Consider the following 113106-nt stretch of genomic DNA (forward strand, 5'->3'; position numbering starts at 1 on the left):
CGCGAGGCGCGAGGCGCGAGGCGCGAGGCGCGAGGCGCGAGGCGCGAGGCGCGAGGCGCGAGGCGCGAGGCGCGAGGCGCGAGGCGCGAGGCGCGAGGCGCGGGGAGGCGTTGGAGCGGGGCCGCACGGGTAAGTACCTACGGGTCCACGGGTTGCCGATCCTCCTCGGGACGGAGGGCAAGGTGGCCGCACTTTTCTACCGTGGATTGCAGACGCGGCGTACCGCCGCAGAGTGGGAGTACGACGATGAGTCGCAAACTGGTCCGGCCCCGCCAGGGGCGCATGCTCGCCGGTGTCTGTGCTGGCCTCGGTCAGCGGTTCGGCATGTCCGCCGGGATGGTTCGGCTGCTGTTCCTGCTGTCGCTGCTGCTGCCCGGCACCCAGGTGATCGTCTACCTGATCCTCTGGATCCTCATGCCGAACGAGGACCGCTACCTCGCGTCGACCCGGCACTGACCCACCCCCGCAGCACGCAGCACTGCCCCACCCGGACCACACCACCGGGCTGAGACCGCACCGACGGGCTGGGAGGCCACAACATCGGGGATGTTGTCGCTTCCCGAGCGTCGCAGGCAGCAACATCCCCGATGTTGCGCGGATCTTGCGCCCGAGCCCGAGCCCGCGGCGCCAGGCACGGGCGATGTGGATCTTGCGCTGAGGCGCTGGAGAGTGCCGGTGGGTTCGCACGGAATCGCCCGTCCCGACGAACGTCGGGGCGGGCGATTCGGCGTACGGGGTGGGGGTCAGGGGGCGGTGTAGGTGACCGTGATCCGCTGGTAGCCGAGGGAGCGCAGCAGCCCCTCCAGCATCTTGCGGGTGTTCTCCTCGGCCCGGGCCGAGAGCCCGCTGTCCCGGGCGGCGGCGGTGATCCGTTCCTCGGCGAGCTGGTAGACCTGCTGCTGCCGGTTGGGGTCGTTGCCGACCAGGTCACCGAGCCGGTTGAGCAGGCCGCGCTGCTCGGCGAAGACGTAGCTCTTCTCCAGGTCGAGGTTGGTCTGGCCGAGCTGCGGCGCGGGCAGCTTGATCTCGACCGAGGTGCCGTCGGCGGACTCGACGATCGCACCATCACCGATCTTGGCGAAGTCGACGTACGCCTCGACGCTGCCCGCCCCGACGAACAGGGTGCGCTCGTTGAGCAGGAAGTCCGGAACGTTGCGCCGGTCGTTCTGGGTGTCGACCACGACCTGGAAGTTGCCCTCCGCGGCCACGTAGCGGCTGAGGTCCTGGATGGACTTCAGCAGCGGCGGCTGGCTGCGGTCGGTCTGCTCCTTGGCGAACGGGTTGCGGAACTCCGGTAGGAGGCCGGTCGCCTGAACGCCGAGCAGCACCACCACGGCCAGCGCGGCAGCCCCGAGCAGCAGAAGCAGGCCACGCGCCGGCCCACCGTTGCCACCGGTCGTCGGGTCGCCGGAGCCGCCCGGTGTGTCCGTGGTCGACTCGGGTGTCACGGCCGACCGCTCCTTGAGGTCGTCGCCGGTCGGGTAACCGGGGAACTCCCTCGTGGGCTCGTTGATGCCAGCGTCGCGGGCCATCACGCTCACCGTCCTCGTCAGACACGTCGTCTGTCAATGACGGTACGGCCCCGGTACGACAGCCGCGCGTCGAGCGCCCGGAATGCGCAGACGGGCAGGTCAGGCGAAGGCGGAGAGCCCGGTGAGCCGCTGCCCGACGACCAGTTGGTGGATCTCCGAGGTGCCCTCGTACGTCAGCACGCTCTCCAGGTTGTTCGCGTGCCGCATCACCGGGTACTCACCGGAGACGCCGTTGGCACCGAGGATGGTGCGGCACTGCCGGGCGATGGCCAGGGCCTCCCGCACGTTGTTCAGTTTGCCCACGCTGACCTGCTCGGGCCGCAGTCGACCGGCGTCGCCGAGCCGGCCCAGGTGCAGAGCGAGCAGCTGCCCCTTCACCAACTCGACGGCCATGTCGGCGAGCTTGGCCTGGGTGAGCTGGAAGCCGGCCAGCGGGCGACCGAACTGGGTGCGGGTGGTGGCGTACGCCAGGGTGGTTTCCAGGCAGTCCCGGGCTGCGCCGACCGCGCCCCAGACGATGCCGTACCGGGCCTCGGTGAGGCAGCTCAGCGGGGCCTTGAGCCCGACCGCCTCGGGCAGTTGGGCGTCCGCCGGGAGCCGGACGTCGTCGAGCACGATCTCGCCGGTCACCGACGCGCGCAGGGACATCTTGCGGCGGATCTCCCGGGCCGTGACACCGGGGGTGTCCATTGGTACGGCGAAACCCCGCACGCCGGCGTCGGTGCGCGCCCAGATCACCGCGACGTCGGCGATCGGCGCGTTGGTGATCCACATCTTGCCGCCGCTGAGCACCCAGTCGTCGCCGTCGCGGCGGGCCCGGGTGGCCATCGAGGCCGGGTCGGAGCCGTGGTCCGGCTCGGTCAGGCCGAAGCAGCCGATCGCCTCGCCGGTCGCCATCGGCGGCAGCCAGCGCTGCTTCTGCTCCTCGCTGCCGTAGCGCCAGATGGCGTACATGGCCAGCGACCCCTGCACCGAGACCAGCGAGCGGATGCCCGAGTCGCCGGCCTCCAGTTCCTGGCAGGCCAGCCCGTACGCGACCGCGGAGGCGCCAGCGCAGCCGTAGCCGGTGAGGTGCATGCCGAGCAGCCCGAGCTTGCCGAACTCCCGGGCCAGCTCGCGGGCCGGCACCCGACCCTCCTCGTACCAGTCGGCGACGTGCGGCCGCACCCGGTCGTCGATGAGCTGGCGTACGACGTCGCGGATCTGCCGCTCCTCCTCGGTGAGCGACGGGTCCAGGTCGAGCAGGTCCAGCGGAGCGGTCATGGACGCCACCTTAACGAAGACTCAGGCCAGCGGGTGGGGGCGCGTCACTCGATCGGTTCGGAGAGCACCAGCACGCGAGCGTGGATCTGGTTGCGCTGTTGCAGGGCGGCGCGCAATGCCCGGTGCAGCCCGTCCTCCAGGTAGAGCCCGCCGTTCCACTGCACCACGTGCGGAAACAGGTCGCCGTAGAAGGTGGAGTCCTCGGCGAGGAGCTTGTCGAGCGCCAACTCACGCTTGGTGGTGATCATCTGGTCCAGGCGCAGCGGTCGCGGTGGAATCTCCGCCCACTGCTTGAGCGTCAGGTTGTGCTCCGGATAGGGACGCCCGTCCCGGACCGCTCTGAAGATCACGACGGCACGCTCCCCTCCCCGTGGCCGGGCCGACCGACGGCGCCGAGCCGGGCCGCGGCGAGCACCGCGCGGCGCGGCACCGATGACCGTGCCAGCCTAGCCGCCCAGCGCACACCGCGTTCTGCTCCCTGATGTCAGTTTCGCTACCGCTCGTCCGATCCTTACTGGGACGAACGGGACGCCGCGCTCAACTCCACCGGCCGCGCCGCACCACCTCGTCCACCGGACGACGCCCACGGCGCAGCGATGGTGACCGATGGTCGGGTGCTCGGTAACCGACTGTGACGGCACCGATAGGTTGGTACTCCGTCGGCACCCCGAACGCGTCGCGGTAGGCGGCCAGCCGTTGCGGCGGGATGCCGAAGAAACACGCCCCCAGACCCTCGTCCACGGCGGTGAGCAGCATCAGCAGCGCGGCGAAGCCGCTGTCCACGTACCAGTAGGGCACCGGCCAGCGGTCGGTAGACCGGTCCGTCCAGCCCTTGTCCGGCTCCGCGTACCGCTGCAGGTAGGCCGACTCGTTGGCGTGCGGCACCACGATCAGCGGCGCCCGGCGCATCCCGGCCAACCAGCGCTCCCGCCCGCCGGTGTCGGGCGTGGTGGCGGCCCAGAACCGCTCCCGGTCGGCCGCCTCCTCCAACACCAGGAAGCCCCAGCCCTGGGCGAACCCGGCCGACGGGGCGCGGACCGCGTGGTCGAGCAGCCGGTCGACCACGTCGGGCGGGACCGGGCGGTCCGGGTCGTAGTTGCGCACCATCCGCCGGCGCCGGACGACCTCGACGAACTCCATTCCGCTCCCCCCGCCGGCTCGGTCAGGCCCCGGGCCGGATGCCCCAGGCACCCCGCCAGGTCGCGCCGGGCTTGAGCGTAAGCAGGTCCTTGCCAGAGCGGAACGCATCCGGCGGGCAGGTCATCGGCTCGATCGCCACCGAACGGCGGCGCCGAACGCCCGTGAGCGCGTCCCCGGTGAACACCTGCCACCAGCCGAACTCCTGGTCCGCCCAGATGCTCACCCCGGCCGAGCCGTCCGGCGCCGCCAGGCTCACCGACGAACCGCCGTCGGCGTCGGGGATCACCTGGCCGAAGCAGAGATCCAGCCGGGCAGCGCCGATCCGGCGCGGGCTGGTCCAGTCGTACTCGGTGCCGGCCACCGGGGTCGCCCCGACCGGCAGCAGCCGCCCGTCCACCAGCAGCCGGGTACGGGTCGGCAGCCGCATGACCAGGTCGTCCACCGCGACGCCCGGCAGTTGCAGGTACGGGTGCACGGAGAAGCCGAACGGCGCCAGCTCACCACCGGTGTTGGTCACCTCGTGCTCGGCGCGCAGCCCGTCCGCGCCGATGCTCCACCGGCTGCGCAGCCGCAGCGGCCACGGGTAGCCGGGCTGCGGCGGCAGGTCGTAGCCGACCGTCACCGCGTCCGCCGACTGCTCCAGCAGCCGCCACGGCACCCAGTTGACCAGCCCGTGGATGGCCACGTGCCGCTCCGGCTCGGTCAGCGGGAGCTGGTGGGTCCGATCCCCGAACGGGTAGCGACCATCCCGGATCCGGTTCGGCCAGGGGGCCAGCACCTGCCCGGCGCAGCCGGGGCAGACCTCGTCGACCTGGTACCCGTCGACCAGGTCGACACCGTCATGCCGGTACGTCCGCAACCCGCCGCCGACCTCCACGATGACGGCCTCGTGGCCGGCCGCGGAGATGGTCCACTGAGCGCCGGAGAACGGACGCTGATCGGGGCTTTCCATGCCGGCGACCCTAACCGGTCACGTCCGGTCGCCGCTCGACGCCGTAGCGGCCCGGTAGCGCAGCAGCGCCGGGAAGGCAGCCGCGAGCACCACCACGAGCACCGCCGAGGCGAGCCCGCCGGCCACCCAGGCCACGCCGCCACCGAACCCGGCGGCCATGGTGCCGGCCCGCAGGTCACCCAGGCGCGGACCACCGGCCACCACCACCGTGTTGACGCCCTGGAGTCGGCCGCGCATCCGGTCCGGCGCGTACACGAGCAGCATGGACTGGCGCAGCACCGCGCTGACCAGGTCGGCGGCACCGGCCACGGCGAGCAGCAGGACCATCAGCCAGAGCTGGTGGGCCAGCCCGGCCGCGGCGATCGCGAGCCCCCAGGCGACCACCGCGACCACCAGGCCGAGCCCCTGCCGGCGGAGTCGACCGATCCAGCCGGAGGTGAGCCCACCGATCATCGATCCGATGGCGATGGCGGCGTAGAGCAGGCCGACCGCGCCACCACCGCCGAACCGCTCGTGGGCGATCTCCGGGAAGAGCGCCCGCGGCATGGCCAGGATCATGGCGATCAGGTCCACCCCGAAGGAGAGCAGCAGCACCGGCGTGGTGGCCAGGTAGCGGAACCCGTCGATCACGCTGGCCAGCCCGGCGCGGCGGGGCTCGCCGTCGGCGGTCGGCTCGGGGGGCAGTGAGGGCAGGCGCAGGGCGGCCCAGAGCATCGCGGTGAACAGCAGCGCGTCGACCCCGTACGCGATCGGCAGGACCACCGCGGTGTCCGGCGAGGCGGCGAGGATCAGGCCGGCGGCGAGCGGGCCGGCCACCGAGGCGGCGGTGAAGGTGGTGTAGTTCAGGGTGCTGGCGGCCGGCACCAGGTCCGCCGGGACCAGTCGGGGCAACATGGCGCTGCGTGCCGGTGAGCTGATCGCGAACGCCACCGACTGCACCGCCATCAACGCCAGCAGCAGCACCGGGCTGCCCACGTCCAGCAGCGCCTGGACCAGCAGACCGATAGTGGACGCCCAGAGCAGCACCGACCCGCCGAGCAGCACCACCCGGCGGTCGCGGGCGTCGGCGACCGCGCCACCCCAGAGCCCGAAGACCAGCAGCGGTACGAAGGCTGCCACGCCGAGCAGGCCGACCCAGAACGAGTCCCTGGTCAGCGCGTACATCTCCACCGGCACCGCGACGGCCGTGAACTGGAAGCCGAACATGGCCACGGTGTTGCCGAGCCAGAGCCGCCGGTACGCCGGCACGCGAAGCGGACGTACGTCGATCGCCCAGCGGCGCGCTCCGCGCGGCCGGGCCTCCTGCACCCCCGTCACGGCGCCAACCGCTCGACGGTCCAGCTCTCGCCCTCGGTGCCCGGGCCGTCGGGCGGACCGTCGCCGGGTGGGCCGTCGTCAGTGCGGCGGAAGCGGAGCCGGTCGTGCAACCGGCCGGCCCGGCCCTGCCAGAACTCCACCGACTCGGGCCGGACCCGCAACCCACCCCAGTGCGGCGGGGTCGGGATGACGGCCTCGTCGGCGAACCGCTCGGCCGCCGCGCGGTAGCGCTCCTCCAGCGCGGCCCGGTCCGGCACCACCTGCGACTGCGGGCTGGCCCAGGCGCCCAGCTGGGAGCCGCGCGGGCGGCTGGCGAAGTACGACTCGACCGCCGCCCGGTCGACCGGCGTGATCCGCCCGGTGACCAGCACCTGACGCTGCATCGGGAACCACGGGAAGACCAGGCTGGCGTACGGGTTGGCCGACGCCTCGACGCCCTTGCGGGAGAGGTGGTTGGTGAAGAAGACGAAGCCGTCCGGGTCGTACCCCTTGAGCAGTACGGTCCGCCCGCTCGGCCGGCCGGCGGCGTCGGCGGTGCCGACCACCATCGCGTTCGGTTCGGGTAGCCCGAAGGCCACCGCGTCGGCGAACCAGCGGTCGAACTGGGTGTGCCAGTCGGCGGCCAGGTCAGCTTCGGTCAGGCCCAGGTCCGCGGCGTACTCGTTACGCATCGCGGCCGGGGCGGGTGTGTCGCCCGTCACGTCCCCACTCCTTCTCGGCGGCCTGGTCGGCGCCCTCCCGCGCTGGCCAGCCCGCACCGCCCAGTCTCACTGAGCCGCGCGGAGAATGCGCGTCCGGGGATGTCATGTGCAGCACAGTCGCAGCGGGTCGCGTATCCGGTTACTCACCAGGCAAGATGTTCCGAACACATCCCTGAGGGTCGCCTAAGGCGCTCGGCCGACCGGCCGGATGAGCTGATCGGGCGCACCGACCAGATCCAGGAGAGCGACATGGCCGATTTCAAACCCGGGCTGGAGGGCGTAGTCGCCTTCGAGACCGAGATCGCCGAACCGGACCGTGAGGGTGGCGCGCTGCGCTATCGCGGGGTCGACATCGAGGATCTGATCGGCCAGGTCTCGTTCGGCAACGTCTGGGCGCTGCTGGTCGACGGCCGGTTCGGGCCGGGCCTGCCGCCGGCGGAGCCGTTCCCGGTGCCGGTGCACTCCGGCGACATCCGCGTCGACGTGCAGTCCGCGGTCGCCATGCTGGCCCCGTACTGGGGGCTCAACCAGCTGCTGGACATCTCCGACGAGCAGGCCCGCGAGGACCTCGCCCGGGTCTCGGTGACCGCGCTCTCCTTCGTCGCCCAGTCCGCCCGGGGCCTCGGCCTGCCGGCGGTGCCGCAGAAGGAGATCGACAAGGCACAGACCATCGTCGAGCGGTTCATGAAGCGCTGGCGGGGCGAGCCCGACCCGCGGCACGTCAAGGCCGTCGACGCGTACTTCATCTCGGCCGCCGAGCACGGCCTGAACGCCTCCACCTTCACCGCCCGCATCGTCGCCTCCACCGGGGCGGACGCGGCGGCCTGCATCTCCTCCGGCATCGGCGCCCTCTCCGGCCCGCTGCACGGCGGGGCCCCGTCCCGGGTGCTCAGCATGCTGGAGGCCGTGGAGCGCAGCGGTGACGCGGAGGGCTACGTCAAGGGCGTGCTGGACCGCGGCGAGCGGCTGATGGGCTTCGGCCACCGGGTCTACCGGGCCGAGGACCCGCGCGCCCGAGTGCTCCGGCGCACCGCCAAGGAGCTGGGCGCGCCGCGCTTCGAGATCGCCGAGGCGCTGGAGAAGGCGGCCCTGGCCGAGTTGCAGGCCCGCCGCCCGGACCGGGTGCTGGCCACCAACGTCGAGTTCTGGTCGGCCGTGGTGCTGGACTTCGCCGAGGTGCCGGCGCACATGTTCACCTCGATGTTCACCTGCGCCCGGATGGGCGGCTGGAGCGCGCACATCCTGGAGCAGAAGCGCCTGCAGCGGCTGGTCCGTCCGTCCGCCCGGTACATCGGCCCGAACACCCGCAAGCCCAGCGAGGTCGAAGGCTGGAGCGCCATCCCGCACGGCGTCTGAGCGGCAAGGAAGGGCCCCTCCTGAACGTCCGTCGTGCAGGAGGGGCCCTTTCCAACCGCCGTCCGAGCGGTCGGCGCCGGGTGTGGCGAAGGACTCAGGCCGTCCCTCGGGACCCCGCCTGCCCGGCGCGGGTCAGGGTGCGAGGATGAGGGTCGGCAGTGTCGCCGGATCGCCGGTCGGATCCCGGCTGCCGTGCGCCCGCGTACGCGCCCGCCGCCGATCCGCACCGAGCCCGCCCTCGCCCTTGCGGAAGGACCTTCAAGACCGTGGCTGACGCACCGCTCATCCGGATTCCCGACGAGATCAAGCCCGCCGACGGACGCTTCGGCTGCGGCCCGTCCAAGGTCCGGCCGGCGGCCGTGTCCGCCCTCGCCGAGGTGGCGACCAGCTACCTGGGCACCTCGCACCGGCAGAAGACGGTCCGCGACCAGGTGGCCCGGCTGCGCGCCGGCATCGCCGAGTTCTTCTCGCTGCCCGAGGGCTACGAGGTGGTGATCGGCAACGGTGGCACCACCGCGTTCTGGGAGGTCGCGACCTTCGGCCTGATCCGGGACCGGGCGCAGTTCGCCAGCTTCGGCGAGTTCGGCGCCAAGTTCGCCAAGTCGGTCAAGGACGCCCCGTTCCTGGGCGAGCCGACCGTCCGCAAGGCCGACGCGGGCACTGCGCCGACCCTGGTCGCCGAGGCCGGCGTGGACGTCTACGCGACGCCGCAGAACGAGACCTCGACCGGTGTGGCGGTGCCGATCAGCCGGGTGGCCGGGGCGGACGAGGGCTCGCTCCTGCTGGTCGACGCCACCTCCGGCGCCGGCGGCCTGGAGGTCAACGTCGGCGAGACCGACGTCTACTACTTCGCGCCGCAGAAGTGCTTCGGTTCCGACGGTGGTCTCTGGCTGGCCCTGATGTCGCCGGCCGCGCTGGACCGGGCCGCCGAGATCAAGGCGTCCGGGCGGTACATCCCCGCCTTCCTCGACCTGGTCACCGCGATCGACAACTCGCGGCTGGAGCAGACGTACAACACCCCGGCGCTGGCCACCATCTTCCTGGCCGCCGAGCAGACCGACTGGATGAACGCGCAGGGCGGGCTGGCCTGGGCCGCCAAGCGCACCGCCGAGAGCGCCGCCACGGTGTACGGCTGGGCGGAGCGGTCCACGGTGGCCACCCCGTTCGTCACCGACCCGGCGCTGCGGTCCAACGTGGTCGCCACCATCGACTTCGCCGACGGGGTGGACGCCACCGCGATCGCCAAGGCGCTGCGCGCCAACGGCATCGTGGACACCGAGCCGTACCGCAAGCTCGGTCGCAACCAGCTGCGGGTGGCGTTGTTCCCGGCCATCGAGCCGGCCGACGTCGAGGCGCTGACGGCGTCCATCGACTACGTGGTCGAACGACTCTGAGGATCGTCACGGACGGTGTTCGTCTGGGCCCCGGCGGACACCGACCGTGATCATCGTTGCAGCTCAGTCGCGACATGCGGGGTGTCGCTTCCCCCACCCCGAGACAGATGCGCGTACGGTGGTCCGAGACGCCTGGGTGGCCGACTCGTGGCGTGCGGCCAGCGAAGCGGGACGGAGGCAACGCTATGCGCCCAGTACGCTTCGTCGCCCTCTCCGAGGACGGCCATGCCCTGGTTCTCGCCGACGAGGTCGGGCGGCTGCTCGCCCTGCCGATCGACGAGCGGATCGCCGGCGCGATGCACGCCGAGCCGGGTGCCCCGCCGCTCGCGGCGGCACCGACGGCTGCCGATCCGATCCCCTCACTGTCCCCTCGGGACATCCAGGCCCGCATCCGCTCCGGTGAGTCCGCCGAGGACGTCGCCCGGATCGCCGGTGTGCCGGTCGACCGGGTGCTGCGCTACGCCGGCCCGGTGCTCCAGGAGCGGGCGATGCTCGCCCAGCACGCCCGCCGCACCCGGCTCAAGGGCGCGGAGAAGCCCACCCCGCTCGCCGAGGTGGTCAACGGCCGGCTGAGCCAGCACGGCATCGACACCGAGAAGATCTCCTGGGACGCGTACCGGCGCGACGACGGCACCTGGCGGATCATCGCCACCTGGCCGTCCGGCAAGGCCACCGCACAGGCAATCTGGGATCTCGACAAGACCCGGCAGGCGGTCACCCCGCACGACGACATGGCGCAGTACCTGTGCGCCGAGCGACCCACGCCGATCCTCGGCCAGGAGCCGGCGCCGGAGCGGGGCGGCCACTCCCTGCCGGGTCCGTCGCGCGGCGAGCCCAGTCGCGGCGGGCACGGGCTGCCGGCGGCGTCCGAGCACCCGCGCACCGGCCGGGACCCGATCCGGGCCGGACGGGACGCGCTGCTCGCCTCGCTGGACCGCCCGCTCGGCGCCTCGTCGGGCCGCGGCCTGGAGCCGCGTACCCCGGCCGCCCTTGCCGGGTCGGACGCACCCCGGCAGCGGCCGGTCGGCGGTGGTGCCGCGGCACTGCTCGGCGGCGGCCAGGGGTCGGCCTTCGACGACGACTCGGACGCGCCCAAGGAGGTGCCGGCCGTGCCGTCGCTGGCGGTGCTGCGGCCCCGCCGGACTGGCGCGGCGGCGGCCGGTGGCGAGTCCACCGACGCCAACGGCAAGCCGCGCAAGCGGCTGCCGAGCTGGGACGACGTGCTCTTCGGCAGCGGTCCGGCCGCCCGCGAGTCCTCCTGACGCTTCGCGTTGACGGGTGGCGGTTCGCCACCCGTCGGCGCGAGGCACTCGAAGTGCCCCCGTGGCAGTGTGGGCTTCATGGAGTACACGAATCTGGGCCGCACCGGTCTCTCGGTCAGTCGGCTCTGCCTGGGAACGATGAACTTCGGGCCGCAGACGAGCGAGCCGGACAGCTTCGCGATCATGGATCGCGCGCTGGAGCACGGGATCAACTTCTTCGACACCGCCAACGTCTACGGCTGGCAGACCGGGGAGGGGATCACCGAGCAGATCATCGGCCGCTGGTTCGCCCAGGGTGGCGGCCGGCGGGAGAAAATCGTCCTGGCCACCAAGGTCTACGGCAAGATGGGCACCTGGCCCAACGAGCAGGGCCTCTCCGCCCGGCACATCATCCGGGCCTGTGAGGACTCGCTGCGCCGGTTGCAGACCGACACCATCGACCTCTACCAGATGCACCACATCTCCCGGAGCACGCCATGGGAGGAGATCTGGCAGGCAATGGAGACGCTCGTGGCGCAGGGCAAGGTGCTCTACGTCGGGTCGTCCAACTTCGCCGGTTGGCACATCTCAGTGGCGCAGGAAGCCGCCGGCCGGCGCAACTTCCTCGGCCTCGTCTCCGAACAGTGCATCTACAACCTGCTCACCCGGCACGTCGAGTTGGAGGTGGTACCGGCCGCGCAGCACCACGGCCTGGGCATCATCCCCTGGTCGCCGCTGCACGGTGGGCTGCTCGCCGGCGTGCTGCGCAAGATGGCCGAGGGCGTTGCCGCGCGCGGCACCAGCGGCCGCGCGGCCGACTCGCTGGTTGAGCACCGGCCGACCATCGAGGCGTACGAGAAGCTCTGCGCCGATCTCGGCCACGACCCGGCCGACGTGGCGCTCGGCTGGCTGCTGAGCCGGCCGGGGGTGACCGCACCGATCATCGGCCCGCGCACCACCGAGCAGTTGGACCGGTCGCTCGGCGCGCTGGAGGTCACGTTCGACGAGGCGACGCTGGGTCGGCTGGACGAGCTGTTCCCGCCGGTCGGCAAGGGCGGCCCCGGCCCGGAGGCGTGGGCCTGGTGACCATCCGCCGCCGTGGGCTGAGTCAGAGCGGCCAGGCGGCGAGGCGGTCGTAGCGTGGCTGGGGGCCGAAGTGGCTGCGTACCAGCAGCAGTTCGGTCGCCGGCCACGGCGGCCCCTGGTAGCCGTCCAGGGTGGCCTGGTCGGCCTCGATGTCGGCCGGGTCCACCCGGTCGCCGGGCCGGGCGACGGTCAGGTGCGGGCGGTACGGCTTGTCGTCGTACGGCAGCCGGGCGTGCCGTAGCCGGGACCGGATGAGCCGGGCCAGTGCGTGCAGCGACTCGACGTCGCCCTGGAGGTCCACCCAGAGCACGGTGGACCGACCCTGGCCGAACCGGCCGCCACCGCCGAGGCTCAGTCGGGGCGAGGCGTCCCGGCCGTCGCGGAACCACTCGGCGGCCAGTCCGAGCGCGCTCTCCACCTCGACCAGCCGGGCCGTCTCGACCTCACCAAGGAAGGCCAGGGTGAGGTGCAGGTCGGCCGGGTCGGCGAGCCGGACGTTGGTGCCGGCGGCGGCCGCCGCGCCGATCCGCAGTCGGGCGACCTCTGCGCCGAGGTGGGTTAGGGCCTCAAGAGGCGGGCAGACCGCCACGAAGAGCCGCAACCGTCGGGCCTCTCAGCGGTGCCGTTGCCGGTGCCCGGCCCGGGCCGCCGGCAGGGCCAGCCCGGCGGCGTGCAGCACGCCCTCCACCCGGACCCGCTCGATCTCCTGGTCGACGCCGGTCAACTCGGCGAGATGTTCGGTGATGCCGAGGGCGCGGCAGGCCAGCCGGAGCCGGTCGTCGTACGCCTGGACCACCGCGCCGTGCCACACCATCGACCGGCCGGTCCCGCCGAGCCGCTGGCCGCCGAGGCGGCGCAGATCGGCGGCGAGTTGTTCGAGAGGGCGTCGGTCGATCCGGTCGAACTCGCTGAGGTCGATGTCCCGGGTCAGTGCGTCGGCTTCGATGGCACGGTCGAGACGGGCGATGGTTCGTCGCTCCCGCCGGCGCTCACGCCACTCGGACCAGCCGCAGACCACCCGGTCCAGGATCTCGTCGGCGCAGAAGAGCAGGGCGAAGGCCGCCGGCAGACTGGCCACGGCGAGGAACGCCAGGGCCAGCATCAGCGCGCGTCCGACTCCCACGTATCGACGCTAAGCCCCGTCGTGCCGCCCCGCCACCGAATTGGCCGCATCCGCGCCATCCGCTCAACGGGACCTGCCCGGGCTCGACAGTACGGAAAGGGCCCCCTGCTATGCGGAATCCGATAACAGACGGCCCTTCCCCACACCTCATCAGTCGGTGGAGGTGACGTAGAAGCGGGGCATCGGCAGCACCCGGAAGCGCAGCCGGGCACCCGAGCGGCGCAGCTGCCAGGTGAGCGCGATCAGCGCGGTGGCCAGCGAGAGCAGACCACCCATCCAGATGCTGGCGCCGGCACCGTAGTGCTCCGCGACCCAGCCGATCAGCGGCGCGCCGACCGGGTTGGTACCCAGGAACACCAGCACCCACAGGGCCATCACCCGACCCCGGAAGGCCGCGTCCACACCCAACTGGACCCGCTGGTTGGCGGCCTGAGCGAAGAAGACCATGAAGAAGCCGGTCGGCACCAGCAGCGTCACGACCAGCCAGTACGCCGACGCGAAGCCGACCATGGTGCCGAAGCTGGCGCAGGCGATCGCAGCACCGAGCACCAGCCAGACCGACGGTCGGCTGCGCCGGCTGGTGCCGCTGAGCGCGCCACCCAGCGCGCCGACCGCCAGCGCGGTGCTGAACAGGCCGAAGGAGGCGGCACCGGTATGGAACACCGTCTTGGCCAGCGCGGCCAGGGTGAGCTGGAAGTTGAACAGCGACATGCCGATCACCGACATCACCGCCATCGGCAGCAGCAGGTCCGGGCGGCGCCACACGTACCGCAGCCCGTCGATCACCCGAGCCGACGCCCGCTCGTCCCGGGGCAACAGGGCGTCGCGGTGCAGCTCGGCCGTGCGCATCCGGACCACGTTGACCAGCGGCGCGATCGAGCTGAGCGCGGTGAAGAGGAAGACCGGCCCCACGTCGAAGGCGGCGATGGCCAGACCGGCGACGGCCGGGCCGACGATCCGGGCGGAGTTGAACACGGCCGCGTTGAGCGACAGCGCGTTGGGCAGCAGTGGCGTACCGACCAACTCGGAGACGAACGCCTGGCGGACCGGGGTCTCCACGGCATTGGCGGTGCCGAGCAGCGCGGCGAAGGCGAAGACGTGCCAGAGCTGCACCAGGTCGGTGAGGACCAGCACGGCCATGCCGAGCGCCAACACGGTCCAGAAGGCGTTCGCGGCGAAGAGCAGCACCCGCTTGTCGTACCGGTCGGCGAGCCGGCCGGAGAGCAGGGTGAGCAGCAGCACCGGGGTGAACTGGAGTGCGGTGACCACGCCGAGCGCGGTGGCCGAGTTGTCGGAGAGCTCGAGGACGAGCCAGTCCTGGGCGATGAACATCATCCAGACGCCGATCAGCTTGATCAGCTGCCCGGATGCGAAAAGGCGGTAGTTGCGGACCTGTAGGGACTGGAACATCGTGCTCAGCTTGGACTGCACTCTTGGTGCGCCTCCTCCGGGACGTACGCGTCATCGACACGTGACGGCACGGCCCGGTGGCGCGGGCGCGGGCTCAGGCGCGAGCGAGCTGCTGAAGAATCTCGGCGGCCCTGTGCAGGGTCTCCCGTTCGTCCTCGTCGAGCGCGGCCAGCCGGTGGGCCAACCACTCATCGCGGGCCCGCTCGAACTGGTCGAGCACGGCCTGCCCTCCTTCGGTCGCCGCGAGGATGACCTGCCGGCCGTCGGTCGGATGGGGGGTCCGCTGCACGAGGCCGCGGTCCTCCAACTTCGCAACGATCTTGGTCATCGTCGGTGGCTGCACCCGCTCCACGTCGGCCAGTTCCCGGGGCGTCAGCGCGCCAGCCAGCCGCAGGCTGGTGAGCGCAGAGACCTGGGTGACCGTGAGGTCGCCGACCGGTCGGGCCTGGCGGACCCGTCGGTTGAGTCGGGTGATCGCATCACGCAACTGGGGAGCCAGTTGCGCCGGTGGCACGCGTTTCGCCGTCACCGTCCGCTCCGTCACAATAGTTAGCTTAACTAATGAGCCTGGCTAACGACATCCGATATGACCAGGCTCACGAGGAAGTTTGTGCTGGCCCGGGCGGGGAATCCGATTGGACTCCCCGCCCGGACGTGCATCAGCGCACCAGAGACTCGATCGGCCCGCGCAGGAAGTACAGCACGAACAGCGCGGCCACCCCGTACAGCAGCGGGTGGATCTCCCGGGCCTTACCCCTGGCGAGCTTGACCACCACGAAGGTGATCAGGCCGGCACCGATGCCGTTGGAGATCGAGTAGGTGAACGGCATCAGCACGATGGTGAGGAACGCCGGGATGGCGATCTCGTAGTCGGACCAGTCGATCGTCCGCACCGCGGTCATCATCAGGAAGCCGACCACCACCAGGGCCGTCGAGGCCGCCTCGAACGGCACGACCACCACCAGCGGCGCCAGGAACATCGCCAGCAGGAAGAGCACGCCGGTGACCAGGTTGGCCACCCCGGTCCGGGCGCCCTCCGCGACACCGGCGGCGCTTTCGATGTACGACGTGTTGCTGGACGTGCTGGCCGCGCCGCCGGCCGCCGCGGCGATCGAGTCGACCAGCAGGATCTCCTTGGCCTTCGGCGGGGTGCCCTTCTCGTCGAGCAGGCCACCCTCCTGGCCCACCGCGACCATCGTGCCCATGGTGTCGAAGAAGTCCGTGATCAGCAGCGTGAAGACGAACATCAGCACGACCAGCCAGCCGGCCCGGCCCCACGAGTCGAGCACGTTGAACTTGCCGAGCAGCGACAGGTCCGGCAGGTCCACCACCGTCTTCGGCAGCTCCGGCACGTTCAGCGACCAGCCCTTCGGGTTGGGCTGACCGTTGACGAACGACGGGCCGATGTTGCCGATGGCCTCCACGATCACCGCCAGCACCGTCGAGGCGAGGATGCCGATCAGGATCGCGCCCTTCACCCGGCGGACCACCAGCACCAGGGTGATCAGCAGACCCACCACGAAGACCAGCATCGGCCAGCTCACCAGCTTGCCGCCGATGCCCAGGCCGACCGGGACGGTGGTGTTGGCGGCGTCCGGGATCCGCCGGACGAAGCCGGCGTCCACCAGGCCGATGATGGTCAGGAAGAGGCCGATGCCGACCCCGATCGCGGTCTTCATCTGGGTCGGCACCGAGCGGAACACCGCGGTCCGCAGACCGGTGAGCACCAGCACCGCGATGATCACACCTTCGATCACCACCAGGCCCATGGCGTCGGCCCAGGTCATCTCGGGGGCGATCTCGTACGCCACCAGCGCGTTGACACCGAGACCGGCGGCGAGCGCCAGCGGGAACCGGCCCACCACACCCATCAGGATGGTCATCAGGCCGGCGACCAGCGCGGTCGCCGCGGCCAGCGCGGGGATCGGGAGGGTCTTGCCATCACCGTCGACGGCACCGCCCAGGATCAGTGGGTTGAGCACCACGATGTACGCCATCGTGAAGAAGGTCGCCAGACCACCGCGTACCTCACGGCTCAGCGTCGAGCCGCGGGCGGAGATCTCGAAGAACCGGTCGAAGCCGTTACGCGGGTGAGCGGGGTCGGGTGGTGTGCCGTTCTCGGGCGGCTCTACTGCCATCAGGTCCTCGCAGGTGATCTTCCGGTTGTCGCGCGCATCGTCCCAGATCGCGGGTCGGCAGGGGAAGTCGATCGCGTACGCTTGCGCGATGCCGAACGAGCAGCCACCGCGGCCCGCGCCGCTGGACCCGCCGATGGTGCCGTTCGCCGTCGCCGGGCTGATCGCGTGGGCAGTGGCCGGGCTGGTCCTGTTGATCTTCTTCCGGGGCTGGCTCACCGAGCACGATCACGAGAACTGGCTGTGGACCTGCCTGGCCGGTTTCCTGTGGGGCTTCCCCGGTCTCGCCGTGATGCTGCGGCACGACGCCAACCGACGCCGCCGCCGCGCGAGCTGACCCGGGCGGGTGCGCCGGGACACCCGGCGCGGACGGTCAGGAGTGCCCGTACGGCTCCGCCGGCTCGGCGGCCTCCACCGAGCCCGGGGCACGGCTGACCGACATGGCCTCCACCGCGCTGTCGTCGTACACCGTGGGCAACTCCTCGACGGCGGTCTCGGCCGCCTCGATCAGCGTCTCGGAGTGGGCGCCGCAACCGTGGTCGGCACTCACCACCCGGCCGTCATCGGGGGCGTAGAAGTTGCCACACGCGCCAAAGGCCTGCCGCATGGCACCGGCCAGCGGCAGGTAGAACCCGCAGGTGCCGCAGCGGGCGGCGGACGGCGCCGAAGCGGAGATGGCCGCGGCGGGGCCGTGGTCACCCTCGTACCAGCGCTGCGCCGCATCGGCGCGGCCCTCCCGGGAGAGCACCCGGGCTCGCCCGAGGCCCAACTCCCAGGCAGTCTCCTCGACCGCCGGGTCGTCGGAGAGCAGGTAGCCGGGGACCAGCCGGTCATCGTCCGGCGAGGTCGGCAGCAGGTCACCCGGGCCCAGGTCGCCCGGCTTGAGCCGCTCCTGCCAGGGCAGCCACCCCGGCGCGAGCAGCGCGTCCGGGCCGGGCAGCAGCACCGTCTCGCAGATGGTCACCGTGCGGCTGCGCGGCACCCGGGTGACGGTGACCGCCCACCGCCAGCCGCGGTAGCCGGCGAGGCGGCATTCGAAGTAATGGGTGACCAGGCGATCACCCTCGGCCACGACCTGCAGGTGGTCGCCGACATCGTCGGCGTCCACCTCGGTGATGCCAGCGCGGGCCACCTCGACGGCAGCGGCGCAGACCTGGTCGAGACGGGCGGCACGGGTGGAGACGGGCCTGGTCACTTCACCATTGTTCCCCATGCGCCCCGCAGGGGTGACAGGGACTCCCGGGGAACCTTTCGCCGCAGTGGTGCGGCGTACCTGGATCAGATGGGCGAGGATGGTGCACATGCCGTCGTACTCCCGCTCCGGGCGATCCGTCCTCGGGCGGACCGTCGGCACCGGCATCCGCGCCGTCCGTCTGCTGCTGCGTGGTTCGGTGGGCAGCGGGCGCTGGATGACCCGCCGAGCTGGCCGGGCCCGGGCCCGGGGCGCCGGCGGCGAGGTCGGCATGGTCCGGCTGTTCGACCTGCACGCCGTCTCCTGCGCTGGCGACACTCTGATCGCCATCGGCCTGGCCGGGACGATCTTCTTCAACGTGCCGCTGGGTGAGGCCCGCAGCAAGGTCGCGCTCTATCTGCTGGTGACCATGGTGCCGTTCGCGATGCTCGCCCCCGTGGTGGGTCCGCTGCTGGACCACTTCCGGCATGGCCGGCGGTACGCCCTGGCCACCACCATGCTCGGCCGGGCGTTCCTGGCGTGGTTGATCTCCGACTACATCCACGGCTTCGGGCTCTATCCGGCCGCGTTCGGCGTGCTCGCGCTCTCCCGGGCGTACGGCGTGGCCCGGTCGGCGGCCGTGCCCCGGCTGTTGCCGGAAGGGCTCGGCCTCTCCCAGGTGGGCGCCCGGGCCAGCGTCTACGGCACGGTGGCGGGCGCACTGGTGGCGCCGATCGGGCTGGCCGCGTTCTGGTTCGGGCCGCAGTGGCCGCTTCGGGTCGCTTCGGTGATCTTCCTGGTCGGCATGGTGATCTCCCTGCGCCTGCCACCGAAGGCCGACTCCGAGCCACCGGAAAGAGTCCCTCGGGCGCTGCGCGCGCTGGGCCGACGCCGGGGCGACCGGCCACTGGGCCGAGGCCGCCCGGCCGGCCGGCTGGTGATCGCCACCCTGATCGGTGCCGCGACCCTGCGCGCGGTCTACGGCTTCCTGCTGCTCTTCCTCGCCTTCGCGATCAAGAAGGGCGACCTGACCACCGTCGTGTTCGGCCGGGACCTGGGTGCCGAGTGGGCGCTCGGGTTGGTCGGCGGCGCGCTGGCGGTCGGCACCTTCCTGGCCACCGCCATCGGCACCCGGCTGCGCATCCATCGGCCGACCGCCATCCAGTCCAGCAGCATGGTCATCGTGGCCGGGGTGGCCGTGCTCGCCGTCATCCAGTTCTCGCTGCCGATGGTCGCCCTGCTCTGCCTGGTCACCGCTCTGGCCAGCGGTGTCTCCAAGCTGGCCGTGGACGCCTCGATCCAGGAGCGCATCCCGGAGCGGCTGCGGGCCAGCTCCTTCGCCCACTCCGAGACGGTGCTGATGCTCGCCTTCGTCGCCGGTGGCGGGCTCGGGCTGGTCCCGTTCGACGGTCGGATGGGCATCGCGGTCGCCGGCGGGGTGGGCGTACTGGCCGCCGTCCGGGGTGTGCTGGTCGCCGCCCGGCTACGCGGCGAGAAGCTGGCAGGTCGGCCGCTGGGCGACGACGAGCTGGCCGACGACGAGCCGACGGACCCCACGCCCACCTCGCCGGCACCCAACCAGGCTGGCTCGCCGCATTTCGACGACCCAGGGCTGGCCCCACCGGGCTACCACATCTACCGCCCCTCGTCGGCGGTCGGCGGACCGGGTGGCGGCGCGGACGACGACACCCGCCGGGAGTCCCCCGGGTCCGTGTCGTGACCGGACTGCTGGTGGTGACCGCAGTGCCCGCCGAGGCGGACGCGATCCGGGCCGGGCTGACCGACGCCAGTGTGACCGTGGCTCCGGTCGGGGTGGGCCCGGCCGTGGCCGGCGCCGCCACCGCTCGACTGCTGGCGCTGGCCGAGGCTGCCGGCCGCCCGTACCGCGCGGTGGTCAGCGCTGGCGTGGCTGGCGGCTTCGCCGGTCAGGCCGCGGTCGGGGACACGGTGCTCGGCACCGCCAGCATCGCCGCCGACCTGGGCGCCGAGTCGCCGGACGGCTTCATCCCCGTTGACGAGCTGGGCATGCCGCCCGCGCTGCTCGGTAGCGGCAGCGTGGTGCCGGCCGATCCGCGGCTGCTGGCGACTCTGCGGGCCGCCCTGCCGGCCGCCACGGCCGGCCCGGTGCTCACGGTCAGCACGGTCACCGGCACCGCCGCCAGCACCGAGGAGCTGCGCCGGCGGCATCCGGAAGCGGTCGCCGAGGCCATGGAGGGGTACGGGGTGGCGGTCGCCGCAGCACAGGCCGGGGTGCCCTTCGCCGAGCTGCGCACCATCTCCAACCCGATCGGCCCCCGCAATCGGGACGCCTGGCGGCTGCGTGCGGCCCTCACCGCCCTCACCGCGGCAGCCCCGGCCCTGCGTTGACCCAGCGGACGCCGAGATCAGAGCCGTAGGGCCAGCGCCGACGGCCGGGCCGCCTCCAGCTCGAACCCGCAGGCCAGCAGGAAGTCGACGATGCTGTACTCGGCAATGGCGTGGACGGTCCGGATGCTGGTCCCGGTCATCTCCGCCACCAGCAACTCGACCAGGCGGCGCCCGATACCCAGCCATCGCAGCTCGGGCACCACGACCACGCTCTCCAGCACCAGCTCGCGCCGATCACCGAGGTCGTCACCGAGGAGCAGATCAACACTCCGCTCGTGCGCCCGCAGCTCACCGACGATCTCCCCGTCAGACAGCTCGGCGAGGAATCGCCGCGACGTCTCCGGTGCCCCGCCCACGTCGCGCCGGTAGGACACCCGCCCCAACATCCGTTGCCGCCTCCGCTTCTCGTCGCGGCGAGCGCGGTCGAGATCGTAGGTCCACTCCGGCACCGGTAGCGGCCACAGCTCCGGCGGCAGGGGGTACGAGTACGCCCACCACGCGCCCGGCCAGTCCTTGAGTGTCCGGACCGGTCGCACGTCGAGATGCGCTGGGTAGCGGCGCCCCGCCTCGTCCCGTGGCTGGTCCCGTGGCTCGTCCCGTGGCTCGTCCGGCGGCTCGGCATCGCTACGGCGGGCGTTTGGGTGGGCAGCGCTGGGGTGGGCGTTGGGATGGGCATCGCTGGGCACGGCGAAGGCCACCTCACCCCCGGCCGCACGGATCAGCCGCTCCACCGTACGGAACCCCGGGTCGCCGCCCCGCCCGGCCTCGATTCGCGCCAGCGTGCTCTTCGGCACACCAGCTCGTTCGGCCAGCTCTCGTTGGCTCAGATCCGCACGTCGACGCAGCGAACGCAACGCCGCACCCACATTGATGAGCCCGTCCCCGTCAACCACCCGTCCATGCTTTTCAATCGGCCGAGCGCCGTCAACAGCCCCGATCCGTCCTGTGGATAACTCGGTGAACGGGTCTCCCACCGCGGCTGACAGAGGTGCGGGCACTGTGCTCCGAGCCTGTCGAGCTGCCCCAGATGTGGGGCAGAGCCGGGTGCCAGGAAAGTGGCCGCAGCGAACCGGCTGGGTGCGCGACCAACCGACCGACCCCACCCGAACTCGCCCGACCACCCGACCTCACCCGAACTCAACCCACCCCACCCAAACTCGCCCGACCAACCCCACCAACCGACCCACCCGAACTCGCCCCCACTCGCCCCACCAACCGACTCCGCCCAACTCGCCCCGGCTCCACCCGAACCGCCCGATCAACCGACTCCACCCAAACTCGCGCCCGACCGGCCGGCTCCGCCCGAACTCGCCCGACCAGCTGGCGCATCCCGGCCCACTCTCCGGCAGGCCACTGCCCCATATCTGGGGCAGCTCGACAGGCAGCGAGGTGACACGTCTGCCCCTGGTGGCCGCAACGGAGCACGTCGGGCTGGAATGACCGATAGCGCGGGACGAGCAACCGGGCCAGCAACCAGGCGAGCGACCAGGCCGGCGACCAGGCGAGCAACCAGGCGAGCGACCAGGCCGGCGACCAGGCGAGCGACCAGGCGGGTGGCTGCGCGGGCAACCGGGCCGGGTCACAGTCGGCGGGGTGGGCGCGGGTGGCTGCGCGGGGGCGGGGCTAACGTGGGGGCGTGGCGCTCTCCCTGGCGATCTCGCCCTGCCCCAACGACACGTTCGTCTTCCACGCCCTGGTGCACGGTCGGGTGCCCGGCGCGCCACCGGTCGAGGTGACGTACGCCGACGTGGACGTCACCAACACGGCGGCCGAGCAGGGCGCGTTCGACCTCGTGAAGGTGAGCTTCGCGGCGCTGCCCTGGCTGCTCGACGACTACCACCTGCTGCCCTGCGGTGGCGCGCTCGGTCGCGGATGCGGGCCACTGGTGCTCACCCGGGGCGACCGCGCCGGTGGGCCGGACCGCACCGACCTGACCGGTGCCACGGTGGCGGTGCCAGGCGACCGGACCACCGCCTACCTGCTGTTCCGGCTCTGGTCGGCCGGGCGGCCGCCGGCCCGGATCGAAGTGGTCCCGTTCCACGAGATCATGCCGGGCGTCGCGGCCGGCCGCTACGACGCTGGGCTGGTGATCCACGAGGCCCGGTTCACCTACCACCGGCACGGCCTGACCGCGCTGGTCGACCTCGGCGAGTGGTGGGAGGCCGACACCGGCCTGCCCATTCCCCTCGGCGCGATCCTGGCCCGACGCGGCGCGGTGGACCCGCAGGCCGCCGCCGGCTGGGTCCGCGAGTCGGTCCGGCAGGCCTGGGCCGACCCGGCGGCCAGTCGGGAGTACGTGCTCGCGCACGCCCAGGAGATGGAGCTCGACGTCGTGGACCGACACATCGGCCTCTACGTCAATGAGTTCACCGCCGACCTCGGCGAGGCCGGTTTCGCAGCGGTCGCGGCGCTGCTCGACCGGGCCGCCGACGCCGGGCTGGTGCCTCAGACCTCCAGCTCGCGCGCGACCGCGTGGACCAGCTGAGCGATTTTCTGCGCGGCCTTCCTGTCCGGGTACCGGCCTCGGCGCAGGTCCGGCTGGACCTTCGCCTCCAGCACCTTGATCATGTCCTCGACGAGGCCGTGCAGCTCCTCGGCCGGCCGGCGGCGCAGCTCCGCCATCGACGGCGGCGCGTCCAGCAGCTTGACGCCCATGGCCTGCGCACCCCGCCGGCTGTCCACCACGCTGAAGTCGACCCGCTGACCGCCCTTGAGGTCGGTGACACCCGCAGGCAGCGCGCCCTTGGGCAGGAAAACGTCGCCGCCCTCGTCACTGGTGACGAAGCCGTATCCCTTGGCCGTGTCGTACCACTTCACTCGACCCGTAGGCACCTGAGATCCCCTGCTTCACTTGAGCCGTCTACTGCTCCAAGGCTAGCTGGATCATGCCGTCGAGCGCCGCTGGGAATCTGGTGAGATCATCCAGCACCACTTCCGCCCCGGCCGCGAGCAGCTCGTCCGGAGAGCACGGCCCGGTCGCGACACCGATTCCGGGCACCCCGGCCACCCCCGCCGCCACCATGTCCGCCACATGGTCCCCGACGTAGTGGGTCGCGTCGTGCTCCCGCAGGGCGGTGGCCTTCTCCTCGGCGAACAGGTCGCCGGCCAGCTCGTCGACGACCAGGCCGAGGTGGTCCAGGTGCAGCCGAGCCAGCCGGCCGAGCTTGGAAGTGACGACCAGCACCCGGCCGCCCTGGGCGCGGATCGCGTCGATCGCCGCCCGCGCTCCGGGCAGCGGCACCGTCGGGGTGATCGCGTACGCCGGGTACAGCTCCCGGTACATGTGCACGGCCGACTCGACCTGCTCCGGCGGAAACCAGTGCCCGATCTCGGTGCGCAGCGGTGGGCCGAGCCGGGACACCGCCAGGTCAGCATCCACCGGCACGCCGGTCCTGGCGGTCAGCGCCCGGAAGGCCGCGGCGATGCCGGGGCGGGAGTCAACCAGGGTCATGTCGAGATCGAATCCGACGGTCAGTGCGGGCATGTCGAGAAACGTACCCGGCGACTCCCGGCCGGGCGGACGTCCGACGGGCGCGACGGGTCGTTGCCGGGCTAGCGTGGGAAGACGATGACCACCTCACTCGCCGACCACCTGCGGTCGCTGCCCGACGAGTCGCTGGCCGCGCTCCTCCAGCTGCGGCCCGACCTCGTCGTGCCCGTACCGGCCGACATCTCCGCCCTGGCCATCCGCGCTCAGTCCCGGGTCTCGGTGGCCCGTGCGCTGGACGGGCTGGACCAGTTCACCCTCCAGATCCTCGACGCCGCCCGACTCACCCGGGACCCGGACGAGGGCACCACCGCCACCGACGCGGTGCTCGCCATGGCGACCAGTGGACCGCACCCACCGGCGCCGACGGCCGTCCGGGCCGCCGTCGGCCGGCTGCGCGCGCTCTTCCTGCTGTACGGCCCGGAGCACGCGCTTGAGGTGGTCCCCGCCGTCGACGAGGTCGCCCCGTACCCCGCCGGGCTCGGCCGCCCCGCCGCGGAGCTGGACCCGCGCACGGCCGCGCTCTGCGCGGACCCAGCGAAGCTACGTCGAACACTGCTCGCCGCGCCCCCCTCGGCCCGGGCGATCCTGGACCGGCTGGCGGCCGGACCACCGGTGGGCAGCGTGCCCCCGGGCGCGTTGCAGGCGCCGCCGCTCGGGGCGGAGGACACCGTGCTCTCGGACCCGACCAACGGCGGCGCCCCGACCGGCTCCCCAGTGCGCTGGCTGGTCGACAACCGGCTGCTCGTTCCCATCTCGAACGGCTCGTCGACGACCAGCGGCACGGTGGAGCTACCCCGCGAGGTCGGCCTGCTGCTGCGCCGCGACAGCGGCCCGCTCGGGCCGCTGCGCACCAGCCCGCCGCCGGTGGCCGCCGCGCCACGCGAGGCGAAGGCGGTCGACTCGGCCGGAGCCGGGCAGACCATGGAGGTGGTCCGGCACACCGAAGGGCTGCTGGAGCAGCTCGCCGCCGAGCCCGCGCCGGTGCTGCGCTCAGGCGGCATCGGCGTCCGGGACCTGCGCCGGCTGGCCCGTACCGCCGGGTTGGACGAGCCGACCACCGCGCTGCTGCTGGAGGTGGCGTACGCAGCAGGGCTCGCCGGCGAGATGGAGCTACCCGGCGTGACCACCACCCGGTACGGGGCGGATCAGCAGGTACTGCCGACCGGCGGGTACGAGGTGTGGCGGGCCGCCTCGCTGGCCCAGCGCTGGGAGCAACTGGCCCGCGCGTGGCTGACCATGACCCGACAGGTGGGGCTGGTCGGCCGGCGCGACGACCGGGACCGGCCGATCACCGCGCTCTCCGCCGAGGTCGAGCGGGCCGGCGCGCCGCCCACCCGGCGGGGGGTGCTCGGCGTACTCGCCGACCTGGAGCCCGCGACCGCACCCACCCCGGAAGAGGTGCAGGACCTGCTGGACTGGCGGGCGCCACGGCGCAGCCGGGGCCGGGAGGCCGCCCACCGGGAGGTGCTGACCGAGGCGGCGCAGCTCGGCGTCACCGGCCTGGGGGCGCTCACCTCGTACGGCCGACTGCTGCTGGTCGACCTGACCTCCGCCGACGAGCGGGGCGGCGACCCGCTGGGGCTGCACGCCGACGTCGAGAGCGGCGACCCGTCGGGCGCCGCCCGAGCGCTGGACGCGCTGCTGCCCGCCCCGGTCGACCACTTCCTGGTGCAGGCCGACCTGACCGTGGTGGTGCCCGGACCGCCCGAGCCGGCGCTCGCCGCCGAGTTGGAGGCGATGACCGAGCTCGAGTCGGCCGGCGGGGCGAGCGTGCACCGGGTCACCACGGCGAGCGTGCGGCGGGCGCTGGACGCCGGCTACTCGGCCGACGACCTGCACGAGGTGTTCCGGCGGCGGTCCCGTACCCCGGTGCCGCAAGGGCTGAGCTACCTGGTGGACGACGTGGCCCGCAAGCACGGCGGGCTGCGGGTCGGCTCGGCCGGGGCGTACCTGCGCAGCGACGACGAGGCGCTGCTCACCGAGGTACTGGCCGACCGGCGGTTGGAGTCGCTGAATCTGCGCCGGCTCGCCCCGACGGTGCTGAGCACCCCGTACCAGGTCGGTCGGCTGCTGGGCGCGCTGCGCGACGCCGGGTACGCCCCGGTGCCGGAGGACGCCAGCGGCAGCACCGTGCTGTCCCGGCCAAGGATCCGACGGGCCCCCGCCCGAGTGCTGTCGACCAGCTGGACGCTGGATCCGGTGGCCACCCAGAAGCTGCCCATGCCGCGGCTGCTCGGCGTGGTGGAGCAGATCCGGCGGGGTGAGGCGGCGGCGCGGGCGGCCCGACGGGCACCGGCGGTGGTGCGCGGCGGGGCCGCGGGGCTCGGCGGCGGCCCGGTGCCGGTGCACACGCACAGCGAGGCGCTGGCCGTGCTCCAGCAGGCGGTCCGGGACCGGGCGCTGGTCTGGGTGGGGTACGTGGACGCGCACGGGGCGACCGCGTCCCGGCTGGTCAAGCCGGTCTCGATCGGCGCCGGCTATCTGCGCGCCGAGGACGAGCGGACGGAGATGCTGCACACCTTCGCGCTGCACCGGGTCACCGCGGCGGTGCTGGCGGACTGACCAGCTTCACCGCCGCCGGCCGCCGGGGCGCGCCGGTCAGCGTCGGCTGCGGCGTACGGTGCCGACGACCGAGACAACCAGCAGCAGCGCGAAGCCGGCGCCGGCGGACTCCCCGACCGAGTCGACGAAGCCCTGCCGCAGCACCAGCCAGCCGAAGAGGAACCACCCGACGAGGAGCGCCGCCGCGACGGCGTACGCGACCACGGTCGCGCGGGACACCTCGTCGGGTGGTGCCTGCTCGTGCGCTTCGATCACGTCACGGTCGACCGTCATGCCCAGCCTCCCCGCCGGTCCGGCCCTGTACTCCCAGGGTGTCACTCAAGGGACCGGTGGGACAGGGGGTTATCCCCCGCGATTCGCCACGTGGCTCAGGTGCCGGGACGGCGGCCGATCAGCACCACGCGGGTGCCCACCTTCCCCAACTCCCACATCCGGACGGCGTCGACGTGCAACAGGTTGACGCAGCCGTGCGAGCCGATCGACTTCTCGTGCAGGTACGTGGTGGTCTCGTGGAAGCCCATCCCCTGGGTGAAGTGCTGCCAGTACGGCAGCCACACCTCGTACGGGTCGGACCACTCCTTCGGGTTGCGGTAGTTGACGGTGAACGTGCCGGCCGGGGTGCGGTAGCCGGACATTCCGGTCCGGGTCACCGTCGGCGCCATGATCACCTTGCCGCCCCGGAGAGCCCAGACGGTCTGCCGGGTGAGATCCACGCAGAACGTGGTGCCGGTGCCGGCCTTGCAGCGCGCCGTCTCGGTGGTGGCGAGCCGCTGGGCCACGTCGTGTGTGGTCGGCCCGGCGCGACCCTCGACGGGGCGGATGCCGTACCGCCGCTGGAACTTCTTGATCGCGGCGCAGTCGGCGGCGGACTGCCGGCCGTCGACGGTCACCGACCCGAACCCACCCAACCGGGCCAGGTACGTCTCCACCGCGCGCTGGTGCTCGCCCTGCGGACAGCCGGCGGCCGGCGCGGCGGTGCTGGTGGCCGGTGCCGGCGTGCTGCGGGTCGGCTTGGGCGTGGGCTTCGGCGTGGCGCTCCGGGTCGGCGTCGGCGTCGGCGCGGCCGGCGTGGGCCGGCCGCGCTGGTCCGGCCCGGACGTGCCGCTCGCCCCCGTTGCCTGTTCCGCCGCGCCCGCCGGTGCGGCTCCCCCGCCGCCACCCCCGCCCGCCTGCGGATCGAACGCGCACGCACCGGCGCCGACCAACGTGACCACCATCAGGGCGACCAGCCGGGAAATGATCCGGACACGCTTCATGGGACCTCCCCTGGACAGTCGTCCCTTTCCTAGACGTTCGTCACTGCCGTGACGGTTGCGTCTGGTGAGCATCTTTCTTGCGACACCCCGCACCGTGCAACACTGGATGGTCGGTCAGCGGCGGGTATTCAGCCCCGTCCCGGCCGGACGGCCAACCGAGGAGAGGACGCTGGCGTGAGCGGTGGACCACTGATCGTGCAGTCGGACAAGACCCTGCTGCTGGAGATCGACCACCCGGACGCGCAGGCCTGTCGGATGGCGATCGCGCCCTTCGCCGAGCTGGAGCGCTCTCCCGAACACGTGCACACCTACCGGCTGACCCCGCTGGGGCTGTGGAACGCCCGAGCCGCGGGTCACGACGCCGAGGGCGTGGTCGATTCCCTGATCAAGTACTCGCGCTACCCGGTTCCGCACGCGCTGCTGGTGGACGTGGCCGAGACGATGGACCGCTACGGGCGGCTCCAGCTCGCTAACGACCCGGCGTACGGGCTGGTGCTGCGGGCGCTGGACCGGCTGGTGCTGATCGAGGTCGCCAAGAGCAAGAAGCTCGCCGGCATGCTCGGCGACAAGATCGACGATGACACCATCCGAGTGCACCCGTCCGAGCGGGGCCGGCTCAAGCAGGCACTGCTCAAGCTGGGTTGGCCGGCGGAGGACCTGGCCGGTTACGTCGACGGCGAGGCGCACCCGATCGAGCTGGCCGAGGCCGGCAAGGACGGCCGCAAGCCGTGGACGCTGCGGTCGTACCAGCGGGAAGCTGTCGAGGCGTTCTGGGCCGGCGGGTCGGGCGTCGTGGTGCTGCCCTGCGGCGCCGGCAAGACCCTGGTCGGCGCGGCGGCGATGGCCGAGGCGAAGGCGACCACGCTGATCCTGGTCACCAACACCGTCGCCGGCCGGCAGTGGAAGCGGGAGCTGATCGCGCGCACCTCGCTGACCGAGGAGGAGATCGGGGAGTACTCCGGCGAGCGCAAGGAGATCCGCCCGGTCACCATCGCCACGTACCAGGTGCTCACCGCGCGGCGCGGTGGCACGTTCACCCACCTGGACCTGTTCGGGGCCCGCGACTGGGGCCTGGTCGTCTACGACGAGGTGCACCTGCTGCCCGCGCCGATCTTCCGGTTCACCGCGGACCTCCAGGCCCGCCGCCGGCTGGGCCTGACGGCGACTCTGGTACGCGAGGACGGCCGCGAGGGCGACGTGTTCAGCCTGATCGGCCCGAAGCGGTACGACGCGCCGTGGAAGGACATCGAGTCGCAGGGCTGGATCGCCCCGGCGGAGTGCACCGAGGTTCGGGTGACGCTGACCGACGCGGAGCGCATGACGTACGCGACGGCGGAGGCCGAGGAGCGCTACCGGATGGCGGCGACCGCCCGCACCAAGCTGCCCGTGGTGAAGGCGCTGGTCGACCGGCACCCCGACGACCAGGTGCTGGTGATCGGCGCGTACATCGACCAACTACACCAGCTCGGGGAGTACCTGGAAGCGCCCATCATCCAGGGCTCGACCACGAACAAGGAGCGGGAACGGCTGTTCGACGCGTTCCGGTCCGGGGAGATCCGCACCCTGGTGATCTCCAAGGTCGGCAACTTCTCCATCGACCTGCCCGAGGCGGCGGTGGCGATCCAGGTCTCCGGGACGTTCGGGTCGCGGCAGGAGGAAGCACAGCGGTTGGGGCGGGTGCTGCGGCCGAAGGCCGACGGTCGGCAGGCGCACTTCTACACGGTGGTCTCCCGGGACACCATCGACACGGAGTACGCGGCGCACCGGCAGCGGTTCCTGGCCGAGCAGGGGTACGCGTACACCATCGTGGACGCCGACGACGTCCTCGGCCCGTCACTGCCGTCCTTCGACTGACCCCGACGGCCCTTGATCGACTCCGTATCCCCGACATGGGGGTGTCCGAGGCACCCCGACACCCCCATGTCGCCGCTACGGAGTTGGTCATCGTGCGGGCCGTCAGCCCGGCCCTGACGCCGAGCGGCCACAGCGTTCTGCCTAGCGTCGGCGGGACTCCGCGACGAAGACGCCGCGACCCGGGCGGCCGACCAGCACACCCTCGCCTCGCAGCCTCGCCACCGCGCGATGGATGGTCGACACCGACACGTCGTAGTGATCGGACAGCTCCTGGGTGGACGGTATCTGCGACCCAGGCTCGAATTCGCCGACCTTGATCCGCCTCAGCAGATCATCGATCAACTCGTCCATGGTTGGCGGAATCGGCACGTGGTGGCCCCTTGCAGTCGGTTGGCCCGCCCAGTATCGAGCACCAGGTGAGAGAGCGGCAACAACTGGAAGCGAAGCGGCAGCCAGTGCATCAGCGAGATTTGGCAGGTACGGGAGCGTTGACAGAGGTGAGAGGTATCGGTAGCGTCGCGCTCGGTGATGCGGTGCTGCTGCGGTCGGTTGGCGCCTCTCGTACTGGTCTCGCATCGCCGCCGAGACCTCACCCTCCGCGCTCCCCCGGCGCGGCCCTGCTGCCGTACCTCCGGAACGGCTGCGGGGCGGGGCGGTCTTCGCCGACCGCAACCGGCGGAGACCGCCCCTTCACGTCGACTCCATCCGACGAAGGGCAGTCACCGTGCGCAACCTGATCCGTCGGCTGGCGAGCCGACGCGACGAGCCACGTCCGACGAGAGAAATCCAGCGAGGGACGCCGCTGCGGCCGTGGCAGATCCGCGAGCGATGTTTCAACGTCCGTCGACAGGGCCTCGATCCCGTCGAGATCCGGGCCTTCCTGCATCGGGTGGCCGACGAACTCACCGTCGCGCAGACCGCCCTGGTCGCGGTGCAGGAGGAGAACGTACGGATCAAGAACGCCCTGCGTACGTGGCAGAGCGCCCAGTCGGCGAACCACCGCTACCGATGAGCGAGCGTTGGGTGATCCACCTGCCGATCACCGCGCCGGACCTGCTCCGCGCCCGGATCTTCGCGCGTACCGCCGCGCGGGTGCTGGTCCGGCTCAACGCGCGGGTCGAGCCGGGCGGGGTCACCGTCTCGGCCGAGGACCAGCAGGGCGTACGCCATTGGGTCTTCTGCGACCGACCACTTCCCGGCGGGGCGCGCTGTGCGCTGCCCACCGATCACCTGTCGCCCTGCTCAACCCGGGCGCGGTCGAGTGGTCGTTGATCGACTCCACTTCGGCGATGTGGCGGCATCAAGGCACTTTGATGCCCCGATATCGCCGACACCGAGTCGATCAAGGGGAGCGGCGCGCGCTCAGCCCAAGTGAGGGCCGCGAGGTCACGACGTCGGCGGTGGGCACCGGTCGGGGAGCGATACGACCCCCGGACGGTGGTCGAACGTCGTCATGGTGAACCACTCGTCCAGCTCCGGATCGAAGAGGTTCTGCAGGCCGAACTGCAACACCTGCCACCACTGGCTCGGGTCCCGCTGGTCGACGTAGATGTCACCGAGCGCGATCGGGAACCGGAAGAACTCGCCCGGCACGGTGGAACCCCCGACGACGCCGACCCGCCAGTGGTCGACGTGCCGATCCTTCTCCCCCTGCAGGATCTCCGGACCCACGAAGCGCGCCGTCTTCAGCTTGTCGTTGAAGATCTGGCGGTTGAAGAACCCCGGGATCTTGCTGCAAGGGCGTGGCGGAAACAGCGGGATGTTCGGCCACTTGTAGGTGAGCGTGTAGAGCGTGTTTTCGTAGATCAGGTTCGTGAACCAGATCGGATACTCCTGGCCGCCGGCGATCATCTGGCTGTTGCCGTCCCTGCCCTGCCAGGTGAACGGCACGTCGATGCCGAGGTCGCGGACGATGTACCGGCCTGTGCCCTGGAAATCCGCCGGAAGCTGCGGGGGACGCGGCACTTTCGGGCTGGGCGAGTCGACCGCACCGTCGACCTGGACCGCACGGGGAAGCGGCGGGGCGCCAGCCGGCCCTGGTGCCAGCACACCGAGGGCGACCAGGCCGCCGGCCACCACCGAAACCACTGTCCGACGTGCACGGATCGACGCCATATCCCCTCCGCCGCTGTGGGAAGTGGCCGGCGCTCCGACAGCGCACGTGCCTTCGGCGAAGCGTATGAGCAGGAAAAATGTGAGAGATGGCGGAACGCGTCGGCTCCACCGGAAGGGTGAGGCGACGGGGTCGACGAGCCGCCACGCGGCTGCCCGTCGACCCCGACACGCGCCGATCTAGCCGGCGCCGCCGGCCCGGAATGCCACCCAGGCGTCGCTCATCCGGTCCGCCTGTCCGGCGGTGAACATGTCCATGCAGGAGTCCTGCGTGTAGTCCATGAAGTTGTGGATCGGGTCCAGCCCGGGTGCGGTGCAGGTGTCCGCGCCCACCGGGCAGTCGAACTGCGGCGCCGCCTCGCGCGGAGTGTCCGCGACGAAGTCGCCGGAGGCGGAGCAGCCGTGCGCGAAGGTGTGCTCCAGCATCAGCCAGTGCCCGACCTCGTGCGTCAGCGTGTCACCGAGGGAGTACTTGCCGGCCGTGCCGCCCGGCATCGACTCGTCGAGCATCACCACGCCGTCGATGTAGTCGCGGCCGTTGTTGTAACCCTTCGGGAAGTACGCCCAGCCGAGGAGCCCGCCGCCGATGTTGGCCGCGTACACGTTCAGGGTGCGGGAGTCGCCGGTGTACAGCGCCTTCTTCATGTCCCGCTCGTTCTTGCCCGGCTCGACGGTGTACCAGTTGCTGTTCACCGTCCACGTGGTGTCGATGAGCGAGAACCGGAACGGCGTGTTGGAGGCGCTCGCCGCCGTGCTGCCCGCGAACGAGTCGTTGAGCACGGTCATCTGCGCCGCGATCAGGGTGTTCCACCTGTTGGTCTCGGCCGCGCTGAGGGGATGGTCGGAGACCATGTGGAAGACCGTCGGCACGGTGACGCTGCCGTTGGCCAGGCGCGGGGCATCCTTGATCACCCCGTAGGCGTTCGCCTCGTTCTTGGAATACAGCTCCGGCTCGTGCGCCGTGGCGCCCTCGGCGACCCGAGCCACGCTGTGTGCGTCGGCGCCCGGCTCACACGCCGCGACACCCGGAGAGACGGGCGCGGGCGCGGCCACGCCCACCGCGCCGTAGGCGCCCCCGGAAGTCAGGAACGTCGCAGCGGTGGCGGTGAGGAGGGCCAGTCGGAAAGTCGATCTCCTGTGCATCGGTGCACCTTTCAGGGAGGCGGTGCGGGTCGACGCGGTGTTGTCATGACCGGGTCAATGACGTCGTCGTTCGGGTATGAGACCACGCCGACGGCATCGAAAAAAGACCCTCTGAGCAGGGCAGACGTCGATGTAACGGAAGAAGATCGCGGAGCGCTGTTTGGTTTCGCCGGCCGAATGACGGGACTCAGAGGACCCGGGTTATCTGCTCGGCGGCGACCACTGTGTCCCGCCGCGCCGGGTCGAGGTTGGCGCTGATGACCACGGACGCGCCGGCGGAGAGCGGAGCCAGCAGCCACTTCAGCGGCTGCTCGTGCTCGGCGGCGTCGACCAGCAGCCGGTCGCCGGCACGCAGGTCGAGCATCTCGGCGATCCCCTGGGCGATCGCGCCCCACTGGCCGTAGGTGGTGCCGTCCGCGCTGGCCGGGTCCGACGGGCGGATGGCGGTGTGGTCGGGCGTGGCGTCCGGGTACCGGAGCACCTCGGCGGACCAGTCGAACCAGCCCAGCGGCACGTCGGCCAGCGGCCCCGGCCCGGTGCCGACGAGGTAGCGGTGCGGTGCCTCCGGGACGTCCTCCAGCCAGTCGTCCTGCCGTTCGGGGGTCACGAAGACCGCGTCGAACGGCCGGTCGCCGCCCGGTTCGATGACCGGCAGGCCCGCGGTGGCGCGCGGCCGGAACGACACCGCCAGGCCGGAGGCCCAGGCCCCCAACAACACCGCGGCGGTACGCCAGTGCGGCGGCAGCAGCACCGCGACCCGGCTGCCCGGGCCGAGCCCGCAGCCGTCCCGCAGCAGAGCCGCGCTACGCGCCGCCCAGGAACCGACCTGGTGCGCGGTCAGGTCGACCCGTTCGCCGGTCGTCTCGTCGCGGTAGCTGAGCAGCGGGTGCTCGGCGTCGGCGGGCCGCGCCGCCAGGTCGGCCGTGACGGTTGGCTGCATCTCCACGCTCCCCGGTGACGACGTCGGAACCACCCTACTCAACGACTTTGGTCGCGCCAGCCGTCGGCCGATGGCGGTAGCGGCCGGCCGGGTGGCTGGCGCACGGTACGGGTGACCCCGAAGCGTCGCCGAGGAGCGCCCATGCCGGCCGAGCCCCGCCCCGCCACCGCCGACCGTCTCCCACTGCGCCGCCGGCTCATGCCGGTGGTCGCGTTGCTGCTGCTCGCGCCCTGGGCCGCCGAGTGCTCCTGGGGCGGTTTCACCCTCGCCGACTTCCTCCCGGTGCTGATCTTCCTCGGCCCGATGTACGGCGGGGCGGCCATCCTGGTCCGGGAGACCGCCCGGCACCTCGGCGCGGGATGGCCGGCGATCGTGCTGCTCGCCGCCGCGTTCGGCGTGCTTCAGGCCGGCCTGGTCGACCAGTCGCTGTTCAACCCCGGCTACCTGGATGACACGGAGTACGCCGACACCCGGGCCGCCGCCGAGGCGACGCTGGTGCCAGGGCTCGGGTTCAGTGTCCGGCAGGCCTTCGACTACGTGGGCAACCACATCACGTTGACCATCTGCGCGCCGATCGTGATCATCGAGTCGTTCCTCGGGCCGGGCCGCCGGCTGCGGCCGTGGCTCGGCCGGCCCGGGCTCGTCGTGGTCGGCGTGATCTACCTGCTCGGCAGTCTGCTGATCTTCTCGGACAGCGGCCGGAAGGGCTTCCTGGCCAGCCCACTCCAGCTGACCTTCGCCGCCGCGGTGGTCCTGACCCTCATCGCGACGGCCCTGCTGCCCCGCTGGCGACGCCCTCGCCCGCGACCCACCGACACACCGACCACCGAGACGGGCACGGCGACGGCGCGACGCGTCCGTCGAGCGCCGCACCCACTCTGGGTGGGCCTGGTGGTCGTCCTCGTCCACCTCGGCACCGATCTGGCACCCGGCTGGCCGGGGGTGGCCATCGCGCTGGCGATCGCCGCCGGCACCGGGGGCCTGATCGCATACTGGTCGTCCCGCGCCGGCTGGCGGCAGCGACACGTGCTCGCCGCCGGCTCGGCGAGCCTGGTCAGCGCCGCCGCGTTCGCGTACCTGGTGCCGCCGTACTCCCCGGCGAGCCCGGCAGCGGCGCTGGCCGGCGACGTCGCGGTCACCGTGGTCACCGTGGTCCTGATCGGTGCCGCCTGGTGGCGGCTGCGCCGCACTTCGCCGGCTGTTCATGTCCGCGCAAGCTGATGCTCCTTCTCGGGTGTCAGCCTCCGTCCGGGTATCAGCAGACGGAGGAACTCCTTGTCAGTGAGAAGAGCAATCACCGCGCTCACCGCAGCCGGGGTCGCGGTCGCCACCATCACCGGCGCCACCTCGGCGACCGCCGGCGAGCGGCACCACCCGGGCGGGCCGATGGCCTTCGACCGGGTTGCCACGTACCCGGTCTTCCAGAACCGTCCGGCCGGTGAGGACCCGGCGACCCCGACGGTCGCCGAAATCTCGGCGGTCAGTCCGGACGGCCGCACCCTGATCCACACCGACGCACTGGCCCGGCGGATCGGCTTCCTCGACATCTCCCGGGCCGACCGCCCACGCGGCCTCGGCACCCTCTCCCTCGCCCAACTCGGCAACGCCGAGGACGAGCCCACGTCGGTCGCCGTGGTCGGCAAGTACGTGCTGGTGGTGGTGAACACCAGCAGCAGCTACACCGAGCCGTCCGGCCGGCTGGACGTGATCGAGTTGGCCAGCCGCAAGCGGGTCGCCAGCTTCGACCTCGCCGGCCAGCCCGACTCGATCGCGATCAGCAAGGACCAGCGGTACGCCGCGATCGCCATCGAGAACGAGCGCGACGAGGAGGCCACCCCGCCCGGCGGCGAGGAGGGCGACCTGCCCCAGCTCCCGGCCGGCTTCGTGCAGATCGTCGACCTCACCGGCAAGACCCCGGCCGGCTGGCGGCTGCGGCCCGTCCCGCTGACCGGCGCGAACGGGCAGGCACTGCCCGCGCTGGTCCAGGCCGGTCTCGCCGAGCCGACCGACCCGGAGCCGGAGTACGTCTCGATCAACAGCCACAACCAGCTGGCGGTGACCCTCCAGGAGAACAACGGCGTCGCCCTGATCGACCTGCCCACCGGCCGGATCACCCGGGTGTTCAGCGCGGGCACGGCGACCATCAGCGGGATCGACACCGTCAAGGACGGCACGATCAACCTGACCGGCACCATCACCGACGTGCCGCGCGAGCCGGACGCGGTCGCCTGGATCGACGACCACTACCTCGCCACGGCCAACGAGGGCGACTGGCGGGGCGGCACCCGCGGCTGGTCCGTCTTCGACAGCCGCAACGGGCGGGTCGCCTGGGACGCCGGCAACAGCTTCGAGCGGCTCGCCGTCACCTACGGGCTGCACAACGAGGACCGTGCCGGGAAGAAGGGCACCGAGCCGGAGGGCGTCGCCATCGCCGAGTACGACGGCGTGCGGTACGCGTTCGTCGGCTCGGAGCGCAGCAACTTCGTCGCCGTCTACGACCTGGGCAACCCCACCAAGCCGGTCTTCAAGCAGGTGCTGCCGGCCACCAACGGCCCGGAGGGGCTGCTGCCCATCCCGTCGCGAGGGCTGCTCGCTGTCTCCAGCGAGGAGGACGACGCATCGGTCAACGTCCGGGCCTCGGTGTCGCTGTTCCAGCTCGGCAAGGGCACCCCGGCGTTTCCGAGCATCGTCTCCGACACGGACCAGGCCGGCACACCGATCGGCTGGGGTGCCCTCGGCGCCCTGACGGCGGTGCCCAACAAGCGGGACCAGCTCTACAGCGTCACCGACGCGGCATACAGCCAGACCCGGATCCTCACCATCGACGCGAAGCGGACGCCGGCCGTGATCACCGGTGCGGTGCCGGTGAAGGACGCGTTCGGCGCGCCGGTCGGGTACGACGCGGAGGGCATCTTCGCCCGCCCGCAGGGCGGCTTCTGGCTCGCCGTGGAGGGCGCCAAGGGCCCGGAGAACAAGCTGGTCCGGCTGGACGCCTCCGGGGTCACCCGGCAGACCGTCCCGCTGCCCACGGAGGTCGCCGCCGGCCTGGCCAAGCAGGGCCTGGAGGGGGTCACCGCCACCACCGACCGGCAGGGTCGGGAGATCGTCTGGGTGGCCGTGCAGCGGGAGCTGAGCACCGATCCGGCCGGCGTGGTCCGGCTGGGCCGCTACGACGTCGCGGCGGGCACCTGGAGCTGGTTCGGTTACCAGTTGGGCAGCACCAGCGTGCCGGGTGACTGGATGGGCCTCTCCGAGATCACCGTTGTCGGCGACCGGCTCGCGGTCATCGAGCGGGACAAGCTGAACGGCCCGGCCGCCACGGTGAAGCGCGTCTACACGGTGGCGCTGCCGGGTGCGGCGGCACCGGCCGGTCCGCTGACGGTGCTGCCGAAGACGCTCGCCGTCGACGTGCTGCCCGCACTGCGCGCCACCAACGGGTGGACGCAGGAGAAGCTGGAGGGTCTGACCGTGGCCGGCAACGGCGAGGTGTACGCGATCACCGACAACGACGCGGTGCAGGACGCCACCGGTGAGACGGTCCTCCTGCGGCTCGGCTCCAGCCGCAAGGTCTTCGGACACCGCTGATCCGGTACCGCCGGTGGGGCTGTCCGCCCGCTCCGGCACCGCCCGGATGAGCCGCCGAGGCCCGGCGTCCACCAACGTGGGCGCCGGGCCTCGTCGCCTCTGCGGGCGGGCGCGGATGTTTCTCGCACCGTCAGCGGGTGGGCAGTTCCGGGCCTCCGTCGAGCAGTGCCGCGAGCAGGTCCCCGTACTCGTCGACCCGGCCCAGGACCTCGGCGGCGGTGAACTGGCGGACGGCCGGCTTCCGGCCGCGGGCGCCGGCCTCGACCTCGTCCCAGGTCAGTGGCGTGGACACCGACGGCACCGACTGGGCCCGCAGCGAGTACGGCGCCACCGTGGTCTTCGCCGCGTTGTTCTGACTCCAGTCGATGAAGACCTTCCCGGGGCGCAGGTTCTTCGCCATCTTCGACACGACCAGTTTCGGGTGGGCCTGCTCCAACTCCTGCGCAATGCGCTTGGCGTAGTCGGAAACGAGATCGGAGGACTGGGTGCCGGCGATCGGGCAGCAGAGCTGCATGCCCTTCTTGCCCGACGTCTTCGGGTACGAGTCGATGCCATCGTCGGCGAGCCGGTCGCGCATCAGCACCGCCACCGGGCAGCACTCGGCGAGCCCGGCCGGCGGCCCCGGGTCCAGGTCGACCACCATCATGTCCGGGTGCGTGCCGACCCTCCACTGCGGCGTGTGCAGCTCCAGCGCGGCCAGGTTGGCCAGCCAGACGAGGGTGGGCAGGTCGTCGGCGACCACGTAGTCGATGGTCTCCCGGCCCTTGGTCGACCCGGGCGCGGGCAGCGTCTCCACCCGCACCCAGTCCGGAGTCGCCGCCGGCTTGTTCTTCTCGAAGAACGACTTGTCGTCCACCCCGTTGGGGAACCGGATCCGGGTCACCGGCCGGTCCCGCAGGTGCGGCAGCAGCACCGCCGAGATCCGGGTGTAGTAGTCGATCACCTCACCCTTGGTGAAGCCGGCCGCCGGATAGAGCACCTTGTCCAGGTTGGACAGCTCCAGCGGCCGACCCTCGACATCCACGCGCAGCCGGTCAGCCGGCATCATCGACCTCCTCCGGTGGCTTGTCCGGGCGCAACCGCAGCACCCGGGGGAAGCGCAGCCGACCGTCGGGGGTGCGTTGGCCGTACTTCACCTCCACCACCACCCGGGGGGCTACCCAGATGGCACCCCGGGCATCCTCGCGCGGCACGCCCGGCGCGAACGGTGACACGCCGGAGCGCAGCGGCTCCAACTCGGCGAGGAGTTGCCGTTCGATGGCCGCGCCGATCCCGCCGCCGACCCGGCCCCGGTAGATCAGCCGGCCATCCGGACCAGGCACCCCGACCAGCAGTCCGCCGATCCGGCGCGCGCCCGGTCGCCAGCCGCCGATGACGAAGTCGCCGGTGACCTCCAGCTTGACCTTCACCCAGTCGGGCGAGCGCACTCCGGGGCGGTAGACGGAGCCCACCCGCTTGGCCATCACCCCTTCCAGGCCGTGCTCGGCGGCCGCCTCATAGGTGGCCGGGCCGTCGGCGAACACCGGTGGCACCGCCCACCGGGCGCCGCCGAGGGTGAGCTGGTCCAGGGCCTCCCGGCGGCGCTCGTACGGCCAACCGGTCAGGTCGTCGCCGTTGAGGCGGAGCAGGTCGAAGATCATGTAAGTCACCGGTAGGACCGCCGCCAACCGGGCCGCCTTGTTCCGGTCCCGAACGTGCATCCGTTCGGCCAACGCGGTGAACGAGGGCTGCCCACCCTCGCCCAGCAGCACCACCTCGCCGTCGAGCAGCGCGTCGTCGACCTGCTCGGACAGGGTGGCCAGTTCGGGGTACGCGGCGGTGATCTGCATGCCGGAGCGGGCGTACAGGTGCTGGCCGCCGCCGGAGATGTCGGCCAGCGCGCGCACCCCGTCCCACTTGAACTCGTACGCCCAGCCGGCACCCGCCGGGAGCGGCCCGGTCATCGCGAGCATCGGCTTGAGCGGCGCGCCGGGCACGACCCGACTGTAGTAGCAGGCCGAACACCTCGCGCCAGGTTCGATCGGATGCGAGCATGGTCGATACCGGGGAAGGGAGCGCAGGATGCGGGCCATCTGGAAGGGAGCCGTGTCGTTCGGGCTCGTCTCGATCGGAGTGAAGCTCTACTCCGCGACCGAGGAGAAGGACATCCGGTTCCACCAGGTACACCGCGAGGACGGTGGCCGGATCCGCTACAAGCGCACCTGCTCGGTCTGCGGCGAGGAGGTCACCTACGACGACATCGCCAAGGGCTACGACATCGGCGGCGGCGAGATGGTGATCCTCACCGATGAGGACTTCGCCGAGTTGCCGCTGACCAGCTCACGCGCGATCGACGTGCTGGAGTTCGTGCCGGCCGAGCAGGTCGACCCGATCCTCTACAACAAGGCGTACTTCCTGGAGCCGGAGGGCGCGGCGACCAAGCCGTACGTGCTGCTGCGCGACGCGCTGATCGACTCGGAGCGGGTGGCCATCGTCAAGGTGGCGCTGCGCCAGCGGGAGCAGCTTGCCACGCTGCGGGTCCGCGAGGGCGTACTGCTGCTCAACACCATGCTCTGGCCGGACGAGATCCGTAACCCGGACTTCGGCTTCCTCGATGAGGACCTGAAGGTGCGCCCGCCGGAGTTGGCAATGGCCAGCTCTCTGATCGACTCGATGACCGGCGAGTTCGAGCCGGACGTCTTCACCGACGACTACCGGGCGGCGTTGCAGGAGGTCATCGACGCCAAGGTGGAGGGTCGGGAGGTCGTCCAGCCGGAGGAGGTCGAGGAGGCCCCGGCCGCGGCGGTGGACCTGATGGCCGCGCTGAAGGCGTCGGTGGAGCGCGCCAAGTCGGCCCGCGGCGAGGCTGCCCGCGGCGGCGGTGGCGGCGAGCCGACGCCCATCTCGTCGGCGCGTTCGGCGCAGAAGGCGGCCGAGAAGAAGGCCGCCAAGGCACCGGCCAAGAAGACGGCGGCGAAGAAGACCGCCGAGAAGAAGACGGCTGCGGCCAAGGCCGAGCCTGCGAAGAAGACCGCCGCGAAGAAGACCCCTGCCAAGAAGGCGGAGCCGGCGAAGAAGACGGCGGCCAGGAAGGCCGCACCCCGCAAGACCGCCTGACCGCACGGCAGCGCCGACGGCGTCTGCCGCACCGGGTACGCTCCGCCGGCCGTTGGCCACCGGAGGAGACCCCATGCCGTACACCCCTGACCTCGACCGGTTGTTGACGCCCGGTGCCCGCTTCACCGACGAGCACGGGGCGTACCTGATCGAGGTCCACCCGGTAGGCGACATCGTGCTGCCGACCGGCCGGGTGGTCGGGTGTGACCCGCTGGTCTGCCCGGAGGCCGAGCCGTTCACGGTCACCGTGCCGCCGGGCCGGCATCCCGCCCGGGCCTGGGTGGCGGTCGTGCTCCGAGAGGACGCCGAGGTGGACCGACGGGTGGCCGCGCTGGAACTGGTGATCCACGACGAACCGACGGTCCGCTGGGAGCTGGCCGTCGCCGGCGACCAGGACGTCGCGACCCTCGGCGCGGACGACTACTTCGGGTACGGGGTGGACGCCGGCGCCGGCACCTTCGCCGACCCGACGGCGCTCAGCGCCCTGGAAGGCTGGGACGAGGACCAGGTCGAGGAGGTCTTCATCCCCGCCGAACTTCCCGCCTCGCCGGTCCCGGGGCTGATCACCGCGGTCCTGGACGAGCCCACCGGCGCGAACGTCGTCACCGTCGCCACGGGGTGGGGCGACGGCTGCTACGGCACCTGGATCGGGCGTGCCCCCGACGGTCGGGTCACCTCGTTCGTGACCGACTTCATGGTGGTCCCGGAATAACCGCCCGGATGGCCCGGGAACGATGCCGCAGGGCGATTCGGCCGGTCCGGGGCGGGCACGGGAGGCCGGCAGGCGGGTACCGTGTGCGTCGGCCTTCCCCCCGGCACCGGGTGTGCCGGCCACACCTTCGCAGCAGGGAGTCGACGACGTGAGCGAGCGCACGCAGCAGAACCGGTCGGAGGGCCAGGGCCCGGCAACCAAGGCGGGGCGCCGTCTGGCCGCCCAGCTGGCGGCGCAGAAGGCGGCCGAGGCGAAGCGGCGTCGCCAGGCGTGGGCCGGCGGGCTCGCCGGTGTCGCCGTGGTGGCGGTGCTGATCACCGTCTTCGTGCTGGTCGGCGGGGGCGACGACAAGCCCGCGAACCAGGCCGGCGCGACCCCGTCCGCCTCTGCCCCGGCCCCGGATGCCGCCGGCGCGCCCCCCGCGCCGCAGCTGCCGGAGGGCACCGACCCGGCGCTCGGCACCAAGCCGACCGTCGAGGCGGGCAAGGGCGAGCTGAAGAAGCTCACCGTGACGCCGCTGATCAAGGGCACCGGCCCGGCGGTCACGAAGGGCCAGACCATCACCACGAACTACGTGGGCGTCTTCTACAAGGACGGCCAGGAGTTCGACGCGTCCTGGAAGACCGGCCAGCCGGCTACCTTCCCGATCGGCGTGGGTCAGGTCATTCCCGGCTGGGACCAGGGCCTGGTCGGCGTGACCGTGGGCAGCCGGGTGCAGCTCGACATCCCGGGCGAGCTGGCGTACGGCAACGACGAGGCTGCCGCCGGTGGCCGGCCGACCGGCCCGCTGCGCTTCGTGGTGGACGTGCTCGCCGCCCAGTGACCCGTCCGGATCGCCCCGGTTGTCGCCCGAGGGCGATGCAGTTGTTCACATGGGGCTTCCGGCCCGTCACCCACCGGCAGTAGGTTCGGCGTCACCCCGGGCGGCTCGCCGCCCGGGGTGAGCATCCGGGACGGGACGCGGAGGTGCACGTGACGGCGCTGGACGAGCCTGGGCGGACCGCCCGGTTGATGTGGGCGCACTTCGAGCCGGTCCACGCGGTCACCTACTTTCACCCCCGTGCCCGCGCCGCGTACGAGGCGGTGGGGTTGCGCGGCTACTGGCGGGGCTACTTCGCCGGCCGCGCGGCGCCGCTCGGCCCCACCGAGGCGGCCCCGGTGATCGCCGTCTTCTTCAGTTTCGCGCCCCCGATGGTGAGCCGGGCGCTGCCGGCGGTGTGGCGGTTGGCCACCCCCACAGAGGCGCTGCGCGCCCGGCTGACCGGCGCGGTGCAGGCGCTCGCGGAGCTGACCTACGAACTGCCGGAGGCGCACCTGGCCGAGGCCGCCGACCTGCTGGAGCGGGCCGCCTCGGCGGTGCAGACCGCCGGCCGGGTGCTCGGCGCGGTCAACGCGGCGCTGCCGGTCGGCGAGTACCCGCTGGCCCGGCTCTGGCAGGCCGCCACGACGCTGCGCGAGCACCGGGGCGACGGGCACGTGGCGGCGCTGGTGGCCGCCGGCCTGGACCCGGTGGAGACGCTGGCCTGGCGGGTCGCCGTGGACATGTCGCCGCAGAACCTGCTCGGCCGGGGCTGGTCCGAGGAGCAGTGGCGGGCCGCCCGCGAGCGGCTGGCGCAGCGGGGCTGGCTGACCCCGGACGGCGCGGCCACCGACCACGGTCGGGCCGGTTTCCAGGCGATCGAGGACGCCACCGACCGTGCCGCCGCACACCCGTGGGAGGCGCTCGGCCAGGACGGCACGGATCGTCTGCGGGAGTTGCTGGAGCCGATGGCCCGGGCCTGCCACACGGTGATCCCGGTAGGCAGCCCGATCGGGCTGCCCGCACTGCCCGCCTGACCGGGGACCCACCGGTCGGGCAGGATGGGCCCGTGGTGGATGCGGTGGTCTTCGACCTGGACGGCGTGATCGTGGATTCCGAACCCGTGTGGGAGGAGGTCCGGCGGGCGTACGTGGCGGCGCACGGCGGGACCTGGCAGCCGGACACCCAGCGCCGGCTGATGGGCATGAGCACCGGCGAGTGGGCCCACTACCTCAGCGGCGAGTTGGGCGTGACACGCACCGCCCAGCAGGTCGCCGACGAGGTGGTCGAGGAGATGACCCGGCGCTACCGGGAGCACGTACCGCTGATCGATGACGCCGACCAGGTCGTGCGCCGACTCGCCGCGCGGTGGCCGCTCGGGTTGGCCAGTTCGTCGCCGACCCGGCTGATCGCGGCGGCGCTGGCCGCCACCGACCTGACCGACGCGTTCGCCGCCACCCTGTCCACCGAGGAGACCGAGCGAGGCAAGCCGGCACCGGACGTGTACCTGGCTGTCGCGCGCCGCCTGGGCGTCGACCCGGCCCGCTGCGTGGCGGTGGAGGACTCGTCCAACGGGGTGCGGTCGGCCGCCTCGGCGGGGATGGGGGTGGTGGCGGTGCCGCACGGCGCGTACCCGCTGGATCCGGACGCCGCCCGGCTGGCCGCGGTGACGCTGGGCGGGATCGACGAGCTGAGCCCGGAGACGATCGACGCGCTCACCGACTGACCCGGCCGGGTGCGCGGCGTCACGGCCGTCCGGTCCCTGCCGACGTACGCACGGTTATACGGTTTTCGGGGGCCGGCGGGATCGGCATGACGGGGACTGAGCGGGGTACCGCAGCCGGCGGTGCTCGACCCGGGTGCTGCGCGCCGGACGGGTGAGGAGACGACGGATGAAAGCCATCGTGTACGAGCGCACCGGCGACCCTTCGGTGCTGGAGTTGGTCGACCGGCCGGTGCCGGAGCCGGCTGCGGGCGAGGTCCTGGTCCGGGTGGCGGTGTCGGGGGTGAACCCGACGGACTGGAAGGCTCGCCGCTCCTTTCCGTTGCCTGCCGGGTGGCAGATCCCCGGGCAGGACGGCGCGGGAGTGGTGGAGGCGGTCGGCACGGGGGTGGACCAGGAGCTGATCGGCGAGCGGGTCTGGATCTGGGAGGCGGCCTGGCAGCGGCCGTGGGGCACCTCGGCGGAGTACACGCTGGTGCCGGTCCGGCAGGTGGTCCGCCTCGGCGACGCCTCGTTCGACCTGGGGGCCAGCCTGGGCATCCCGTTCCTCACCGCGCACCGCTGCCTGACCGCCGGCGAGTTCATGCCGGACTCGCTGCGCCCCGGCGCGCTGGCCGACCACACCGTGCTGGTCCAGGGCGGGGCGGGTGCGGTCGGTAACGCCGCGATCCAGCTCGCCCGCTGGTCCGACGCCACGGTGATCACCACGGTGAGCAGCGCGGAGAAGGCGCAGCTCGCGGCGGCGGCGGGCGCCTCCTTCGTGATCAACTACCGGGAACAGGACGTGGTCGAGGAGATCCGCAAGATCGCTCCCGACGGGGTGCACACGATCGTCGAGGTGTCCCCGTCCCGTAACGCCGCTACGGACGTGCAGGTGCTGCGAAACGCTGGCGCGGTCTGCGTCTACGCCGACGACGAGCCCGAAGTGAGCATCCCGGTCCGGCCGTCGATGATGCGGAACGTCCGGTGGCAGTTCGTGCTGGTCTACACGGAGCCGACGGTGGCCAAGGCCCATGCCGTACGGGACGTGGCGGCGGCGGCCGACCAGGGCGGCATCCGGGTTGGTGTGGACGCCGGCCTGCCGCTGCACTACCACCCGCTGGCCGAGACGGCGGCGGCGCACCAGGCGGTGGAGAACTCGGCGGTGGGCAAGGTGCTGATCATGACGAGCGACGCCTGATCGAGGCGCTGACTACGCGATTTCCCCATCATCAGGACAGAGGCGAACAACTTTCGCAACAATGACGGTGCGGGTCGCCCCGCAAGTAAAGGGCGGCCCCGGCGCGGTGCGAACGCCGGGGCCGCCCTCCTGGGGGAGGAATGTTCAGGAGAATCCTCTGCCCCAACAGGCGACGGTGCCCGGTAAAACGTTACGGGGCTGTCAGCTCCCGGACAGTCAGCTCGCCCCCCGCGTACCGCGATCGGACGACCTTCTTGTCGAACTTGCCCACGCTGGTCTTCGGCACCGTGTCGATGAACGCCCACCGCTCGGGCAACTGCCAGCGGGCCACCGAGCCGGCCAGGAAGTCGCGCAGCTCCTCGGCGGTCACCGAGGCACCCTCCCGGACCACCACGGTGGCCAACGGCCGCTCGTCCCACCGCTCGTCCGGCACGCCCACCACGCACGCCTCCAGCACCGCCGGGTGGGCCATCAGCGCGTTCTCCAGCTCCACCGACGAGATCCACTCGCCGCCGGACTTGATGACGTCCTTGGCCCGGTCCGTCAGGGTCAGGTAGCCGTCCGGAGAGAGGTTGCCCACGTCGCCGGTGCGCAGCCAGCCGTCCCGGAACTTCTCCTCGTCCGGGGCGTCGTCGCCGACGTACCGGGCGGTCACCCACGGCCCGCGGACCTCCAGCTCACCCACGGCCCTGCCATCGGCGGGCAGCGGCTCACCCAGCGCGCCGACGATCCTCGCCTGCACCCCGGCCGGCACCCGGCCCTGCGTGTAGCGGTAGCGCCACGCCTCATCACCGGTCGCGCCGGCCGGTGGACGGGAGACCGAGCCCAGCGGGGACATCTCGGTCATACCCCAGGCGTGGATGACGTCGATCCCGTGCCGCTCGTCGAACGCGTGCATCAGCGCCGGCGGGCAGGCCGAGCCACCGACGATCACCTCCTTGAGCGAGGAGGTGTCCACGTCGTGGCCGTCCAGATAGGCCAGCAGATCGGTCCAGATGGTCGGCACCGCGCCAGCCAGGGTGGGTCGCTCGGCGGCGATCATCTCGGCGATCGGCGCGGCCTGGAGGAACCGGTCCGGCATGATCAGCGATGCACCGGAGAGGAACGCGGCGTACGGCAGCCCCCACGACATGGCGTGGAACATCGGCACGATGGCCAACTCCCGGTCGGTCGGCGCGAGGCCGAAGCCCTCCGGCATGCAGACCTGCAACGAGTGCAGGTAGATCGACCGGTGCGAGTAGGCGACGCCCTTCGGGTTGCCGGTGGTGCCGGAGGTGTAGCAGAGGGCTGCCGCGTCGCGCTCGTCCACCTCGGGCCAGTCGAACACCTCCGGCCGGTCCGCGAGCAGCGCGTCCCAGTGGTGCACGGTGATCCGGTCACCGGCCGCCGCCACCAGCGGCGCCGGGTCGCCACCGCCGACCACCACGACGTGCCGCACCGTGGCCAACTCGCCGATCACCCGGGCCAGCAGCGGGATGAGCGTGCTGTCGACCAGCACCACCCGGTCCTCGGCGTGGTTGGCGATGTAGGCGACCTGGTCGGGAAAGAGCCGGATGTTGAGGGTGTGCAGGACGGCGCCCATGCTCGGCACCGCGAAGTAGGCCACCAGGTGCTCGTTGTTGTTCCACATGAAGGTGGCGACGCGCTCGTCGCCGGTCACCCCGCACTCGTCACGCAGCGCGTGTGCCAGCCGGGCAGCCGACCGCCCCACCTCGGCGTACGTCATCCGGCGGGGTTCCGCGCCGGTCCAGGTGACCACCTCGGCCGTGCCGTGCACGGTGGCGCCGTGGTCGAGGATCCGGGAGATCTGCAGAGGGGCGTCCATCATCGTGCTACGCATGGGTAACAAGTTAGTGTCGCCGGTCACAGCTTGGGAACCCCCGTAAATTGTCGCAGGTGAGCATCTCCTGGGCCGACTCATACGTAGGGCAGTTGCGTGCGCTCGCCGGGGACCGGACGCTGATGTTCGTGGGCGCCCGCGCCGTGGTCCGCGACAACGCCGGGCGCATCCTGCTGATCCAACGCTCAGACAACGGCCAGTGGGCCATGCCGGCCGGGGCGATGGAGCTGGGCGAGTCGATCGCGGACTGCGCGGTACGGGAGGTCCGCGAGGAGACCGGGCTACGGGCGCTGCGCGTCTGCGCGTTCGCCCTCTACACCGGCCCGGACCGGACCAGCACCAACATGTACGGGCACACGTACCAGGTCTTCACCGCGGCGTTCCGGGTCGAGGAGTGGGACGGCCAGCTGGCCCGGGTCACCGACGAGACCACCGACGCCGGTTTCTTCCCCCGGGACCGGTTTCCCGCCCCGCTCTCCGCCTCGGTCAACGAGACCCTGGCCGACCTGGACGTCTTCGAGCAGACCAACCGGCTGATCCTCAAGTAGGTCGGCCCCGCCGCGCCCGGTCCGGCGGGTGAGCGCCGGACCGGGCGAACGCCTCACTGCGGCAAGCGGGTCCCCGCGAACGCGTCCTGGATCCAGTTCGGGTACGCGACAGGCATCTTGGAGACCTCGTCCAGCTCGCTGAGATCCTGGGCGGTCAGCGTGAGGTCGGTGGCGGCGATGTTGTCCACCAACTGCTCCTGCTTGCGGGCACCGACGATCACGCTGGTCACGGCCGGCCGGGACAGCAGCCAGGCGACTGCCACCCGGGCCGGGCTGACCCCGTGCCGCTCGGCGATGACCTTGAGTACGTCGACGACCGTGAAGGCATGCTCCGGGTCAAACGGCGTGAAGCTGGTGAAGCCGGGCTGGGCGCTGCGCGAGCCACTGTCGGCGACCACGCTGTCCCGGCCGACCTTGCCGGAGAGGAAGCTGCCGGCCAGCGGGCTCCACACGGTCAGCCCGACACCCTCGTCAAGCGCCATCGGCACCACGTCGCGCTCCACGTCCCGGCCCAGCAGGGAGTAGTACGACTGCACCGAGACGAAGCCGGCCAGCTGCTCCCGTGCCGAGATGCCCAGCGCCTTGGAGATCTGCCAGGCGGCGAAGTTCGCGCAGCCGACGTAGCGGACCTTGCCCTGCCGGACCGCGTCGTCCAGCGCGCGCAGTGTCTCCTCCATCGGGGTGACGTGGTCGAAGTTGTGGATCTGGTAAAGATCGATGTGATCGGTGCGCAGTCGCCGCAGGCTGTCCTCCAACGCCTGCATGATGTGCAACCGCGAGGTGCCGACGTCGTTCGGGCCGGGGCCTGTCCGGGCGTGCACCTTGGTAGCGAGCACCACGTCGCGACGCCGCTTGCCGAGCGCCTGGCCGAGCAGTTCCTCGCTCTCGCCATCGCTGTACATGTCGGCGGTGTCGACGAAGTTGACGCCCGCGTCCAGCGCGGTGTCCACCAGCCGCTGGGCGTCGGGCAGCGCCAGCGCCCCCAGACTGCTCCAGATCGGGTGCCCGCTGCCGCCGAAGGTCATCGTGCCGAGCGAGATCTCCGAGACGTACACCCCGGTGCTGCCCAGCAGTCGGTACTTCACGTATTGCTCCTCGCTGGTAGGGGGCCTCCGTCGGCTCCCTGGTCACTATGTCGGACACTGTGTCCGGCAAAAGCGTACGTCGCCGATCCCGCACCCGGCCACCTAGGATTTCGACCATGCCCTCGATCACCCGACGCCGCCCGCGCAACCCCGACGGTCGGGCCGCCGTCGAAGCGCGGGTGCTGGCCGCCACCGAGCGGCTGCTCCAGCAGGGGGTCCGGTTCACCGACCTCGGCGTCCAGCGGATCGCCGCCGAGGCGGGGGTCGCCCGGTCGACCTTCTACACCCACTTCCGGGACAAGAGCGAGCTGCTCATGCGCCTCGCCGGCACCATGCAGGAGACCTCCTTCGACCGGATCCGCGGGTGGGATCCGGCCGGACCCGGCGACCCGCTCGACACACTCACCGAGGTCTTCGCCGACGTGATCCGGATCTACCGGACGTACGCGCCGGTGCTGGCGGCGATCACCGAGGTCGCCGCGTACGACGAGGTGGTCCGGGAGTACTGGGCGGCCGCGTTCGAGCAGTTCGTGGCGCGTACCGAGGAGGTGCTCCGCGCCGAGCAACGAGCCGGGCGCACCCCGGCGGACCTGGACCCGGCAGCCGCGACCCGGCTGGTCGTGCTCGGCGGTGACCGGTTCCTCGCCCACCACGTCGGCCTGATCCCGGCCGACCCCGACGCCGACGCGGCGGCCGCCCGGGAGTTGGCCGCGACCTGGTGGTACGGCGTCTACCGCCGCCCCTCCTGACCCTGACCGGCCGGCCTAACCAACTCGGCGGTAGTGCGGTCGTTCCAAGCGCCACAAACCAACTAGCCCCGGACTGCGGTAGGGCCGAACTGTTCAATGAAGCGGCCGGTGAACAGATCGACGCCCTTGTACGCGGAGACCGTCGCGGCAGGGACGACGGCCGGGCCGTCGGGTGTGGGCATCTGACCGACACCGCCCCGCCTCCCGAGCGGGAGCAGGATCATGGGGTGGGGCATGGGCCGGTAGGTGGCCGTGAGCTGCTCGCCGCGCAGTTGAGCGGTGATGTTCTGCACCACGACCTCGGCGTGCTGCAAGGCGTACGCGGCCAACTTGGCCTCGGCGACATCGGTGAGGTCGCCGATCGCGTAGACGTGGCCGAGGATGTCGTCGGGCCCGCGCACGTTGAGAGTTTCGGTGACGGAGACCTGCCCCTGCGAGGTGAGCGTGGTGAGCCGGCCGTCGGCGAGGTAGTCGCTGTTGATGCCCATGCCGAAGGCCCGGAACCAGATGTCGGCAGTGATCTCGTCGCCGTCGGTGGTGGTGGCGGTGAAGGTCGCGGCCCGATTGGCCTCGGTCGCCGACGGCCCGGTCACACCAGTGCCCAGCCGCAACTGGATGCCCAGCTCGTCGAGCTGCCGGTGCAGGTCATCGCGCATCTCCGACGTGAAGCCGGGCAGCAGTTGCTTGGCCGGATCGACGATGGTCACGTGCTTGTCCGGCCAGACGTCCTTGATCTCACCGGCCAACTCCAACCCGACCGGTCCGGCGCCCAGGATCAGTACCCGCTCGGCGCCGGCCAGTTCCTTGTTGGTCTGGCGCAGGTCGTCGAGCGCCTCCTCCATGGAGTCGGCGTTGAGTCTGGCCGGGTAGGCGTAACTGGAGCCGGTCGCCAGGACCAGATAGTCCGCCGCGACACGCTGACCTGAGGCCAGAGTGACGCCTTCGGGATCCACCGAGACCGCTCGATCGCGGATCACCGTGCCTCGCGTGAGCAGTGTGTCGAAGGGAAAGAACATGTTGCCGGCCCAGTCGGGCAGGGTCAGCGCCCGCAGCGCTCCCGCGATGTTGACGAACGCGTCCCGAGGATCGATGAGGACGACATCGGCCTGCGACTCCAGCGCCTTGGCAACCGCTGTACCCCCATAACCGCCGCCGACGACCGCAACCGTACGACTCATGGTTTCAGCTCCTACAGACCAGAGAGTTGCGCTGGACCGCTGTCAAGCGCCGCCCCCAACGGTCGTCAGCTGGCAGGCGGTCAAGAAGGCCGGACTGAGGCTGGTAGTGGCAGGGACACCATCCCGGTGGCCGCCGTTGTTACGTTCGAATCGTGAGCGACAACGAGCTTGGGTTGTTCCTGCGCGTCCGCCGTGAAGCGGTGACTCCGGCTGAGGTGGGACTGCCCGCCGGGCCGCGCCGCCGCGCCGCCGGGCTACGCCGCTCCGAGGTGGCGGCCCTCGCCGACGTGAGCGTCGAGTACGTGACGAGACTCGAACAGGGCCGCGACCGGCGACCGTCTCCGCAGGTGCTCGCCGCCCTCGCCAACGCACTCCGGTTGACCCGGAACGAACGCATCCATCTGCACCGCCTCACCAAGGCGGCCGATCCCGGCTTCAACTGCCGGGGCCACACCATCCCGACGCGCACGGTACGTCCGACCGTGCAGGCGCTGCTCGACCGTCTCGAACCCACGCCGGCGGTGCTGCTCGACCAGCTCAGTGACATCCTCGCCCACACCGCTGGTTACGAACGGCTGGCCAGACCGATCGGGTTGCTGGACGCGACACAGCCCAACCTCGCCCGGTTCGTCCTCACCGACAGCCGCGCGCGCAGCACCTACCCCGACTGGGACCACATCGCCGACGAGCAGGTCGCCGCCCTCAAGCAAGGCCCGTTTCGGGCATATCCGCCGATGGCCGCCCTGGCGGACGAGCTGACCGTCACCGCCGGCAACGCCTTCACCCGTCGCGTCGAGACGGTTCCCAGCCTGGCGAAGTCCAGCGGCATCGTCCGTCTGGCCCATCCCGAGGCGGGCATGCTCCGGCTCGCGTACGAGACCCTCGAACTCCCCGCGGACGACGACCAGCGTTTGATCGTCCACCTGCCTGCCGACGCGGCAACATCCGCCGCGCTCGAACGCCTCAACAGCCGCCACTCGCAGCCGCTACGCCTCGTGGTCGGATGACGCCGACCGCCCCGGAGGCGTCCGGGGCGGTCGGTCGACGCGCGGTCAGATCATCGTCTGGGACTTGGCCTCCATGTCGGCGGCCGCCTCCTCCTTGGATTCGCGGGTCAGCGGCTTGCCGCCCGGTGCCGGGGCCTCACCACCGAGCGGGTCGGCACCGCCCTTGGCGCCCTGCGGACCGGCGCCCCGGAGCTGCTCGTTCGGCAGCGCCACGGTGACCAGCACCGCCACGATCGCGATCAGACCGGCGGTCAGGAAGACCATGTCCAGCGCGTCGACGAACGCGCCCTGGATCGCCGCCCGCACCGGCCCGGGCAGGGCCAAGATGGTCGCCGGATCGTTGATCGAGATGTTCGCTCCGCCGCTTGCCGCCACCTCGGCCTGCTGCTGCGGCGGAAGCTGGGCGATCGCGCCGGGCAGCCGGTCGGCCAGTCCTCCGGTGAGCCGGGAGGAGAGCACCGCGCCGAGGATCGCCACCCCGAACGAACCGCCCAACGACCGGAAGAAGGTCGCCGAGGATGTGCCGGCGCCCAGGTCGCGCACGGAGACCGCGTTCTGCACCGCGAGGACCAGCGACTGCATGCACAGGCCCAGGCCGACGCCGATCACCACCATGAAGCCGAAGGCGATCCAGAGCGAGGTGGCCACCTCCAGTTGGGTGAACAGCAACATGCCGACCAGCAGGGTCACCGACCCGGCCACCGGGAACCACTTGTACCGGCCGATCCGGCTCATCGCCCGGCCGGTGAGGATCGAGGTGACGATGATGCCGGCCATCATCGGCAGCATCAGCAGACCACTTCGGGTCGGCGAGGCGCCCTTGACGATCTGCAGGTACAGCGGAATGAAGATGATCGACCCGAACATCACCAGGCCGAGCACGAAACCAGCCGAGTTGGCGAGCGCGAAGGTCGCGCTGCGGAACAGCCGCAGCGGCAGGATGGGTTCGGCGACCCGGGCCTCCTGGAGCACGAAGAGCACGGCGAGCACGGCGCCCGCGGCGAGGAGGCCGATGATCACGCCGGAGCCCCAGGGGTACTCACTGCCACCCCAGCTCAGCGCGAGCAGCAGGCAGCTCACCCCGGCGACCAGCAGGCCGGCGCCGAGCCAGTCGATCGCGTGGTCCCGGCGCTCGAACGGGATCAGCCGCATCACGTGGTAGCAGACGATGATGGCGAGGATCGCCAGCGGCACGTTGATGTAGAAGATCCACCGCCAGTCGGTCTCCGCGAAGTAACCACCCACCAGCGGGCCGGCCACCGACGAGATCCCGAAGACGGCGCCGAAGAGACCCTGGTAGCGGCCTCGCTCCCGGGGTGAGACCACGTCCGAGATGATGGTGAACGCCAGAGTCAACAGACCACCCGCGCCGATGCCCTGGATGCCCCGGGTGATGATCAGCTGGGTCATGTTCTGCGACAGGCCGGCCAGCAACGACCCGACCAGGAACGTGCCGATCGAGAAGAGGAAGACCGGGCGGCGCCCGTACAGGTCGGCCATCTTGCCGTACAGCGGCGTCGACGCGGTCGAGGCGAGCAGGTACGCGGTGACCACCCACGAGTAGTGGTTGATCCCGCCCAACTCGCCGACGATGGTCGGCAGGGCCGTACCCACGATGGTCTGGTCAAGGGCGGCCAGCAGCATGCCGGTCATCAGACCGATCATGAGCAGCCGGATCTGCTGACGGTTCAGCACCGGCGCGGCGGAGGCTTCGGTGGTCATCTCGCCTTCTTTCCCGACCGACAAGGAACATGCGCCGGACCGGGAAAGGACTTCCACCTCACCCCCGTTGATCATGAAGTTAGCAACGCCGCCAACGGCGTGTCGCGCCGCTAACTTCATGATCGGTGGGGGGTATGGGTGGTTCGGGCATTGATGTGCGGGGGCGGGGCTGGAAGGCTCGTGGGTCGGGCTGGGTCGATCACCGCGAGGTTTGACCTCCAGGGCGGTGGGGACCCGGGGAGGCATGGCAGGAGCAGCAGCGGAACAGCGCCGGCTCGCGACCGTCGTGGAGAGCTGGCTCGGGCGCCCGGTCCTGATCGTCGGCGACGCCATGTTGGACGAATGGCGGTTCGCCGACTCCGACCGGCTCTGCCGGGAGGCGCCCGCCCCGGTCCTCACCCTGCGCCGGCGGATCTCCGCCGCCGGTGGGGCCGCCAACACCGCGGTCAACGTCGCCACCCTCGGCGGCCGGGCGGTGCTGGTGGCACCCGTCGGCGCCGACGTCGCCGGCGACGAACTACACGACTGTCTGGACCGCGCCGGAGTCTGGGACCGCACGGTCAACCAGCCCGGACGGCCCACCCCGGTGAAGCGGCGGATGCTTGCCGGCAACCAGATCCTGCTCCGGGAGGACACCGGCGACCCGGACGACGCGCTCGACCCGGACGGGGTAACCCGGCTGCTCACCGCCCTGAACTGCGCCACAGAGGAGCTGCGCGCCGCCGCTGGTGGAGAGGCGCCGACCCTGGTGGTCTGCGACTACGGCCTGGGCGCCCTGCCCGCGCCCGTCCGCGCCTGGCTGGTGGAGCAGCGGGAACGGTACGCCACCGTCGCGCTGGACGCCCACGACCTGGCCGACTGGCGGGGCCTCGCGCCGACCGTGGTCACCCCCAGCTTCGCCGAGGCGACCCGACTGCTGGCCCGGGCCGGCGGTGCGACCCGTCCGCCCTCCGGCGCCGGACTGCACCTGGAGCACCCCGACAGCGACCCGGCCGACGGACCGTCCGAACTGACCGTCGGCGCCGCCCCGGGCGGGGCCCACGCGGACGACGTCAGCGCCGAGACCACCCCGGACCCGGTGCGAGCCGACCGCCCGGGGCCGGTCGGCGAGCCCACGCCGAGCGAGGGCCGGGTGGCCCTCACCGGCGACGGACTCAGCGTCACCGGCACCGGCGTGACCGTGAACTCCGAGGCCGGCGAGGGCGTCGACCGGGCCGTACTGGCCGAGTCGCGCCTGGCCGAGCTGCGCGCGCACACCGGCGCCGACGTGGTCGCGGTGACCCTGGACACCGAGGGCGCGGTGGTCGGCGGCGCCGACGGGGAGCCTCGACGCAGCCACAGCACACCGGTCCCGGCGAGCCACGCCGTAGGTGCCGGCGACGCGTACCTGGCGGCGATGACGCTGGCCCTGGCCGCCGACGCGCCGCTGCCCACCGCCGCCCAGCTCGCCCAACTGGCGGCCACCATCACCGTGTCCGACACCGGCACCTGCGTGTGCCGGCGCGAGGACCTGCTCACCGCACTCGACCAGCCGTCGGTGACCAGCGGGCATCCGTCGCTGGTCGGCACCGACGAGTTGGACGCGATCGTCGCCGAGCATCGCGAAGCGGGTCGGTCGGTGGTGTTCACCAACGGCTGCTTCGACGTCCTGCACCGCGGGCACGTGCGCTACCTGGAGCAGGCCCGCGCCCTGGGCGACCTGCTCATCGTGGCGGTCAACTCGGACGGCAGCGTACGCCGGCTGAAGGGGCCGGACCGGCCGGTCAACCCGGTCGAGGACCGGGGTGCCCTGCTCGCCGCGCTGTCCTGCGTGGACCACGTCGTCGTCTTCGAGGAGGATTCGCCCGCCGCGCTGATCGAGGCGGTCCGGCCGGACGTCTACGTCAAGGGCGGCGACTACCCGCCGGAGCTGGTGCCGGAGGCACCGCTGGTACGCCGACTGGGCGGCCAGGTGCGCACCCTGGGGTACGTGCCGGACCGATCCACCTCGGCGATCATCGAGCGGATCCGGTCGCACAACCAGGACCGGGAACCCGACCCGTCGTCGCACAGCCACCACCGGCAGCCCGACCCGTCGTCGCACAGCCACCACCGGCAGCCCGACCCGTCGTCGCACAGCCACCACCGGCAGGCCGACCCGTCGCTGAGCACCCGCACCCGCGCGTCGTGAATCGGCCCCTCGATCTCGACACCCCGGCGGCCTTCCGCGCCGACCGGCAGGTCGACGTGCTGATCCCGACCCGTAACCGGCCCGCCGAGCTGGCGGTCACCCTGGCCGGGCTCGCCGCCCAGGAGGGGGTGCCCGGCTTCGGGGTGGTGGTCAGCGACCAGTCCGACGGGGAACCGGCGTACGCCCACCCCGCCGCGGCCACCATGGTCCGGGCGCTGCGCCACCGGGGTCACCCGGTGCTGCTGACCCGCCGGCTACCCCGGCGTGGGCTGGCCGAACACCGGGCGTACCTGCTCGCCGCCTCGGACGCCCGGTACGTGCTCAGCCTCGACGACGACGTCTGGCTGGAGCCGGGGGCACTGCACCGGCTGGTCACCGCGCTCGGCGAGCTGGGCTGCGGGTTCGTCGGCAACGGCGTGCACGGGCTCTCGTACGTCGACGACGTACGACCGGAGACGCACGGGCACTACGAGGAATGGATCGGGCCACCCACACCGGAGCGGATCCGGCCGGGCACCCCGGAGTGGAACCGGGCCAGGATCCACTCGGCGGCGAACCTGCTGCACGTCACCGCGCAGTTGGCGCTGCCGCCGGGCGCGTGGCGGGCGTACAAGGTCTCCTGGATCGGCGGGTGCGTGCTCTTCGACCGGGCCAAGCTCGTCGACTCCGGTGGCTTCGACTTCTGGCGCCGGTTGCCGGACAAGCACCAGGGCGAGGACGTGGCCGCCCAACTCGCGGTGCTGGCCCGGTACGGCGGGGCCGGCATCCTGCCCAGCGGCGCCCACCACCTGGAGTCCCCCACCACGGTCACGGAGCGGGACGTCGAGGCGTGGGAGGTCGTGCTCGCCGACGAGGACACTCCGCAGCCGGCCTGATCCGCTGGCGGCCGGGGGCGGTCAGGGTGCGCCAGGCTCGGGGTTGAGCAGCTCCCGGGCCGCCTCCAGCACCTCAACCATCGGCACGTCCGTCACGAAGGAATCCCGGTGCGGGCACTCGCCGTCGCCGGGCCGGTGCGGGTAGATGCCCGGCGTGCAGTCCACCCCGCAGACCGGGCAGTGCACCGTCCACGAGCTGATCGGCCGGTGCCGGCCGCGCAGCGGACTCGCCGTGTTGATCAGGTTGCCGACCCAGTAGATGCCGACCGTGGAGGTACCCACCGCGGCGGCCAGGTGCAGCGGGCCGGTGTCGTTGGAGACGACCAGCGCGCAGTCCGTGTAGCAACCGGCCAACCCGCCGAGGCTGAGCGTGCCCACCAGCGGCCGGACCGGCACCCCCGCCGCCGCGACCACCCGGTCCACCACCTCCCGCTCCGCGGGCGTACCGGTGACCAGCAGCTCGTAGCCGTCGCGGTGCAGCTCGCGGGCCACCTCGGCGAAGCGCTCAGCGGGCCAACGGCGGCGGGTGTCGGTGGCGCCCGGATGCAGCGCCACCCGGGGTCGGCCCGCCGGGCCGAGCACCTGGGCCGCCTCGGCCCGGTCGGCGTCGGTGACCGCCAGCGCGGGCACGATGGTGGTCGCGGGTGCGCCCACCAGACCCACCACCTCCAGATAGCGGATCACCTCGTGCTGGTAGTAGACGTAGCGGATCCACCGGTCCAGCGGCGGCGCGTCGTCGGCCCGCAGCCCCACGGTGACCCGGGCGCCGAGGCGACTGACCAGCGGATTGGAGTTGGCGCCCCCGCCGTGGATCTGCACCGCCAGGTCGAAGCCCTCGCCGACGGCCGCCGCCAGGAAGTCGTCCATCGCCGACTCCGGCTCACCCGGTGTCGGCTCGCGAATGCCGGGCGCCGGCGGCACCACCAGCACCCGGTCCACCGGGCCGGGCCGGTCGCGCCAGAGCTTCGCGTGCCACGGCGCGCCGAGCAGCACGATCTCCGCCCCGGGGTACGCGACTCGCAGCGCCTCCAGCGCCGGCAGGGCGAAGATGAAATCTCCCAGCGCGTTGGCGCGCAGCACCGCGATCCGCCGCACGTCGGGCACGAGCCCGGCCGACGGGCCGAGCAGGGACGCGGTGACCACGCAGTCCCGCTACAGCCGGTCGATCTCGCCGAGGGTGTCCGGGCGGTGCAGCTCCCGGTCCGCGGCGGGATCGGCTGGCATCGGCGTACCACGGGAGAGGCCGCCGGAGCGCGGCCCGGTGCGGCCGACGGTGATGGTGCGCGGCGTGGGCCGGGCGGCGCGGGGCAACCGGACCCGGAGCAGGCCGTGGTCCATCACCGCGTCGATGCCCTCGGGGTCGACGCGGGACGGCAGGTCGACGCGGTACTCGAACCCGCGGGTCTCGAAGCCGCCCGGGATGCCCTGGTCGGCGTTGACCTCCGCCTCGGAGCGGGCCCGCACGCACAGCTCCCGGTCGTCCAGCTCGACCGCCACCTCTTCCGGCGCCACCCCGGGCAGCCGGACGACGACCTCCCAGCCGTCCGAGGTCTCGGTCAGCTCGACGTCGGACGCTCCGGCCCGGCCACCGACCAGCCGGCTCAGCTCGGTGCGCAGCGACTGCAGCTCGCCCATCGGGTCCCAGCCCTGCTGCCGGCCCCGCCATCCCCGGCCGAAGCCGCCGGTCTGCTGTTGCTCACTCATCACACCTCTCCGATCCGGTGGGGGGCCGCGGTCGGCCGCAGTGAGCTCGGGGCGTCCAGGCCGGCGTCGCGGTCGACGCCCACGCCGAGCCGGTCCACCAACTCGCCGCCGAGCCAGGCGCTGATGCCGAGCATGGCCACCGCGACCACCTCGACGACGAGCAACGCTCCGCCGGCGGCGCGGGAATCGGCGTTGAGCCGGACCACCCAGATCGCGGCGAAGAGCAGGATCACCGCGACGTTGGCCCCGGCGTGCAGCAACGCCACCCGCTTGGCGCGGGTGCCGGTCGGGATGGCCAGCAGGTCGAACGTGCCGGCCGCCGCGGCCAGCAGGCCGCCGATCAGGCCGACGGTGATGTTCCAGTACGCGACCTCGCCGAGGAGGTCGGGCCCGCCGAGGGTGTCCACCAGGTCGAACAGCACCGCGGTGACCAGCAGCGCGACCGGGAACATGACCAGCATCGGATGGACCGGGTGGCCCAGCACCTTGAGTCGGCTCTCCATCTCCCGGCCTCCACTGGTCGGCTTTGCCTGGCGTGACGGTTCGTGCGGCGGAGCGTCCGCGTGAGGCCGTACCCCCGACAACCGGGCGCAAACCTCCCGCTGGCCGCGCGGGCCTAGGCTGGCGACTGACGCCGTTGGGACGGTGGCACCCGCCACCCGGGTCAACGGCTGGGGGAGGATCACGTGACGGTGGAGATCACCTCGCACGAGGAGCTGCGCGATCTGCTCGGCCTGCCGAACGCGCGGGCCGTGAACAAGGAGCGCACCCGCCTGCACGAGCGGGACCGCGACTGGCTCGCCGCCGCGCCGTTCTGCCTGGTGGCGACGGCCGGCGCGGACGGCAGCTGCGACGTCTCGCCCAAGGGCGACCCGGCCGGGTTCGCCCTGGTGCTGGACGACACGACCATCGCGCTGCCGGAGCGGCCGGGCAACAAGCGCGCCGACGGCTACCGCAACATCCTGGACAACCCGCACGTCGGGTTGCTCTTCATGATCCCGGGGCGGACCGACACGCTGCGGATCAACGGGCGGGCCCGGCTGGTACGGGACGCGCCGTGGTTCGACGACATGGTGGTCAAGGGACACCGGCCGGTGCTCGCGGTGGTGGTGGAGATCGAGCAGATCTTCTACCACTGCGCCAAGGCGTTCCTACGGTCCGCGCTGTGGCAGCCGGAGACCTGGCAGCCAGACCTGTTGCCGACCCGAGCCCGCCTGATCAAGGAGGTCGAGGCGCCGACGGAGAGCCTGGAAGACCTGGAACGGCACTACGGCCCGGAGTACGCCAAGAAGATCTACGTCTGACCCCGCCTGCCGTTGTCGGTCAACTCGACCAGCCGGCGGGATTGCCGAACGACTCCCGGGAGATGCCGGAGCCCGTCTCCGGCCAGGAGCCGAACCGGTCGTTGTGCAGGTGGGCGAAGAAGTAGCACAGGCCCTCGCAGTCGGCGTCGAGCAGGGCCATTGCGGGGTCGGCGCGGACCGCCTCGTAGTACGCCCGGCCGAGGGCGACGATAAAGCCCCGGCAGTAGAGGAAACCGTCGTCCGAACCGTCGGTCACCTCGTGGATGTCCTCCCGATCGATGTCGTGCAGCTTGCGCTCCACCACCCGGTCGAGGTCGGTCAACTCCTGCCCGGACAACTCGGCGCTGAGGTGCCCGAGGCGGTCCAGGAACGGGTCGAGCCAGGCGTCGATCGCGTAGAGACCGGCGTCATCGTCATCGTCGTCGCCGTTGTCGTCCCGGGGGTCACGCTCGACGAGGGCCCGGCGTAGCGCCAGGGCCTCGGTGCCCAACTCGGCCCACGCCGACTCGATGAGCGCCCACAGCCGGGCCTCGTCGGCGGGGGTGGGCAACGTCCCAGTGGCATCGGTGGTCACGGTCACGGCCGGACCGTACCCGGTACCACCGACGCTTTTCAGGACTCCGAATCGGCGGAGACCATCCACAAGTGACCGTCCGGGTCGGCGAACACGCCCGTGTATCCCCAGGGTTGTGACACCGGCTCGCTGACCACCTCGGCCCCCGCGGCACGGGCCCGCTCGACGATCGCGTCCGCGTCGGCGGGCGAGGCGACGCTGAGGCTGAGCACGCACTCACTCTGCCCCCGCGCGGCGACCTCGTGCCGGCCGATCACCCAGCCGAAGCCCCCGGTCGGGATCAGCATCAGCCGCAGCCCGTCGTTGACCACGAACTGCAGAGGCTCCGGGATGCCGTCGTCGGCCAACTCCCCCACGGTGTCCAGACCGAGGCCGTCGCGGTAGAAGCGGTGCGAGGTCGGCCGGTCGGCGATGGGCAGACTGATGATCACGGGTGCGAAGGTCATGGAAGGACGCCTCCAGGATGTCGGACGGGACATTTGCCGGATGTACTGCTTTGGACCGCGAAACTCGTCGGACCCACCGTGTCATCACCCCCTGACAAACCTCGGCCGCTGCGCTCGCGCGGCTTGTCTCCTGACCGAGGTACGCCTTTGCCTCTCAACCCACGTACGCCTCGCGGCGGTCCTCGTAGCCATGCTTGATGCGGAGCATCGTCGACGGGTGGACCGATAGTCGCCTCAACTCCTCGCGCGTCACCCACCGCACCGCGGTTGGCTCACCGCTCGGCGTCGATACGCCGGTTAGTGGCCGTGCTCGGAAGCAGAGCGATAGTTGCTGCCGCATTTCGCCGTCGGTGCACTCGATGACATGCGAAGGGTCGGAGTACACGCCAACCACGCCTGCCACCTCGACGAGCACGCCGGTTGCCGCAAGGGTCGCGCGTACGGCCGTCTCGGCGACGTACTCGCCGATCTCCTGCTCCCCACCGGGCAGGGACCACACGCCGTTGTCGTCGCGCTTGATGAGGAGCAGCAGACCCTGTTGGTCGGTGACGAAGACGGAGACCGCCACAACGATGCTGTTGGCCGTGGGGGCGTCCGGGTCGTGGTAGTGCTCAGTCCGCGCCATAGCTCCAGGCTGCCACCTCGGCAGCCCGAGCCGGTGTTACGGCGGACATGCCGCCACACCTTTAGAGCCTGACCAGCCCCGCAGAGTCCTAACGCGAGCGAGTCGCGGGATCGCAGTAGCGGCACACCCGGCCCTTGGGACGGCCTGCGGCATACTTGGCCTCGTGCCACCTCGGCCGTTCATTCGCAGGGTTCGTTTCGAGATCCGTCCATGGGGCGGTGGGCCGAACCCAGCGCGCGAGCTGTTGCCGTACGTCGACGACGTGAGCCTGGTGGACCTGGTTTCCGGCTTCGAACATGCCGCCGGCCACGATGTGCCTGGCGCGTATGCCGGGATCGTGCTCGACCACTTCAACTTCGGCGACCTGGCCGCCTACCTCGCTGGACGACCGGACTCCGCGTACTGGGCCAGGATGGGTGTGATCAACCTGCTCGGTTGCGACTGCGGCGAGGTTGGCTGCTGGCCACTGGATGCCCAGGTGGTCACTGCTGACGACTCGGTGACGTGGCGCGGCTTCGCACAGCCCCATCGCCCCAAGCGCGACTACGGGAGCTTCGGTCCTTTCGTGTTCCGTCGGAACCAGTACGAGCGCGCAGTCCGCGAGGCCGTTGCCGCCACGTCCAGTTCTTGATCACTTCCGCCGTCGCCACGAACACCCTCGCCAGGAGTCAGATTCATGACTGCCAACGACGCGGAGCTGGCCGTCGAAGGCCGGTCCTGCTCGGGATTGTCCTGAATCACTATGAAGTCCGGGCTTTCTGAGCGGACGACGAGCCTCCGCTTTTGCCGCTACGATGCGGCCCCCGAGGCACGTCGCACCACCGGAGGGCGCGGATGCTTGGACCGAAGAGAATGGTGAGAACAAAGACCGCCATCTGGCGCTACAGACTGTGGCGATACAGGCTGACCACCGTTGGTTTGGTTCTAGCCTCGTTCGGGTTGGCGACGTCTCTGGTCGACCCGCCTCGGCCGGTCAGTGTAGCCGCAGGCCTCGCTGGCGCTACCCTCTCCCTCATGGAGACCGGAGCCAACCGACGCCGTTCAAAAGAGGTCCGGTTCCAGCAACGGACGGGCGACAACTACCGGGACGTGATTAGCCTTTCGGCGGACCTCGGGCCAAGCGTGGAAAGCGCCCGCGACGTAGGAATTCTGCTGTCCCGTGAGAACGCGGAGCTGCGCAAGCGCCCCATCCGAGCTATTGTCCAGACCCCCGATTACAAACTTCCACGTGACCTGAGAACCTGGTCGCTTGACTATCTCACCTACCGTGCGAGAACGGGAAAGATCTACAACGACAGCACGCTCTGTCTGGCGTCGGATCTTTTGAGCGACGATGTCGTCAAGCTGAGAGCCGGCCGCTATTTCGACTTTATGTGCAGCAACCTGCTCGCCCCGTTGGACATCTGGGAGGTGGGGCGGAAGAGCCCAGCTGTTCGCGGACGGGACCTCATCCTCGACCTGGACGGCCGGCTGATCCCTTTCAAGCGCAGTCGTCTCGCCAACCTGATCGGCGTATCGACGCTAGCCTTCACCACCGACGGGCAGTTGCTTCTTGTCGCGCAGACCGACGGCAACATCGGCAGTCCTGGCTTGCTCGCCCCGTCCGGCTCGGGGGCGCTCGAACCCAAGGACGTGCCCCATGACATGGCTGACTGGACTATCCAGAAAATCGCGATAAGCGGAGCCGAGCGTGAGTTGCGGGAAGAGTGCCACCTGACGGCACGCGATATAGAAGAGAGCTCTCTCGTTGGTCACGGTCGGTGGGTCAGCCGGGGCGCGATGCCAGAGTTCTGCGCCGTGACCCTCCTCAACCTTACGGGCGATCAGGTGGTCGACCGGTCACCGCGCCGGGCGGAACGGTCTTATGTTCACGAATTCATGGCTGTCAGCCTCGCGCCTCTGCGACTGTGGGATCCCAGCCGACCGCTCGATATGTTGCCGCAGCACAGACAGGCGGTTTCCTGGCCCTTGGCACTCGGGCTCGCCTGCCTAGCAGAGTGCATCAACGACGAGTCGTGGTCCCTGCAAAAGGATTTGCTGGCGCGACTCGAAGGGTAGTTCGCCGAACTAAATTACCTGGGCTAACCCCTGCTGTCCTGACCCAACGGCACGCTGGTCCCCCTGCGCGTGGATGTGACCGGCCTGAGCACCCCACGCCTCCCGCGTAGCCACCTTTTTGTGGGTACTTGTCGGCGCGGGGCGGCCGGGTGAATCTGGTTGTGGGCGGTCGCGAGACGGCCAGATCGGGTGGACGGGGAGGTAGGCGATGTTTCAGGAGGCCCGATCGGCCTCGGTGAGCTTCTCCAGACGGCGGTGGCCCCAGTCGGAAAGGGGGGACAACGCCTCGGCGAGTTCGCGGCCGAACGCGGTCAGCAGGTATTCGGTCTTCAGCGGCAGCACGTCGTGCACTTCCCGGTGCACCAGTCCGTCGGCCTCCATCTCCCGGAGCGCCTGAGTCAGCACCTTCTCGGTGAGGCCCGGCAGCTGCCGGCGCAGCTCTCCGGGACGGCGCGGACCGGATTCCAGCAGCCAGAGCAGAGTCGTCTTCCACTTGCCGTCGATCACGGCGATCGCGGCGGTCACTCCGCAGACATTCGGGTCCTGGGCACGACTGCGCGTCATCTTCGTCCTATTCACTTGCTGCATTTATGGCGGGAGTCAAGCATGTCCTCGTACACCGAAAAGTCTGTCACCGTGCTCGGTCTGGGACCGATGGGGCGGTCCCTCGCCGGCGCCTTCCTGGACGCCGGTCTGCAGACCACGGTCTGGAACCGGACCCCGGGCCGGGATTGGGAGCTGGTTCAGCGGGGCGCGGTCAGCGCCCGGTCGGTCGAGGAGGCGGTCGCCGCGAGCGGGTTGACCGTGGTCTGTGTGGTGAACTACGACGCGTCGGACGCCATCCTGCGACGCGACGCGGTCACCGATGCGCTCAAGGGGCGCACCGTGGTGAACCTGACCGCCGACACTCCGGACCGAGCCCGGGACACCGCGGACTGGGCGGCCAAGCACGGCGTCCGATACCTCGACGGTGCCATCATGACGCCGATCACCACCATCGGAACGCCGCAAGCGGTGCTGATCCACAGCGGCCCGACGGAACTCTATGCGGAGCACCAGCCGGTGCTGGACGCGTTGGGCGGCACCCACACCCACCTCGGCGAGGAGATCGGCCGTGCGGCGGCGTACGACATCGCGCTGCTCGACATCTTCTGGACCGCGATCGCGGGCTACGCGCACGCACTGGCGGTGGCAAAGGTCGAGGGTGTCACCGCGAGGGAGCTGGCACCGTTCGCCAAGGGCATCGCCACGATCCTGCCTCCGATTTTCGAGGAGGCCGCGGAGGAGATGGACCATGGCAGCTTCTCCGGTGAGGGCAACCCGATCACCTCGACGGTGTCGTCCATGGCTCATATCGTGCACACCTCCGAGGCTCACGGCATCGACGCGGGCGTGATGCGCGCGGCCGAGGGCCTGGCCCGCCGCGCCATCGGACTGGGCCACGGTACTGACGGGTTCATGCGGGTCGCCGAGGTCCTGGGGCGACGCTGAGGGTCCGCCACCGGTTAGTGGGGAAACGGCGAAGCCCAGGTCTTTGACCTGGGCTTCGGTGCCGAGCCGCCTGACGGAATCGAACCGTCGACCTACGCATTACGAGTGCGTCGCTCTAGCCGACTGAGCTAAGGCGGCAACGATCAGCAAGTGTACGGCACCGCACGGCCACCAACCGAACGGGATACCCCCACCGAATGCGGTGCCTCCAACCGGACATCGGCCGCCATCTGGATGCTTACCGGACAGCGGATCATCGAGGTCGGGACTACGCTGCGGCGGGTGAGCGACGATCACGCCCCCCTCGACGACCCCGACCAGCAGGACCCGGCGGACGGACGTCCCGACGGTGCGCCGGCCGGGGAGCGGGCAGCCCACCGCCCGCGCACCACGGACCCGCTGGAGCTGGGTTTCACCCCGCGCAAGCCGGTGCCGTGGCTGGCCCCGTTCCTGCTGATCAGCACCGGCATCCGGACGCTGTTGGCGGTGCTGTTCGGGGCGTACCTGGACAAGCGCGAGCTGCAGAACGCTTTCGGCGACGGCATCTTCCGCCAGGTCGGGCCGGATGGCGGGCTCTGGCTCGACTACGTGGCCGACCTGGGTGACGGCTTCAATGCCACCTACTCGGTCGCGTACCTGCTGGCACAGCAGGAGCTGACCGTGGACGGGCACCGCCTCCCCCGGGCGCAGACCCTGGTGATGGGCGGCGACCAGGTGTACCCGTCGGCGGCCTACGAGGAGTACGAGAACCGGTGCAAGGGCCCCTACCAGGCCGCGTTGCCGGGGACCCCGCCGGAGCGGCCCACTCTCTACGCGGTGCCGGGCAACCACGACTGGTACGACGGTCTGACCGCCTTCCTGCGGCTGTTCGTCCGTTCCCGGGACCGGCACTTCGGCGGCTGGGGCACCGGGCAGTCGCGGTCGTACTTCGCCGTGGAGCTGCCGGCAGGATGGTGGCTGCTCGGCGTGGACGACCAGTCCGGCTCGTACCTGGACGACCCGCAGCTGGCCTACTTCGACGAGGTGGCCCGGCGGCTCGGCCCGGAGTCGAAGGTGATCATCGCGGCGCCGGCGCCGACCTGGGTCAAGGCCGTCGACCAGCCGACGGCGTACGACTCGATCGACTACTTCATCCGGACGATCATCGACCCGACCGGGGCACGGGTCCGGCTGCTGCTCTCGGGCGACCTGCACCACTACGCCCGCTACTCCGGGCCGGACCGGCAACTGATCACGTGCGGCGGCGGCGGCGCGTACCTCTACCCCACCCACAAGCTGGCGGAGCGTATCGAGGTGCCGCCTCGGGACACCCTGGCCCGCCGGGCCAGCCGCACCCAGCCGTACGACCTGGTGGCCCGCTATCCGGACGCGGCCCGCTCCCGCCGCTACGGCTGGGGCATCTTCGCCCGGCTGCCGTTCCGCAATCCCGGCTTCACCACCCTGCTCGGCACCCTGCACACACTTCTGATGCTGGCCATGGCGGGCGCGGCGGCGAACTGGTCGGACACCACCGAGCAACGGCTGTTCAGTGTCCCGCTGGTGGTGATGCTGCTCGTGACGGTGCTGGCGGCCGCCCTGTTCGCCAAGCCGCCCAGCGCCAGCGGCAAGCGGCACGCGCGGCACTGGATTCTCGGCGTCACCCACGGCTTGGCGCACGTCGGGCTGGCTGCCGCCGGCACCTGGGTCTGGTTGGCGCTGCCGTTCTACGAGTGGCCGTGGCCGCTGCCTTTGGTCGCCGCGGCGGTGCTCTACGGTCCGGTGATCGGCCTGGTGGCCAGCCAACTGCTGGCGGCGTACCTGCTGGTGGCGGCGTCGTTCGGAGTGAACGTCAACGAACTCTTCGCCGGCCAGGGTATTGAGGACTCCAAGTCGTTCCTCCGGCTGCGCATCGACCCGGACGGCACGCTGACCATCTACCCGATCGCGGTCGACCGCGCGGCCCGCGACTGGCAACCCAACCCCGACCAAACCCCCACCGCTAGCTGGCTGACCCCGAAGACCCCCCTGAAGGCCCGCCTAGCCGAACCCCCCGTCACCCTCCCCTGACCCCGCCCCCGCCGTCCCCGTCGTTGACCATGGAGTTATTGCTGCAACACGCCGCTCCGCCGGGCAACAACTTCATGATCACCGCGGCGAGGCGAGGGGCGGCAGGGCGGGGGCGGCAGGGGCGGGCCGGGGTGGGTTAGGGGGTGTAGTGCTGGTCGTGGGCTTGGCGGGGGGCGCAGACGGAGGCGCGGGAGCAGGAGCAGCGGGAGCCGTCGGCGCGAGGCGGACCGTCACCGCGTCGCGGGGGACGCTGTGGCCGACCACCCGGCCGTCGCCTTCCGAAGTGGAGACCCTGCTGCCGACGGCCAGGGCCGTCTCCTGGAACCGCTGGTAGAGCGGGTGCTCTTACTTGCTCGGAGACAGCATCACTTGACGGAGGATGTCGTCGACGACGCTCGCGAGAGGTGCGGTGGCGTCGATTACGGTGCCGACTCTCGGAGTGTCTTCCTTCGTACGATGCAATCGGGCAACGAGTTCGCGTTCCGCCGGTCTTCCACCCCACTCGTCTTCCGGTCGACCGTCAAGTCGCCGATTCAAGGTGTCCACGTCGACGTCGAGGACGAAGACGCCATCGAGCAGATCGATGAACTTCGTAAAGTTCCGTGAGCCCCCGCAAAAGAAGGTCACCGGCTCGTCGTGATTGGCGACCAGGGCTCTTACGTCGTCCACGCGCCAGATGTGGTGCTCGTGCCCAAGACCGTCCAACGGCTCACCAGTCTCCGGGTCGCCTTGATAAGCCAGTTCCCGGTCGCCGTTGATGGCATGCAAGCCGCGCCGCCGCAATTCTCTGCAGACCGATGTCTTGCCTGTGCCGGAAACGCCTTCGATCAGGTAGTTCCTCTCGCCCATGACCGGATCAGCCCCTGCAGCTTCCGCTTCTCACCCGTCGCGGCTCTCGTACGCCTGCCTCGGTCCGCAGACGGAGGCCCGCGAGCAGGAACACCGGGAACCGTCGGCATCCAAGCGCACGGTCACCGAGTCCTTCGGCACGCTGTGTCCTACCACTCGGCCATCACCCTCGGGCGTCGTCACTCGGCTGCCGATTGCCGGAGCAGATTCGGCAAAACGGGCGTACAGCGGGTGCTCGTACTTCAGGCAGCACATCAGCCGGCCACAGGCACCGGAGATGCGCAGCGGGTTCAGCGGCAGGTCCTGGTCCTTGGCCATCCGGATGGTCACCGGCTCGAAGTCGGTGAGGAACGTGGCGCAGCACAGGTCCCTGCCGCACGAGCCGATGCCGCCCTGCACCCGCGCCGAATCCCGCGCGGAGAGCTGCCGTAGCTCGACCCGACAGTGCAGGGTGGCGCCCAGGTCGCGGACCAGGGATCGGAAGTCCACCCGGTGCGGGGCGGTGAAGTAGACGGTGCTGCGCTCGCCGCCGCCGTCGGTGGAGCCGAGCACGTGGTCGACGGCCACCACCTTCATCGGTAGGCCGTGCGCGCGGATCAGCCGCTTCGCGGCCACCTTGGCCTCGGCCTTGCGCCGGCGCAGCGCCTCGTCCCGGTGCAGGTCGTCGTCGCCGGCCAGCCCCACCAACTGGGGGAAGCCGTCGGTCTCCTCCGTCACCCACTGCGCGGCCCAGACGCACTCGGCCACCTCAGGCCCGTCGTCGGTGGGCACCAGCACCTTGTCGCCGACCTGCGGGCGCAACTCACCGGGGTCGAGGTAGTAGAGGCGCCCGTACCGGTTGAAGCTGACCGCACAGAGCATGCCCATCTCCCCACCCTACGACGGATCACCGGTGAAGCGCGCGCCGGCCGTCGCCAACCGACTACGCCCCGCTGCCATCCATGACCGTCGACTTGACCGATTGCCGGGCCACCCCGTCGTGCCGTTGCACCTCGCCCGGACGGTTGAATCCGGGCCAGGGCAGGGGACAAACGCGTCCGGGCGGCGTTGAGTGGAGGCAGACCTGCGGGGGGTGCAGGGGGAAGACCACGGCGTCGCCGCCGGTGCCGGCTCAGGCCGGATGCCCGCGAGCGACGTCGTGGCCTGTCCGGGGCCCGGTGGCCCGGCTACCGGCCGACCCGGGTGGGCTGACCATAGTGGGGCCGACCGTCGGTCGACGGCCGCCAGGCGGACTCGGCCAGGCTCGGCGCCCACTGGCGCAGCAGTGTCTCCGCACCGTCGTACGCGACGCAGAGCACCGCCAGCACCCGCGCGGCGATCTCGGCCGCGTCGGCCACCCCGGGCCCGACCGGCCCGTGCCGGGGAAGCGCGCCGGTCGCGGTGGCGGCGACCACGCTGACCGCCTCGGCCGAGCGGAGCACGTCGGCCAGCGTCCGGGCCAGGGCGAGGCGGCTGCCCTCGACCCAGTCGGCGAGCGCGTCGGCGTACCCGGCGGTGGACTCCAGACGCCCGACCAGGCTCTCCGGCCCCTCGTCGAGGTGGCGCAGCAGCGCGGCCGGTTCCTGCCCGTACGCCGAGGCGGCCGGGCCGGACCAGAGCACCGGGTCGGTGAGCGCGGCGCAGACGTCGTCGTACCCCCGGACCAGCCGGCGCACCGCGCGCCCGGCGCCAGCGAGCGGCGCCGGGTGGAGGTCGAGGAAGCCGCGGACCGCGTCGCCGGGGAGCACCTGCATCCGGCGTAGCAGCGGCCAGACCCGGTGCCCCTCGGGGACACCGGCGGCGAGCAGAGTGTCCACCCGGCGCAGCAGGTCCAGGCCAGGCTCGGCGAGCCGGTCCAACGGGTCCATCACGGCTCTCCGGTGATCCGGCGGCGGGCGGCCCGGTCGACCTCGCCGTAGCGGTCGGCGGCCTCGCGCACCGCTGCTGCGGCGGCGGCCAACCGACCGGCGGCGGCCCGCGCCTCGCGGGACCGGTCGTCGGTGGCGACGGTCCACTGCCGGTGCAGCGCGCGGCCGATCTCACCGGGCCGGCCGGGGGCGTCCGCGCCGAACGCGGTCGGGGCCGGATCGCTGGCGGTGACCGTGCGGGACAGGGCGGTGAGCGTGGCGCTCGCCTCGTCCAGCCGGGCGGAGAGCCCGCGCAGTGTCTCCATCTCAGGCTCCCGCGAGCGGTCGGTAGGCGGCGAACGTCTCGTTGTGCAGCTTTTCCCGAGCCCACTCGGCGGCGTCGGCCGCCGCGGTGACCGCGGCCTGCACGGAGCCGGCCACGTCCCGTGGGCTGCGGCTGTGCAGCGGCCCGAGGAACCGGACGTCGGTGATCCGCCCAGCGGCGGTGACCACCACCTCGACCAGCCCGTCCGGCGACCGGATGGTGACCTCGACGGTCGACACCGCCTGGTCGAACTCGGCCTGGAGCGACTCGATCCGGCGGTAGCGCCGCACCGCCTCCTCGATCCAGGCTTCGTCGATCTCCCCCCGCGGCATCGGCCGACTCCTCCCGGATGGTCCCTCACTCTGCGTGCTGCCACCGTCACCACGGCACATCGGACCGTACCGCACAGCAATCGCGCGTGTCGATGCCTGTGGATGACCGGTCCGCCCGGTGGGACCAGGGGTCGGGAGCTGCGGGTCAGCCCTTCCAGAGGGCGAGCATCATCGCCTCGACCGCGATCCGCGGCTTGACGTTCGCCTCGATCGCCGCCCGGCAGGCCAGCACGGCCTCCAGCCGGCGCAGCGATCCCTCGGCGTCCCACTTCTGCGCCCCGGCGCCGGCCAGCGCGGCGGTGTCGGTGTGCACCGGGGCGACGGGGGCGCGCAGCGCCATGGTGAGCGCGTCCCGGTAGAAGCCGGCCAGGTCGACCAGGGCCCGGTCCAGCGCGTCCCGCTGGGCTCGGGTGGCCCGCGACTTCTGTCGCTTCTCCAGCTCCTTGAGCTGCCCGGCGGCGCCCCGAACAGCGCCGGCCGCGCCCCGGCCGGTGCCGCCCGCGCCGAGCGCCATCTCCAGCGCCGCCCGCTCGGTCGTGTCGGCCTCGGCGACCGACGCCTCGGCCTCCGCCTCGGCCGCCTCGATCAGCGCGGAGGCCGCGTCGAACGCCGCGCCGACGCCGGTCAGCCGGCGCGGAACGGCGAGCACCGCCTCACGCCGCTTACGGGCCTCCGGGTCGCGGGCCAGCCGACGAGCCCGACCCACGTGCCCCTGCGCGGCCGCCGCAGCCCACTGGGCCACGTCGGGCGCGATGCCGTCCCGACGGACCAGCACCTCGGCCACCGCCGTGGCCGGCGGCTGCCGCAGGGGTACGACCCGACAGCGCGACCGGATGGTCACCGAGATGTCATCCGGGTGGGTGGACGGGGCGCAGAGCAGGAACACGGTACGCGGCGGAGGCTCCTCGATCGCCTTGAGCAGCGCGTTGCCGGCCGCCTCGGTGAGCCGGTCGGCGTCCTCGATGACCACCACCTGCCAGCGCCCGCCGGACGGGGTGCTGGCCGCCCGGAGCACCAGCGCGCGCATCTCACCGACACCGATGGAGAGCCCCTCCGGCACGACCAGCCGGACGTCGGCGTGCGTACCGCCCATCGTGGTGTGGCAGCCGGGGCACTCGCCGCAGCCGGTGCCGTGTACGCACTGCAGGGCGGCGGCGAAGGCCCGCGCGGCGACCGAGCGGCCGGAGCCGGGTGGCCCGGTGAAGATCCAGGCGTGGGTCATCCCGGTGGATGGGTCCACCCCGTCGGGCGTGGCACCACCGGCCGGGCCGGCGGCGATCAGCGCGGGCTCCCGAGCGGCTGCGCCAGCGCGCAGCACGGCCGCCGCGGCGGCGGCTGCCCGGCGCAGCTCGTCCACCGCCTCGTCCTGACCGACCAGGTCGGCGAAGACGTCCGGCATCAGGTCCGATGCTCCATCGTCACCAGCTCCGCGTCGGATAACTCAGGCTGCACCGAGGTGTCCGGGCCGTGAGCCGGACGGGGGTGCACGATGCCACCCGGCTTGCCGAGCATCTCCTCGATCCGACGGACCACCTGCCCGGTGATTTCCTCGGCCGGCCGGGACGCGTCGAGCACCAGGTAGCGCTTCGGGTCGGCGGCGGCGAGGTCGAGGAAGGCGTACCGGACGCGCTCGTGGAAGGCCACCGACTCGGCCTCCAGCCGGTCGGCGCCCGCGCTGCGGGAGGCCACCCGGGACAGGCCGGTCTGCGGCTCGACGTCCAGCAGCACCACCAGGTCGGGCTTGAGCCCGCCGGTGGCCCAGGAGGAGAGCCAGGAGACCTCGTCGACCGGGAGTGTCCGTCCGGCGCCCTGGTAGGCCAGGGACGAGTCGACGTACCGGTCGCTGATCACCACACCACCCCGGACCAGCGCGGGCCGGACCACGGCGGCCACGTGGTGCGCCCGGTCGGCGGCGTAGAGCAGCGCCTCGGCCCGTGGCGAGGGCGCCTCGTCGCCGGAGGTGTCCAGCACCAGCGACCGGATCCGCTGACCGACCGCGGTCGCGCCCGGCTCGCGGGTGACCACGACGTCGCGCCCCTTGCCGCGCAGCCGCTCGGCGAGCGCGGCGAGCTGGGTGGACTTGCCGGCACCCTCGCCGCCCTCGAACACCACGAACAGCCCGGCGGAGACGAACGGCTCGGAGGGCATCAGCGGGCGACCCCGGATCGAGCCCCAGAGGTCGGCCAGGACGGGGACGCCCTTCTTGTCGTCCATCTGGCCGAACGCGCTGATGCCGGCGAAGATGCCGGCGGCACCAGCGGCGAGCAGCAGCAGCCGGGTCGACGAGATGGACAGGCCCAGGTCGGCGATCTCCAGCTTGCGGGAGCCGCCGACACCGGCGAGCAGGCTGCTCAGCGCGATGGCCAGGATCAGCACCAGTCGGGTGCCGATCTGCACCACGGCGAAGACCCGGCCGCGCACCTCGTCCTTGATCTCGCCGCCGAGGAGGGTGGTGCCGGCCAGGAAGGCCATTCCGGCGCCGGCGCCGACCAGCACCGCGCCGACGATCGCCATGGACAGGTGGATGGCGAAGGCGAGGGTCATCACGGCGGCGCTGGCGAGCACGATGCTCATGCCGAACCAGCGACGCCGGGACATTTCCTTGACGATCATCGGGCCGAGGCCGATGCCGATCGCCAGGCCGACGAAGATCGCGCCGAAGAGCAGCGAGAACGCGGCGTCACCAGCACCTAGCGAGCTGGCGAAGAACTTCGCGGTGCCGATGACGATGCCGCCGCCGGCGAACGCGCCCAGGATGCCGAGGACCAGCCCGCGCACCAGCGGGGTCTGGCCGATGAACTGCCAGCCCTCCTTGAACTGGCGCAGCATGCTCTGCTCGTGACGGTCGCCCTCGGCGGTCTGCCCCTGGCTGATCTCCTTGATGCCGAACGCGACGACCAGTGCGGTGGCCAGCCGGGAGAAGGAGTTGAACCAGAGCGCCAGTTGGGCCGGTTCGGCCCAGTTCGGGAAGTTGCCGCCGGTCACGCCCCGGACGCTGCGGTCCAGAACGGCGCTGACCAGCGCGGCGAGCACCGGGGTCAGGCCGTAGGTGGTGATCAGCGTGAGCTGGTTGGCCGCCTCCAGCCGGGCGCGCGGGATCAGGTTGGGGACCGCCGCTTCCTTGGCTGGGATCCAGATCAGCGTGATCGACTCGATCAGGAACGTGGCGATGGTCGCCCACAGAACCACCATCGCGCCGCTGGCGCCGGCCAGCGCCACCAGCGGAATCGAGGCGAAGAGCACGAACCGGAGCAGGTCGCAGATGACCATCGTCCAGCGCCGGTCGAACCGGTCGGCGAGCACGCCGGCGACCGGGCCGAGCACCAGCGCGGGCAGCAGCCGGATGGCGATGACACCACCGAAGGCCGCGCCCTTCGCGGTGCTGCCCTGCACCTGAGAGGCGGCGAAGACCGAGGTGGCCAGCAGGCCGAGCCAGTCACCGAAGGAGGCCGCGCCGAGGACGATCCAGAGCCGTCGGAACGGCCGGATCCGCAGCACCGAGCGGATCGCGGCGTAGCCGGACGGGTCCACCTGGGCACCGTTGGACTGGTTGGCGGCGTTGCCCGACTGATCGCCCGAGCGCGACACGCCGTGCGACTCGCCGCTGTTCTGGCTTTCGATGGCCGTACCTCCACGTGCCGGCCCATCGCTGGGCGCCTCCGGTGGAACACTCTAGACCCGGTGGGGGGCCGTCCCACCGGCGACATTCTCCTGCTCGCTGAGCCTAGGCCGCCAGAGGCGCCAGCCGCAGCCCGGACGTACGCGAGGGTATTTCGCATTCACCGTCGGACAGTTAGCGTGCACACGTGGCCAGAGAAAGCGACAAACTTCGCGAGCGCCTGGATCGGGCGACCGCCCACCTCGACCCGCCGTACGCGGTGGTTGATCTCACCGCCTTCGACGCCAACTCGGCCGCCCTGGCCGACCGCGCGGCCGGCAAACCGGTCCGGGTGGCCAGCAAGTCGGTCCGCAGCCGGGAGCTGATCAGCCGGGCGCTCGCCCGACCCGGCTGGCGGGGCGTGATGGCGTTCACCCTGCCCGAGGCGATCTGGCTGGTACGCGCCGGAGTGAGCGACGACGTGCTGGTCGCGTACCCGAGCGTGGACCGGGCGGCACTCGCCGAGCTGGCCGCCGACCCGGCGCTGGCCGCCGCGATCACCCTGATGATCGACGGCACCGGGCAGCTCGACCTGATCGACGCAGTGCAGCCCCCTGGGCAGCGCGCCGAGCTGCGGGTCTGCCTCGAACTGGACGCCTCGTGGCGACCGCTGCGCGGGCGGGTGCACGTCGGCGTCCGCCGCTCACCGGTGCACAGCGCGCGGGCGGCCGGTGTGCTCGCCGCCGCCGCCGCCGGTCGGGCCGGCTTCCGGCTGGTCGGCCTCATGGCGTACGAGGCGCAGATCGCCGGCCTGGGCGACGCGCCGCCGGGGCAGACGCTGCTGGCCGGCGCGATCCGGCTGGCCCAGCGCGGGTCGTACCGCGAGCTGCTGGCCCGCCGGAGCGCGGCGGTGGCCGCGGTGGGCGAGCACGCCGAGCTGGAGTTCGTCAACGGCGGCGGGACCGGCAGCGTGGCCGCGACCAGCGCCGATCCCGCGGTCACCGAGGTCACCGCGGGATCGGGCCTGTACGGGCCGACGCTGTTCGACGCCTACCGCGCCTGGCGCCCCACCCCGGCGGCGTTCTTTGCCTGCGCGGTGGTCCGTCGGCCGACGCCCGAGCTGGCGACCGTGCTCGGCGGGGGCTGGATCGCCTCCGGCCCGGCCGCCGACAGCCGACTGCCCCGACCGTGGCTGCCGGCCGGCCTGAAGCTCGTCGGCAGCGAGGGGGCCGGCGAGGTGCAGACCCCGCTCTCCGGCGCGGCGGCGGCCACCCTGCGCATCGGCGACCGGGTGTGGTTCCGGCACGCCAAGGCCGGCGAGTTGTGCGAGCGGGTCAACGAACTGCACCTGGTCGAGGGGGACGCGATCGTGGCGACCGTGCCCACCTACCGGGGCGAGGGGCTGGCCTTCCTCTGACGCCACCCCGCCGCGCCTTGCCGACCCGTCGGCCGAGCCAAGGCGCGGGCGGGTCAGGCCGGCTGGGTCGCCGGCTGCTCGGCGGTGTACCGCTCGCTCTCCGGACCGTCGACCTGACGGTGCAGGTACTCCCGGATCAGCGCCTTCGCCTCGAGCAGCACCCGCTCGTCGCCGTTGGGCTGCCGCCGGAACGCGAGCTTGATCAGCGCGTCGGCCGCCTCCACCGCGATCTCCAGGACGAAGCGCAGCTTCGGCACGTCGGTCAGCCCGAAGCGCTCGGTGAGCACCCGAGCCAACTGGTCGGCGATCACGCCGTTGTTGTCCCGCTGCTCATCGAGCAGGTGCAGGTCGACCACGTCGCCGAAGTGCAGGGTACGGAAACCGGGGACGGTGCGGTGCATCGTGATGTACTCATCGATCCCCGCGTCGACGCCGTCCCACCAGTGGGTCATCTCGTCCGAGGCGAACCGCTCGTCGAGCCGCTGGAGGTAGGACTCCATCGTGCGCAGGGTCAACGCCTGCACGATCGCCCGCTTGTCCGGGAAGAACTGGTAGACCGACCCGATCGCCACCTCGGCACGCTCGGCGAGCAGGGTCGTTGTCAGACCCTCGTACCCCACCTCGTCGACGAGTTCGGCGCAGGCGTCCAACATGCGCTGTACCCGCGCGACACTTCGACCCTGCACCGGTACGCGGCGCAGCGGCCCGGTCGTGGCGGCTGGTGTGGACACTCGGCGCCACCCCCCTTCGACGAATGAACATATCTGCACGTCACGACTCCGTGACTACCGGTACAACGAGCGGACCCTGATTGCGGTATTTACCAGGTACAACGTTCCTGATATGAAGTCAGTTCATATTCATCTCTGAGGAGCGCGCATGGTTGGCACCGCACCGCTCACCACCCGCTGGTCCAACTGGGCCGGCAACCAGCGTGGCAGCGCCACCGCCATCCTGCGCCCCGGCACGCCGATCGACATCGTCGAGGCCGTCCGCGCCGCCGCCGCCGACGGCGGCCGAATCCGGGTGACCGGCAGCGGCCACTCCTTCACCGCCGTCGCGCTCGCCGACGACCGGCGGATGGAACTGTCACAGCTGGACACCACCGTCAGCGTCGACGTCGAACAGCGGCTCGTCACCGTACCGGCGGGGATGACCCTGCGGGCGCTCAACGGCCTGCTCGCCCGACACTGCCTCGCCCTGCCCAACCTTGGTGACATCGACGCTCAGACGGTGGCCGGGGCGATCTCCACGGGCACCCACGGCACCGGCGCCCGCTACGGCTGCCTGTCCACCTTCGTCGAGGCGATCACCCTGGTCACCGGCAACGGAGAGGTGCTGCGCTGCTCCGCCGACGAGCACCCGGACGTCTTCGCCGCCGCCCGGGTGTCGCTCGGCGCGCTCGGGGTGCTGGTCGAGGTGACCCTGCGCTGCGTCGATGCCTTCGTGCTGCACGCCCACGAGCGCCCAGCCGCGCTGGCCGACGTGCTCGGCGACCTGCCCGACCTGATCGGCCGCCACGACCACGTCGAGTTCTACTGGTTCCCCTACACCACGCGAGTCCAGGTCAAGACCAACGACCGGGTACCCGCCAACGACCGGCCGCTGCCCCGGTGGCGCGGCTGGCTCGACGACGATTTCCTGTCCAACACCGTCTTCGCTGGCGCCTGCCGGCTCGGCCGGGCCGTGCCGGCGCTGGCCCCGGGAATCAGCGCGGTCTCCGCCCGCGCGCTCACCGAACGCCGCTACACCGGCCGCTCCGACCGGGTTTTCTGCACCCCGCGCCGGGTCCGCTTCGTGGAGATGGAGTACGGCCTCCCCCGCGAGGCGCTACCCGAGGCGCTGGCCGCGCTCCAGCGGATCGTCGACGGGCTGCCGTTCAAGGTGCTCTTCCCGGTGGAGGTGCGGTTCACCGCCGCCGACGACATCTGGCTGTCGCACGGCTACGGCCGCGACTCCGCGTACATCGCCGTGCACCAGTACGTCGGGATGCCGTACGAGCCGTACTTCCGTGCCTTCGAAGAGGTGGCCGCCGGGCTGGGTGGCCGGCCGCACTGGGGCAAGCTGCACTACCGCGACGCCGCCTCGTTGGCCACCGCCTACCCGCGCTTCGCCGACTTCCAGACCCTCCGCGACCGCCTGGACCCCGACCGCGTCTTCGCCAGCCCGCACCTGACCCACATCCTCGGCGGCTGACCGCCGGGCGGCACGGCTTCCGTGGTCGCCCGCCCGCGGGCTCGACGTCCACCCTCGGATTTTAACGAGATTCATACGGTTCAGAGAATTCACGATTTTGTGAAACCGGCGTAGCGTTCCGGGCATGACTAGTGCTATCTCAGTCTCCGGCCTGGTGAAGACCTTCGGTCGGGAACGCGCCCTCGACGGACTGGACCTGCACGTCGACACCGGCGAGGTGCACGGCTTCCTGGGCCCGAACGGCTCCGGGAAGTCCACCACCATCCGGGTCCTGCTCGGGTTGCTGCGGGCGGACGCCGGGACGGTCAACCTGCTCGGTGGCGACCCGTGGCGGAGCGCGGTGGATCTGCACCGACGGCTGGCGTACGTGCCGGGCGACGTGAACCTGTGGCCGAACCTGACCGGCGGGGAGGCGATCGACCTGTTCGGCTCGCTGCGGGGCGGCCTGGACAAGCAGCGCAGGGACGAGCTGCTCCAGCGGTTCCAGCTCGATCCCTCGAAGCGGGCCCGCACGTACTCGAAGGGAAACCGGCAGAAGGTCGCCATCGTCGCCGCCTTCGCCTCCGACGTCGAGCTCTACATCCTCGACGAGCCCACCTCGGGGCTGGACCCGCTGATGGAGGCGGCCTTCCAGGAGTGCGTACGCGAGGTGAAGCGGCAGGGCCGGACCGTCCTGCTCTCCAGCCACATCTTCTCGGAGGTGGAGGCGCTCTGTGACCGGGTGAGCATCATCCGGCAGGGCCGGACGGTGGAGAGTGGGACCCTCACCCAGCTGCGGCACCTGACCCGCACCACGGTCACGGTGGAGACCGCGCTGCCCATCGACGGGCTGGCGAAGCTGCCCGGCGTACACGACGCCGACGTGACGGCCACCCACGCGACGTTCGCCCTCGACGCCGCCGAGCTGAACCGCGTGCTGGAGTATCTGACCCAGTTCGAGGTTCGTGCCCTTTCGAGTGCCCCGCCGTCGCTGGAGGAGCTTTTCCTGCGGCACTACGGCGACGAGCTGGCGGGTGCGCGATGAGCGGTGCCTACACCGGAACGACCCGGCTGGCCCGCCTCGCGCTGCGGCGCGACCGCGTGCAGTTGCCGGTCTGGATCCTGAGCACCGTCGCGCTCGGCGCCTTCGCCAGCTCGGCAATCGACACGCAGTACCCGACCGAGGCCGACCGGGTCGCCGTCCTGCGGGTGGCCGTCGACACGCCCGGGCTGCTGATGTTCCGCGCCGCACCCACCGGCACCAGCGACGGCCAGATGACCGTCTTCGGAATCCTGGCGTTCCTGGCGTTGATGGCGGGCTTCATGAGCACCCTCGCCGTCATTCGGCACAGCCGCCAGAATGAGGAGACCGGACGCGCCGAGATGATCGGCGCGACGGCCGTCGGCCGACACGCCAGCCTGACCGCCGCCCTCGTGGTCGTGGTCGGGGCGAACATCGCGCTCGCGGCGCTGATCGGGCTCACCCTCGCCGGCGGCGGCGAACCTGTCGCCGGATCCTTCGCCGCCGGCGCCGGGGTCGGTGCCGCCGGCATCTCCTTCGCCGCGATCGCGGCCGTCGTCGCGCAGCTGACCCAGGGTGCGCGCGCCGCCAACGGAATCGCCGCCGCGGCGGTCGGCACCGGCTATCTGATCCGTGGCCTCGCGGACGCGTTCGGCGAGGTGCAGCCGGACGGGTACACCATGAGCAGCGCCTGGCCCTCCTGGCTTTCCCCGATCGGTTGGACCATGCAGATGCGGCCCTTCGCCGGCGACCGGTGGTGGGTCCTCGCGCTCCCGCTCGTGTTCCTCGGGATCATGACAGCGGTGGCCTTCGCCCTGACGGCACGGCGCGACGTGGGCATGGGCCTGTTCCCGGACCGCCCCGGCCCGGCGCGGGCGTCCTCCGCGCTGCTCAGCCCGCTCGGCCTGGCCTGGCGGCTGCAACGTGGCACGGTGCTCGGCTGGGCGGTGACGATCGCGGCGTTCGGGCTGCTCGTCGGCTCGATAGCCAACGCGGTCAAGGATCAACTGGCCACCAACGAGAACGTGACGGGGAGGCTCGACGACCTCGCCGGTGGGGGCGGGCACGAGGTGATGGACACCTTCTTCGCCGCGATGATGGCGACCATCGGCATGCTGGTCGCCGGCTTCCTGGTCCAGGCGCTGCTGCGGGTGAGAGCCGAGGAGGCCAGCGGGCGGGCCGAGGCGGTGCTCGCCACCGCGACCGGCCGGCTGACCTGGCTGGGCAGCCACGTCGTGGTCGCCACGGCCGGCGCCGTGGGCATGCTCGGGCTCGCTGCGGTCTCGATCGGCCTGGTGTATGGCGCGAGCGTCGACGATCTCGCCGGCCAGACGGGTCATCTGGCGGGCACCGCGTCCCTGCAACTGCCGGCGGTGCTGACCCTGGCCGGGCTGGCCGTGGCACTCTTCGGCCTCGTGCCGCGGATCGCGGTCGGGCTGACCTGGTTCGGCTTCGCCCTCAGCTTCGTCCTGGGTCCGTACGGGTCACTCTTCGGCGTGCCCGAGGCGGTGCGGGAGCTCTCGCCGTTCAGCCACATCCCGGCGGTGCCGGCCGACGCCACGGCGGCGCCGATCGTGGTCATGTCCGCCGTCGCGCTGGCACTGGGCGGGGCGGGGCTGATCCTCTTCCGCCGACGTAACCTCGTCTCGTAACCCGATGGACGATCGATGTTCATGGCGCGGCCGGCTTCGAGCTGGCCGCGCCGTCGGCCAACTGGACCGGTTCCGGGCGGCCGCGCCGTCGGCGTCCGGCCGTCGGCCGTCCCGGACGCTCGTTGGAAGAAATTCAGAAAGTAGTGAGAGATAAGTTGATGCAACCCGCAGGCCACCGCGACGAGGAAGCGGTACGACGCTTCGTCGAGCACTTCGCTCTGACCTTCAGCGACATGGGCGTACCCAGGATGCCCTCGCGGGTGCTGGCTGCGCTCCTGGTCGCCGAGGAGCCCGGGTTGACCGCGGCGCAGATCAGCGAGCGGCTCGGGGTCAGCCCCGCCGCCGTCTCCGGGGCGGTGCGCTACCTGATCCATGTCGGCATGGCGGTGCGCGAGCCGGCCCCCGGGTCCCGCCGGGATCTCTACAAGGCGGCCGAGTCCCGCACGTACACCTCGATGATCCGTGGCGGGATCTACACGAGGTTCGCCGACGTCGTCCACGAGGGTGTGGTGGCGGTCGGTGCGGACGAATCGTCGGCCAGTGCGCGACTGGGCGAGCTACGCGACTTCTTCCTCTTCGTCCAAGACGTGATGAGCGACGCTGCGGAACGGTGGGAGAAGATTCACGACGAACGGCGGAAGCCACCGCCGGCCGGCTGACCTGCCCGGCGGGCGCACGGCCGAGCAACGCTGGCCATGCGCCCCGCCTCGACGGGAGTTACTCCGCCGGCGCCTTGCGGGGGGTCGCCTTCTTGGCGGCGGTCGCCTTGGCGGTGGTGGTCTTCTTGGCCGCGGTGGACTTCGTGGCCGCCGCGGTCTTCTTGGCCGCCGTCGCCTTCTTGGCCGGGGCCTTCTTCGCCGCCGCCTTCTTGCGCGGCGCCGGACCCTTGGCCCGCTTCTCGGCCAGCATCTCCGAGGCTTCCTCGAGGCTCAGCGCCTCCGGGGTCTGTCCGCGGCGCAGCGACGCGTTGAACTCCCCGTCGGTGACGTACGGGCCGAATCGGCCGTCCTTGATGACCAGCGGCTTCTCGGTCGCCGGGTCGACGCCCATCTCCCGCAGCGGCGGTGCCGCAGCCCGCCGCCCACGGGCCTTCGGTGCGGCCAGCAGGGCCAGAGCCTCGTCCAGGCCGACCGTGAACATCTGGTCCTCGGACTCCAGCGACCGGAACTCCTCACCCCGCTTGACGTACGGGCCGTACCGACCGTTGTTGGCGAACACCTCGACGCCGTCCGGCGCGACACCGACCAGCCGGGGCAGGCTGAGCAGCCTGAGCGCCTCCTCCAGGGTCAGTGAGTCCGGCGTCTGCGAGCGCAGCAGCGAAGACTTCCGCTCGCCGCTGGACACATACGGGCCGAACCGGCCGGACTTGAGCACGATCGGCTCGCCGGTGGCCGGGTCGTCGCCGAGCTTGCGCTCGCCGCTGCCGCCGAGGAACAGCTCGTGCACCTTCTCCGGGGTCAGCTCGTCCGGGGCCAGGCCCTCGGGGATCGGCGCGCGGTCGCCCTGGGCGCCGCCCTCCTCGCCCTCGCCCGCGGTGGCCGGCGTCGGCTGCTCGCCGCCGGGCAGCTCCCGCTGGAGGTACGGCCCGTACCGGCCGACCCGGACGACGACCTCGCGGCCGTCGTCGTCGGTGAAGAGCGGGATGGAGTTGACGCTGCGCGCGTCGATGTCGCTGAGGTTCTCGGTGACCAGCTTCTTGAGCCCGCCGGAGCGGGCGATGTCCTGGTCGCCGGCGCCGTTGGCGCTGCCGAAGTAGAACGCGGTGAGGAAGTCGACGGCGGCGTGGTCGCCGCCGGCGATCTCATCCAGCTCGTTCTCCATGCTGGCGGTGAAGTCGTAGTCGATCAACCGGGGGTAGTGCCGCTCCATCAGCCCGATCACCGCGAAGGCCAGGAACGTGGGGATCATCGCCTGGCCGCGCTTGGTGACGTACCCCCGGTCCTGGATCGTCTGCATGATCGACGCGTAGGTGGACGGGCGGCCGATGCCCAGCTCTTCCAGGGCCTTGACCAGCGACGCTTCGGTGTAGCGCGACGGCGGCTGGGTGTGGTGACCCTGGGCGGCCAGCTCGTCGGCGGTCAGCGGCTGGTCCTTGACCAGGGTGGGCAGCCGGCGCTCGGCGTCCTCGGCCTCGGCGTTCTCGTCGTCGCTGGACTCGACGTACGCCCGCAGGAAGCCCGGGTCGGTGATGGTCTTGCCGGTGGCGCCGAAGTCGGCTTCCTCCTGGGCGGCGGAGACCGCGCGGATGCGCACCGAGACGCTGGAGCCGACCGCGTCGGTCATCTGCGAGGCGATGGTCCGGCGCCAGATCAGCTCGTAGAGCTTGAACTCCTCGGCGGACAACTCCTTGGCGACCTCGCCGGGGGTACGGAAGTTGTCCCCCGCCGGGCGGATCGCCTCGTGCGCCTCCTGCGCGTTCTTCACCTTGCCGGTGTAGCGGCGCGGCTCCGGCGGCACGCTGCGCTCGCCGTACAGCTCGACGATCTGGCGGCGGGCCGCCGAGATGGCGGTCTCCGACAGGTTCACCGAGTCGGTACGCATATAGGTGATGTAGCCGTTCTCGTACAGCCGCTGCGCGGTGCGCATCGTCTGCTGAGACGACAAGCGCAGCTTGCGGGCCGCCTCCTGCTGGAGGGTCGAGGTGATGAACGGCGCGTACGGACGGCGACGGTAGGGCTTCTCCTCGACCCGGGTGACGGTGAACGGCCGTCCCTCGAGCCGGGCCGCCAGCCCACGGGCGCCACTCTCGTCCAGGTGCACGACGCCGGCTCCGGGCTTCACCTTGCCGGTGGTCGGCTCGAAGTCCTTGCCGGTGGCGATCCGGTCGCCGTTCAGCGCGATCAGGGTGGCGTTGAAGGCGCGCGGCCCCTCGCCGGCGTTCGCCACGGCGAGGCTGGCCAGGATGTCCCAGTATTCAGCGGTGCGGAAGGCCATCCGCTGGCGCTCCCGCTCGACCACGATCCGGGTCGCCACGGACTGGACGCGGCCGGCCGAGAGCTTCGGCATGACCTTCTTCCACAGCACCGGGGAGACCTCGTAGCCGTAGAGCCGGTCGAGGATCCGCCGGGCCTCCTGGGCATCGACCAGATCGCGGTCGATCTCCCGCGGGTTGGCCACCGCCGCCTGGATCGCCGGCTTGGTGATCTCGTGGAACACCATCCGCTTGACCGGCACCTTGGGCTTGAGCGTCTCCACCAGGTGCCAGGCGATCGCCTCGCCCTCGCGGTCCTCATCCGTCGCCAGGAAGATCTCGTCGACTTCCTTGGCCAGCTTCACCAGCTTGCTGATCTGCTGCTTACGGTCGGCGGAGACGACGTAGAGGGCCTGGAAGCCGTTGTCGACGTCCACCCCGAGCCGGGCCCAGGCCTCGCCCTTGTACTTGGCCGGCACATCGGCGGCGTTGCGCGGGAGGTCCCGGACGTGGCCGAAGCTGGCCTCCACGACGTACCCCGGGCCAAGGTAGCCCGAGATCGTCTTGGCCTTCGCCGGTGACTCGACGATGACCAGACGGGTGGTTCCAGCGTTGCTCGGCACGTCTCTCCCCGACCTCACTCCTGCTCGTGGCCTGCCGGCGCTCGGACAGCGACCGCTCTCGACCCCGCCGTCGCACCGGCGCTCCGGATGTCCAACGTAACGCGCCGCCCGTGTTTCGGGTTTCGGGGGCGGCAAACCGCTCTGTGCGGCGGTCAACTCCCGCCCCGCCGCGCTCGGCACTGTCGGACGGCGCCACCGTACACCGTGGGTAGGGCTCCAAGCGGGTCACTGTGACGATGGCAGACCCTCGGCCGAGGTCCGACCCGCCCGTTTTCCGCCAGGATCGGCCCGCCGGCTGTCCGGGACCGGACAGCCGGCCGCGGCGCCGACCTCCGCCGCACACTGGGCGGAATGACCGGTTCGCCCCTCGTTCAGGGTCGAGTCGGCCAGGCGTCGGCCGGTGCCGCGCGCGGCGGCCCTCCGACCAGCTCAGCGAGCCGACCCAACCGGCGCCGGCCGGTGATCCGGTACCCCGGGCCGCCCTCGCCTCGGCCAAGCAGTGTGCCGGCCAGGCCGGCGGCGGCGAGCGCCGCACCGATGGGTTGCCAGCACTCCTGGTCGCCCTCGCCGAGCCGGAGCAGGAAGCCGCCGGAGGGCTCCGGCGTCCCGGCCGCGGCGAGCCAGAGCCGCAGCCGCCGGCCGGTGAGGTGAAAGGCGGCCGGCGGGCGTTTCGCCGGGCCGTGCAGCCAGGCGACCGCGAGCGGCTTCAAGACCCGGGTGTACGAGGTACGGACGGCGTGTCGCTCGTCCCCGGTCGGCTCCCAGCTCGCCGCCAGCCCGCGCAGCGCCAACTCGGCGACGAGCACGTGCACCCGCCAGGCGGCGTCCACCTGTACCGAGAGGCGGGCGGTGCCGCCCATCCGTACCACCTCGCCCGGCCCGGCGAGCAGCCCGGCCAGGTCGGCGACCGTCGGTTCGGCTGCCTCCGCACCGAAGAAGACCAGTTGCCGCCCCGCGTCGTCGCTCTGCCGCGGCGAGGACGACGGCACGCTCGCCCCGGAGCGGAGCGGCCGGGTGCGCCGTCGTGCCGACCCGGGTGCCGGCACGTCGGGCTCGGGTGCCTGCGCGTGAGGCTCGGGTGCCGGGAACAGCGCCGGCAGCGGCTGGGCCGCTCCGGTGTCGCCGACCCCGCTCAGCGACACTCCGGCACCTCGTCGAAGGCTTGTTTCAGCTCCTCGGAGTTGAGCTGGCTGGTGTCCAGGGCGCTGGCGTCGTACTCCTTGTTGAGCGTCTCCACCGCGGCCCGCACACCGTCGTAGAAGACGGTCGGCTCGCCGGTGCCCAACCCGTCAATGGTGTCGCGGGCCCGGCCGTAGGCGTCCCGCATCTTCTCCAGTGAGCTGCGGAAACCGGCGGAGATGGCCGCGCCGTTGTCCGTCTCCGGGACGCCGGCCTGCTCCACCTTGCGGCGCGCGGTCTCGCTGGCCCGTTCCGCCCCACCGAAGAGCCGCACCAGGTTCTCCTTGGCCTGCGCCGGCGTGGTCTGCGCGGTCATCTGCTCATCCGTGCTGCTGGTCAACTTGCTGATCTCGGAGCGCCACGGGGTGAGCGCGCCGCAAACCGTGGCCGCCCAGGCCCGTGGGCTGGGGCCGCCGCCACAGCCGGCGAGCAGGACGACGAACGTGGCCAGAACCACCGTGATCTTTCCGGCGGCTGACGCCCGGCACGTACGCATGCGTTGCAGCGTACGGCCTTTGGCCAGGTGTGGCACCGGTCAGGACGGCCCGGAGGAGGACCCGGCGGTCCCCGGCCGGCGCGGCACGCCGACCGGGGACCCGATGCCGCGGATGGTCAGGCGTTGACCGTCTCCGGCCGGTGGTCCGTGCTGCCCGCACCGGTGTCGGAGTCGTCCATCGCGATGCCCTTGCGCTTGCTGAACACCACCGACGCCACGATGATCAGCGTGGCCACCACGGCGATGCTCACCCGCACAGGGGTGTTCCGGTCGTCGCCGATGCTGAACGCCACCACGGCGGGCGCGATCAGCAGCGAGACCAGGTTCATCACCTTGAGCAGCGGGTTGATGGCCGGGCCGGCGGTGTCCTTGAACGGGTCACCGACCGTGTCGCCGATGACCGTCGCGGAGTGCGCCTCGGAGCCCTTGCCCCCGTACGCGCCGTCCTCCACCAGCTTCTTGGCGTTGTCCCAGGCACCACCGGAGTTGGCCAGGAAGACCGCCATCAGCGTGCCGGCACCGATCGCCCCGGCCAGGTACGCCGCGAGCGCGCCGGGCCCGAGGCCGAAGCCGACCGCGATCGGCGCCAGGATGGCGAGCAGGCCGGGGGTCATCAGCTCGCGCTGCGCGTCCCGGGTGCAGATGTCCACGACCTTGCCGTACTCCGGGCGCTGGGTGCGGTCCATGATGCCGGGCAGCTCACGGAACTGCCGGCGGACCTCCATCACGACGGCACCGGCCGAGCGGGACACCGCGTTGATGGCCAGCCCGGAGAAGAGGAAGACCACCGCCGCACCGATGATCAGGCCGACCAGGTTGCGCGGGTTGGCCACGTTCAGCGAGTTGAGGATCTCCGTCCCGACGTCGCCCACGCCGGCATCCGCGTACGCGGTGCGGAGCGAGTCGGTGTACGAGCCGAACAGCGCGGTCGCGGCGAGCACCGCGGTGGCGATCGCGATGCCCTTGGTGATCGCCTTGGTGGTGTTGCCGACCGCGTCCAGCTCAGTGAGCGTCCGGGCGCCGTGCTCGTCGATGTCACCGGACATCTCGGCGATGCCCTGGGCGTTGTCGGAGATCGGCCCGAAGGTGTCCATGGCGACGATCACGCCGACCGTGGTGAGCAGGCCGGTACCGGCCAGCGCCACCGCGAACAGCGACAGCGTGATGGAGCTGCCGCCGAGCAGGAACGCGCCGAAGACACCGGCGCCGATCAGCAGCGCCGAGTAGACGGCCGACTCCAGGCCGATGCTGATGCCGGCCAGGATGACGGTGGCCGCACCGGTCTGCGAGCTCTTGCCGATGTCCTGCACCGGGCGCCGGTTGGTCTCGGTGAAGTAGCCGGTCAGTGCCTGGATCGCGGCGGCCAGCACGATGCCGATCACCACCGCGCCGATGGCCACGAGCCGCGGGTTGCGGTCGACGTCGGTGAGCCCACCCTCCAACTCGGCGAAGGTCGCCGGCAGGTAGGCGTAGGCGGCGATGGCCACCAGCACCGCGGAGAGCACCGCCGAGATGTAGAAGGCCCGGTTGATCGCGGTCAGGGCGTTGCGGTCGGACGCGCGCAGCCGGGTGATGAAGACTCCGAAGATCGCGACCAGCACGCCGATGGTGGAGATGATCAGCGGGAAGACCAGGCCGTCCTCGCCGAACGCGGCGCGACCGAGGATCAGGGCGGCGACCAGCGTGACCGCGTACGACTCGAACAGGTCGGCGGCCATGCCGGCGCAGTCACCGACGTTGTCGCCCACGTTGTCGGCGATGGTGGCGGCGTTGCGCGGGTCATCCTCGGGGATGCCCTTCTCGACCTTGCCGACCAGGTCGGCGCCGACGTCGGCGGCCTTGGTGAAGATGCCGCCGCCGACCCGCATGAACATGGCCAGCAGGGCGGCGCCGAAGCCGAAGCCCTCCAGCACGGTCGGCGCGTCACCCCGGTAGACCAGGACGACCAGCGCGGCGCCGAAGAGGCCGAGGCCGACGGTGAGGAAGCCGACCACACCGCCGGTGCGGAAGGCGATCTTCATGGCCGCCTCACGGCCGCCTTCGCGCTCCCGGGCGGCGGCGGCCACACGCAGGTTCGCGCGGGTGGCCAGCCACATGCCCGCGCCGCCGATGGACGCGCTGAACAGGGCACCCACCACGAAGAAGAGCGAGCGGCCGAACTTCACTGCGGTCTCGCTGCCGTCGGTGTCGTGCACCGGTAGCAGGAAGAGCAGCACCACGGCGATGACAACGAAGATCGCCAGGGTGCGGAATTGGCGGAGCAGGTAGGCCGAGGCGCCCTCCTGGACCGCCCCCGAGATCTCCTGCATGTTGGTGGTGCCCTTGCCGGCTGCCAGTACCGCCTTTGTCAGGGCGGCGGCGAAGGCGAGCGCTACCAGCGCAAGTACCGCGGCGATGACGACGTACGTGACATTGCTACCGGTAAGGGAAAGCCCGCCGCCGTCGGCGGCCAAGGTCTCGGACATCTGTGTCCTCCTGTTACCGAACACTCGCGCCGGTGAGTGGAGACGCACCGACCAGCGCCTGAATGCGGACTCGCAAGCGCGCGCCAACCCACCCCAGCGGACCAGCGATGAACACCCATACCCGCTGGCTGCGGGATGGATCACTTGCTGACAACCCGGGTACTGTAGCCCTCTGCAGTGTCGGAGGTCACACCCAGGTGGCACCGTGTCTCGATGATCTTCGTCGCTGTGTTATGAAACGAAATCTGATATAGGGCCCGGTCCATGACAACAAGGCCGCCTCCCCCGTGGGGAAGCGGCCTGTGGAGCGGGACGGATCAGCGGCCGAGCGGCCACACCATCCGCACCTCGGTGCCGATGCCCTCGTCGACCGGACGCACCTGAAGGTCCTCGACGAAGCCGGCGAGCAGCGCGAAGCCGACGCCGGTGGTCAGCGCCTCGTCGGTGAGCGACTCGTTGGCCAGCGCGTCCGGCGGCAACGCGGCCAGCCCGATGCCGGCCTCGATCGGCGCGCGGTCGACCACCCGCACGGAGTACGACCCGGCGTCGGACATCTCCACCAGCACCGGGTCGGCCAGGCCGTACTGGCGGTGCAGGGCCACCGCCCGGGTGCACGCCTCACCGATGGCCAGGCGCACCTCGTCCAGCAGGTCCTCCCGGACCCCGGCACGCCGGGCGACGGCGACACCGACCAGCCTGGCGGTGCGCACGTGAACCGGCGCCGGGGAGAAGGAGAGGCGGACCGTCGCCATCACGCGCTGGCGCCGGTCGGCTCCGCGCCAACGGCAGCGTCGACCGTGGGGTGCAGCGGGAACACCTGGTCCAACGCGGTGATCCGGAAGATCTTGAGCAGGGGCTCCTTGTCGCAGACCAGGGCGAACGAGCCGCCGGCCGTACGGAGCCGCTTGAGCGCGCCCACCAGCACGCCCAGCCCGGTGGAGTCGAGGAAGTCCACCCGACCGAGGTCGACCACCACGTGCCGGGCGCCACCGTCGATCAGTTCGAGAAGCCGTTCGCGGAGCCGGGGCGCGGTGTAGACGTCCACCTCACCGCCGACCTCGAGCACCGTGTGTTCGCCCACGGTGCGGGTCGCCAGCGACAGCTCCATCGGTCCTCCTTGCCAGAGCCGTAAACTCTCCTGGGCATCTAACCACTACCGCCGGGACACCCTGCGGTCACCGGCGGCGGCTTCCCTATACCCCCCGGTCCGACTTTTCATCTCCGAACACCAGTGCGAGAGTGCAGGACGTGACTCACGACAGCTTCAGCTCGGCGCACCTGTCGCCGCGCCACGACCTGAAGCCGTCGTCTCTCGCCACCGTATCCGCAGGTCCCGGCCCCGGACCATCGCCGACCGACCTGCTGCGCCGGCTGCGCGCCCGGGGCGCCGGCGACCCGGTCACCCACGTCGAGCGGGTGCCAGCCCGCGCCGGGGTGCCCGCGCCGTGGCCGACGTGGGCACCGACGGAGCTTCGCACGGCGTTCGCCGGCCGTGGCGTGGTCGCGCCCTGGCGGCATCAGGCCGAGGCGGCCAACCTGGCGTACGACGGTGGGCACGTGGTGGTCGCCACCGGCACCGCGTCCGGCAAGTCACTGGCGTACCAGCTCCCGGCGCTGGCGACGCTGCTCGCCGACCCCCGGGCCACCGTGCTCTACCTGGCGCCGACCAAGGCGCTCGCCGCCGACCAGCTGCGGGCCGTCACCGCGCTGGAGCTGGAGGGGGTACGCCCGGCCTGCTACGACGGGGACACTCCGCGTGCCGTGCGGGAGTGGATCCGCCGGCACTCCCGGTTCGTGCTGACCAACCCGGACATGCTGCACCACGGCATCCTGCCCGGGCACGCCCAGTGGTCCGGCTTCCTGCGCCGCCTGTCGTACGTGGTGATCGATGAGTGCCACACCTACCGGGGCGTCTTCGGCTCACACGTGGCGCACGTGCTGCGCCGGCTGCGCCGCCAGTGCGCCCGGTTCGGGGCGACCCCGGTGTTCGTGCTCGCCTCGGCGACCTCCGGCGACCCGGCGACCGCGGCCGGGCGGCTGACCGGCCTGCCGGTGACCGCCGTCACCGAGGACGCCTCACCGCGCGGCGGGGTGACCTTCGCGCTCTGGGAACCGCCGCTGCTCCCACCCGACTCCTCGGCGGCCTCTTCCCTGGCGCCGGCCCAGGCGGCGGGCGGGCACGACGACATGCCGGACCTCGTCCAAGTCCGCCGGTCGGCGCTGCGGGAGACCGCGGACCTGCTCGCCGACACGGTCGCCGAGGGGGTACGCACGCTCGCGTTCGTCCGGTCCCGCAAGGGCGCCGAGGTGGTGGCCGCCAGCGCGCGTCGGGCGTTGGACGATGCGGTCCCCGGGCTCGGCGACCGGGTAGCCGCCTACCGGGGCGGCTACCTGCGCGAGGAGCGGCGCGAGCTGGAGCGGGCGCTCCTGGAGGGTGACCTGCTCGGCCTGGCCTCCACCAACGCGCTGGAGCTGGGCGTCGACCTGATCGGGCTGGACGCGGTGCTGATCTGCGGATACCCGGGCACCCGGGCGTCGCTCTGGCAGCAGGCGGGCCGCGCCGGGCGCTCCGGGCAGGAGGCTCTGGCGGTGCTGGTGGCCCGGGACGACCCGCTGGACACCTATCTGGTGCACCACCCGGAGGCCATCTTCGGGGCGCCGGTCGAGGCGACGGTGCTCGACCCGGCCAACCCGTACGTGCTGGCCCCGCAGTTGGCCTGCGCCGCCGTCGAGGCACCGCTCACCCCGGCTGACCTGGCGCTCTTCGGCGACGGGGCGAAGGAGGCGATCGACGAGCTGGTGGCGGCCGGGGCGCTGCGGCAGCGACCAACCGGCTGGTACTGGCGGCACCGTGAGCGCCCCGAGGTGGACCTGCGCGGCGAGGGCGGCGCCCCGGTAGCCGTGGTGGAGTCGGCCACCGGCCGGCTGCTCGGCACGGTGGACGGCGGCTCCTCGCACTTCCTGCTCCACCCCGGCGCGGTCTACCTGCACCAGGGCGTCTCGTACGTGGTCGACGACCTCGACCTCGCCGACGGCTGCGCGCTGGTGCACGCCGAGGAGCCGGACTGGTCCACCCACGCCCGGGACGTCACCGATCTGTCCGTGGTCTCGGTGCGCTCCTACGTGGACGCCGGGCCGGTCGGCATGTTCCTCGGCGAGGTCGACGTGACCAGTCAGGTGGTGTCGTACCAGCGGCGCCGGATCGCCACCGGCGAGGTGATCGACACCCGGCCGCTCGACCTGCCCACCCGGGAGCTGCGCACGGTCGCGGTCTGGTTCACCCTGTCGCCGCAGTCGCTGACTCTTGCCGGGGTCCAGCCGGCCGAGGTACCGGGTGCGCTGCACGCCGCCGAACACGCCGCGATCGGCCTGCTGCCGCTGATGGCCACCTGCGACCGGTGGGACATCGGCGGGCTCTCCACCGCTGTGCACCCGGACACCGAGGCGCCGACCGTCTTCGTCTACGACGGACATCCGGGCGGCGCCGGCTTCGCCGAGCGGGCGTACGGGACGGCTTCGGCGTGGCTGCGGGCCACCCGGGACGCGATCGCGGAGTGCGGCTGCGAGACCGGCTGCCCCTCCTGCGTGCAGTCGCCGAAGTGCGGCAACGGCAACAACCCGCTCTCCAAGCCGGACGCGATCCGGGTGCTCGACGTGGTGCTGGCGAACCTGCCCGCCTGAGCGTCGCTGCATGATCAGGAGAAACTCACCACCGACCAGCAGATCGCGCTCGGGTCCGCGCTGGCCGCCCTGGCCCAGGCGGAACGGCTGGAGCAGATCAACGAACGGCTGCGCGGTATCCACCAGATCCTCAACGGCTGGATGATACGCGCCACCGTCGACGGCCGCTGACCGTCACCGGAACCGATGGACGAGGTGGATCCACCGCTGGTGGGAGCGCCGGGGGATGCGGGCCGGCGGCAGTTGCCGGGCTGTGCGAGACTCCGGCCCACCAACCCCCCTGAGGAGACCACATGCAGCTCGACAATTTGCAGACCCTGCGGCAGTTCCACATCCGCCAGCGACTGCGGATGATGGTCAACCAGTACGAGGTCCGGGCGGTCTCGCCGGACGGCACCGAAGGTGAGCTGCTGGCGTTCGCGCAGCAGAAGCGGCTCGCCTTCAAGGAGCAGGTGACGATCTACACCGATGACTCCAAGCAGCAGCCCCTGCTCGGCTTCAAGGCCCGCCAGCGCATCGACCTCGGCGCCACGTACGACGTCACCGACGCGGCCGGCAACCCGATCGGCCTGTTCCGCAAGGACTTCGCCCAGTCGCTGCTCCGCTCCACCTGGCACGTCGAGCAGGCCGGCCTGCCGCAGGTGACCGGTCAGGAGCGCAGCATGCCGGTGGCATTGCTGCGCCGCTTCGTCGACTCGCTGTCCTGGCTGCCGTACCACTTCGACTTCACCGCTGGCGGCCAGCCGGTCTTCTCCGTGATCAAGAAGTGGGGCCTGCGCGACAAGTACGTCGTCGAGGTGCACAACCCGCAGATCGACCGCCGTCTGGTCATCGCGATGGCCGTCGCCCTCGACGCGCTCCAGTCCCGCTGACGCACCCGGCCCACTCGGCCACCCACCCCTTCGGCCGCTGGCCGGGACACGGGCCCCCAGCCCACGTCCCGGCCAGCAGGCTGCCGGCCGCCGGCTATCGGCTGCGTCTGCGTCTGCGTCTGCGTCTGCGTCTGCATCGTGTTCGACGGGTAGGGGTCGAGCCGTTCAGCCGCGAACCGGGCCGGCGCGGGCCGTAGACGCCGCGACCCGGGTCAGACCAGGCAGGGGCGTGATCACGACCTCGACGGTCACCAGCACGTCCAGCCCGTCGAGACGACAGGCGACCATCCGCCCACCGTTGCGACCGGTGACGTCGGCGGCGAACGCGCATGCCGCCGCGTCGCCGTCGAACGCCCTGGCCGCTCCGGCCAGCGCACCCAGATCGGCCGCCACCGCCGCCCGTTGAGCCGCCATTCCGGTCGCGGCGACGGCGGCGCCGAACGTCCCTACCAGCACGAAGACCAGCCCCACCGCCAGCAGGAGAACGGTAGCCCCACCGCGATCACGATCCTGCCGCTCGGCACCGAACCGCTCGCTGCTCGGTCGTTCCCCACGCGACCAATCGGCCTCCGGGCGCTCGGTGCTCGGTGCTCGATCGTTCCCCACGCGACCAATCGACCTCCGGGCGGTCGATGTTCGGCCGCTCCCCGCGCGACCAGTCGACCTCCGGGCGGTCGGCGTTCGGCCGCTCCCTGCGCGACCAATCGACCTTCAGGCGGTCGGTCTTCGGCCGCCTGTGGCGCAGGTACGGCGGGCTCGTCATGGTTGCCTGCTCCGACATGCCCTGCCGGCTGTTCACCGGCTCTCCTCCATGGCCCCGGGTTCCACGGCCGCGACGGCGGTGGCGACCACGGTGATCCGCGGGAGCCGACCGCCAAACGCGCGTACAGGTGCCCGCACCGTCGCCTGCGCCAGATCCCCGTCGATTGACACCGACACCTCCGCTCCCGGAGGCGCCACGTCCCGGCCATCGCCGCTGCCGTCCGCGCCCCGGGCGGCGGCCAGCGCGGCCTCCCGGGCCGCGTGCAGGCAACTCGCCCGGATGCTGACGGCGTTGACAGCGGTCAGGCCCGCGAGCAGAAGCAGGAGCAGCGCCGGCAGGCCGGCCGCCAGTTCGGCGGTGAAGGACCCCCGGTCGCCATCGCCCGCCCGGAGGCCGATGCGGAATCTCCGCCCGCCGCCGGCCGTCCACTCGGTGGCACCGGTCCCCCGATCGCGGCCGGCCTGCCGGCGCCCGATCACTTGAGCGCCCGGTCGATGACGGCGGTCAGCGCCGACTGGACGTTGCCTGAGGTCAGGACCTTCAACAGGATCCCGGCGAACGCGACGGCAGCGAGAGTGCCGACGGCGTACTCGGCGGTGTTCATCCCGGCGTCGCCACGCAGGCGGCCGATGAGTTTGCGCATGGCTGTTTCCCTTCTCGATGGGTCAGAGCACGTCGCCGAGGACGGCGACGATCACCGGCACCAGGCCGGCGAGAATGAACGCCGGGAGGAAGCAGAGCCCCAACGGCAGGACGATGAGCACACCCGCTCGGCGGGCCGACGCTTCGGCGGCGGTGGCCCGGTCGGCGCGCAGGTCGTCGGCGAGCCGGGTCAGCGCACCGGCCAGGGCGGCCCCGCTGTTGGCCGAGCGGAACGCGGCCGCGGTCAATCGCTCCGCCCCCGGCACCCCATCCAGCGCGGACCACGCCTCCGCCGGACCACCGCCGAGCAGCAGGGTGCGGCCGACCCGGGCCAGCCGGTCGGCGAGCGGGCCGTCCAGCGCCTCGGCCACGGCCAGCACCGAGCGGTCCACCGGGGCGCCCGCCCGCATCGCAGCGGCCAGCAGGTCGGCGGCGAGCGGCAGGTCGGCGGCCTCCCGGAGTCGCCGGTTGCGGGCGGTCGGCGACTCGATCCGCCGCAGCAGCAGGTCCAGCAGGACCGCAGTCGGAACCGCGCCGAGCAGCCCGAACCAGCCTCCGATCACCACGGCCACGGCGATCCCGCCCAGAGCTGCGGCGAGCCGGATCACGTCCGGGCGCCGGCCGGCCGCTGCGCTCGCTCCCGCGCTGGGAACCGTCCGGGACATCAACCGGCCCGCCCCGGCGTCGTGCCGAGCCGCTCGGCCCAGAACAGGCCGACGACCTGCAGGGCGACCGCGAGGACCGCACAGACCCCGCCGACCGTGCTGTGCAGGAGCACCGCCACGGGATCCACGCCGATCCCGTAACCGAGCCCGATCCCGCCGATCGGCAGGGCCGCCAGCAACCAGGCCGTGGCCCGAGCGCCGGCCGCCTGCGCCGCCGCGGCGGCCAGCCCCCGGTCGGTCGCCCGGGCGTCCGCCTCGATCCGCTCGACGAGTTCCGCGAGCGGCGCGCCCGTCCGGTCCGCCAGCCGCACCGCGGCCGAGGTCAACTGGCGAAGCCGGTCCGCACCACCCGACCCGCTTGCGTTGGCGACCTCGACGACCGACGGGACGGGCAGGCCCGCCCGGAGATCCGCCGCGAGACCGCACAGCTGGTCCAACCCGCGCCGTCGGTTCCGCTCGACATGCCGGTTCGTCCGCCAGCGCAGCAGAGCGCGCACGGCCAGCATGCCGTAGCCGGCAGCCGCGACGGCGGCCACCGGGCCGGCGAGCACGGCGCCAGTGCCGGCGCCCGCCAGGCCGACCAGCAGCAGTACGCGCGCCGGTGATGGCGGGACGCGCGCCGACGTAGCCGCCCCGCGCGGTCCGCCGACCGGCATCCCCGCCGGACCGACGAGCTGGCGCCCACGGCGATCGACGTCTCTGGACCCGTCGGCCGTGCCGGCGGGATCGCCCCGACGCTCCACCTCCGGGCCTCCGCCGTCGATCGTCGGCACGGAGATGGACGTGGCGGCACCCCGCCCGGCCTCCAGGGGCCCGGCCGCTGGCCGGGCGGTACCTGCCGGCCGACGGGGATCCCGACGGGTCGGCGGGCGTGCCGGACCTGCCGGACGCGTGGACCCCGCCGAGGCGCTCGCCAACGATGGCCAGGTCTGGCCGCCAGCGACGTCCCGAGTGGGCCAGCCGACCGGCATCCGCGCACCACTGAACCCGTCGGCCGGTCCGTCAAGGGGACGGCCGAGTTCGGTGACCCAGTCCACCAGCGGGTCGTCCGGTTCGGCCCGCGCGTTTCCACGGCCCGCCGACGTCAGCACCCGACGGCGGCGCCCCCGGATACTGTGCACGGGCCAGGCCACCAGTGCGGCGGCGGCCAACAGCAGCGTCACCACCAGCACCGCTCCGCCGGTCATGCCGGACCCGCCGATCCGGGCCACGGCTCGCCGAGTATCGGCGGTACCGCCACACCACGGTCCCGCAGCAGCGCCCCGAACGCGCGGGCGGCCAGCCCTAGCCCCCGACCGCGTACCCAGGCGGGCACCACGGTGACCAACCGGTCGGGTCCCTCCGGGAGTAGTAGACAGATCGACTCCAGGACCCGCCCTCGGTCGCCGCGGCGCACCTGGAACCGAGCCCACCGGGATCGCCACCTGGTGCAGCCCTGCCCCCCGGTCGACCCAGACCCGGGTGCCGTTGACCAGCACGTCGGTCACCTCCGGGTCGGCCAGCAGCGGGGCCAGCGGCCCGGCGCCGACGAGGTCGTCGTGGACCCGGTCGGCGATCCGAAGCACGGCGGTGTCACCGAGCACCGCGGCCGTGGGCTCGGCCCGTACCGCCGAGACGATCGCCGCCGGGGTGACCGGGGTGGTGGCCGCGGCGATGCGCTGCCGTACCCGGGCGGCGAGGGTGCCGTCCTCCGGGCTGCCCGTCATGCCGCACCCGCGGCCGGAACGCCGGTGAGCTCGGTGACGATCCGCTGGCAGAGGGCGGCCAGCGGACCCCTGCCGGCGGCGGCTGGGGCCTCGCCCCGTTCCAGCCCGCGGCAGAGCCCCGGCTCGGGTCGCAGCGTGCCGGCGAGCGGAAGCCCGAGTGCCCGCGCCACCTCGGTCGCGCGCAACCGGCCCGGGGCGGGCCCGCGCACCACCACCGAGAGCGCGGCGCAGTGCGGGACGGCGGCGGCCACCACCCGCGCGGCTGCCGCGGTGGCTCGCAGCTCGGCCGGGACGACGACGAACGCCTGATCGGCCGCCTGCAACGCCATCACGGCGGCGTCGTCCAACTGCCGAGGCAGGTCGATCACCACGAAGTCCCGGCCACGCCGGGCCGCTTCGAGGGTCGCCGCCATCGCCGCCGCGGGCAGCGCCAGCAGATCGCCGCGGTCCCAGGAGAGCACCACCAGGTCACCGCGGCTGGGTAGGGCCCGGACCAACGCTGGGGCGTCGACCCTCCCGTCCGCACCGGTGAGCGAGGGCCAGCGCAGCCCTTCCAGTTGCTCCCCGCCCAGCACGAGGTCGAGGCCACCGCCGAGCGGGTCGGCGTCGACCAGCAGGGTGCGCAGCCGGGCCCGGGCGGCGGTCACGGCAAGCCCGCCGGCGAGCACGCTCGCTCCGGCGCCGCCCCGCCCACCGAGCAGCGCGACGATCCGGGCGCCGGAGCCGTCCGGACGGTCCGGGCCGTGCTCGGCGAACCGATCCACCAGCCACGGTTCCGCGGCGGGCAACGCGGCGACGTGCTCGGCGCCGATCAGCTCGGCGATCTGCCAGCCGGGGTCGATCTGGCCGGCCCGGCCGACCAGCACCAGCCGGGGCCGGTGCGGCAGCCGGGCACGCAGGCACGGCTGCGCCTGGTCGGCGCCGAGCAGCACCAGTGGTGCGGGAAGCCAGCGGGTACGGGCGGCCGCCGGGTCGGCGGCGAGCTCCACCTCGGTCCCGCCTGCGGCGGCGAGCCGGAGCAGGTCGTCGAGCAGATCGCCGTCCCCTGTGACGACCAGGGGAAGTCGTCGGATCGGCGGAACGGAGGTACGGGTTGCCATCGCGGCCTCCAGCGGGTCGGGCTCGGGTGTGCCGCCGACCCTGCTCGGGATCCGCCCCGCAAACCGTCCCGACCGCGCCGCCTGTGGACAACGGGGCGGGCTGTGGACAACGCCCGGCGAGACAGTTGATCTGCTACGCGCGGGACATGTCCGACCGATACTCCGGCTGGAATGGAAACGCGGCGGGGCCGCTCCCGAGGGAGCGGCCCCGCTGCCGGGGGTCAGCCGAGCCGGTCGGTCCAGGCGGTATCGAGGATGACCTTGTACGAGCTGATCCGCACGGGTGCGAGCGTCAGCCGCTCGTGGGCGAGCAGCTCGCCCGTCTTCGGGTCGAAGATCAGCAGGGACTGCGCGTCGTGCTCGCGGTCGTCGAAGGTGACCGCGACACCCTTCCGTCCAGCGCGGTCGGTCACCTGCCCGCGCCAGCGGAAGCCGGGAACGTCGGCGAGGACCCGCAGGATCTCCGCGCGGGTCTGCCGCGGCACCACGTACCGCCCGTACACCGTGCTGACCTCCTTGCTCACCGCACCCGCGCCGTGGGCGGCCTTCAGCAGCTCGCGCAGCTGCGACCGATCAGCCTGCGGTGGCGTGAGTTCTCTGGGCGGCAGCGGAACGGTGTCGGGCGCGGGGGTGCCGGCGACCGCAGGGCCCTTCCCGAGATTGCGTTGCCAGTAGTCCCGGGACTCCTGGTCGGGATACTGCGGTTCCAGTTGGACGGTGGTCTGGTTCCCGGTCCCGTCGACGGCCTGCCAGACCTTGGTCTCGTCGGCGAATGCGACGTGGTAGCGGCCGTCAGCGGAGGTCATCACCGGGTCGCCCCACAGCTTCGTGTGGTGATACATGTAGCGCCCGCTGCTGTTGTCGTACTCCGCGTCGACGAGCCTGCTGGCCAGGGCCCGCAGCTGCGGGCCGGCCGCCGGCGCGTCCGAGTCGAACTGGTACGCGACCGGCACGAGCACCGATCCGGGTGCGGCAACCGGCACATCCCCGGTGTCCGGGGCGACCTTGTCGAACGGCTGGAGGACCGCCACGGCGCCAGCCGCGACGGCCAACGTGCCGGCCGTCAGAACCAGCCGACGGGTCGGGCGTGCGCGGCGATGACCGACGACTGGCTCGGCGGCGCCGGCACGGTCGATCAGGTCGCGCGCCGAGACCGAGGATGGCGCCACGGCGGTGTCCCGGGCCGGGTCGACCGGGCCGAGGAGGGTACGGGTTCGCTCTGCTCCGAACATCACAGGTCCTCTCGAATGGTCGCCAACACCGGACGCCGGGGCCGGACGGGCTGCTCTGACATCGCTTCGGTGAGACGGCGGCGAGCACGGTGCAGACGCACCGCCACGGTGGCGCGAGCGCAGCCGAGTACCTGGGCCGCCTCGGAGACCGTCAGCTCCTCCCAGCCGATCAGCCGGAGGATCTCCTGGTCGAGGTCGCTGAGGGTGGCCAGGGCCGCCCGGACGTCGGCGAGACTCCCACGGTGGCGTCGGCGCCGGACGGATGCGCCACCCGCGCGAGGTCGGCGTCGGTGATCGGCAGGACGTCCGGGGCGGCGCGCCGGGACCGCCACTGGTTCGCCAGCAGGCGCCGGGCCACCCCGTACAGCCAGGGCAGGCTGCGGTCCGGCACCTCACCGCGGCGCCGCCACGCGACGACGAAGACCTCCTGGGCGAGCTCTGCCGACGCGTCCGCGTCGGCGAGTCGACGCAGTCCGTACCTGACGATGTGCGCGTACTCGGCGGCGTAGAGCCTGGTGAACCAGACCTCGTCGCGTTTCTCCGGTGGACCCACCCGAACCCCCATTGCCTCGGCGACTCTCACCCTGGCTTGTGTCGCGACCGGCCCGACGATTACCGCACGGCAGCCGGTTAGCTTTCGCTCTCGCAACCCCCCAGTGCCCTGATCACAAGGCTCGGAGTATCGGGGTGACACGCCCGCCCGGCTGCACGCCCAGCTGGGTCCCGTGTCTCAGGCTTGGGCGGTGGCAGAACCTGTTCGCGGACCAGGAAGGTCAATGGCGTTCGGCGTGGAACGCAAACCGGCGCGGCTCGTCGCCTTCAGCGATGCGGTCTTCGCGATCTCCATCACCCTGCTCGTCCTGGAGATCCACCCGCCGCAGGACACCCGACACCTGGCCCACGGCCTTGCTGAGCTGTGGCCCTCCTACCTGGCTTACGCCCTCACCTTCCTTCTCATTGGGCAGGTGTGGGCCAACCACCACGTCATGTTCGACCACCTCCGTGGCGTCGACCGGGTGGTGCTGTTGCTCAACACCCTGCTGCTGATGACCATCGCGTTCCTGCCATTCGCCGCTTCCGTGCTGGCCGCCGCGTTCCGCGACGGACACGGGCAGCGGACTGCGGTCGTCTTCTACGGCATCGCGCTCGGAGTGGCAGCCTCTCTTTTCAACGCGATCTGGGAGTACGCGCGCCGTGATCATCGGCTGCTGGCCAGCACCGTCGATCCCGCAGGTGAGAGGGCGATCAGCAGGCGTTTCCGGGTCGCACCCTTCTGGATCGCCGCCGGAGTCGTGCTGGGTGCCCTACTCCCCGCCCTCGGCGTGGCCGTGATCACCGCGTTGATCCCCTTCTACTGGTTACCAATCGCGGGCGAAATGTCCAGGTCGAAGCGTGGGCGCGCCGGTCGGAGTGACGGTCGGGAGGCGCGGCCCGAAGGAGGACGGGGCGACCTGTGACCTGCCCGGCACACTCCCTAGAAAGGGACGACCCCCGTCGGGGGGAGCCTGGTCGTAGTTGTCGACCACTGCCGGCCGATGTCATCTCGTGCGCTCACGTACGGCAGCTGCGTCGCTCGTTCCGCCCGTTGTCGTCGCGCAACGGACTGTTTGCTGACTCGCTGCTGACTCCGCCCGGCTCCGACGTCTCGCTTACAAGGCGCTTCCGGCAAGAGTCGGATCGTCCACCGAGATCCGTCGGCGCTGGGCTGAAGCGGCCACCTGTACGGGGACGTTCGGTACCGGACGCCACTGTTGATGTCAGCGGCTGATGTCACGCCACCCAGGCCTGCCGGCCTGACCCACGCCGCGCGGCGCTTACGTGTGAGGGAGCTTTGCCTCGACAAGACGCTGCGAGCCGGCATCCACTCGGAACGACATACAGATCTCGTCAAGGCGAGAGCGGCCTGTAAATCCGTCGCGAAAGCTACAGAGGTTCGAATCCTCTACCCGCCACCAGGTGCGAAGACGGCCCCTGACCAGCAGAGATGCGGTCAGGGGATGATCTTGTTTAGTCCCGCCGAGTCCGTTGCCCACCGTCGCTGAGCGTCTGGGGGCGTATCCGGGGGCCTGGTTCACGGTCGTCCTGTCAGTTTGGATCGGCGTGGGCGGTTTCGCCCTCCGAAAATGATCGCTGCAGCGGGTGCCGAGGGCAGACGGCTGACCCATACCTATGGATTGCCGGCGGTCACCGGTGCATGGCTTTCCTCTGGGTGTACGACGTCCAACCCCCGGTGATCCAAGGTTGAGCGGGCGAGTATGAGCGGTATGGGGCATCGGGAGGGCGGTGGACCGGGTCAGGACGTGTTGCAACGTCGCGAAGAGGTGCGGCAGGCCAACTTCCTGGAACTGTTCGTCGACCTGGTGTTGGTGTTCGCCCTAGCCGGGGTGGTCAGCCGGGTCGCGCGGGACATCGTCAGCGAAGACGTTGTCGTCCGGTGGCGGGCGATGGCCTTCCTGCTCGTGCTGTCGCTGCCGCTGATCTGGTTGTGGATCACGACCGCGCACATCACCAGTTGGTTCGACCCCCGCCGCCGCAAGATCCAGTGGATCGTGCTGGCCAGTGCCTTCGGGCTGCTGGTCATGTCGTCCTCGCTGCCGTACGCGTTCGTCGGCCGCGGGTGGGCTTTCGTGCTGCCGTACGTGATCCTGCAGTGCGGCCGGCCGCTCATCCTGATACCGACGCTGCGCGGCCACCCCCTGCGGCAGCTTTACCTCCGGTCGCTGCCGTGGTACGCGGCCTCGGCGGTGATCTGGATTGCCGGCGCGGCCGTCAGCGGCGGCGCCCGGGCCGCCCTGTGGGGGGCCGCCGTGACCGTGGACATCGTCGCCGCGCAGCTGCGCTGGCCGGTACCGGGGATGGCCCGGCCATCGGTAGGTCCGTGGGCCACGGACAGCCGCCACCACCTGCCCGAGCGCTACCAGCAGCTCCTGCTGATCGCCCTGGGGGAAACCGTGCTCGCCGTCGGCACCACGCTGACCAACCAGCCGGTCACCCCGGCGACCGCCGCGGGGCTGGTGGTGGCGTTCCTGTCGACGGTGCTGCTCTGGCGCATCTACTTTTACCGCTCCGGCCAGGTCCTCGCCGAAGCCGTCGCCGCAGCGGGGGACAGGGACGCCGCCGGCCGCGCCACCGGCACTGCCCACGTCGTCATGGTGCTGGGCATCGTCGCCTCCGCCGTCGGCTTCGAGATCGTACTGAAACACCCGGACGGCCCGCCGGAGCCGGCGTGGCTCATCGCGATCCTCGGCGGTCCGGCACTGTTCCTCTACGGCCGCATCCGCCTGGAACGCGTCGTGTTCGACCGGCTCTCCATCCGCCGCGTCGTCGCCATCGCCGCCCTGGCGGTCGCCGCCGTCCCTCTGTATTTCGTCCCGACGCTGCTCGCTGCGGTCGTGGCCGGGCTCGTACTGCTCGCCGTCGCCCTCGCCGACGCCCGCCACGCCGCCGGCCATCCCCCCGAGGCCCCCACCCCGGCGCATTAGGTCGTGTTTCGCCGACGCCTCGCTTACAAGCTCTGTGCGTCGCGTCCGCGCGTGTCCGGCAACGGCTGCACGCTCGGAGCTTCGTCCGGGCCGTTGTTGGTCAGCGTGCTCCCGTCCGGCGGCGTTGCTGTCAGCGTTGCTGTCGACAGCCGTTGCGGCCGGCGACCCGCCTATGGTCACCCCTCCGGCCCGGGCGGTAACCCCGCGACCTCGACAGGCCGTCACCAACGCCAAGATCGCCTCAGCGGGGGACAATGGAACCCGACGAGGGAGGTCGGCGATGAGTGAGGATCGAGGGCACACCGAACGGTCAACGGACGAGGAGTTCGCCCGCCTCCGGCACGTCCGGTTCGGCGAGCTGCCCACCCGAGTCACGCCGGCCAAGGACCTGGTCGAGACCGTGGACACCGACCCTCCGCACGAGGAGCCGCCGCAGCCTCCAGTGCGCCGGGAGTGGGGGGCGTAGGAGCTGCAGCGAGCACAAACCGTGGAAAGGGACGACCCCCGTCGGGGGGAGACGGGGGTCGTCGGAGGTTCGGCTCCGGGGGGGTCGAGCCGAACCACTCAGCGGTTACGGGGGGTGCAACCGCCGAGGGTCTGTCTGTTTTCGGAGATATGAAAACTCGTCGTGCGGACAAGTCTGCCTGAGCGGGCTCGTCACGTCGAGTGGTGTCGACCCCACTCAGTGCGAAAATCTCCTCGCAAAGTGTGAGCACGGTCACGCCGAGTGGAGGTGGTGGTGCCGGCCCGCAGGTCCGAGGGGTGGCGTGACCCCGGGCACCCGCCGACGATAGACCATCCGGCTAGACTTTCGCGCCGTGGGCCGAAGTGCCGCTTTCTTCGATCTGGACAAGACCGTCATCGCCAAGTCGAGCGCCCTGGCGTTCGGTCGGCCGTTCTACCGGGACGGGCTGATCACCCGGCGTGACGTGGTCAAGTCGGCGTACGCGCAGCTGATGTTCCGGCTGGGCGGCACCGACGAGCAGACCATGGCCCGAACACGGGACTACCTGGCTGCGCTCTGCAAGGGCTGGCAGGTGGAACAGGTCCGCCAGATCGTCGCGGAGACACTGCATGAGCTCATCAACCCCTACGTGTACGCCGAGGCCGCCGCGCTGATCGAGGAGCACCAGGCGGCCGGCCGGGACGTGGTGCTGGTCTCCGCCTCCGGCGAGGAGATGGTCCGGCCGATCGGCGAGCTGCTCGGGGTGACCGACGTGATCGCCACGCGGATGACGGTGCGGGACGGCCGGTACAGCGGTGAGGTCGAGTTCTACGCGGCCGGCCCGAGCAAGGTCGAGGCGGTCGGCGAGCTGGCCGCCGCTCGGGGCTACGACCTGGCCGACTCGTACGCCTACTCCGACTCGTACAGCGACCGCCCCCTGCTGGAGTGCGTCGGGCACCCGAGCGTGGTGAACCCGGACCGGCAGCTGCGCAAGCTGGCCTCGGAGAACGCCTGGCCGGTCCTGGAGTTCCGGCACCCGATCCCGCTGGGCCGTCGGCTGCGGGAGCGGCCCGCCGTCCCGGTCGCCGCGGCGGCTCTGGGGGTCGGCGTGGGCGTCGCCATCGGCATCGCCTGGTACGGCCGGCACCGTCGCACCCGCGCCGCCGCCTCCGCCTGACCTCCGCGCCACAAGGCCGATCATCAAATCGGTGATCGCCTCAGGCAGTGTTGCGCCCGTTGTGAGGCAGCACAGCGAAATGATCGACGGCCGCAAGTGCGGGGCTCAGGCAGCGGCGAGGATCTCGTCGCCGATGGCGGTGAGCTGGTCGGCGCCGACCTCCACGGCCGCCATGTAGTGGCGCAGCCAGGATCGCAGGCCATCCGGGGTGCCGGTGGCGAAGGCGCCGGCCGAGCCGACGTACTCGGGCTCCCGCTCACGGTGACCGACGTCGACGGCAAGCAGGCCGCGCGGGTCGAGGCCGCTGGCGAGCAGCACCAGCCGCGCGGCACCGCGGGCCACCACGCCGGACGGGCCGGCGAACGGGCGCAGGTTCAGCAGTTCCCCGTGGACCACGGCGGCGAGCACCAGCGGCGAGACCTTGGTGCCGCCGGCGACCAGCCCGGCCAGCCCGTCCAGCCGGGCGGCGACCACCGGGTCGGCGACCGGTCGGCCCAGTTCGTCCTCCGGCACCATGTCCCGGGCAGCGAGTACGTGCAGCTTCGCGAGGGCCTGTCGGGGGGCCTTCGGCCAGAGCTCGCTCAGCCCGGGCAGCGCCCCGGCGACCCGTAGCGCCCCCTGGAGCACCGGGTCGGTGACCGTGCCGCTCCGGACGGCTTCGCGCTCGTGGGCGTACCCCTCGAGAGCGGCGCTGGCCACCGCGGACCGGAGGCTGACCTCGGCCGCGACCTGGCCGCCGTGCCGGCGCAGCGCGCGGTGCCCGAGTGCCTGGTCGAACCGCTCGCGGGCCCGCTCGACGGCGGTGGAGATGTCGGCGAGCGCGAGCAGCGGGGCGAGCGGGTCCGTGGTCACCCCGCCACGCTAGCGACCCGTCCCGACCTCCCGAGCCGCACCCGGCCGCAACGCGACCCCGGCCACCGCCCGGCGCGGCCGCGCCCCTCGGGCAGGGCAAGGTCAACACCATGTCGCCGATAACGGGGGGTTCCAACCGCCGGATACCGCGACATCCCCGACCTCGTGTCGATCAAGGCCCACGACGCAGGCCGGCCACGCGGGCACGACCGCCCGACGCACGCCGGCCACGCGGGCACGACCGCCCGACGCACGCCGGCCACGCGGACCGCGCGCACGGCCGCCCGACGCAGGCTGACCACGCGGACCGGCCCGGCGGGCACGGTCGCGCGGCGCGGGCGCGGTCGCGAGGGCCGTCGGGCGCGCGGCGGGGGCCGCTCGGCGCGACGGAGCGGGCAGCCGTCGCGAGCCGGGACCACCGCGACTACCCTCGTGCCCAGCGAGACGCAGGTCACCCGAGGACGAGGAGTCACGGCATGAGCGAGGCATTGGCCAATCTGCTGAACGAGACGCGCCAGTTCCCCCCGCCGGCCGAGCTCGCCGCGCACGCCAACGTCACCGCCGACGCCTACGCCGAGGCGGACGCCGACCGGCTCGCGTTCTGGGCGAAGCAGGCCGACCGGCTGGCCTGGTCGAAGAAGTGGGACGAGGTGCTCGACTGGTCGAACCCGCCGTTCGCGAAGTGGTTCGTCGGTGGGCAGCTCAACGTGGCGTACAACTGCCTGGACCGGCACGTCGAGGCGGGTCGGGGCGACAAGGTCGCCATCCACTGGGAGGGCGAGCCCGGCGATACCCGCACTCTCACCTATGCCGACCTGCACGAGCTGACCTGCCGGGCGGCGAACGCGCTCACCGACCTGGGTGTCACCGCTGGCGACCGGGTGGCGATCTACATGCCGATGATCCCGGAGGCGGCGGTCGCGATGCTGGCCTGCGCCCGGATCGGCGCGGCGCACAGCGTGGTCTTCGGCGGCTTCTCGGCCGACTCGCTGAGCAACCGGATCCAGGACGCCAGCGCCAAGGTGGTGATCACCGCGGACGGCGGTTACCGGCGGGGCAAGCCGTCGGCGCTGAAGCCGACCGTGGACGAGGCGGTGGCGAACTGCCCGTCGATCGAGCACGTGCTGGTGGTCCGCCGCACCGGCGAGGAAGTGGCCTGGTCGTCGAAGGACCACTGGTGGCACGAGACGGTGGAGACCGCTTCGGCCGAGCACACCGCGCAGCCGTTCGACGCCGAGCACCCGCTGTTCATCCTCTACACCAGCGGCACCACGGCCCGGCCGAAGGGCATCCTGCACACCACCGGTGGTTACCTCACCCAGACGTCGTACACGGCGAACGCGGTCTTCGACCTGAAGCCGGAGACGGACGTCTACTGGTGCACCGCCGACATCGGCTGGGTCACCGGCCACTCCTACATCGTGTACGGCCCGCTCTCCAACGGCGTCACCCAGGTGATGTACGAGGGCACCCCGGACACCCCGAACAAGGGCCGGTTCTGGGAGATCGTCGACAAGTACGGCGTCACCATCCTCTACACCGCTCCCACCCTGATCCGGACGATGATGAAGTGGGGCGACGACATCCCGGCCGGCTTCGACCTGTCCTCGCTGCGCCTGCTGGGCAGCGTCGGCGAGCCGATCAACCCGGAGGCGTGGATCTGGTACCGGCAGCACATCGGCCGGGGTGAGCTGCCTGTCGTGGACACCTGGTGGCAAACCGAGACGGGCGCCATCATGATCTCCCCGCTGCCCGGGGTGACCGCCGCCAAGCCGGGCTCGGCGATGACCCCGCTGCCGGGCATCGTGGCCGACGTGGTGGACGACCAGGGCCAGTCGGTGCCCAACGGCGGCGGCGGCTACCTGGTGCTGCGCGAGCCATGGCCGTCGATGCTGCGCACCATCTGGGGTGACGACAACCGGTTCATCGAGACGTACTGGAGCCGGTTCGAGGGCATGTACTTCGCCGGTGACGGGGCGAAGAAGGACGACGACGGGCACATCTGGCTGCTCGGCCGGGTCGACGACGTGATGCTGGTGTCCGGGCACAACATCTCCACCACCGAGGTGGAGTCGGCGCTGGTGTCGCACCCGTCGGTGGCCGAGGCGGCGGTCGTGGGCGCGACCGACCCGACCACCGGTCAGGCGATCGTCGCGTTCGCCATTCCACGCGGCAGCACCGACATCGCCGGCGAGGCGGGCGAGAAGCTGATCGCCGAGCTGCGCAACCACGTGTCGAAGACGCTCGGCCCGATCGCCAAGCCCCGGCAGATCATGCTGGTGCCGGAGCTGCCGAAGACCCGCTCGGGCAAGATCATGCGCCGGTTGCTGCGGGACGTCGCGGAGCACCGGTCACTGGGCGACGTGACCACGTTGCAGGACTCGTCCGTGATGGAGCTGATCTCCTCCGGGATGAGCGGCACGAAGTCCGACGAGGACTGACAGCAGGCGTACACACCGGAGGGTGGCGGTCCGTGCGGACCGCCACCCTCCGTCATTTCTTACGGGTACGACCCACACAGCCCCACCAGTGTCACATCGGTCAGTCGGATGAGCCCGGAGAAGCTGAACGGACACAGGCGGTGGGTCGCCTCTGTCCTTTCGGCCAGTTGTGATTTAGGTTCACGCAGGTTGGGACAGTTCGACGTTCATCACATCGATGGTCGGCGCCCCCAACGTCCTCCTCCCCATGCCCGAGAAACGGAGCGGCATGAACCACAAACCGCAGTCCGGGGCGCGACGACGACTACTCGTCGCGCTGCCCGCCATCGCCCTCGCGGCCACGTCACTGACCGTGACCGGCAGCGCGGCGGCCCAATCGTCGCCCGCCACCCCCCGGGCGGTGATCGGCGCCGATGAGCACTACATCAACTACGCCGAGCCCGAAGTTCAGCCGGACACCGCCGGCCGCGAGGTCAAGGGCAAGGGTGGCGTCTACACCCCCGCCGTCGACGCCGCGCGGGCGTTCGATCAGAAGCACGCTCGGGGCAACCCGGTGACGGCCCAGCAGCTGGCGAAGATCGAGGCCAAGTCGATCAAGACCGGCAAGAACCCCCGGAAGATCAAGCAGGCGCCGACCACCCAGACGGCGAAGCTGCTGACGCTGCTTGTGGAGTTCAACGACCAGGCGAACGACGACTTCACCGGTGTGATGGTCCCGAAGACGGTGTTCGAGGACCGGACCTGTGTCCCCGGTACCGTCCAGAACGGCCCGAAGCACAACAACATCGTGAACCCGGCGACCCTGCCGCACGAGGACAACAACTCGATGTGGGTGCCGGACTTCTCGCCGGCCCACTACGACAAGATGCTCTACAGCAAGAAGGGCATCACCGAGCGGGTCCGCAAGGACCTGACGGGCCCGGACGGCAAGCGGGGCATCGACATCTCCGGCCGCACCATGCACAACATGTACCTGGAGATGTCCAAGAACGCGTACACGGTCGCGGGGCAGGCCAGCCCGTGGATCACCGTGCCGCACTCGGAGGGCTGGTACGCCGCCAACCGCTGCTTCCAGGACGCGAACGGCAACTGGGTCCCCGGCCGCGAGCAGTCGATGAACGGCCACCCGGACAACCCGGCCGGCGCGGGCCGGCTGGCCACCGACGCGATCGACTCGCTCGCCGCGAAGGACCCCAACTTCCCCTGGGCCGACTACGACATCGAGGACCAGGCCGACCGGGACGGTGACGGCAACGTCTTCGAGCCGGACGGCGTGATCGACCACCTGGTGCTCGTGCACGCCGGTCAGGGCAAGTCCCGCGGCGGCGGCGCCGAGGGCGTGTACGCCGTCTGGGCGCACTCCTCGTCGGTCGCCGGTGGCTACAGCATCCCGGGCACCAACCTCCAGGTGTCGAACTACATCGTGCAGCCGGAGGACGCCGGCGTCGGCGTCTTCGCGCACGAGTTCGGTCACGACCTCGGCCTGCCGGACCTCTACGACACCTCCGGCAACGCCGACTCCGACGTGGACTTCTGGGACCTGATGGCCTCCGGATCGCACTCGGGTGAGATCTTCCAGGCACTGCCGACGCACATGGGTATCTGGGATAAGTGGGTGCTCGGTTGGGCCGACCCGCTCACCATGACCCCCGGCTCCCCTGGGCGCAACGTGGAACTCGGGCAGACCTCGCGTACCCCGGTTCGCACCGAGGACGGCATCAAGATCGACCTGCCGGACAAGGTGACCACGCTGGCCACGCCGCACAGTGGCACCAAGATGTGGCACAGCAACAACGACCAGGAGTGGGCCGACGTCAAGCTGGGCCGCTCGGTCGACGTGCCGGCGGCGGCGGACGCGAAGTTCTGGATGTGGAACAACTACATCATCGAGCAGGACTGGGACTACGGCTTCGTCGAGATCTCGACGAACGGCGGCACGTCCTGGACCGAGGCGAAGGTGTACGACGAGGCCGGCACGGCGGTCACCACGCCCGACGGTTACCCGGACCCGAACGGCCGGATGAACGACTTCGGCGGCAAGAAGTACGGGCTGACCGGCAGCACCGACGGCTGGCGCCACGACTACGTCGACCTGTCGGCGTACGCCGGCACGACGATCCAGCTGCGGCTGCGTCTGGCCACCGACGAGGCGTTCGAGGAGCGCAACTGGTTCGTCGACGACTTCTCGGTCACCGGCGGCGGCGCCACCACGTGGAGCGACGACGTCGAGGGCGGCGACAACGGCTGGACGGCCACCGGCGGCACCTGGGTCGACACCACGGGCGCGGGCTGGAAGGTCAGCAGCGGCACTGAGAATCACGCTCACTACTACCTGGCCGAGTGGCGCAACTTCGACGGCTTCGACAAGGGCCTGAAGTACGCCTACGACACGATCTACTCGCACGACGCGTGGAAGGTCGACCGGATCTCGTACAACGCGCCGGGCATGCTGGTCTGGTACCGGGACACCGCGCTCGGCGACGTCAACCACGTCACCGGGCAGATGACCGCGCTGCCCAGCTACGGCGCGAAGGGCGGGTTGCTCATCGTCGACTCGCACTTCGACCCGTACCGGCGCACTGGTGAGGCGGCCGTGAAGGACCCGTCGGTGACGGACAACCTGCCCAGCCGTCCGCAGTCGGCGAACGCGGCGTTCTCGCTGAAGCCGACGTACTCCTTCACGGAGTGCCTGGAGGCAGCGGGCGAGCCGTACAGCGCGTACTGCACCAAGTTCAAGTCCCAGCCGGGCGTGAAGACCTTCACCGATGCCAAGACCTGGTACCCGGGCATCGAGATGCGGGACGGCGCCGCGTACGCGCGGGACAACGACGCCTCGGTGGTGCTCCCGTCGCGGAACAACGCGCCGTACACCACCCGGGTCACCCACCCGGACGGCAGCCCGGCGCCGGAGTTCTACGGCGTGACCCTGGGCGGCGGGGCGATCGTGCTGGGCACCGGCAACCCCGGTGACCAGGGCGTCAACTTCGGCGTCTCGCTCACCATCAAGCGGACCGCACGGGACAACTCGTCCGCCACGGTGTACGTCACCTCGGCGAGGAACTGACCCCGACAGGTCCGTCGTCCGACGGAACAACGGGCGGCCCGTCCGGAGCACCACGCTCCGGGCGGGCCGTTTCGCGTGTGGGTGCCGGAGTGCCGGACGGCCGTTGTCGTATGTCCGATCACATAGATCGAAATGCGTCGCTATAAAACGCGCGTGGCCGGTCCACGCTGGTCAGCGTCCCTGATGAAGCGTGGGGGTGTGACGGTGAAAAGCATTCCCAACAAAATCTTGCAACAAATCGACGCGGGCATCTTCCCACCCGTCCCAGCAGTGTCTATGTTCACCATTGGTCCCACTAGTGGGATCGATCTGTCACCGGCCTGTACCCCCGTTGGGCCGGCTCCCTCACACCGGAGGTACCACGTGCGCAAAGTCGCAGTGGGTCTGCTCGGGCTCTCACTGACGGCGACAGGCCTGGCGTTCGGCCCGTCCGCCTCGGCGGCGCCTCAGCCCAAACTGCCGGCAGCAGCTCCGTCCGCCGCCGAACCGCAGTCACTGAAGGACGAACTCCCCGACAAGCTTGAGGACAAGCGCCGCGAGCTGCGTCAGCAGGGTCTCAGCGACGTGCTGAGCGGGCGCAGCAAGCCAATCGAGCGCAACGGCAGCACGGTCGTCAAGGTCGGCAAGACGAACGGGACGGGCATCAGCGCCCGCACCTTCGCTGGCGCTCAGAAGAGCAAGGACCAGTACGTCGAGCTCCAGCGTGAGCGGACCGACAAGATCTTCGTGATCCTGGCCGAGTTCGGAGACCAGCGGCACCCGTCCTACCCGGACAAGGACATGAACCCGGACATCGCCGGGCCGACGACCTTCAACGGGCCGCTGCACAACCAGATTCCGCAGCCCAACCGGGCCGTGGACAACTCCACCGTCTGGCAGCCGGACTTCAGCCCGGACCACTTCCGCCAGCTGTACTTCGGCACCAACCCGGGCGACGAGTCGCTGAAGCAGTACTACGAGGCGCAGTCCTCTGGCCGTTACACCGTCAACGGCCTGGTCACCGACTGGGTCAAGGTGCAGTACAACGAGGCCCGCTACGGTCGCTCCGACGACCCGAAGGCCGACAACGACCCGACCGGCGACCCCGCCGTCTGCGGCGACAACGTCTGCTCGAACACCTGGGCACTGATCCGCGACGCCGCCAATCAGTGGGTCGCCGACCAGAAGGCCAAGGGCCGGACGGACGCCCAGATCGCCGAGGAGATGCGGTCCTACGACCAGTGGGACCGGTTCGACTTCGACGGTGACGGCGACTTCAACGAGTCAGACGGCTACATCGACCACTTCCAGATCGTCCACTCCGGCGGCGACCAGGCCGACGGTGACCCGCACCAGGGTGAGGACGCCATCTGGAGCCACCGCTGGTCGGCCTTCAACAGCTCGCCCGTCGGCCCGCCGAACTTCCCGATCGGTGGCACCCAGATCGGCAACACCGGCGTCTGGATCCGCGACTACACGATCCAGCCGGAAAACGGCGGCCGGAGCGTCTTCTACCACGAGTACGGCCACGACCTGGGCCTGCCGGACGACTACGGACCGGCGGACAACAACAACGAGCACTGGACCCTGATGGCCCAGAGCCGGCTCGGTGCCAAGAACGACGCCGGCATCGGCGACCGTGGTGGCGACCTGGGCGCGTGGAACAAGCTCCAGCTTGGCTGGCTCGACTACGAGGTGATCGTGGCGGGGCAGAAGCGCACGCTGGACCTCGGGCCACAGGAGTACAACTCGGCCAAGGCACAGGCCGCCGTGGTGGTGCTGCCCCAGCGGGAGTACACCTTCAACTACGGCGCACCGTTCGAAGGCGCGAAGCAGTACTTCTCCGGTAACGATGACGACCTCAACCAGGCCATGACGAGGACGTTCGACCTCACCGGCAAGTCCGCTGCGGCGCTGTCGCTGAAGGGCAAGTACGCCATCGAGGAGAACTTCGACTACCTCTACTTTGAGGCGTCCACCGATGGCGGGCAGACCTGGGCCGACCTGGACGGCACCGTCAACGGCCAGCCGATCGGCGTCGACGGCGCCAACCGCCCGGCCCTCGACGGCAGCAGCAACGGCGCATGGGCGGACATCAACATCCCGCTCACCTCGCTCGCCGGCAAGGTCGCTCAGGTCCGCCTGCACTACGTCACCGACGGTGGCGTTGCCGAGGGCGGCTTCTTCGGCGACGCGATCACCGTGACGGCCGACGGCCAGACGGTGCTCAGTGACGGCGCCGAGACCGACGCCGGCTGGGCGCTCGACGGCTGGGAGGTCGTCGGCGCGACGTACACCCGCCTGTTCGACAACTACTACATCGCCGGCAACCGGTCGTACGTCTCGTACGACAAGTACCTGAAGACCGGCCCGTACTTCTTCGGCTACGCGAACACCCGCCCGGACTGGGTGGACCACTACGCGTACCAGGAGGGCCTGCTCATCTCGTACTGGAACACCCGCTGGACCGACAACAACACGGTCGCCCACCCGGGTGAGGGTCGGAACCTGTACATCGACGCGCACCCGCGCCCGATCTACAACCTCACCGGCGCGGCGTGGCGTGCCCGCGTCCAGGTCTACGACGCACCGTTCAGCCTCAAGAAGGCCGACTCGTTCACCCTGCACCTCAACAGCCAGCCGCAGTACATCCGCGGCCAGGCTGCGGAGCCGCTGTTCGACGACACCAAGAAGTACTTCTTCGAGGAGCTGCCGAACCACGGCGTCAAGCTCCCCGCAGCCGGTGTCAAGATCAAGGTTCAGGAGCAGGACGGCACCTCGATGAAGATCCGTATCTCCTAGTTCCTTCAGCAGTAAACGGCAGCGGCGCCCGGGACTCCCCGGGCGCCGTTGCCGTTTCCGCTGCCGTCGTCGCGGCCGAAGCTCGCCGCGGTGCCGGCCACCCCGAGCTCGGCGGTCCACCGGAACCGGGGCGCCACGACCAGCGTCCAAGAAGCGTGCCCACAGCCCCCCGAGCCCTGCTCCTGCTCATCCCGCTGCTGACGATGGTCGCGTGCGCCAGCACCGGGGACGGCGGTACGCCGACCGAGGACCGACCCGCCCCGACCACCACCCCGCCGAACGCGCCCTCGACGCCATCGCTCGACCCGAGCAGCCCGCCAGCACCGGCCGCCACCGCATCGCGAGCCCGGCCTCCGCTGTCCGCCACCGAGCCGCCGACGATGCGCCCGCCCGTCGCCAAACCGAGCCCGCCCAGCGACCTGCGGCAGAACGACCTGGTCAGCGGCACCGTCACCCGGGGCGGCACCGGCCCCTGCTACGGGCTCGTCGCCGAGGACGGAACCGAGTACGCGCTGCACGGTCCGGACGCCGGCGAGCTGCGGACGGGGAGCTTCGTCACGTTGCGGATCGCCGCCGCGCGAGCCCGCATCAACTGCGGGCCGGGCCTCCCGATGAGCATCGTGTCGCGGTGAGCCGTCGTACTGTGCCCGGCTGAGCAGCGGGCACGCCGGACGGCAAGGACCGCGCCCTGTGCCAGGGTCCTAGGCTGGACGCATGACCGACCAGCGCGGCGGAGCCGTCGACGAGTCCTGCGTCCTCACCGAGGGGCCGTGGACCCACCGCTTCGTCGGCGCCAACGGCACCCAGTTCCACGTGGTCGAGGCCGGCACCGGGCCCATGGTGCTCTTCCTGCACGGCTTCCCCGAGCACTGGTGGGCGTGGCACGACATGCTGCCGGCCATCGCCGACGCCGGCTTTCGCGCCGTCGCCGTCGACCTGCGCGGCTACGGCGCCAGCGACAAACCACCCCGGGGGTACGACGGCTACACGCTCGCCGCCGACATCGCCGGGTTGATCCGCGCACTCGGCGAGCGGTCGGCGACGCTGGTCGGCAGCGGTGTCGGCGGCATGGTCGCGTGGACGGTGGCCTCGTTCCACCCGTCCCTGGTCCGCCGGCTGGTGGTGCTGGGTGCCCCGCACCCGCTGCGGCTGCGCGCCGCCATCTTCGCCGACCCGCGCGGGCAGTTCGCCGCCTCGACCCCGGCGCTGAAGTTCCAGCTTCCCCGCTACGAGCACGTGCTGACCCGGGACGGCGCCGCGCCCGTGGCGGAG

The 113106-nt window shown here is 71.6% G+C and carries 106 protein-coding genes, 1 tRNA gene and 3 pseudogenes (1 of these 110 only partly in view); 47 read left to right on the forward strand and 63 right to left on the reverse strand.

From position 1 onward, the window contains the following. Positions 1–246 precede the first annotated feature (246 nt). Complete coding sequence (locus ABZV00_RS00005) at positions 247–456, forward strand: PspC domain-containing protein (RefSeq protein WP_328422894.1); 210 nt, start codon at positions 247–249, stop codon at positions 454–456. A gap of 287 nt (positions 457–743) precedes the next feature. Here the strand turns inward: ABZV00_RS00005 and ABZV00_RS00010 are convergent, their stop codons facing one another. The 7 genes from ABZV00_RS00010 to pdxH form a co-directional block, all read right to left on the reverse strand. Beyond that, a complete protein-coding gene (locus ABZV00_RS00010; RefSeq protein WP_355600455.1) occupies positions 744–1532 on the reverse strand; it encodes a DUF4230 domain-containing protein in 789 nt (262 codons plus the stop codon). Positions 1533–1631: 99 nt separating this feature from the next. Next, positions 1632–2795 carry an acyl-CoA dehydrogenase family protein gene (locus ABZV00_RS00015; RefSeq protein ID WP_355600457.1) on the reverse strand — a complete coding sequence of 388 codons (1164 nt, stop codon included), beginning with the start codon at positions 2793–2795 and terminating at the stop codon, positions 1632–1634. Positions 2796–2839: 44 nt separating this feature from the next. Beyond that, positions 2840–3145: a type II toxin-antitoxin system VapB family antitoxin gene (locus ABZV00_RS00020; protein ID WP_030329612.1), complete on the reverse strand. Its 306-nt coding sequence runs from the start codon at positions 3143–3145 to the stop codon at positions 2840–2842. Between the two features lie 187 nt (positions 3146–3332). After that, positions 3333–3935: a nitroreductase family protein gene (locus ABZV00_RS00025; protein ID WP_355600459.1), complete on the reverse strand. Its 603-nt coding sequence runs from the start codon at positions 3933–3935 to the stop codon at positions 3333–3335. A 22-nt stretch (positions 3936–3957) separates the two neighbouring features. After that, positions 3958–4887, reverse strand: a complete 930-nt coding sequence (locus ABZV00_RS00030) for an aldose 1-epimerase family protein (protein WP_355600461.1) — start codon at positions 4885–4887, stop codon at positions 3958–3960. 18 nt (positions 4888–4905) lie between these two features. Beyond that, positions 4906–6204, reverse strand: a complete 1299-nt coding sequence (locus tag ABZV00_RS00035) for an MFS transporter (protein WP_355600463.1) — start codon at positions 6202–6204, stop codon at positions 4906–4908. Further along, on the reverse strand, positions 6201–6875 hold the full coding sequence (pdxH, locus tag ABZV00_RS00040) for a pyridoxamine 5'-phosphate oxidase (protein WP_355601291.1): 675 nt from the start codon (positions 6873–6875) through the stop codon (positions 6201–6203). Before pdxH ends, ABZV00_RS00035 begins: the two co-directional genes overlap by 4 nt. A gap of 279 nt (positions 6876–7154) precedes the next feature. On the opposite strand from pdxH, the gene ABZV00_RS00045 reads away from it, so the two are divergent. The 4 genes from ABZV00_RS00045 to ABZV00_RS00060 all read left to right on the forward strand — a co-directional run bounded on the left by ABZV00_RS00045 (position 7155) and on the right by ABZV00_RS00060 (position 11982). Beyond that, positions 7155–8261: a citrate synthase 2 gene (locus ABZV00_RS00045; protein WP_328422882.1), complete on the forward strand. Its 1107-nt coding sequence runs from the start codon at positions 7155–7157 to the stop codon at positions 8259–8261. A 266-nt stretch (positions 8262–8527) separates the two neighbouring features. After that, on the forward strand, positions 8528–9655 hold the full coding sequence (gene serC / locus ABZV00_RS00050; RefSeq protein WP_328422880.1) for a phosphoserine transaminase: 1128 nt from the start codon (positions 8528–8530) through the stop codon (positions 9653–9655). A 185-nt stretch (positions 9656–9840) separates the two neighbouring features. Then, positions 9841–10917 carry a septation protein SepH gene (sepH, locus tag ABZV00_RS00055; RefSeq protein ID WP_328422878.1) on the forward strand — a complete coding sequence of 359 codons (1077 nt, stop codon included), beginning with the start codon at positions 9841–9843 and terminating at the stop codon, positions 10915–10917. Positions 10918–10995: 78 nt separating this feature from the next. Beyond that, positions 10996–11982 carry an aldo/keto reductase gene (locus ABZV00_RS00060; protein WP_355600465.1) on the forward strand — a complete coding sequence of 329 codons (987 nt, stop codon included), beginning with the start codon at positions 10996–10998 and terminating at the stop codon, positions 11980–11982. A 22-nt stretch (positions 11983–12004) separates the two neighbouring features. Here ABZV00_RS00060 and thpR read toward each other — a convergent pair whose 3' ends face one another. The 5 genes from thpR to ABZV00_RS00085 all read right to left on the reverse strand — a co-directional run bounded on the left by thpR (position 12005) and on the right by ABZV00_RS00085 (position 16653). Continuing rightward, on the reverse strand, positions 12005–12583 hold the full coding sequence (gene thpR, locus ABZV00_RS00065) for an RNA 2',3'-cyclic phosphodiesterase (RefSeq protein WP_355600467.1): 579 nt from the start codon (positions 12581–12583) through the stop codon (positions 12005–12007). A gap of 12 nt (positions 12584–12595) precedes the next feature. Then, positions 12596–13105, reverse strand: coding sequence for a hypothetical protein (locus tag ABZV00_RS00070; RefSeq protein ID WP_355600469.1), 510 nt, complete (start codon positions 13103–13105; stop codon positions 12596–12598). A gap of 150 nt (positions 13106–13255) precedes the next feature. After that, entirely contained in the window at positions 13256–14536 is a 1281-nt protein-coding gene (locus ABZV00_RS00075; RefSeq protein WP_355600471.1) for an MFS transporter, read from the reverse strand. A gap of 73 nt (positions 14537–14609) precedes the next feature. Next, positions 14610–15059: a MarR family transcriptional regulator gene (locus tag ABZV00_RS00080; RefSeq protein WP_355600473.1), complete on the reverse strand. Its 450-nt coding sequence runs from the start codon at positions 15057–15059 to the stop codon at positions 14610–14612. 115 nt (positions 15060–15174) lie between these two features. Then, on the reverse strand, positions 15175–16653 hold the full coding sequence (locus ABZV00_RS00085) for an NCS2 family permease (RefSeq protein WP_355600475.1): 1479 nt from the start codon (positions 16651–16653) through the stop codon (positions 15175–15177). Positions 16654–16741: 88 nt separating this feature from the next. On the opposite strand from ABZV00_RS00085, the gene ABZV00_RS00090 reads away from it, so the two are divergent. Next, positions 16742–16987, forward strand: a complete 246-nt coding sequence (locus tag ABZV00_RS00090) for a DUF2530 domain-containing protein (RefSeq protein WP_328422861.1) — start codon at positions 16742–16744, stop codon at positions 16985–16987. Between the two features lie 36 nt (positions 16988–17023). Here the strand turns inward: ABZV00_RS00090 and ABZV00_RS00095 are convergent, their stop codons facing one another. Then, positions 17024–17953 carry a DUF3027 domain-containing protein gene (locus ABZV00_RS00095; protein ID WP_355600477.1) on the reverse strand — a complete coding sequence of 310 codons (930 nt, stop codon included), beginning with the start codon at positions 17951–17953 and terminating at the stop codon, positions 17024–17026. Between ABZV00_RS00095 and ABZV00_RS00100 the strand changes: the two genes are divergently transcribed. Together ABZV00_RS00100 and ABZV00_RS00105 are read left to right on the forward strand one after the other, a co-directional pair. After that, entirely contained in the window at positions 17952–19541 is a 1590-nt protein-coding gene (locus ABZV00_RS00100) for an MFS transporter (RefSeq protein ID WP_355600479.1), read from the forward strand. The genes ABZV00_RS00095 and ABZV00_RS00100 overlap by 2 nt on opposite strands. Beyond that, on the forward strand, positions 19538–20188 hold the full coding sequence (locus tag ABZV00_RS00105) for a futalosine hydrolase (RefSeq protein WP_355600481.1): 651 nt from the start codon (positions 19538–19540) through the stop codon (positions 20186–20188). Before ABZV00_RS00100 ends, ABZV00_RS00105 begins: the two co-directional genes overlap by 4 nt. Before the next feature lie 17 nt (positions 20189–20205). Here ABZV00_RS00105 and ABZV00_RS00110 read toward each other — a convergent pair whose 3' ends face one another. Further along, positions 20206–21081 carry a helix-turn-helix transcriptional regulator gene (locus ABZV00_RS00110; protein WP_355600484.1) on the reverse strand — a complete coding sequence of 292 codons (876 nt, stop codon included), beginning with the start codon at positions 21079–21081 and terminating at the stop codon, positions 20206–20208. Positions 21082–21824: 743 nt separating this feature from the next. Between ABZV00_RS00110 and ABZV00_RS00115 the strand changes: the two genes are divergently transcribed. Next, positions 21825–22673 carry a 1,4-dihydroxy-6-naphthoate synthase gene (locus ABZV00_RS00115; RefSeq protein WP_328422849.1) on the forward strand — a complete coding sequence of 283 codons (849 nt, stop codon included), beginning with the start codon at positions 21825–21827 and terminating at the stop codon, positions 22671–22673. On the opposite strand, the gene ABZV00_RS00120 is transcribed toward ABZV00_RS00115, so the two are convergent. Together ABZV00_RS00120 and ABZV00_RS00125 are read right to left on the reverse strand one after the other, a co-directional pair. Next, positions 22634–23020 (reverse strand): cold shock domain-containing protein, encoded by a 387-nt coding sequence (locus ABZV00_RS00120; RefSeq protein WP_030329652.1) that lies wholly within the window; start codon positions 23018–23020, stop codon positions 22634–22636. The genes ABZV00_RS00115 and ABZV00_RS00120 overlap by 40 nt on opposite strands. Positions 23021–23048: 28 nt before the next feature. Next, positions 23049–23672 carry an HAD hydrolase-like protein gene (locus ABZV00_RS00125; RefSeq protein WP_355600487.1) on the reverse strand — a complete coding sequence of 208 codons (624 nt, stop codon included), beginning with the start codon at positions 23670–23672 and terminating at the stop codon, positions 23049–23051. An 84-nt stretch (positions 23673–23756) separates the two neighbouring features. On the opposite strand from ABZV00_RS00125, the gene ABZV00_RS00130 reads away from it, so the two are divergent. Beyond that, entirely contained in the window at positions 23757–26240 is a 2484-nt protein-coding gene (locus ABZV00_RS00130; RefSeq protein ID WP_355600489.1) for a helicase-associated domain-containing protein, read from the forward strand. Positions 26241–26276: 36 nt separating this feature from the next. Here ABZV00_RS00130 and ABZV00_RS00135 read toward each other — a convergent pair whose 3' ends face one another. Then, the gene (locus ABZV00_RS00135) at positions 26277–26513 is read right to left on the reverse strand and encodes a hypothetical protein (protein ID WP_355600491.1); all 237 of its coding nucleotides are present in this window, start codon (positions 26511–26513) and stop codon (positions 26277–26279) included. A gap of 95 nt (positions 26514–26608) precedes the next feature. Then, positions 26609–27496, reverse strand: a complete 888-nt coding sequence (locus tag ABZV00_RS00140; RefSeq protein ID WP_355600493.1) for a L,D-transpeptidase family protein — start codon at positions 27494–27496, stop codon at positions 26609–26611. A gap of 174 nt (positions 27497–27670) precedes the next feature. Between ABZV00_RS00140 and ABZV00_RS00145 the strand changes: the two genes are divergently transcribed. Further along, a complete protein-coding gene (locus ABZV00_RS00145; RefSeq protein ID WP_355600495.1) occupies positions 27671–29350 on the forward strand; it encodes a DNA repair helicase XPB in 1680 nt (559 codons plus the stop codon). A gap of 141 nt (positions 29351–29491) precedes the next feature. On the opposite strand, the gene ABZV00_RS00150 is transcribed toward ABZV00_RS00145, so the two are convergent. Then, the gene (locus tag ABZV00_RS00150; protein WP_355600497.1) at positions 29492–29719 is read right to left on the reverse strand and encodes a winged helix-turn-helix domain-containing protein; all 228 of its coding nucleotides are present in this window, start codon (positions 29717–29719) and stop codon (positions 29492–29494) included. 376 nt (positions 29720–30095) lie between these two features. Between ABZV00_RS00150 and ABZV00_RS00155 the strand changes: the two genes are divergently transcribed. Continuing rightward, positions 30096–30362, forward strand: coding sequence for a DivIVA domain-containing protein (locus ABZV00_RS00155; protein WP_355601293.1), 267 nt, complete (start codon positions 30096–30098; stop codon positions 30360–30362). Beyond that, a complete protein-coding gene (locus ABZV00_RS00160) occupies positions 30359–30622 on the forward strand; it encodes a hypothetical protein (protein ID WP_355600500.1) in 264 nt (87 codons plus the stop codon). The genes ABZV00_RS00155 and ABZV00_RS00160 overlap by 4 nt, the downstream gene beginning before the upstream one ends. A gap of 114 nt (positions 30623–30736) precedes the next feature. On the opposite strand, the gene ABZV00_RS00165 is transcribed toward ABZV00_RS00160, so the two are convergent. The 3 genes from ABZV00_RS00165 to ABZV00_RS00175 form a co-directional block, all read right to left on the reverse strand. Beyond that, positions 30737–31465, reverse strand: a complete 729-nt coding sequence (locus ABZV00_RS00165; protein WP_355600502.1) for a hypothetical protein — start codon at positions 31463–31465, stop codon at positions 30737–30739. Between the two features lie 177 nt (positions 31466–31642). Further along, a complete protein-coding gene (locus tag ABZV00_RS00170; RefSeq protein ID WP_355600504.1) occupies positions 31643–32605 on the reverse strand; it encodes a zinc metalloprotease in 963 nt (320 codons plus the stop codon). Between the two features lie 187 nt (positions 32606–32792). Beyond that, a complete protein-coding gene (locus ABZV00_RS00175; RefSeq protein ID WP_355600506.1) occupies positions 32793–33545 on the reverse strand; it encodes a TIGR03089 family protein in 753 nt (250 codons plus the stop codon). A 141-nt stretch (positions 33546–33686) separates the two neighbouring features. Between ABZV00_RS00175 and ABZV00_RS00180 the strand changes: the two genes are divergently transcribed. Both ABZV00_RS00180 and ABZV00_RS00185 read left to right on the forward strand, forming a co-directional pair. Then, positions 33687–34766 (forward strand): hypothetical protein, encoded by a 1080-nt coding sequence (locus tag ABZV00_RS00180; RefSeq protein ID WP_355600508.1) that lies wholly within the window; start codon positions 33687–33689, stop codon positions 34764–34766. Between the two features lie 60 nt (positions 34767–34826). Next, a complete protein-coding gene (locus tag ABZV00_RS00185; RefSeq protein WP_355600510.1) occupies positions 34827–37130 on the forward strand; it encodes an esterase-like activity of phytase family protein in 2304 nt (767 codons plus the stop codon). Positions 37131–37260: 130 nt separating this feature from the next. Here ABZV00_RS00185 and ligD (ABZV00_RS00190) read toward each other — a convergent pair whose 3' ends face one another. Together ligD (ABZV00_RS00190) and ligD (ABZV00_RS00195) are read right to left on the reverse strand one after the other, a co-directional pair. Further along, positions 37261–38175: a non-homologous end-joining DNA ligase gene (gene ligD / locus ABZV00_RS00190; protein WP_355601295.1), complete on the reverse strand. Its 915-nt coding sequence runs from the start codon at positions 38173–38175 to the stop codon at positions 37261–37263. Beyond that, positions 38165–39106, reverse strand: coding sequence for a non-homologous end-joining DNA ligase (gene ligD / locus ABZV00_RS00195; RefSeq protein ID WP_355600512.1), 942 nt, complete (start codon positions 39104–39106; stop codon positions 38165–38167). Before ligD (ABZV00_RS00195) ends, ligD (ABZV00_RS00190) begins: the two co-directional genes overlap by 11 nt. 85 nt (positions 39107–39191) lie before the next feature. Here ligD (ABZV00_RS00195) and ABZV00_RS00200 point away from each other — a divergent pair, with 85 nt between their 5' ends. From ABZV00_RS00200 to ABZV00_RS00225, 6 genes are all read left to right on the forward strand, one after another. After that, complete coding sequence (locus tag ABZV00_RS00200) at positions 39192–40226, forward strand: Ku protein (RefSeq protein ID WP_355600514.1); 1035 nt, start codon at positions 39192–39194, stop codon at positions 40224–40226. 73 nt (positions 40227–40299) lie between these two features. Next, positions 40300–40938, forward strand: a complete 639-nt coding sequence (locus tag ABZV00_RS00205; protein ID WP_355600516.1) for a DUF4241 domain-containing protein — start codon at positions 40300–40302, stop codon at positions 40936–40938. Between the two features lie 112 nt (positions 40939–41050). Further along, a complete protein-coding gene (locus ABZV00_RS00210; protein ID WP_328422809.1) occupies positions 41051–41761 on the forward strand; it encodes an FKBP-type peptidyl-prolyl cis-trans isomerase in 711 nt (236 codons plus the stop codon). Positions 41762–41949: 188 nt separating this feature from the next. Further along, entirely contained in the window at positions 41950–42774 is an 825-nt protein-coding gene (locus tag ABZV00_RS00215; RefSeq protein WP_355601297.1) for a hypothetical protein, read from the forward strand. A 32-nt stretch (positions 42775–42806) separates the two neighbouring features. Next, positions 42807–43463 (forward strand): HAD family phosphatase, encoded by a 657-nt coding sequence (locus ABZV00_RS00220; protein ID WP_355600518.1) that lies wholly within the window; start codon positions 42807–42809, stop codon positions 43461–43463. A gap of 166 nt (positions 43464–43629) precedes the next feature. After that, a complete protein-coding gene (locus tag ABZV00_RS00225) occupies positions 43630–44640 on the forward strand; it encodes an NADPH:quinone reductase (RefSeq protein ID WP_355600520.1) in 1011 nt (336 codons plus the stop codon). A 190-nt stretch (positions 44641–44830) separates the two neighbouring features. Here the strand turns inward: ABZV00_RS00225 and ABZV00_RS00230 are convergent, their stop codons facing one another. After that, complete coding sequence (locus ABZV00_RS00230; protein ID WP_328422803.1) at positions 44831–46480, reverse strand: fatty acid--CoA ligase; 1650 nt, start codon at positions 46478–46480, stop codon at positions 44831–44833. Positions 46481–46536: 56 nt separating this feature from the next. On the opposite strand from ABZV00_RS00230, the gene ABZV00_RS00235 reads away from it, so the two are divergent. Continuing rightward, positions 46537–47028 carry an NUDIX domain-containing protein gene (locus tag ABZV00_RS00235; RefSeq protein ID WP_328422801.1) on the forward strand — a complete coding sequence of 164 codons (492 nt, stop codon included), beginning with the start codon at positions 46537–46539 and terminating at the stop codon, positions 47026–47028. A 53-nt stretch (positions 47029–47081) separates the two neighbouring features. Here the strand turns inward: ABZV00_RS00235 and ABZV00_RS00240 are convergent, their stop codons facing one another. Continuing rightward, positions 47082–48113 carry an aldo/keto reductase gene (locus ABZV00_RS00240; RefSeq protein WP_355600523.1) on the reverse strand — a complete coding sequence of 344 codons (1032 nt, stop codon included), beginning with the start codon at positions 48111–48113 and terminating at the stop codon, positions 47082–47084. Positions 48114–48229: 116 nt separating this feature from the next. Between ABZV00_RS00240 and ABZV00_RS00245 the strand changes: the two genes are divergently transcribed. Further along, a complete protein-coding gene (locus tag ABZV00_RS00245) occupies positions 48230–48862 on the forward strand; it encodes a TetR/AcrR family transcriptional regulator (RefSeq protein ID WP_355600525.1) in 633 nt (210 codons plus the stop codon). 62 nt (positions 48863–48924) lie between these two features. Here the strand turns inward: ABZV00_RS00245 and ABZV00_RS00250 are convergent, their stop codons facing one another. Continuing rightward, the gene (locus ABZV00_RS00250) at positions 48925–50040 is read right to left on the reverse strand and encodes an FAD-dependent oxidoreductase (protein ID WP_355600527.1); all 1116 of its coding nucleotides are present in this window, start codon (positions 50038–50040) and stop codon (positions 48925–48927) included. A gap of 152 nt (positions 50041–50192) precedes the next feature. Between ABZV00_RS00250 and ABZV00_RS00255 the strand changes: the two genes are divergently transcribed. Beyond that, entirely contained in the window at positions 50193–51047 is an 855-nt protein-coding gene (locus ABZV00_RS00255) for a helix-turn-helix transcriptional regulator (RefSeq protein ID WP_355600529.1), read from the forward strand. A gap of 45 nt (positions 51048–51092) precedes the next feature. On the opposite strand, the gene ABZV00_RS00260 is transcribed toward ABZV00_RS00255, so the two are convergent. Continuing rightward, complete coding sequence (locus ABZV00_RS00260; RefSeq protein WP_328422795.1) at positions 51093–52769, reverse strand: MDR family MFS transporter; 1677 nt, start codon at positions 52767–52769, stop codon at positions 51093–51095. A gap of 244 nt (positions 52770–53013) precedes the next feature. On the opposite strand from ABZV00_RS00260, the gene rfaE2 reads away from it, so the two are divergent. Next, positions 53014–54939 (forward strand): D-glycero-beta-D-manno-heptose 1-phosphate adenylyltransferase, encoded by a 1926-nt coding sequence (rfaE2, locus tag ABZV00_RS00265; protein ID WP_355600531.1) that lies wholly within the window; start codon positions 53014–53016, stop codon positions 54937–54939. Beyond that, the gene (locus ABZV00_RS00270) at positions 54936–55814 is read left to right on the forward strand and encodes a glycosyltransferase (protein WP_328422791.1); all 879 of its coding nucleotides are present in this window, start codon (positions 54936–54938) and stop codon (positions 55812–55814) included. The genes rfaE2 and ABZV00_RS00270 overlap by 4 nt, the downstream gene beginning before the upstream one ends. A 21-nt stretch (positions 55815–55835) precedes the next feature. Here the strand turns inward: ABZV00_RS00270 and ABZV00_RS00275 are convergent, their stop codons facing one another. The 3 genes from ABZV00_RS00275 to ABZV00_RS00285 are packed head-to-tail and all read right to left on the reverse strand — an operon-like array spanning position 55836 to position 58021. After that, complete coding sequence (locus tag ABZV00_RS00275; protein WP_355600533.1) at positions 55836–56957, reverse strand: glycosyltransferase family 9 protein; 1122 nt, start codon at positions 56955–56957, stop codon at positions 55836–55838. A 9-nt stretch (positions 56958–56966) separates the two neighbouring features. Next, entirely contained in the window at positions 56967–57518 is a 552-nt protein-coding gene (locus tag ABZV00_RS00280) for an Hsp20/alpha crystallin family protein (RefSeq protein ID WP_328422787.1), read from the reverse strand. Further along, positions 57518–58021 carry a DUF2231 domain-containing protein gene (locus tag ABZV00_RS00285; RefSeq protein WP_355600536.1) on the reverse strand — a complete coding sequence of 168 codons (504 nt, stop codon included), beginning with the start codon at positions 58019–58021 and terminating at the stop codon, positions 57518–57520. The genes ABZV00_RS00280 and ABZV00_RS00285 overlap by 1 nt, the downstream gene beginning before the upstream one ends. 183 nt (positions 58022–58204) lie before the next feature. On the opposite strand from ABZV00_RS00285, the gene ABZV00_RS00290 reads away from it, so the two are divergent. After that, positions 58205–58822, forward strand: coding sequence for a pyridoxamine 5'-phosphate oxidase family protein (locus ABZV00_RS00290; RefSeq protein ID WP_355600538.1), 618 nt, complete (start codon positions 58205–58207; stop codon positions 58820–58822). Between the two features lie 19 nt (positions 58823–58841). On the opposite strand, the gene ABZV00_RS00295 is transcribed toward ABZV00_RS00290, so the two are convergent. The 3 genes from ABZV00_RS00295 to ABZV00_RS00305 form a co-directional block, all read right to left on the reverse strand. Next, positions 58842–59402, reverse strand: coding sequence for a DUF4240 domain-containing protein (locus tag ABZV00_RS00295; RefSeq protein WP_355600540.1), 561 nt, complete (start codon positions 59400–59402; stop codon positions 58842–58844). 32 nt (positions 59403–59434) lie between these two features. Further along, positions 59435–59842, reverse strand: a complete 408-nt coding sequence (locus ABZV00_RS00300) for a VOC family protein (RefSeq protein WP_355600542.1) — start codon at positions 59840–59842, stop codon at positions 59435–59437. A gap of 154 nt (positions 59843–59996) precedes the next feature. Further along, a complete protein-coding gene (locus ABZV00_RS00305) occupies positions 59997–60467 on the reverse strand; it encodes an NUDIX domain-containing protein (RefSeq protein ID WP_355600544.1) in 471 nt (156 codons plus the stop codon). Positions 60468–60729: 262 nt separating this feature from the next. On the opposite strand from ABZV00_RS00305, the gene ABZV00_RS00310 reads away from it, so the two are divergent. Together ABZV00_RS00310 and ABZV00_RS00315 are read left to right on the forward strand one after the other, a co-directional pair. Further along, complete coding sequence (locus tag ABZV00_RS00310) at positions 60730–61098, forward strand: hypothetical protein (RefSeq protein WP_355600546.1); 369 nt, start codon at positions 60730–60732, stop codon at positions 61096–61098. Positions 61099–61481: 383 nt separating this feature from the next. Next, a complete protein-coding gene (locus ABZV00_RS00315) occupies positions 61482–62525 on the forward strand; it encodes a hypothetical protein (RefSeq protein ID WP_355600548.1) in 1044 nt (347 codons plus the stop codon). A gap of 213 nt (positions 62526–62738) precedes the next feature. On the opposite strand, the gene ABZV00_RS00320 is transcribed toward ABZV00_RS00315, so the two are convergent. Beyond that, positions 62739–63089, reverse strand: coding sequence for a helix-turn-helix domain-containing protein (locus ABZV00_RS00320; protein ID WP_355600550.1), 351 nt, complete (start codon positions 63087–63089; stop codon positions 62739–62741). A gap of 42 nt (positions 63090–63131) precedes the next feature. Here ABZV00_RS00320 and ABZV00_RS00325 point away from each other — a divergent pair, with 42 nt between their 5' ends. After that, positions 63132–64016, forward strand: coding sequence for an NAD(P)-binding domain-containing protein (locus tag ABZV00_RS00325; RefSeq protein WP_355600552.1), 885 nt, complete (start codon positions 63132–63134; stop codon positions 64014–64016). 64 nt (positions 64017–64080) lie between these two features. Here the strand turns inward: ABZV00_RS00325 and ABZV00_RS00330 are convergent. Further along, positions 64081–64154 (reverse strand) — tRNA-Thr (locus ABZV00_RS00330). Positions 64155–64250: 96 nt separating this feature from the next. On the opposite strand from ABZV00_RS00330, the gene ABZV00_RS00335 reads away from it, so the two are divergent. After that, on the forward strand, positions 64251–66062 hold the full coding sequence (locus tag ABZV00_RS00335; protein ID WP_355600554.1) for a metallophosphoesterase: 1812 nt from the start codon (positions 64251–64253) through the stop codon (positions 66060–66062). Positions 66063–66198: 136 nt separating this feature from the next. On the opposite strand, the pseudogene ABZV00_RS00340 reads toward ABZV00_RS00335, so the two are convergent. The 8 genes and pseudogenes from ABZV00_RS00340 to tmk all read right to left on the reverse strand — a co-directional run. Next, a pseudogene (locus ABZV00_RS00340) lies at positions 66199–66427 on the reverse strand (regulatory iron-sulfur-containing complex subunit RicT); the annotation flags it as partial. 148 nt (positions 66428–66575) lie between these two features. Beyond that, positions 66576–66911: pseudogene (locus tag ABZV00_RS00345) on the reverse strand (hypothetical protein); the annotation flags it as partial. 30 nt (positions 66912–66941) lie between these two features. Then, on the reverse strand, positions 66942–67778 hold the full coding sequence (gene ricT / locus ABZV00_RS00350; RefSeq protein ID WP_355600556.1) for a regulatory iron-sulfur-containing complex subunit RicT: 837 nt from the start codon (positions 67776–67778) through the stop codon (positions 66942–66944). Positions 67779–68077: 299 nt separating this feature from the next. After that, positions 68078–68758 (reverse strand): hypothetical protein, encoded by a 681-nt coding sequence (locus ABZV00_RS00355; RefSeq protein WP_355600558.1) that lies wholly within the window; start codon positions 68756–68758, stop codon positions 68078–68080. After that, entirely contained in the window at positions 68758–69063 is a 306-nt protein-coding gene (locus ABZV00_RS00360) for a hypothetical protein (RefSeq protein ID WP_355600560.1), read from the reverse strand. Before ABZV00_RS00360 ends, ABZV00_RS00355 begins: the two co-directional genes overlap by 1 nt. 1 nt (position 69064) lies before the next feature. Then, on the reverse strand, positions 69065–69394 hold the full coding sequence (locus ABZV00_RS00365) for a YbaB/EbfC family nucleoid-associated protein (RefSeq protein ID WP_355600562.1): 330 nt from the start codon (positions 69392–69394) through the stop codon (positions 69065–69067). A 145-nt stretch (positions 69395–69539) separates the two neighbouring features. Then, complete coding sequence (locus tag ABZV00_RS00370; protein ID WP_355600564.1) at positions 69540–70793, reverse strand: DNA polymerase III subunit delta'; 1254 nt, start codon at positions 70791–70793, stop codon at positions 69540–69542. Continuing rightward, a complete protein-coding gene (tmk, locus tag ABZV00_RS00375; RefSeq protein ID WP_355601299.1) occupies positions 70793–72892 on the reverse strand; it encodes a dTMP kinase in 2100 nt (699 codons plus the stop codon). Before tmk ends, ABZV00_RS00370 begins: the two co-directional genes overlap by 1 nt. A 308-nt stretch (positions 72893–73200) precedes the next feature. Here tmk and ABZV00_RS00380 point away from each other — a divergent pair, with 308 nt between their 5' ends. Further along, positions 73201–74409: an amino acid deaminase/aldolase gene (locus tag ABZV00_RS00380; protein ID WP_355600566.1), complete on the forward strand. Its 1209-nt coding sequence runs from the start codon at positions 73201–73203 to the stop codon at positions 74407–74409. A 53-nt stretch (positions 74410–74462) separates the two neighbouring features. Here ABZV00_RS00380 and ABZV00_RS00385 read toward each other — a convergent pair whose 3' ends face one another. Then, on the reverse strand, positions 74463–75062 hold the full coding sequence (locus ABZV00_RS00385) for a TetR family transcriptional regulator (RefSeq protein ID WP_355601301.1): 600 nt from the start codon (positions 75060–75062) through the stop codon (positions 74463–74465). A gap of 226 nt (positions 75063–75288) precedes the next feature. Here ABZV00_RS00385 and ABZV00_RS00390 point away from each other — a divergent pair, with 226 nt between their 5' ends. From ABZV00_RS00390 to ABZV00_RS00405, 4 genes are all read left to right on the forward strand, one after another. Beyond that, positions 75289–76605 carry a D-arabinono-1,4-lactone oxidase gene (locus ABZV00_RS00390; RefSeq protein WP_355600568.1) on the forward strand — a complete coding sequence of 439 codons (1317 nt, stop codon included), beginning with the start codon at positions 75289–75291 and terminating at the stop codon, positions 76603–76605. A 124-nt stretch (positions 76606–76729) separates the two neighbouring features. Next, entirely contained in the window at positions 76730–77629 is a 900-nt protein-coding gene (locus tag ABZV00_RS00395; protein WP_355600570.1) for an ABC transporter ATP-binding protein, read from the forward strand. Next, complete coding sequence (locus ABZV00_RS00400) at positions 77626–79257, forward strand: anibiotic ABC transporter (RefSeq protein ID WP_355600572.1); 1632 nt, start codon at positions 77626–77628, stop codon at positions 79255–79257. The genes ABZV00_RS00395 and ABZV00_RS00400 overlap by 4 nt, the downstream gene beginning before the upstream one ends. 158 nt (positions 79258–79415) lie before the next feature. Continuing rightward, the gene (locus ABZV00_RS00405) at positions 79416–79916 is read left to right on the forward strand and encodes a MarR family transcriptional regulator (protein WP_355600574.1); all 501 of its coding nucleotides are present in this window, start codon (positions 79416–79418) and stop codon (positions 79914–79916) included. 58 nt (positions 79917–79974) lie between these two features. Here the strand turns inward: ABZV00_RS00405 and topA are convergent, their stop codons facing one another. From topA to ABZV00_RS00435, 6 genes are all read right to left on the reverse strand, one after another. Beyond that, complete coding sequence (gene topA, locus ABZV00_RS00410; protein ID WP_355600576.1) at positions 79975–82791, reverse strand: type I DNA topoisomerase; 2817 nt, start codon at positions 82789–82791, stop codon at positions 79975–79977. A 371-nt stretch (positions 82792–83162) separates the two neighbouring features. After that, the gene (locus ABZV00_RS00415) at positions 83163–83780 is read right to left on the reverse strand and encodes a hypothetical protein (protein WP_355601303.1); all 618 of its coding nucleotides are present in this window, start codon (positions 83778–83780) and stop codon (positions 83163–83165) included. 143 nt (positions 83781–83923) lie between these two features. After that, the gene (locus tag ABZV00_RS00420; protein WP_355600579.1) at positions 83924–84466 is read right to left on the reverse strand and encodes a hypothetical protein; all 543 of its coding nucleotides are present in this window, start codon (positions 84464–84466) and stop codon (positions 83924–83926) included. Between the two features lie 116 nt (positions 84467–84582). Beyond that, positions 84583–86931, reverse strand: coding sequence for a sodium-translocating pyrophosphatase (locus ABZV00_RS00425; RefSeq protein ID WP_355600581.1), 2349 nt, complete (start codon positions 86929–86931; stop codon positions 84583–84585). Positions 86932–87248: 317 nt separating this feature from the next. Continuing rightward, entirely contained in the window at positions 87249–87686 is a 438-nt protein-coding gene (locus tag ABZV00_RS00430; protein ID WP_328422729.1) for an ATP-binding protein, read from the reverse strand. After that, complete coding sequence (locus ABZV00_RS00435; RefSeq protein WP_074316127.1) at positions 87683–88039, reverse strand: STAS domain-containing protein; 357 nt, start codon at positions 88037–88039, stop codon at positions 87683–87685. Before ABZV00_RS00435 ends, ABZV00_RS00430 begins: the two co-directional genes overlap by 4 nt. Positions 88040–88170: 131 nt before the next feature. On the opposite strand from ABZV00_RS00435, the gene ABZV00_RS00440 reads away from it, so the two are divergent. Together ABZV00_RS00440 and ABZV00_RS00445 are read left to right on the forward strand one after the other, a co-directional pair. Next, complete coding sequence (locus ABZV00_RS00440) at positions 88171–90612, forward strand: DEAD/DEAH box helicase (protein WP_355600584.1); 2442 nt, start codon at positions 88171–88173, stop codon at positions 90610–90612. Positions 90613–90905: 293 nt separating this feature from the next. Further along, entirely contained in the window at positions 90906–91484 is a 579-nt protein-coding gene (locus ABZV00_RS00445; RefSeq protein ID WP_328422721.1) for a hypothetical protein, read from the forward strand. A 165-nt stretch (positions 91485–91649) separates the two neighbouring features. On the opposite strand, the gene ABZV00_RS00450 is transcribed toward ABZV00_RS00445, so the two are convergent. From ABZV00_RS00450 to ABZV00_RS00495, 10 genes and pseudogenes are all read right to left on the reverse strand, one after another. Next, positions 91650–91964 (reverse strand): Rv3654c family TadE-like protein, encoded by a 315-nt coding sequence (locus tag ABZV00_RS00450; protein ID WP_355601305.1) that lies wholly within the window; start codon positions 91962–91964, stop codon positions 91650–91652. Between the two features lie 315 nt (positions 91965–92279). After that, positions 92280–92645, reverse strand: a complete 366-nt coding sequence (locus ABZV00_RS00455) for a TadE family type IV pilus minor pilin (RefSeq protein WP_355601307.1) — start codon at positions 92643–92645, stop codon at positions 92280–92282. Between the two features lie 77 nt (positions 92646–92722). Next, a complete protein-coding gene (locus tag ABZV00_RS00460) occupies positions 92723–92890 on the reverse strand; it encodes a DUF4244 domain-containing protein (protein ID WP_151492073.1) in 168 nt (55 codons plus the stop codon). A 22-nt stretch (positions 92891–92912) separates the two neighbouring features. Beyond that, entirely contained in the window at positions 92913–93554 is a 642-nt protein-coding gene (locus tag ABZV00_RS00465) for a type II secretion system F family protein (protein WP_355600586.1), read from the reverse strand. Beyond that, positions 93554–94525, reverse strand: coding sequence for a hypothetical protein (locus ABZV00_RS00470; RefSeq protein WP_355601309.1), 972 nt, complete (start codon positions 94523–94525; stop codon positions 93554–93556). Before ABZV00_RS00470 ends, ABZV00_RS00465 begins: the two co-directional genes overlap by 1 nt. A 180-nt stretch (positions 94526–94705) precedes the next feature. Further along, positions 94706–95260: pseudogene (locus tag ABZV00_RS00475) on the reverse strand (pilus assembly protein CpaF); the annotation flags it as partial. After that, a complete protein-coding gene (gene ssd / locus ABZV00_RS00480; RefSeq protein WP_355600588.1) occupies positions 95257–96360 on the reverse strand; it encodes a septum site-determining protein Ssd in 1104 nt (367 codons plus the stop codon). The pseudogene ABZV00_RS00475 and the gene ssd, both read right to left, overlap by 4 nt. Positions 96361–96581: 221 nt before the next feature. Beyond that, positions 96582–97592: a CU044_5270 family protein gene (locus tag ABZV00_RS00485; protein WP_355600590.1), complete on the reverse strand. Its 1011-nt coding sequence runs from the start codon at positions 97590–97592 to the stop codon at positions 96582–96584. After that, positions 97592–97804 (reverse strand): sigma factor-like helix-turn-helix DNA-binding protein, encoded by a 213-nt coding sequence (locus tag ABZV00_RS00490; protein WP_355601311.1) that lies wholly within the window; start codon positions 97802–97804, stop codon positions 97592–97594. The genes ABZV00_RS00485 and ABZV00_RS00490 overlap by 1 nt, the downstream gene beginning before the upstream one ends. Further along, positions 97762–98145, reverse strand: coding sequence for a sigma factor (locus tag ABZV00_RS00495; RefSeq protein WP_355601313.1), 384 nt, complete (start codon positions 98143–98145; stop codon positions 97762–97764). Before ABZV00_RS00495 ends, ABZV00_RS00490 begins: the two co-directional genes overlap by 43 nt. A gap of 223 nt (positions 98146–98368) precedes the next feature. On the opposite strand from ABZV00_RS00495, the gene ABZV00_RS00500 reads away from it, so the two are divergent. From ABZV00_RS00500 to ABZV00_RS00515, 4 genes are all read left to right on the forward strand, one after another. Next, positions 98369–99049 (forward strand): TMEM175 family protein, encoded by a 681-nt coding sequence (locus tag ABZV00_RS00500; RefSeq protein ID WP_355600592.1) that lies wholly within the window; start codon positions 98369–98371, stop codon positions 99047–99049. Between the two features lie 807 nt (positions 99050–99856). Further along, entirely contained in the window at positions 99857–101074 is a 1218-nt protein-coding gene (locus ABZV00_RS00505; RefSeq protein WP_355600595.1) for a low temperature requirement protein A, read from the forward strand. A 280-nt stretch (positions 101075–101354) separates the two neighbouring features. Further along, positions 101355–101540, forward strand: a complete 186-nt coding sequence (locus ABZV00_RS00510; RefSeq protein WP_355600597.1) for a hypothetical protein — start codon at positions 101355–101357, stop codon at positions 101538–101540. 352 nt (positions 101541–101892) lie between these two features. Then, positions 101893–102696 (forward strand): HAD-IB family hydrolase, encoded by an 804-nt coding sequence (locus ABZV00_RS00515; RefSeq protein ID WP_328422683.1) that lies wholly within the window; start codon positions 101893–101895, stop codon positions 102694–102696. A gap of 105 nt (positions 102697–102801) precedes the next feature. Here ABZV00_RS00515 and ABZV00_RS00520 read toward each other — a convergent pair whose 3' ends face one another. Continuing rightward, positions 102802–103548, reverse strand: a complete 747-nt coding sequence (locus tag ABZV00_RS00520; protein WP_355600599.1) for an oxidoreductase — start codon at positions 103546–103548, stop codon at positions 102802–102804. Between the two features lie 476 nt (positions 103549–104024). Between ABZV00_RS00520 and acs the strand changes: the two genes are divergently transcribed. The 3 genes from acs (at position 104025) to ABZV00_RS00535 (ending at position 111834) form a co-directional block, all read left to right on the forward strand. After that, entirely contained in the window at positions 104025–105989 is a 1965-nt protein-coding gene (gene acs, locus ABZV00_RS00525) for an acetate--CoA ligase (protein ID WP_355600601.1), read from the forward strand. Positions 105990–106257: 268 nt separating this feature from the next. Then, positions 106258–109053 carry an immune inhibitor A domain-containing protein gene (locus tag ABZV00_RS00530; protein ID WP_355600603.1) on the forward strand — a complete coding sequence of 932 codons (2796 nt, stop codon included), beginning with the start codon at positions 106258–106260 and terminating at the stop codon, positions 109051–109053. Positions 109054–109431: 378 nt separating this feature from the next. Further along, entirely contained in the window at positions 109432–111834 is a 2403-nt protein-coding gene (locus tag ABZV00_RS00535; protein ID WP_355601315.1) for an immune inhibitor A domain-containing protein, read from the forward strand. A gap of 5 nt (positions 111835–111839) precedes the next feature. Here the strand turns inward: ABZV00_RS00535 and ABZV00_RS00540 are convergent, their stop codons facing one another. Then, the gene (locus ABZV00_RS00540) at positions 111840–111971 is read right to left on the reverse strand and encodes a hypothetical protein (RefSeq protein WP_355600605.1); all 132 of its coding nucleotides are present in this window, start codon (positions 111969–111971) and stop codon (positions 111840–111842) included. Positions 111972–111989: 18 nt separating this feature from the next. Between ABZV00_RS00540 and ABZV00_RS00545 the strand changes: the two genes are divergently transcribed. After that, positions 111990–112466: a hypothetical protein gene (locus tag ABZV00_RS00545; protein ID WP_355600607.1), complete on the forward strand. Its 477-nt coding sequence runs from the start codon at positions 111990–111992 to the stop codon at positions 112464–112466. An 82-nt stretch (positions 112467–112548) separates the two neighbouring features. Then, positions 112549–113106, forward strand: partial view of an alpha/beta hydrolase gene (locus tag ABZV00_RS00550; RefSeq protein WP_355600609.1) — the 5' portion only. The gene runs 375 nt beyond the window's last position; the window shows 558 of its 933 coding nt (coding positions 1–558); it begins with the start codon at positions 112549–112551; its stop codon lies beyond the right edge, outside the window.

Source organism: Micromonospora sp. NPDC005173, from assembly GCF_040608515.1.
Lineage (GTDB): Bacteria > Actinomycetota > Actinomycetes > Mycobacteriales > Micromonosporaceae > Micromonospora.

What these genes read in the sequence shown, in the direction of transcription:
- ABZV00_RS00005 (WP_328422894.1), top strand. Translation starts at nt 247, where the DNA reads ATGAGTCGCAAACTGGTCCGGCCCCGCCAGGGGCGCATGCTCGCCGGT.
- ABZV00_RS00010 (WP_355600455.1), bottom strand. Translation starts at nt 1,532, where the DNA reads ATGGCCCGCGACGCTGGCATCAACGAGCCCACGAGGGAGTTCCCCGGT.
- ABZV00_RS00015 (WP_355600457.1), bottom strand. Translation starts at nt 2,795, where the DNA reads ATGACCGCTCCGCTGGACCTGCTCGACCTGGACCCGTCGCTCACCGAG.
- ABZV00_RS00025 (WP_355600459.1), bottom strand. Translation starts at nt 3,935, where the DNA reads ATGGAGTTCGTCGAGGTCGTCCGGCGCCGGCGGATGGTGCGCAACTAC.
- ABZV00_RS00030 (WP_355600461.1), bottom strand. Translation starts at nt 4,887, where the DNA reads ATGGAAAGCCCCGATCAGCGTCCGTTCTCCGGCGCTCAGTGGACCATC.
- pdxH (WP_355601291.1), bottom strand. Translation starts at nt 6,875, where the DNA reads ATGCGTAACGAGTACGCCGCGGACCTGGGCCTGACCGAAGCTGACCTG.
- ABZV00_RS00045 (WP_328422882.1), top strand. Translation starts at nt 7,155, where the DNA reads ATGGCCGATTTCAAACCCGGGCTGGAGGGCGTAGTCGCCTTCGAGACC.
- sepH (WP_328422878.1), top strand. Translation starts at nt 9,841, where the DNA reads ATGCGCCCAGTACGCTTCGTCGCCCTCTCCGAGGACGGCCATGCCCTG.
- ABZV00_RS00060 (WP_355600465.1), top strand. Translation starts at nt 10,996, where the DNA reads ATGGAGTACACGAATCTGGGCCGCACCGGTCTCTCGGTCAGTCGGCTC.
- ABZV00_RS00085 (WP_355600475.1), bottom strand. Translation starts at nt 16,653, where the DNA reads ATGGCAGTAGAGCCGCCCGAGAACGGCACACCACCCGACCCCGCTCAC.
- ABZV00_RS00090 (WP_328422861.1), top strand. Translation starts at nt 16,742, where the DNA reads ATGCCGAACGAGCAGCCACCGCGGCCCGCGCCGCTGGACCCGCCGATG.
- ABZV00_RS00100 (WP_355600479.1), top strand. Translation starts at nt 17,952, where the DNA reads ATGCCGTCGTACTCCCGCTCCGGGCGATCCGTCCTCGGGCGGACCGTC.
- ABZV00_RS00095 (WP_355600477.1), bottom strand. Translation starts at nt 17,953, where the DNA reads ATGTGCACCATCCTCGCCCATCTGATCCAGGTACGCCGCACCACTGCG.
- ABZV00_RS00125 (WP_355600487.1), bottom strand. Translation starts at nt 23,672, where the DNA reads ATGCCCGCACTGACCGTCGGATTCGATCTCGACATGACCCTGGTTGAC.
- ABZV00_RS00130 (WP_355600489.1), top strand. Translation starts at nt 23,757, where the DNA reads ATGACCACCTCACTCGCCGACCACCTGCGGTCGCTGCCCGACGAGTCG.
- ABZV00_RS00135 (WP_355600491.1), bottom strand. Translation starts at nt 26,513, where the DNA reads ATGACGGTCGACCGTGACGTGATCGAAGCGCACGAGCAGGCACCACCC.
- ABZV00_RS00140 (WP_355600493.1), bottom strand. Translation starts at nt 27,496, where the DNA reads ATGAAGCGTGTCCGGATCATTTCCCGGCTGGTCGCCCTGATGGTGGTC.
- ABZV00_RS00160 (WP_355600500.1), top strand. Translation starts at nt 30,359, where the DNA reads ATGAGCGAGCGTTGGGTGATCCACCTGCCGATCACCGCGCCGGACCTG.
- ABZV00_RS00165 (WP_355600502.1), bottom strand. Translation starts at nt 31,465, where the DNA reads ATGGCGTCGATCCGTGCACGTCGGACAGTGGTTTCGGTGGTGGCCGGC.
- ABZV00_RS00170 (WP_355600504.1), bottom strand. Translation starts at nt 32,605, where the DNA reads ATGCACAGGAGATCGACTTTCCGACTGGCCCTCCTCACCGCCACCGCT.
- ABZV00_RS00175 (WP_355600506.1), bottom strand. Translation starts at nt 33,545, where the DNA reads ATGCAGCCAACCGTCACGGCCGACCTGGCGGCGCGGCCCGCCGACGCC.
- ABZV00_RS00180 (WP_355600508.1), top strand. Translation starts at nt 33,687, where the DNA reads ATGCCGGCCGAGCCCCGCCCCGCCACCGCCGACCGTCTCCCACTGCGC.
- ligD (WP_355601295.1), bottom strand. Translation starts at nt 38,175, where the DNA reads ATGCCGGCTGACCGGCTGCGCGTGGATGTCGAGGGTCGGCCGCTGGAG.
- ABZV00_RS00200 (WP_355600514.1), top strand. Translation starts at nt 39,192, where the DNA reads ATGCGGGCCATCTGGAAGGGAGCCGTGTCGTTCGGGCTCGTCTCGATC.
- ABZV00_RS00205 (WP_355600516.1), top strand. Translation starts at nt 40,300, where the DNA reads ATGCCGTACACCCCTGACCTCGACCGGTTGTTGACGCCCGGTGCCCGC.
- ABZV00_RS00215 (WP_355601297.1), top strand. Translation starts at nt 41,950, where the DNA reads ATGTGGGCGCACTTCGAGCCGGTCCACGCGGTCACCTACTTTCACCCC.
- ABZV00_RS00225 (WP_355600520.1), top strand. Translation starts at nt 43,630, where the DNA reads ATGAAAGCCATCGTGTACGAGCGCACCGGCGACCCTTCGGTGCTGGAG.
- ABZV00_RS00230 (WP_328422803.1), bottom strand. Translation starts at nt 46,480, where the DNA reads ATGCGTAGCACGATGATGGACGCCCCTCTGCAGATCTCCCGGATCCTC.
- ABZV00_RS00245 (WP_355600525.1), top strand. Translation starts at nt 48,230, where the DNA reads ATGCCCTCGATCACCCGACGCCGCCCGCGCAACCCCGACGGTCGGGCC.
- ABZV00_RS00250 (WP_355600527.1), bottom strand. Translation starts at nt 50,040, where the DNA reads ATGAGTCGTACGGTTGCGGTCGTCGGCGGCGGTTATGGGGGTACAGCG.
- ABZV00_RS00260 (WP_328422795.1), bottom strand. Translation starts at nt 52,769, where the DNA reads ATGACCACCGAAGCCTCCGCCGCGCCGGTGCTGAACCGTCAGCAGATC.
- rfaE2 (WP_355600531.1), top strand. Translation starts at nt 53,014, where the DNA reads ATGGCAGGAGCAGCAGCGGAACAGCGCCGGCTCGCGACCGTCGTGGAG.
- ABZV00_RS00280 (WP_328422787.1), bottom strand. Translation starts at nt 57,518, where the DNA reads ATGAGTGAGCAACAGCAGACCGGCGGCTTCGGCCGGGGATGGCGGGGC.
- ABZV00_RS00285 (WP_355600536.1), bottom strand. Translation starts at nt 58,021, where the DNA reads ATGGAGAGCCGACTCAAGGTGCTGGGCCACCCGGTCCATCCGATGCTG.
- ABZV00_RS00300 (WP_355600542.1), bottom strand. Translation starts at nt 59,842, where the DNA reads ATGACCTTCGCACCCGTGATCATCAGTCTGCCCATCGCCGACCGGCCG.
- ABZV00_RS00305 (WP_355600544.1), bottom strand. Translation starts at nt 60,467, where the DNA reads ATGGCGCGGACTGAGCACTACCACGACCCGGACGCCCCCACGGCCAAC.
- ABZV00_RS00315 (WP_355600548.1), top strand. Translation starts at nt 61,482, where the DNA reads ATGGAGACCGGAGCCAACCGACGCCGTTCAAAAGAGGTCCGGTTCCAG.
- ABZV00_RS00320 (WP_355600550.1), bottom strand. Translation starts at nt 63,089, where the DNA reads ATGACGCGCAGTCGTGCCCAGGACCCGAATGTCTGCGGAGTGACCGCC.
- ABZV00_RS00325 (WP_355600552.1), top strand. Translation starts at nt 63,132, where the DNA reads ATGTCCTCGTACACCGAAAAGTCTGTCACCGTGCTCGGTCTGGGACCG.
- ABZV00_RS00335 (WP_355600554.1), top strand. Translation starts at nt 64,251, where the DNA reads ATGCTTACCGGACAGCGGATCATCGAGGTCGGGACTACGCTGCGGCGG.
- ricT (WP_355600556.1), bottom strand. Translation starts at nt 67,778, where the DNA reads ATGGGCATGCTCTGTGCGGTCAGCTTCAACCGGTACGGGCGCCTCTAC.
- ABZV00_RS00355 (WP_355600558.1), bottom strand. Translation starts at nt 68,758, where the DNA reads ATGGACCCGTTGGACCGGCTCGCCGAGCCTGGCCTGGACCTGCTGCGC.
- ABZV00_RS00360 (WP_355600560.1), bottom strand. Translation starts at nt 69,063, where the DNA reads ATGGAGACACTGCGCGGGCTCTCCGCCCGGCTGGACGAGGCGAGCGCC.
- ABZV00_RS00365 (WP_355600562.1), bottom strand. Translation starts at nt 69,394, where the DNA reads ATGCCGCGGGGGGAGATCGACGAAGCCTGGATCGAGGAGGCGGTGCGG.
- ABZV00_RS00370 (WP_355600564.1), bottom strand. Translation starts at nt 70,793, where the DNA reads ATGCCGGACGTCTTCGCCGACCTGGTCGGTCAGGACGAGGCGGTGGAC.
- ABZV00_RS00385 (WP_355601301.1), bottom strand. Translation starts at nt 75,062, where the DNA reads ATGTTGGACGCCTGCGCCGAACTCGTCGACGAGGTGGGGTACGAGGGT.
- ABZV00_RS00390 (WP_355600568.1), top strand. Translation starts at nt 75,289, where the DNA reads ATGGTTGGCACCGCACCGCTCACCACCCGCTGGTCCAACTGGGCCGGC.
- ABZV00_RS00395 (WP_355600570.1), top strand. Translation starts at nt 76,730, where the DNA reads ATGACTAGTGCTATCTCAGTCTCCGGCCTGGTGAAGACCTTCGGTCGG.
- ABZV00_RS00400 (WP_355600572.1), top strand. Translation starts at nt 77,626, where the DNA reads ATGAGCGGTGCCTACACCGGAACGACCCGGCTGGCCCGCCTCGCGCTG.
- ABZV00_RS00405 (WP_355600574.1), top strand. Translation starts at nt 79,416, where the DNA reads ATGCAACCCGCAGGCCACCGCGACGAGGAAGCGGTACGACGCTTCGTC.
- ABZV00_RS00420 (WP_355600579.1), bottom strand. Translation starts at nt 84,466, where the DNA reads ATGCGTACGTGCCGGGCGTCAGCCGCCGGAAAGATCACGGTGGTTCTG.
- ABZV00_RS00425 (WP_355600581.1), bottom strand. Translation starts at nt 86,931, where the DNA reads ATGTCCGAGACCTTGGCCGCCGACGGCGGCGGGCTTTCCCTTACCGGT.
- ABZV00_RS00435 (WP_074316127.1), bottom strand. Translation starts at nt 88,039, where the DNA reads ATGGAGCTGTCGCTGGCGACCCGCACCGTGGGCGAACACACGGTGCTC.
- ABZV00_RS00445 (WP_328422721.1), top strand. Translation starts at nt 90,906, where the DNA reads ATGCAGCTCGACAATTTGCAGACCCTGCGGCAGTTCCACATCCGCCAG.
- ABZV00_RS00460 (WP_151492073.1), bottom strand. Translation starts at nt 92,890, where the DNA reads ATGCGCAAACTCATCGGCCGCCTGCGTGGCGACGCCGGGATGAACACC.
- ABZV00_RS00465 (WP_355600586.1), bottom strand. Translation starts at nt 93,554, where the DNA reads ATGTCCCGGACGGTTCCCAGCGCGGGAGCGAGCGCAGCGGCCGGCCGG.
- ABZV00_RS00470 (WP_355601309.1), bottom strand. Translation starts at nt 94,525, where the DNA reads ATGCCGGTCGGCTGGCCCACTCGGGACGTCGCTGGCGGCCAGACCTGG.
- ssd (WP_355600588.1), bottom strand. Translation starts at nt 96,360, where the DNA reads ATGGCAACCCGTACCTCCGTTCCGCCGATCCGACGACTTCCCCTGGTC.
- ABZV00_RS00485 (WP_355600590.1), bottom strand. Translation starts at nt 97,592, where the DNA reads ATGTTCGGAGCAGAGCGAACCCGTACCCTCCTCGGCCCGGTCGACCCG.
- ABZV00_RS00500 (WP_355600592.1), top strand. Translation starts at nt 98,369, where the DNA reads ATGGCGTTCGGCGTGGAACGCAAACCGGCGCGGCTCGTCGCCTTCAGC.
- ABZV00_RS00505 (WP_355600595.1), top strand. Translation starts at nt 99,857, where the DNA reads ATGGGGCATCGGGAGGGCGGTGGACCGGGTCAGGACGTGTTGCAACGT.
- ABZV00_RS00510 (WP_355600597.1), top strand. Translation starts at nt 101,355, where the DNA reads ATGAGTGAGGATCGAGGGCACACCGAACGGTCAACGGACGAGGAGTTC.
- acs (WP_355600601.1), top strand. Translation starts at nt 104,025, where the DNA reads ATGAGCGAGGCATTGGCCAATCTGCTGAACGAGACGCGCCAGTTCCCC.
- ABZV00_RS00530 (WP_355600603.1), top strand. Translation starts at nt 106,258, where the DNA reads ATGAACCACAAACCGCAGTCCGGGGCGCGACGACGACTACTCGTCGCG.